The organism is Pluralibacter gergoviae ATCC 33028 = NBRC 105706 (genome assembly GCF_001598855.1).
GTDB classification, from domain to species: domain Bacteria; phylum Pseudomonadota; class Gammaproteobacteria; order Enterobacterales; family Enterobacteriaceae; genus Pluralibacter; species Pluralibacter gergoviae.
Window position 1 is genome coordinate 1 of the sequence record NZ_BCZS01000021.1, and the last position, 82,897, is coordinate 82,897.

General features: G+C 59.3%; 80 protein-coding genes, 3 tRNA genes, 1 other RNA gene and 2 pseudogenes. 35 read left to right on the forward strand and 51 right to left on the reverse strand.

The features are described 5' to 3' along the window. Positions 1–521, forward strand: a 521-nt coding sequence (locus tag ENGE1_RS18470) for an RNA-guided endonuclease InsQ/TnpB family protein (protein ID WP_155731559.1), incomplete at its 5' end; no start/stop codon positions are given. A gap of 36 nt (positions 522–557) precedes the next feature. Here ENGE1_RS18470 and ENGE1_RS18475 read toward each other — a convergent pair. From ENGE1_RS18475 to ppsR, 6 genes are all read right to left on the reverse strand, one after another. Further along, positions 558–1,325, reverse strand: a complete 768-nt coding sequence (locus ENGE1_RS18475; protein ID WP_048254660.1) for a heme ABC transporter ATP-binding protein — start codon at positions 1,323–1,325, stop codon at positions 558–560. After that, positions 1,318–2,307, reverse strand: a complete 990-nt coding sequence (locus ENGE1_RS18480; RefSeq protein WP_048254661.1) for a FecCD family ABC transporter permease — start codon at positions 2,305–2,307, stop codon at positions 1,318–1,320. The genes ENGE1_RS18475 and ENGE1_RS18480 overlap by 8 nt, the downstream gene beginning before the upstream one ends. Further along, positions 2,307–3,125, reverse strand: coding sequence for a heme/hemin ABC transporter substrate-binding protein (locus ENGE1_RS18485; RefSeq protein ID WP_043083578.1), 819 nt, complete (start codon positions 3,123–3,125; stop codon positions 2,307–2,309). Before ENGE1_RS18485 ends, ENGE1_RS18480 begins: the two co-directional genes overlap by 1 nt. Next, on the reverse strand, positions 3,122–4,153 hold the full coding sequence (locus ENGE1_RS18490; RefSeq protein WP_048254663.1) for a hemin-degrading factor: 1,032 nt from the start codon (positions 4,151–4,153) through the stop codon (positions 3,122–3,124). The genes ENGE1_RS18485 and ENGE1_RS18490 overlap by 4 nt, the downstream gene beginning before the upstream one ends. Positions 4,154–4,328: 175 nt before the next feature. Then, complete coding sequence (gene aroH / locus ENGE1_RS18495; protein ID WP_043083581.1) at positions 4,329–5,375, reverse strand: 3-deoxy-7-phosphoheptulonate synthase AroH; 1,047 nt, start codon at positions 5,373–5,375, stop codon at positions 4,329–4,331. A gap of 152 nt (positions 5,376–5,527) precedes the next feature. Further along, positions 5,528–6,361 (reverse strand): posphoenolpyruvate synthetase regulatory kinase/phosphorylase PpsR, encoded by an 834-nt coding sequence (gene ppsR, locus ENGE1_RS18500; RefSeq protein ID WP_043083582.1) that lies wholly within the window; start codon positions 6,359–6,361, stop codon positions 5,528–5,530. 341 nt (positions 6,362–6,702) lie between these two features. Here ppsR and ppsA point away from each other — a divergent pair, with 341 nt between their 5' ends. Next, on the forward strand, positions 6,703–9,081 hold the full coding sequence (ppsA, locus tag ENGE1_RS18505) for a phosphoenolpyruvate synthase (protein WP_048254664.1): 2,379 nt from the start codon (positions 6,703–6,705) through the stop codon (positions 9,079–9,081). Positions 9,082–9,176: 95 nt separating this feature from the next. Here the strand turns inward: ppsA and rprA are convergent. Further along, positions 9,177–9,284, reverse strand: an RNA gene (gene rprA, locus ENGE1_RS18510) — antisense sRNA RprA. A gap of 186 nt (positions 9,285–9,470) precedes the next feature. Next, entirely contained in the window at positions 9,471–10,592 is a 1,122-nt protein-coding gene (ydiK, locus tag ENGE1_RS18515) for an AI-2E family transporter YdiK (protein WP_048254665.1), read from the reverse strand. A gap of 209 nt (positions 10,593–10,801) precedes the next feature. Between ydiK and ydiJ the strand changes: the two genes are divergently transcribed. The 10 genes from ydiJ (at position 10,802) to ldtE (ending at position 22,485) form a co-directional block, all read left to right on the forward strand. Continuing rightward, positions 10,802–13,858 (forward strand): D-2-hydroxyglutarate dehydrogenase YdiJ, encoded by a 3,057-nt coding sequence (ydiJ, locus tag ENGE1_RS18520; protein WP_048254667.1) that lies wholly within the window; start codon positions 10,802–10,804, stop codon positions 13,856–13,858. Beyond that, positions 13,855–14,265 carry a 1,4-dihydroxy-2-naphthoyl-CoA hydrolase gene (menI, locus tag ENGE1_RS18525; RefSeq protein WP_043083588.1) on the forward strand — a complete coding sequence of 137 codons (411 nt, stop codon included), beginning with the start codon at positions 13,855–13,857 and terminating at the stop codon, positions 14,263–14,265. The genes ydiJ and menI overlap by 4 nt, the downstream gene beginning before the upstream one ends. Positions 14,266–14,629: 364 nt before the next feature. Then, a complete protein-coding gene (gene lpxP / locus ENGE1_RS18530) occupies positions 14,630–15,544 on the forward strand; it encodes a kdo(2)-lipid IV(A) palmitoleoyltransferase (protein ID WP_048254668.1) in 915 nt (304 codons plus the stop codon). A 330-nt stretch (positions 15,545–15,874) separates the two neighbouring features. After that, entirely contained in the window at positions 15,875–16,252 is a 378-nt protein-coding gene (gene sufA / locus ENGE1_RS18535; protein ID WP_045287677.1) for a Fe-S cluster assembly scaffold SufA, read from the forward strand. A gap of 2 nt (positions 16,253–16,254) precedes the next feature. Then, positions 16,255–17,742 carry a Fe-S cluster assembly protein SufB gene (gene sufB, locus ENGE1_RS18540; RefSeq protein WP_048254671.1) on the forward strand — a complete coding sequence of 496 codons (1,488 nt, stop codon included), beginning with the start codon at positions 16,255–16,257 and terminating at the stop codon, positions 17,740–17,742. Positions 17,743–17,752: 10 nt separating this feature from the next. After that, complete coding sequence (gene sufC / locus ENGE1_RS18545; RefSeq protein ID WP_043083597.1) at positions 17,753–18,499, forward strand: Fe-S cluster assembly ATPase SufC; 747 nt, start codon at positions 17,753–17,755, stop codon at positions 18,497–18,499. Then, complete coding sequence (gene sufD / locus ENGE1_RS18550; protein WP_048254673.1) at positions 18,474–19,745, forward strand: Fe-S cluster assembly protein SufD; 1,272 nt, start codon at positions 18,474–18,476, stop codon at positions 19,743–19,745. Before sufC ends, sufD begins: the two co-directional genes overlap by 26 nt. Next, the gene (gene sufS / locus ENGE1_RS18555) at positions 19,742–20,962 is read left to right on the forward strand and encodes a cysteine desulfurase SufS (protein ID WP_064360669.1); all 1,221 of its coding nucleotides are present in this window, start codon (positions 19,742–19,744) and stop codon (positions 20,960–20,962) included. Before sufD ends, sufS begins: the two co-directional genes overlap by 4 nt. A gap of 12 nt (positions 20,963–20,974) precedes the next feature. Beyond that, the gene (gene sufE, locus ENGE1_RS18560; protein ID WP_048254676.1) at positions 20,975–21,391 is read left to right on the forward strand and encodes a cysteine desulfuration protein SufE; all 417 of its coding nucleotides are present in this window, start codon (positions 20,975–20,977) and stop codon (positions 21,389–21,391) included. 98 nt (positions 21,392–21,489) lie between these two features. Further along, positions 21,490–22,485, forward strand: coding sequence for a L,D-transpeptidase LdtE (gene ldtE, locus ENGE1_RS18565; protein WP_043083606.1), 996 nt, complete (start codon positions 21,490–21,492; stop codon positions 22,483–22,485). Between the two features lie 67 nt (positions 22,486–22,552). Here the strand turns inward: ldtE and ENGE1_RS18570 are convergent, their stop codons facing one another. Both ENGE1_RS18570 and pykF read right to left on the reverse strand, forming a co-directional pair. Beyond that, positions 22,553–22,789 carry a major outer membrane lipoprotein gene (locus ENGE1_RS18570; RefSeq protein WP_002908860.1) on the reverse strand — a complete coding sequence of 79 codons (237 nt, stop codon included), beginning with the start codon at positions 22,787–22,789 and terminating at the stop codon, positions 22,553–22,555. A 311-nt stretch (positions 22,790–23,100) separates the two neighbouring features. Beyond that, on the reverse strand, positions 23,101–24,513 hold the full coding sequence (gene pykF / locus ENGE1_RS18575; protein WP_043083607.1) for a pyruvate kinase PykF: 1,413 nt from the start codon (positions 24,511–24,513) through the stop codon (positions 23,101–23,103). A gap of 419 nt (positions 24,514–24,932) precedes the next feature. Here pykF and fumD point away from each other — a divergent pair, with 419 nt between their 5' ends. Then, positions 24,933–25,145: a fumarate hydratase FumD gene (gene fumD / locus ENGE1_RS18580; protein ID WP_043083608.1), complete on the forward strand. Its 213-nt coding sequence runs from the start codon at positions 24,933–24,935 to the stop codon at positions 25,143–25,145. Between the two features lie 4 nt (positions 25,146–25,149). On the opposite strand, the gene ENGE1_RS18585 is transcribed toward fumD, so the two are convergent. Continuing rightward, entirely contained in the window at positions 25,150–25,788 is a 639-nt protein-coding gene (locus tag ENGE1_RS18585; protein WP_043083609.1) for a TetR/AcrR family transcriptional regulator, read from the reverse strand. Positions 25,789–25,907: 119 nt separating this feature from the next. Between ENGE1_RS18585 and ENGE1_RS18590 the strand changes: the two are divergent. Beyond that, positions 25,908–26,702, forward strand: a pseudogene (locus ENGE1_RS18590) (sugar phosphate isomerase/epimerase family protein); the annotation flags it as partial. Positions 26,703–26,768: 66 nt separating this feature from the next. Then, the gene (locus tag ENGE1_RS18595; protein WP_048273266.1) at positions 26,769–27,506 is read left to right on the forward strand and encodes a substrate-binding domain-containing protein; all 738 of its coding nucleotides are present in this window, start codon (positions 26,769–26,771) and stop codon (positions 27,504–27,506) included. Here ENGE1_RS18595 and ENGE1_RS18600 read toward each other — a convergent pair. The 4 genes from ENGE1_RS18600 to ENGE1_RS18615 all read right to left on the reverse strand — a co-directional run bounded on the left by ENGE1_RS18600 (position 27,486) and on the right by ENGE1_RS18615 (position 32,400). After that, the gene (locus ENGE1_RS18600; RefSeq protein WP_048254679.1) at positions 27,486–28,238 is read right to left on the reverse strand and encodes an ABC transporter ATP-binding protein; all 753 of its coding nucleotides are present in this window, start codon (positions 28,236–28,238) and stop codon (positions 27,486–27,488) included. The genes ENGE1_RS18595 and ENGE1_RS18600 overlap by 21 nt on opposite strands. Further along, the gene (locus ENGE1_RS18605) at positions 28,235–29,230 is read right to left on the reverse strand and encodes a FecCD family ABC transporter permease (protein ID WP_048254680.1); all 996 of its coding nucleotides are present in this window, start codon (positions 29,228–29,230) and stop codon (positions 28,235–28,237) included. Before ENGE1_RS18605 ends, ENGE1_RS18600 begins: the two co-directional genes overlap by 4 nt. Continuing rightward, positions 29,217–30,269, reverse strand: a complete 1,053-nt coding sequence (locus tag ENGE1_RS18610) for an ABC transporter substrate-binding protein (RefSeq protein WP_048254682.1) — start codon at positions 30,267–30,269, stop codon at positions 29,217–29,219. Before ENGE1_RS18610 ends, ENGE1_RS18605 begins: the two co-directional genes overlap by 14 nt. Positions 30,270–30,378: 109 nt before the next feature. Further along, positions 30,379–32,400 carry a TonB-dependent siderophore receptor gene (locus ENGE1_RS18615; RefSeq protein ID WP_106913033.1) on the reverse strand — a complete coding sequence of 674 codons (2,022 nt, stop codon included), beginning with the start codon at positions 32,398–32,400 and terminating at the stop codon, positions 30,379–30,381. A 522-nt stretch (positions 32,401–32,922) separates the two neighbouring features. Here ENGE1_RS18615 and ENGE1_RS18620 point away from each other — a divergent pair. The 6 genes and pseudogenes from ENGE1_RS18620 to ENGE1_RS18645 all read left to right on the forward strand — a co-directional run bounded on the left by ENGE1_RS18620 (position 32,923) and on the right by ENGE1_RS18645 (position 38,420). After that, positions 32,923–33,735 (forward strand): ABC transporter ATP-binding protein, encoded by an 813-nt coding sequence (locus ENGE1_RS18620; RefSeq protein ID WP_048254685.1) that lies wholly within the window; start codon positions 32,923–32,925, stop codon positions 33,733–33,735. Beyond that, positions 33,732–34,727, forward strand: coding sequence for a FecCD family ABC transporter permease (locus ENGE1_RS18625; protein WP_064360670.1), 996 nt, complete (start codon positions 33,732–33,734; stop codon positions 34,725–34,727). Before ENGE1_RS18620 ends, ENGE1_RS18625 begins: the two co-directional genes overlap by 4 nt. Continuing rightward, the gene (locus tag ENGE1_RS18630) at positions 34,724–35,776 is read left to right on the forward strand and encodes a FecCD family ABC transporter permease (RefSeq protein ID WP_043083624.1); all 1,053 of its coding nucleotides are present in this window, start codon (positions 34,724–34,726) and stop codon (positions 35,774–35,776) included. The genes ENGE1_RS18625 and ENGE1_RS18630 overlap by 4 nt, the downstream gene beginning before the upstream one ends. 12 nt (positions 35,777–35,788) lie before the next feature. After that, positions 35,789–36,736 (forward strand): ABC transporter substrate-binding protein, encoded by a 948-nt coding sequence (locus tag ENGE1_RS18635; RefSeq protein WP_048254688.1) that lies wholly within the window; start codon positions 35,789–35,791, stop codon positions 36,734–36,736. After that, positions 36,702–37,623 (forward strand): annotated as a pseudogene (locus tag ENGE1_RS18640) (MurR/RpiR family transcriptional regulator). Before ENGE1_RS18635 ends, ENGE1_RS18640 begins: the two are co-directional and overlap by 35 nt. 71 nt (positions 37,624–37,694) lie before the next feature. After that, positions 37,695–38,420 (forward strand): polyphenol oxidase family protein, encoded by a 726-nt coding sequence (locus tag ENGE1_RS18645; RefSeq protein WP_048254691.1) that lies wholly within the window; start codon positions 37,695–37,697, stop codon positions 38,418–38,420. Positions 38,421–38,447: 27 nt separating this feature from the next. Here ENGE1_RS18645 and ENGE1_RS28555 read toward each other — a convergent pair whose 3' ends face one another. The 9 genes from ENGE1_RS28555 to ENGE1_RS18685 form a co-directional block, all read right to left on the reverse strand. Further along, positions 38,448–38,588: a hypothetical protein gene (locus ENGE1_RS28555; protein ID WP_086498344.1), complete on the reverse strand. Its 141-nt coding sequence runs from the start codon at positions 38,586–38,588 to the stop codon at positions 38,448–38,450. A 110-nt stretch (positions 38,589–38,698) separates the two neighbouring features. After that, complete coding sequence (locus tag ENGE1_RS18650; protein ID WP_225823405.1) at positions 38,699–39,976, reverse strand: OprD family outer membrane porin; 1,278 nt, start codon at positions 39,974–39,976, stop codon at positions 38,699–38,701. A gap of 78 nt (positions 39,977–40,054) precedes the next feature. After that, the gene (locus tag ENGE1_RS18655) at positions 40,055–41,485 is read right to left on the reverse strand and encodes an FAD-binding oxidoreductase (protein ID WP_225823402.1); all 1,431 of its coding nucleotides are present in this window, start codon (positions 41,483–41,485) and stop codon (positions 40,055–40,057) included. A 28-nt stretch (positions 41,486–41,513) separates the two neighbouring features. Beyond that, positions 41,514–42,329, reverse strand: coding sequence for an ABC transporter permease (locus ENGE1_RS18660; protein WP_048254696.1), 816 nt, complete (start codon positions 42,327–42,329; stop codon positions 41,514–41,516). Further along, positions 42,326–43,162: an ABC transporter ATP-binding protein gene (locus ENGE1_RS18665; protein WP_048254697.1), complete on the reverse strand. Its 837-nt coding sequence runs from the start codon at positions 43,160–43,162 to the stop codon at positions 42,326–42,328. Before ENGE1_RS18665 ends, ENGE1_RS18660 begins: the two co-directional genes overlap by 4 nt. Beyond that, positions 43,159–44,133, reverse strand: coding sequence for an ABC transporter substrate-binding protein (locus ENGE1_RS18670; protein WP_371320926.1), 975 nt, complete (start codon positions 44,131–44,133; stop codon positions 43,159–43,161). The genes ENGE1_RS18665 and ENGE1_RS18670 overlap by 4 nt, the downstream gene beginning before the upstream one ends. Before the next feature lie 25 nt (positions 44,134–44,158). Continuing rightward, a complete protein-coding gene (locus ENGE1_RS18675) occupies positions 44,159–45,025 on the reverse strand; it encodes a creatininase family protein (RefSeq protein WP_048254700.1) in 867 nt (288 codons plus the stop codon). A gap of 19 nt (positions 45,026–45,044) precedes the next feature. Continuing rightward, positions 45,045–45,509 carry a RidA family protein gene (locus tag ENGE1_RS18680; protein ID WP_043083640.1) on the reverse strand — a complete coding sequence of 155 codons (465 nt, stop codon included), beginning with the start codon at positions 45,507–45,509 and terminating at the stop codon, positions 45,045–45,047. Next, positions 45,499–46,779, reverse strand: coding sequence for an amidohydrolase family protein (locus ENGE1_RS18685; RefSeq protein WP_225823568.1), 1,281 nt, complete (start codon positions 46,777–46,779; stop codon positions 45,499–45,501). The genes ENGE1_RS18680 and ENGE1_RS18685 overlap by 11 nt, the downstream gene beginning before the upstream one ends. 240 nt (positions 46,780–47,019) lie before the next feature. On the opposite strand from ENGE1_RS18685, the gene ENGE1_RS18690 reads away from it, so the two are divergent. Continuing rightward, entirely contained in the window at positions 47,020–47,931 is a 912-nt protein-coding gene (locus ENGE1_RS18690; protein ID WP_048254701.1) for a LysR family transcriptional regulator, read from the forward strand. Positions 47,932–48,002: 71 nt separating this feature from the next. Here the strand turns inward: ENGE1_RS18690 and ENGE1_RS18695 are convergent. From ENGE1_RS18695 to mdtK, 7 genes are all read right to left on the reverse strand, one after another. Beyond that, positions 48,003–48,079: transfer RNA gene (locus ENGE1_RS18695), tRNA-Val, on the reverse strand. A gap of 8 nt (positions 48,080–48,087) precedes the next feature. Then, positions 48,088–48,164, reverse strand: a tRNA-Val gene (locus tag ENGE1_RS18700). Between the two features lie 5 nt (positions 48,165–48,169). Then, positions 48,170–48,246 (reverse strand) — tRNA-Val (locus ENGE1_RS18705). Positions 48,247–48,510: 264 nt separating this feature from the next. Continuing rightward, entirely contained in the window at positions 48,511–49,416 is a 906-nt protein-coding gene (locus tag ENGE1_RS18710; protein ID WP_043083646.1) for a LysR family transcriptional regulator, read from the reverse strand. A gap of 98 nt (positions 49,417–49,514) precedes the next feature. Further along, entirely contained in the window at positions 49,515–50,792 is a 1,278-nt protein-coding gene (locus tag ENGE1_RS18715) for an aminotransferase class V-fold PLP-dependent enzyme (protein WP_048254703.1), read from the reverse strand. Between the two features lie 9 nt (positions 50,793–50,801). Next, positions 50,802–52,175, reverse strand: coding sequence for an APC family permease (locus ENGE1_RS18720; RefSeq protein WP_048254705.1), 1,374 nt, complete (start codon positions 52,173–52,175; stop codon positions 50,802–50,804). A gap of 369 nt (positions 52,176–52,544) precedes the next feature. After that, positions 52,545–53,918: an MdtK family multidrug efflux MATE transporter gene (gene mdtK, locus ENGE1_RS18725; RefSeq protein ID WP_048254706.1), complete on the reverse strand. Its 1,374-nt coding sequence runs from the start codon at positions 53,916–53,918 to the stop codon at positions 52,545–52,547. Between the two features lie 281 nt (positions 53,919–54,199). Here mdtK and ENGE1_RS18730 point away from each other — a divergent pair, with 281 nt between their 5' ends. Further along, positions 54,200–54,847 carry a riboflavin synthase gene (locus tag ENGE1_RS18730; protein ID WP_043083651.1) on the forward strand — a complete coding sequence of 216 codons (648 nt, stop codon included), beginning with the start codon at positions 54,200–54,202 and terminating at the stop codon, positions 54,845–54,847. A gap of 38 nt (positions 54,848–54,885) precedes the next feature. Here the strand turns inward: ENGE1_RS18730 and cfa are convergent, their stop codons facing one another. Both cfa and punC read right to left on the reverse strand, forming a co-directional pair. Next, the gene (cfa, locus tag ENGE1_RS18735) at positions 54,886–56,034 is read right to left on the reverse strand and encodes a cyclopropane fatty acyl phospholipid synthase (protein WP_048254707.1); all 1,149 of its coding nucleotides are present in this window, start codon (positions 56,032–56,034) and stop codon (positions 54,886–54,888) included. Between the two features lie 295 nt (positions 56,035–56,329). Next, positions 56,330–57,523: a purine nucleoside transporter PunC gene (gene punC / locus ENGE1_RS18740; protein WP_048254709.1), complete on the reverse strand. Its 1,194-nt coding sequence runs from the start codon at positions 57,521–57,523 to the stop codon at positions 56,330–56,332. A gap of 114 nt (positions 57,524–57,637) precedes the next feature. Between punC and punR the strand changes: the two genes are divergently transcribed. Further along, the gene (gene punR, locus ENGE1_RS18745; protein WP_048254711.1) at positions 57,638–58,570 is read left to right on the forward strand and encodes a DNA-binding transcriptional activator PunR; all 933 of its coding nucleotides are present in this window, start codon (positions 57,638–57,640) and stop codon (positions 58,568–58,570) included. On the opposite strand, the gene purR is transcribed toward punR, so the two are convergent. Further along, a complete protein-coding gene (purR, locus tag ENGE1_RS18750) occupies positions 58,567–59,592 on the reverse strand; it encodes an HTH-type transcriptional repressor PurR (protein WP_048254712.1) in 1,026 nt (341 codons plus the stop codon). The genes punR and purR overlap by 4 nt on opposite strands. Before the next feature lie 303 nt (positions 59,593–59,895). Here purR and cydH point away from each other — a divergent pair, with 303 nt between their 5' ends. Together cydH and ENGE1_RS18755 are read left to right on the forward strand one after the other, a co-directional pair. Continuing rightward, positions 59,896–59,985, forward strand: a complete 90-nt coding sequence (gene cydH / locus ENGE1_RS28565) for a cytochrome bd-I oxidase subunit CydH (protein ID WP_106912875.1) — start codon at positions 59,896–59,898, stop codon at positions 59,983–59,985. 163 nt (positions 59,986–60,148) lie between these two features. Beyond that, positions 60,149–61,318, forward strand: coding sequence for an MFS transporter (locus tag ENGE1_RS18755; protein WP_043083659.1), 1,170 nt, complete (start codon positions 60,149–60,151; stop codon positions 61,316–61,318). Between the two features lie 33 nt (positions 61,319–61,351). On the opposite strand, the gene sodB is transcribed toward ENGE1_RS18755, so the two are convergent. After that, the gene (gene sodB, locus ENGE1_RS18760; protein WP_043083660.1) at positions 61,352–61,933 is read right to left on the reverse strand and encodes a superoxide dismutase [Fe]; all 582 of its coding nucleotides are present in this window, start codon (positions 61,931–61,933) and stop codon (positions 61,352–61,354) included. 126 nt (positions 61,934–62,059) lie between these two features. Further along, positions 62,060–62,875 carry a C40 family peptidase gene (locus tag ENGE1_RS18765; RefSeq protein WP_043083662.1) on the reverse strand — a complete coding sequence of 272 codons (816 nt, stop codon included), beginning with the start codon at positions 62,873–62,875 and terminating at the stop codon, positions 62,060–62,062. 316 nt (positions 62,876–63,191) lie between these two features. On the opposite strand from ENGE1_RS18765, the gene ENGE1_RS18770 reads away from it, so the two are divergent. Next, positions 63,192–63,539 carry a Grx4 family monothiol glutaredoxin gene (locus ENGE1_RS18770; protein ID WP_043083664.1) on the forward strand — a complete coding sequence of 116 codons (348 nt, stop codon included), beginning with the start codon at positions 63,192–63,194 and terminating at the stop codon, positions 63,537–63,539. Between the two features lie 41 nt (positions 63,540–63,580). Here ENGE1_RS18770 and rnt read toward each other — a convergent pair whose 3' ends face one another. The 4 genes from rnt to ENGE1_RS18790 all read right to left on the reverse strand — a co-directional run bounded on the left by rnt (position 63,581) and on the right by ENGE1_RS18790 (position 66,577). Further along, complete coding sequence (rnt, locus tag ENGE1_RS18775) at positions 63,581–64,234, reverse strand: ribonuclease T (protein WP_043083665.1); 654 nt, start codon at positions 64,232–64,234, stop codon at positions 63,581–63,583. A 104-nt stretch (positions 64,235–64,338) separates the two neighbouring features. Then, complete coding sequence (gloA, locus tag ENGE1_RS18780) at positions 64,339–64,746, reverse strand: lactoylglutathione lyase (RefSeq protein WP_043083666.1); 408 nt, start codon at positions 64,744–64,746, stop codon at positions 64,339–64,341. 81 nt (positions 64,747–64,827) lie between these two features. Then, positions 64,828–65,925, reverse strand: a complete 1,098-nt coding sequence (nemA, locus tag ENGE1_RS18785; RefSeq protein ID WP_048254714.1) for an alkene reductase — start codon at positions 65,923–65,925, stop codon at positions 64,828–64,830. A gap of 52 nt (positions 65,926–65,977) precedes the next feature. Beyond that, the gene (locus tag ENGE1_RS18790; RefSeq protein ID WP_043083670.1) at positions 65,978–66,577 is read right to left on the reverse strand and encodes a TetR/AcrR family transcriptional regulator; all 600 of its coding nucleotides are present in this window, start codon (positions 66,575–66,577) and stop codon (positions 65,978–65,980) included. Between the two features lie 80 nt (positions 66,578–66,657). Here ENGE1_RS18790 and ENGE1_RS18795 point away from each other — a divergent pair, with 80 nt between their 5' ends. The 3 genes from ENGE1_RS18795 (at position 66,658) to sodC (ending at position 68,484) form a co-directional block, all read left to right on the forward strand. Next, entirely contained in the window at positions 66,658–66,927 is a 270-nt protein-coding gene (locus ENGE1_RS18795; protein WP_106912874.1) for a DUF1289 domain-containing protein, read from the forward strand. Positions 66,928–66,976: 49 nt separating this feature from the next. Beyond that, the gene (locus tag ENGE1_RS18800; RefSeq protein WP_045287709.1) at positions 66,977–67,873 is read left to right on the forward strand and encodes an aldo/keto reductase; all 897 of its coding nucleotides are present in this window, start codon (positions 66,977–66,979) and stop codon (positions 67,871–67,873) included. Between the two features lie 89 nt (positions 67,874–67,962). Beyond that, positions 67,963–68,484, forward strand: coding sequence for a superoxide dismutase [Cu-Zn] SodC (gene sodC / locus ENGE1_RS18805; protein ID WP_043083675.1), 522 nt, complete (start codon positions 67,963–67,965; stop codon positions 68,482–68,484). Here sodC and ENGE1_RS18810 read toward each other — a convergent pair. Genes ENGE1_RS18810 through ENGE1_RS18820 form a run of 3 tightly spaced genes read right to left on the reverse strand, consistent with a single transcriptional unit; the run spans position 68,477 to position 71,644 of the window. Further along, the gene (locus ENGE1_RS18810; protein ID WP_048254718.1) at positions 68,477–70,501 is read right to left on the reverse strand and encodes an FUSC family protein; all 2,025 of its coding nucleotides are present in this window, start codon (positions 70,499–70,501) and stop codon (positions 68,477–68,479) included. The two genes, sodC and ENGE1_RS18810, sit on opposite strands and share 8 nt — an antisense overlap. After that, positions 70,501–71,397 (reverse strand): efflux RND transporter periplasmic adaptor subunit, encoded by an 897-nt coding sequence (locus tag ENGE1_RS18815; protein WP_043083678.1) that lies wholly within the window; start codon positions 71,395–71,397, stop codon positions 70,501–70,503. The genes ENGE1_RS18810 and ENGE1_RS18815 overlap by 1 nt, the downstream gene beginning before the upstream one ends. A 7-nt stretch (positions 71,398–71,404) precedes the next feature. After that, positions 71,405–71,644, reverse strand: coding sequence for a DUF1656 domain-containing protein (locus ENGE1_RS18820; protein WP_048254719.1), 240 nt, complete (start codon positions 71,642–71,644; stop codon positions 71,405–71,407). Between the two features lie 177 nt (positions 71,645–71,821). Here ENGE1_RS18820 and slyA point away from each other — a divergent pair, with 177 nt between their 5' ends. Further along, positions 71,822–72,262: a transcriptional regulator SlyA gene (gene slyA / locus ENGE1_RS18825; RefSeq protein WP_043083682.1), complete on the forward strand. Its 441-nt coding sequence runs from the start codon at positions 71,822–71,824 to the stop codon at positions 72,260–72,262. 63 nt (positions 72,263–72,325) lie between these two features. Here slyA and slyB read toward each other — a convergent pair whose 3' ends face one another. Further along, the gene (gene slyB, locus ENGE1_RS18830) at positions 72,326–72,793 is read right to left on the reverse strand and encodes an outer membrane lipoprotein SlyB (protein ID WP_064360672.1); all 468 of its coding nucleotides are present in this window, start codon (positions 72,791–72,793) and stop codon (positions 72,326–72,328) included. 278 nt (positions 72,794–73,071) lie between these two features. Here slyB and anmK point away from each other — a divergent pair, with 278 nt between their 5' ends. From anmK to tyrS, 4 genes are all read left to right on the forward strand, one after another. Then, positions 73,072–74,196, forward strand: coding sequence for an anhydro-N-acetylmuramic acid kinase (anmK, locus tag ENGE1_RS18835; RefSeq protein WP_043083686.1), 1,125 nt, complete (start codon positions 73,072–73,074; stop codon positions 74,194–74,196). Positions 74,197–74,289: 93 nt separating this feature from the next. After that, the gene (gene mliC / locus ENGE1_RS18840; RefSeq protein WP_043083688.1) at positions 74,290–74,613 is read left to right on the forward strand and encodes a C-type lysozyme inhibitor; all 324 of its coding nucleotides are present in this window, start codon (positions 74,290–74,292) and stop codon (positions 74,611–74,613) included. A 56-nt stretch (positions 74,614–74,669) separates the two neighbouring features. Further along, entirely contained in the window at positions 74,670–75,326 is a 657-nt protein-coding gene (gene pdxH, locus ENGE1_RS18845) for a pyridoxamine 5'-phosphate oxidase (RefSeq protein WP_045287710.1), read from the forward strand. Positions 75,327–75,454: 128 nt separating this feature from the next. Continuing rightward, complete coding sequence (gene tyrS / locus ENGE1_RS18850) at positions 75,455–76,729, forward strand: tyrosine--tRNA ligase (RefSeq protein WP_045287711.1); 1,275 nt, start codon at positions 75,455–75,457, stop codon at positions 76,727–76,729. A gap of 64 nt (positions 76,730–76,793) precedes the next feature. Here the strand turns inward: tyrS and gstA are convergent, their stop codons facing one another. From gstA to ENGE1_RS28825, 7 genes are all read right to left on the reverse strand, one after another. Beyond that, positions 76,794–77,399 (reverse strand): glutathione transferase GstA, encoded by a 606-nt coding sequence (gene gstA / locus ENGE1_RS18855; protein ID WP_043083693.1) that lies wholly within the window; start codon positions 77,397–77,399, stop codon positions 76,794–76,796. Between the two features lie 108 nt (positions 77,400–77,507). Beyond that, positions 77,508–79,013, reverse strand: a complete 1,506-nt coding sequence (dtpA, locus tag ENGE1_RS18860; RefSeq protein ID WP_048254734.1) for a dipeptide/tripeptide permease DtpA — start codon at positions 79,011–79,013, stop codon at positions 77,508–77,510. A 575-nt stretch (positions 79,014–79,588) separates the two neighbouring features. After that, positions 79,589–80,224, reverse strand: a complete 636-nt coding sequence (nth, locus tag ENGE1_RS18865) for an endonuclease III (protein WP_048254721.1) — start codon at positions 80,222–80,224, stop codon at positions 79,589–79,591. Continuing rightward, a complete protein-coding gene (locus tag ENGE1_RS18870) occupies positions 80,225–80,929 on the reverse strand; it encodes an electron transport complex subunit E (RefSeq protein ID WP_045287713.1) in 705 nt (234 codons plus the stop codon). Between the two features lie 3 nt (positions 80,930–80,932). Then, positions 80,933–81,553 carry an electron transport complex subunit RsxG gene (gene rsxG / locus ENGE1_RS18875; RefSeq protein ID WP_048254722.1) on the reverse strand — a complete coding sequence of 207 codons (621 nt, stop codon included), beginning with the start codon at positions 81,551–81,553 and terminating at the stop codon, positions 80,933–80,935. Between the two features lies 1 nt (position 81,554). Next, a complete protein-coding gene (gene rsxD / locus ENGE1_RS18880; protein WP_043083701.1) occupies positions 81,555–82,613 on the reverse strand; it encodes an electron transport complex subunit RsxD in 1,059 nt (352 codons plus the stop codon). Beyond that, a partial coding sequence (locus tag ENGE1_RS28825; protein WP_073971323.1) for an electron transporter RnfC occupies positions 82,614–82,897 on the reverse strand: 284 nt, incomplete at its 5' end.

Below are 82,897 nucleotides of genomic sequence, written 5' to 3' on the forward strand. Positions count from 1 at the left end.
AAAAAGCACTCTCCCGTAAGAAAAAGGGAAGCGCTAACAGACGTAAAGCCCGAATACAACTTGCAGCCGTTCACGAACGGGTAGCCAGTGCCCGTGCCGATTTCCAGCACAAGTTATCTCGCGCAATTGTTGACGAAAACCAGGCGGTAATTGTCGAGACGCTGAAAGCGGCAAATATGATGAAAAACCCCCATCTGGCTCGTGCGATAGGCGATGCGGGATGGGCTGGATTCATTACAAAACTGGAATATAAAGCAGCAGAGAAAGGCGTGCATCTGGTGAAACTGGATCAATGGTTCGCCAGTTCGAAAACCTGTCATTGTTGCGGTCACAAGATGCAGGAAATGCCATTACATAAGCGTATATGGCAGTGCCCGGCGTGTGGCGTTGAGCATGACCGCGATATCAACGCGGCGCTCAACATCGAACGCAAGGGCATACTGGAATTACAAGCGGCGGGACTCGTCGTTTCTGCCCATGGAGGCCAGCGTAAATCCGTCACACAGACGGTTGCGGCCTGAGAAGTGGGAAGCCTCGCCCGACAGGGCGGGGAGCAGTCACGGGCTGAGGAACACCTGCGGGGCGCCGCTTTGCGGGTGGCGGCCGATCTCCACCTCGGCGCCGTACCAGCGCCGCAGGCTGTCGGCCTGCAGCACCTGCTGCGCCGTCCCCTGAGCGACAAGTTCGCCCCGGTGAAGCAGCAGCAGCCGGTCGGCCCACAGGGCGGCAAGGTTCAGATCGTGCAGCACCGCGCAGACGTGAAGTTCGCCTGCGATAGTGAGCTTTTTCAGCAGCCGCAGCAGGTGCTGCTGGTGATAGAGATCCAGCGCGGAGGTGGGCTCATCGAGAAACAGCCAGCCCTGCGGCGCGCCGTTGACCCACAGCTGCGCCAGCGCGCGGGCGAGCTGCACCCGCTGCTGCTCGCCGCCGGAAAGCGTGCTGTAGCGGCGGTCGGCCAGCGGCGCGCAGCCGGTCAGGTGCATGACCTCGTCCACCGCGCCGCCGCGCGTGTCGTCCGGCCAGGGCGCGCGGCCCATCGCCACAATCTGCCCGACCGGCCAGTCGAAGCCGGGCCGGCTCTGCTGGCGCATTACCGCCCGGCGGCGCGATAGCGCCTCGGTTGACCACGCCGCCAGCGACTTATCTTCCAGCAGGCAGCGGCCGCCGTCCGGCGGCAGAAATCCCGTCAGCAGCCGCAGCAGCGTCGATTTACCGGCGCCGTTGGGGCCGATCAGCGCCACCAGTTCGCCGCGGCTTAACGTCAGAGAAATATCGCGCAGCACGGAGGAGAACGTCAGATTTTCGGCCCGCAGTTTGTTAACCACGTACGCCTCCCCGGCGGAAAATCAGCCACAGAAACCACGGTGCGCCGAGCAGGCTGGTGAGCAGGCCGACGGGCATTTCTGCCGGCGCCACCAGCGTGCGGGCAAGCGTGTCGGCGACCAGCAGCAGAATGGCGCCCACCAGCACCGAGCCGGGCACCACCGCCCGATGATCGGCCCCCAGCCACATGCGCAGCAGGTGCGGTACCACCAGACCCACAAAGCCAATCACGCCGCTGACCGCCACGGCGGCGGCTACCAGCAGCGCGCTGCACATCAGCAGCTGACGCTGCACCCGGCGCACGTTAACCCCCAGGTAGTGGGCCTCTTCATCGCCGAGCTGCAGCAGATTGAGCGGTTTCGTCAGCCGCCAGGCCAGCGCCGCCGCCGGAAGCAGCAGCGAGGCACAGACCAGCAGCGTGGACCACTGCGCCTGGCCGAGGCTGCCCATGCCCCACAGCGAAAGCTGCCGCAGCTGAGCGTCGCTGCTGAGCCACGACAGGACGCCGACCGCAGCGCCGCACAGGGCGTTGATGGCGATACCTACCAGCAGCAGTCTTGAGAGGGAGCTTTCCCGACGCTGGCTGAGCAGAAAGATGATAAAAGTCACCGCCAGGCTGCCAATAAAGGCCGCCAGCATCGGCGCATAGAGCATCATCCCCGCCGGCAGCGAGAAGGGCAGCACCACCCAGAAGGCCACCGCCAGGGCCGCGCCGCTGCTGATGCCGAGCAGGCCGGGATCGGCCAGCGGATTGCGGAACAGTCCCTGCATCAGACAGCCCGCCAGCGCCAGAGCGCTGCCGATAGCCAGCGCCAGCAGCACCCGCGGCAGGCGGATGGTGAACCAGATCTGCCGCAGGCCGCTCTCATCGTGCCACAGCGCGCGGAGCGGGAGCTTCATCGCGCCAAAGGTGGTGGCGCACAGCGTGAGGATCGCCAGCAGCAGCAGCAGGCACCACAGCGCGCGGTTAACCGCGGCGGACATCAGGGCAGCTGCCCGGCTTTCTGGCGCAGGGCCTGTATCGCATCGGGCGTGCGGATGCCGAACCCCAGCAGGGCCATATCGTCCACCAGCAGCACCTGTTTATTGCGCCCGGCCGGCGTCTGCGCCAGGCCCGGCAGCGCCCACAGTGCCGCTTCGCCGCCCATGCTTTTTACCCCGTCGGCGGAGATAACCACCAGGTCCGGGCGGCTGGCGATAACGCCTTCCTGGGAGAGCGGCTGATAGCGGCTGAAGCCCTGCATGGCATTTTTCAGACCCGCCGCGCGGATCGCCGCATCGGCGCCGGTGTCCTGTCCGGCGGCCATGGCGTTCATTCCGCTGTGGCTGAGGATAAACAGCACCCGCTTATCGACGGGCGCCGTCGGGACGGACTGCAGTTTGCTTTTCATCTGCTGGCGCAGCTTTTCACCCTCGGCCTTTTTATCCAGCGCCTGGGCCACGAGGCGTATTTTCTCATCAATGACGCTGATGTCGTCCCGACCGGGGATAGTGACCACTTTTACGCCGTTCTGCGCCACCTGCTTCAGCGCCAGGGACGGCTGCGCCTGCGCGCTGGCCAGCACGATGTCCGGATGGGCGGCAAGAATGCCTTCGGCGTTCAGCTGGCGCAGATAGCCGACATCGGGCAGCTTGAGCGCCTGGGGAGGCCAGGTGCTGGTCGTATCGCGGGCCACCAGTTCATCCTGGGCACCGAGGGCGTAGACGATTTCGGTCACGTCGCCGCCGAGGGCGACGACCTGATGCTCCGCCGCGCCGGCCAGCAGCGGCAGGGCGGTCAGCAGGGCGAACAGACGCTTCATGCGGTCAGCCCTTCCTGCAGCAGCCCTTCGATCTGCTGCCGCCACAGGCCCTGCTCGGGCTGGCCTTCGGTGCGCTGGCCGTACAGCTGGGCTATCTGCGTGCCGTCGGCGGCGAACAGCTCAAGGCTGGTGACGTGACCGTCGGCGGTCGGCTTGCGGGTCACCCAGCTCTCGGCGATGGCGTCATCGCGCAGATGGAGGGTAAAGCGCGGGTTGAAGATATTGAGCCAGCCCTTCATCGGCGCCACTTGCTCCAGCGCGCCGGTGAAGATCTGCACGCAGCCGCGGTTGCCGACGAAGATCATGATTTCATTGGCGTCGCGGCGCGCGCGCTCCAGCAGAGTAGCCACGGCGCCGTTATCCACCCGGCAGGCCAGATCGTCGCTGACCCGGCGAAACGCCTGCTGGCGGGTCAGGCCGTGGCGCCTGAGCAGGGAAAAGAACTGGTGGACGTCGGTCATTGCGCGCCACTCTGTTTCAAGATCGCCGGCGGAATCGGCGGCGGCGGAATCGGCAGGCTGTGCGGCGGCTGTCAGCGCGAGGCCGGGATTATCCTCAGTCACGAACCTCGCCAGCACCGCATCCCAGGCGGTCATATCGGTCGCTTCAGTGGCATAGACTTTCAGCAGGGCGTCGCCCTGATGATCGAAGAATTGAATGCTCTGCCGCTCGCCGCGCGGGGTGATCTCCTGCAGATGAAAATAGCTGGCCCACTGGTTGAGGAACAGGCGCAGATCGAGGCCGCGCGGATTGAGTACCAGCCCGGCGTGGCCGTTCAGGTAGTGGTTGCTGAAGGTGCCTGTCTGTTCGTGGACGGCATACTCGTTGCGGCAGATGCACTTCACCTCGCCGACCGCCTCGAGCGCGGCCAGCACCTCGCGGATCTCCCCCTGCAGGCGGCGGGCGTCGTGACCGACGCGGGCGTAGGCCAGTTCGGCTTCGCCGATCTGCATCAGCGTCGCGATGTCGCGGGCGTATTTACCCGGGTTTTCTTCTTTGAGGTTCAGCCAGCGTGCGTAGTGGGTCATTTTCTTTTCCTTGGTAACGGAACCGGCGGTGCCTGGTTAAACAGGGCAATCAATTTGGCAATGATAATCATTATCAAAAAAACCGAGGTTTCGGCAACAATTTTGTAAACTTCAGGAAAGGAGAAAGAGAGGTGAACGGGCCGGGAAGAGAACGATTCCCGGCGCCAGAGGTGGGTCAGAAGCGGCACTCTACCGCGGCGGCCAGTTTTTCCAGCAGCAGTTCGCTGTCTTCCCAGCCGAGGCAGGGATCGGTAATTGACTGACCGTAGACCAGCGGTTTGCCAGCGACAATTTTCTGCGTGCCCTCCTGCAGGAAGCTTTCCGCCATGATACCGGCAACGGCGGTGGAGCCGCTGCGGATCTGCTGGCAGATGTCATCGCAGACATCCAGCTGGCGGCGGTGCTGCTTCTGGCAGTTGCCGTGGCTGAAGTCCACGATCAGCTGCTCCGGAAGGTCGAACTCGCGCAGCGTGTCGCAGGCCGCTGCGATATCGCCGGCATGATAATTTGGCGCCTTGCCGCCGCGCATGATGATGTGACCGTAGGGGTTACCGCTGGTCTGGTATATCGTCATCTGGCCGCTTTTATCCGGCGACAGGAACATGTGGCTGGCGCGGGCGGCGCGGATAGCGTCTACCGCGATGCGGGTGTTGCCGTCGGTGCCGTTTTTAAATCCCACCGGGCAGGAGAGAGCCGAGGCCATTTCGCGGTGGATCTGGCTTTCCGTGGTCCGCGCGCCGATGGCGCCCCAGCTTATCAGGTCGGCGATAAACTGGCCGGTCACCATATCGAGGAACTCGGTGGCGGTCGGGACGCCCAGCTCGTTAACCTGCAGCAGCAGGCGGCGCGCCAGCTCAATACCGTGGTTAACGCGGTAGCTGCCGTTGAGGTCCGGGTCGGAGATAAGCCCCTTCCAGCCCACGACGGTGCGCGGTTTTTCAAAGTAGGTGCGCATGACAATTTCAAGGCGCGCCTGATAGCGCTCGCGCAGCGGCTGCAGGCGGCGGGCGTAGTCCATGGCGGCATCGAGGTCGTGGATCGAGCAGGGGCCGACAATCACCAGCAGGCGCGGATCCTCGCCGTTGAGGATTTTTTCAATGCGCCGGCGCGAGGTCGTCACGTGCGCGGCAACCTCCGCAGAGACCGGATAGCGCTGCGCCAGTTCCGCCGGGGTGATCAGGCTGTCGATGCGCGCCGAACGCAGTTCATCTGTTCTGTTCATTGGGTTTCTCAGAATGTGGTGTCTTCGCGGCAGGAGTGCCGGAAGTGATGGGCATCACATTAAACCAATCAACGGGTATTTCAAGGTAGAATGTGATGCGCATCAAACAACGAACAGGAGTTTAGCGGATTTTGATGCATTGTACTAGTGTGTTAGTACATCCTTCGGCTCAGACCCATGATGTCGAGCATTTTGGTGGCGATCTCTTCGACCGAATAGTTGGTGCTGTTGAGCCACGGGATCTTATTTTTGCGGTACAGGGCTTCGACTTCGGTGACTTCCATCCGGCACTGGCGCAGAGATGCATAGCGGCTGTTTTCCCGACGCTCCTCGCGGATGGCCGCCAGGCGTTCCGGATTGATGGTGAGGCCAAACAGTTTGTGCTGGTAGGGCTTCAGCGAGGCGGGAAGCGCGAGATTATCCATATCGTCGGCGATAAACGGATAGTTCGCGGCGCGAATGCCGAACTGCATGGCCAGATAGAGGCTGGTGGGGGTTTTCCCGCAGCGGGAGACGCCGAGCAGGATCACCTGCGCCTGGTCGAGATTGCGCAGCGAAATGCCGTCGTCGTGGGCCAGGGTGTAATCAATAGCGGCGATGCGCGCGTCGTACTTGGTCAGATTGCCGGGCGTCAGGCCGTGGGTGCGGTGGGCGACGGGCGTCGGGTCGAGCTTCAGCTCCTGCTGCAGCGGCGCCACCAGCGCCTGCACGATGTCCTGGCAGAAACCTTCGCTCTGCAAAATGATGGTGCGGATTTCGGGCAGAACGATGGAGTAAAACACCAGCGGGCGAATGCCGGTCTGCTCGAAGATGGCATCGATTTGCTCTTTTACCGCCCGGGCGCGGCTTTCGCTCTCCACAAAGGGGAGCGTCAGACTGTTGATCGAGACCGGAAACTGGGACATGACCGCGTGGCCCAGCACCTCGGCGGTGATCGCCGTCCCGTCAGAAATATAGAATACGTGGCGATCGACAGCATTATCCATTTTGACCATCCGCTTTGTTTGGCTTAATTGACTGAAAGCTTATATTAAAAATAAATACCACGATGTAATGGGGGGCGCAAATTTCAATAATGAAACATCGTTTTATTTTTAAAATAGTGCATTTTTATTCGTTCGTAAATGAAATTATACCGTGGTTTTGTGTGGGAATGCAGCAGAATCATGTGGTTACGTGAAAAACGGATCCCTCCTAAAAAACAGGAAATTTATTTGCTTGAACGATTCACCGTTTTATAACGCTGACGAAATATGTGACTATTAATGTGAAGCCAGACAGGTTCTGGCACTTATCTAAATTCATATTCATATAAGGAATTGTTTCGATGTCCAACAATGGCTCGTCTCCGCTAGTGCGTTGGTACAACCAACTCGGCATGAATGATGTAGACAGCGTTGGAGGCAAGAATGCCTCCCTGGGTGAAATGATTACTAATCTGTCCGACCTGGGCGTTTCCGTACCCAACGGTTTTGCCACCACGGCTGATGCTTTCAATCTGTTTCTCGACCAGAGCGGAGTCAACCAGCGTATCTATCAACTGCTGGATGAAACCAACATTGACGACGTCTCTGCGCTGGCGAAAGCCGGGGCGCAGATTCGCCAGTGGATCATCGACACGCCGTTCCAGCCGGAGCTGGAGCAGGCTATTCATCAGGCCTATGACCAGCTCTCTGCGGACGACGCTGAGGCCTCATTTGCCGTTCGCTCTTCGGCGACAGCCGAAGATATGCCCGACGCCTCGTTCGCCGGGCAGCAGGAGACGTTCCTTAACGTGCAGGGCTACGATGCCGTGCTGGTGGCGGTAAAACACGTATTCGCCTCCCTGTTTAACGATCGCGCCATCTCCTATCGCGTGCATCAGGGCTACGATCACCGCGGCGTAGCGCTGTCGGCGGGCGTACAGCGCATGGTGCGCTCTGACCTCGCCTCCTCCGGCGTCATGTTCTCCATTGATACCGAGTCCGGTTTCGATCAGGTGGTGTTCATTACCTCTGCCTGGGGCCTGGGCGAAATGGTGGTGCAGGGCGCGGTCAACCCGGATGAGTTTTACGTTCACAAGCCAACCCTCGCCGCAGGCCGCCCGGCCATCGTGCGCCGCACCATGGGCTCGAAGAAAATTCGCATGATCTACGCCCCGAGCCAGGAGCACGGCAAACAGGTCACCATCGAGGACGTGCCGCAGGCCGATCGCGACCGCTTCTCGCTCACCGATGCCGAGGTGCAGGAACTCGCGAAGCAGGCCGTACAGATTGAGAAACACTACGGTCGCCCGATGGATATCGAGTGGGCGAAAGATGGTCATACCGGCAAGCTGTTCATCGTTCAGGCCCGTCCGGAAACCGTCCGTTCGCGCGGCCAGGTGATGGAGCGCTACACGCTGCACTCGCAGGGTAAAATTATTGCCGAAGGGCGCGCCATCGGCCACCGCATCGGCGCGGGCGCGGTGAAGGTAATTCACGACATCAGCGAAATGAACCGCATTCAGCCCGGCGACGTGCTGGTCACCGACATGACCGACCCGGACTGGGAGCCGATCATGAAAAAGGCGGCGGCTATTGTCACCAACCGCGGCGGGCGCACCTGCCACGCGGCGATTATTGCCCGCGAGCTGGGCATTCCGGCGGTGGTTGGCTGCGGTGACGCCACCGAGCGCATGAAAGACGATCAACTGGTGACCGTCTCCTGCGCCGAGGGCGATACCGGCTACGTCTATGCCGAAATGCTTGACTTCAGCGTCAAAAGCTCCAGCGTCGAAACCATGCCGGAGATGGAGCTTAAGATCATGATGAACGTCGGCAACCCGGACCGCGCCTTTGATTTTGCCTGCCTGCCGAACGAGGGCGTTGGCCTGGCCCGCCTGGAGTTCATCATCAACCGCATGATCGGCGTTCACCCGCGCGCGCTGCTGGAGTTTGACGACCAGGAGCCGAAGCTGCAGGACGAAATCCGCGAGATGATGAAAGGCTACGACTCGCCGAAAGAGTTCTACGTCGGCCGCCTGACCGAAGGTATCGCGACGCTTGGCGCGGCGTTCTATCCGAAGCGCGTTATCGTTCGCCTCTCCGACTTTAAGTCCAACGAGTACGCCAACCTAGTGGGCGGCGAGCGCTACGAGCCGGAGGAAGAAAACCCGATGCTCGGCTTCCGCGGCGCCGGTCGCTACGTCTCGGAGAGCTTCCGCGACTGCTTTGCGCTTGAGTGCGAGGCGGTTAAGCGGGTGCGCAACGACATGGGCCTTACTAACGTTGAGATAATGATCCCGTTCGTGCGTACTGTCGATCAGGCGAAGGCCGTGGTCGAGGAGCTGGCGCGTCAGGGCCTGAAGCGCGGTGAGAACGGCCTCAAGATCATCATGATGTGCGAGATCCCGTCCAACGCCCTGCTGGCCGAGCAGTTCCTTGAGCACTTTGACGGCTTCTCTATCGGCTCAAACGACATGACCCAGCTGGCGCTGGGGCTGGACCGCGACTCCGGCGTGGTGTCTGAACTGTTCGATGAGCGCAACGAGGCGGTGAAGGCGCTGCTGTCGATGGCCATTCGCGCGGCGAAAAAGCAGGGCAAATACGTCGGCATTTGCGGCCAAGGGCCGTCGGACCACGAGGACTTTGCCGCCTGGCTGATGGAGGAGGGCATCGACAGCCTCTCCCTCAACCCGGACACCGTGGTGCAGACCTGGCTCAGCCTTGCGGAACTGAAAAAATAACCCTCTCTCTCCCCGGCAGCCGCCGGGGATTTTTTCCTTATGAACCTGAAATGCTCACCGGCGGTGAACTCTGCGGCTGGCCATCAGTGCGCGGGCGAAAAAAAAGCCCATCGTGGGAGATGGGCAAAGACTACACACAGCAATTCGTTGTTTCACTCAGGGGATTTCCATGCTTATAAATCAAGCCGTTGATTTATAACCGTGTGATAATAGTAAGCATCAAGCTTTTTTACGTCGATCGGATTGCTCTTAATAGTTAATAGAATGTGAAGAGTCTTTGATATAACCGGGAAGAATTAGTCTTTTTTGCCAGTGACAGCGGTTTTGCTGCAAGGATTAATTAGCGCTGTTTAAGTATAGGCCCGGTGCGGGGCACCGGGCCGGCGGGGTCAATCGCGCTTGCAGGTTTTGGTCTGCAGCTCCTGCAGCTCCTCAATCAGCTGCTCCTGGTCGCTCGGCGGCGGCGGCACTTCCTGGACCCAGGCATCAAACAGCCGCCAGGTGACCGCCAGCAGCACCGGACCGATAAACAGGCCTATCATGCCGAAGGCGATAAGGCCGCCGATGACGCCCACCAGAATCAGCACCATCGGCAAATCTGCGCCTTTGCGGATCAGCGCCGGGCGGATAATGCTGTCCATAGTGCCGACGACGCAGCTCCAGATCAGCAGCACCGTGCCCCAGGTACTGTCCCCGCTCCAGTAGAGCCAGATAACCGATGGCAACAGCACCACCAGCGGCCCGAGCTGTACCAGGCAGGAGAACATCATCACCACCGTCAGCAGCGTGGCGTAGGGCACGCCGGCAACCGCCAGCCCGATGCCGCCGCATACCGCCTGCACCAGCGCGGTGACCACCACGCCGAGCGCCACGGCGCGGATGGCGGAGCCCGCCAGCAGCACCGCCGCGTCGCCGCGGGTTGCCGCCAGGCGGGTGGCGAAATAGCGCACGCCGAAGGCCGCTTTTTCGCCCTGCCAGTAGAGCAGGGCGCTGAACAGCAGCATCAGGCCGCAGTTCACCATAAAGCGGCCAATGTGCGCCGCCTGGCCGACAAACCAGGTGGTGGTGGTGCCGAGGTAGGGGCGCACTTTGGCCATGATGGCCGCACCGCCCATCTCCAGCAGACTGTGCCAGGCGGCGTAAAGCTTGTCGCCCACCATCGGAATTTTGTTAAGCCAGGCCATATCCGGCGGCGCGAGGTTACCAGCGGTAATGATGTGAATCAGCGGCGCGCTGGTCTCGACCAGGCTATTGACCAGTAGCGCAATGGGCACCACAAAAAGGATCAGCAGCAGCAGCGTCATCACCAGCACGGCGAGAATGCGCTTGCCAAACAGCGTGCGCTCAAGCTTTTTCAGCATCGGCCATGTCGCAATAACAATCATTGCAGCCCAGCTGAAGCCCAGAATAAAGGGCTGCAGGATCCACAGACACGCAACGATCATAAGTCCCAGAAACAGCACCGACAGCAGAACCTGCGGTATATCCCGGGGATGGTGGGGGGTTGTCATTCGTTTTTACCTTTATAGATGCGCCGCAAAGGACGCATGAAAAATGCGCTTACCGATAATAATATCAATAATTTCGTGACCATGATCGCTTTCAAATCGGATAAGCGCATAAGTAAAAAATGTGGTAAAACGAAAACGCAATATGCAAATGATTAAAAGAAATACACAACTCTCCATCAAACAACAATATCAGGCAGGGTCAACGCAACATGATCCCACAAATTTCGCAGGCGCCCGGAGTGGTGCAGCTGGTAGTGAATTTTTTACAGGAGCTGGAGCAACAGGGTTTTACCGGCGATACCGCCACCCGCTACGCCGATCGTCTGACGATGGCGACCGACAACAGTGTTTATCAGCTGCTTCCCGATGCGGTTATCTTTCCCCGCTCAACCGCGGACGTCGCCCTGCTGGCGCGCGTAGCGGCTGAGGCGCGCTTCGCTTCACTGGTGTTCACCCCGCGCGGCGGCGGTACCGGCACCAACGGCCAGTCGCTTAACGCGGGTATTGTGGTCGATCTTTCCCGCTATATGAATCGCATCATCGAGATTAACCCGGAGGAGGGCTGGGTGCGGGTGGAAGCCGGGGTCATTAAGGACCAGCTTAATCAGTTTCTGAAGCCCTACGGCTACTTCTTTGCGCCGGAACTCTCGACCAGCAACCGCGCCACCCTTGGCGGGATGATCAATACCGACGCCTCGGGGCAGGGATCGCTGGTGTACGGCAAAACCTCCGATCACGTTCTCGGCGTGCGCGCCGTTCTGCTCGGCGGCGATCTCCTCGATACTCAGCCGATGCCGGTGCAGCTGGCGGAAACGCTGGCGAAAGAGCAGTCCGCCAGCGGGCGCATCTACCGCACGGTCTACGAGCGCTGCAAAGAGAACCGGCAGCTGATCGTTGATAAGTTTCCGAAGCTTAACCGCTTTCTCACCGGCTACGACCTGCGCCACGTCTTCAACGACGGCATGAGCCAATTTGATCTGACGCGCATCCTCACCGGCTCAGAGGGGACGCTGGCCTTTATCACCGAAGCGCGGCTGGATATTACCCGCCTGCCGAAGGTGCGGCGGCTGGTGAACGTCAAGTACGACTCCTTCGACTCGGCCCTGCGCAGCGCGCCCGTTATGGTCGAGGCGAAGGCGCTGTCGGTGGAAACCGTCGACTCTAAAGTGCTCAATCTGGCGCGGGAAGATATTGTCTGGCACTCGGTCAGCGAACTGATCGCCGACGTGCCGGATAAAGAGATGCTCGGCCTTAACATTGTTGAGTTTGCCGGCGACGATGCTGAGCTTATCGAAAGCCAGGTCGCCGCGCTGTGCGATCGGCTCGACGATCTGATCAAAGCCGGCGAGGGCGGCGTGATCGGCTGGCAGCTCTGCACCGAGCTTGCCGGCATTGAGCGCATTTACGCGATGCGTAAAAAAGCCGTCGGTCTGCTCGGTAACGCCAAAGGCGCCGCTAAGCCCATTCCTTTCGCCGAGGACACCTGCGTGCCGCCGGAGCACCTGGCGGACTATATCGCCGAGTTTCGCGCGCTGCTCGACGGTCACGGCCTGAGCTACGGCATGTTCGGCCACGTTGATGCCGGCGTGCTGCACGTGCGCCCGGCGCTGGATATGTGCGATCCGCAGCAGGAGATGCTGATGAAGCAAATCTCCGACGAGGTGGTGGCCCTGACCGCCAAATACGGCGGCCTGCTGTGGGGCGAGCACGGCAAGGGGTTCCGCGCCGAGTACAGCCCGGCGTTCTTCGGCGAGGCGCTTTACGCCGAGCTGCGCAAGGTGAAGGCGGCCTTCGATCCCGATAACCGGCTTAATCCGGGCAAAATCTGCCCCCCGGAGGGCGTTGACGCACCGATGATGAAGGTCGATGCGGTTAAGCGCGGCACCTACGACCGGCAGATCCCCATCGCCGTGCGCTCCTCCTGGCGCGGGCCGATGGAGTGCAACGGTAACGGCCTGTGTTTTAACTTCGACGCGAAAAGCCCGATGTGCCCGTCGATGAAGATCTCCGCCAACCGCATCCACTCGCCGAAAGGGCGCGCGACCCTGGTGCGCGAGTGGCTGCGCCTGCTGGCCGATCGCGGCGTCAATCCGCTGCAGCTGGAGAAAGAGCTGGGGCAAAAGCGCGCCAGCCTGCGCGATCTGGTGGCCCGCACCCGCAACAGCTGGCACGCGGGTAAGGGCGAGTACGATTTTTCCCACGAGGTCAAAGAGGCAATGTCCGGCTGCCTGGCCTGTAAAGCCTGCTCGACGCAGTGTCCGATAAAAATTGACGTGCCGGCGTTTCGTTCGCGCTTCCTTCAGCTTTACCACACCCGCTATCTGCGCCCGGCCAGCGATCACGTGGTGGCGACCGTAGAGAGCTACGCGCCGCTGATGGCCCGCGCGCCGAAGACCTTTAATTTCTTCCTGCGCCAGCCGTGGGTGCAGGGGCTGACGCGCAAGAGCGTTGGCATGATAGACCTGCCGCTGCTGTCAACGCCGACCCTGCAGCAGACCCTGGCGGGCCACCGCTCGGCGAACATGACCCTCGAACAGCTGGAGGCGCTCGGCGCCGACGAACGCGCAAGGACGGTGCTGGTGGTGCAGGATCCGTTTACCAGCTACTACGACGCGCAGGTGGTGGCTGATTTCGTTCGCCTGGCCGAGCGGCTCGGCTACCGGCCGGTGGTCCTGCCATTCTCGCCCAACGGCAAGGCCCAGCACATCAAGGGCTTTCTGACGCGTTTTGCCAGAACCGCGCAGAAAACGGCGGACTTCCTTAACCGCATCGCCGCGCTCGGCATGCCGATGGTCGGCGTCGACCCGGCGCTGGTGCTCTGCTACCGGGACGAGTACGCCCAGGCGCTGGGCAGCGGGCGCGGCGACTTTCAGGTCCAGCTGGTCCATGAATGGCTGCCGCAGGCGCTCAATGACGTCGAACCGAAAGCGGCCGCCGGAGAAGCCTGGTATCTGTTTGGCCACTGCACGGAGGTTACCGCGCTGCCGATGGCGCCTAAACAGTGGACGGAGATTTTTGCCCGCTTCGGCGCCCGCCTGGAGAGCGTCAGCGTCGGCTGCTGCGGCATGGCGGGCACCTACGGGCATGAAGTGAAAAATCACGCCAACTCCCTCGGCATCTACGCGCTCTCCTGGCAGCAGGCGATGCAGCGCCTGCCGCGCAACCGCTGTCTGGCGACGGGCTATTCCTGCCGCAGCCAGGTCAAGCGCGTTGAGGGCAGCGGAGTTCGCCATCCGCTACAGGCTTTACTGGAGATACTGGGATGATCTGGAGACGCAGCGTCACGCTCGACGCCCTGAATGCGATGGGCAAAAACAATATGGTCGGCCTGCTGGATATCCGCTTTGAGCGGCTCGGCGACGATCTGCTGGAAGCCACCATGCCGGTGGATGACCGCACCCGGCAGCCGTTTGGCCTGCTGCACGGCGGCGCCTCGGTGGTGCTGGCGGAGTCGCTCGGCTCGGTGGCGGGCTATCTGTGTACCGAAGGTGAACAGAAGGTGGTCGGCGTTGAGGTCAACGCTAACCACCTGCGCCCGGTGCGCGAAGGGCGGGTGCGCGGCGTCTGCCGCCCGCTGCACGTCGGGCGCCGCAACCAGGTGTGGCAGATTGAAATTTTTGACGAGCGCGACCGGCTCTGCTGCGTGTCGCGCCTGACCGCCGCCGTCGTCTGATCGGCAGGAGAGCGCCTTTGCCCCAGGCGCTCTCCTGATGTATTGAGAATGTTCAGGAGAGTTCGCGAAATTGTAATAAAATAATCCTGAAATCGGACATTTTATTTTCTAACATGCTGAATTTATAAATTATGTTCAAAACCGCACGCTGTGCTACAGATTAATCCTCTATCTTTCCCCGACCAAATACTGCAAGCTGAGTTCTGCGTTTTTACGCCCTCCTTCGTTTTATCTTTCCCCGTCAGGAAGCCAGGAACTAAAGATAAATTAATGTAGTGGCACCTTTGCTGTATCGCTTAGAGATTGATGAATGGCTTCGTTTATTCCTTATGCGCTACGGGTTTTTAGCTTGTAAGGAATATCTGTGAATAAATTTTTCGACCTCTCCCTGCTGCATCCGCGTAACTGGCTGACGTGGCTGGGATTAGGCGTGCTGTGGCTGTTGGTTCAGCTGCCGTATCCGCTGCTGCATATTATCGGCTCCTCCCTCGGCCGCGCCGCGCGCCCCTTCCTTAAAAGGCGGGAAAAAATCGCCGCCAGAAATATTGCGCTGTGCTTTCCCGAGATGAACGCCGCCGACAAAGAGACGCTGCTTGAGCAGAACTTCGTCTCTCTGGGCATGGGCCTGATCGAGACCGGCATGGCGTGGTTCTGGAGCGACGCGCGGGTGAAAAAATGGTTCGACGTGGAAGGGTACGCTAATCTCACCAATGCGCTGGCCGAAAACCGGGGCGTAATGGTGGTCGGCGTGCACTTTATGTCGCTGGAGCTGGGCGGGCGGGCAATGGGCCTGTGCCGGCCAATGATGGCGACTTACCGCCGCCACAATAGCCCGCTGATGGAGTGGGTGCAGACTCGTGGGCGCCTGCGCTCGAACAAGGCGATGATCGACAGGCGCAACCTGCGCGGTCTGGTGCAGGCGCTTAAGGCCGGTGAGGCGGTATGGTTCGCGCCGGATCAGGACTATGGTCCGAAGGGCAGCACCTTCGCGCCGTTTTTCTCGGTGCCGCAGGCGGCGACCACCAACGGCACGCGCGTACTCTCGCGCCTGTCCGGCGCGGGGCTGCTGACCATTACCATGGTGCGCAAGGCCAACCGCCGCGGCTACAGCCTGCACATCAGCGAGTCAATAACCGACTACCCGAAGGAAGATGAACTGGCGGCGGCAAGCTATATGAATCGCGTTATCGAAAAAGAGATCCTGCGCGCGCCGGAGCAGTACCTGTGGGTCCACCGCCGTTTTAAAACGCGTCCGCTGGGTGAGGCATCCCTGTACTGATTTGCACCACGCGCCGGTCTGCGGCGCGTTATCTTCCTTCCCCTGCGCCAGCCCCCGCTTAACCGCCCCCTATCTCAAAAATAGGTATCTTCTATACATTTTTTGCATTGTTAAGTTAAGTGGGTGTTTTATCGGTAAAAAGCAATACTTATCAATATATTGCATATCGATATTATAAGCCCATCGCCCGATTCAAAGGGTCTATGCTTACTAAACGAACTAAAAAAGCGCAATTGCCGTAAAAGCCCCTGCTGGCAAGGGGTTGAAGTGATAATCATTATCACTACCATAGAGCAATGCCGTAATGGCTTCAACGTATAAGGTGAACCTATGGATTTGCAATCAGAAACCTTTAATCCGCAAGACCTGGCCTCCTGGCGGGGCGTCACCATGACGCCCGCGGCCGCTGTTCACGTGCGCGACCTTGCCGTGAAGCAAAATGTGCAGGGGATACGGCTGGGGATCAAAACCTCCGGTTGCGCAGGGTTTGCTTACGTCCTGGAGACCGTCAGCGAACCGAAAGCCGATGACCTGCTGTTTGAAACCGACGGCGCAAAGCTGTGGGTGCCGCTGCAGGCGATGCCGTTTATCGACGGTACGGAAGTGGACTACGTTCGCGAAGGCTTAAACCAGATCTTTAAGTACCACAATCCCAAAGCCCAGCACGAGTGCGGCTGCGGCGAGAGTTTTGGGGTACAGGCGGAGTAAATATGTCGCGTAATACTGAAGCAACTGACGATGTCAACACCTGGACCGGCGGTCAACTCAACTATAAAGAGGGATTTTTTACTCAACTGCAGACCGATGAGCTGGCGAAGGGGATCAACGAAGAGGTGGTTCGCGCCATCTCGGCAAAGCGTAACGAGCCCGACTGGATGCTCGAATTCCGGCTGAACGCCTATCGCGCGTGGCTGAAGATGGAGGAGCCGCACTGGCTCAAGGCCCACTACGACAAGCTTAATTATCAGGACTACAGCTACTACTCTGCGCCGTCGTGCGGCAAGTGCGACGACACCTGCGCCTCGGAGCCGGGGGCGGTGCAGCAAACCGGTCCGGGCGCCTATCTGAGTAAAGAGGTGGAGGATGCCTTTGAGCAGCTCGGCGTACCGGTGCGCGAAGGGCGGGAAGTGGCGGTAGACGCCATCTTTGACTCGGTATCGGTCGCCACCACCTACCGCGAGAAGCTGGCGGAGCAGGGGATCATCTTCTGCTCGTTCGGCGAGGCTATCCACGATCACCCGGAGCTGGTGAAGCAGTATCTCGGCACCGTCGTTCCGGCCAACGACAACTTCTTTGCCGCCCTCAACGCGGCGGTGGCCTCCGACGGCACCTTTATCTACGTGCCGAAAGGCGTGCGCTGTCCGATGGAGCTGTCGACCTATTTCCGCATCAACGCCGAAAAAACCGGCCAGTTTGAGCGCACCATTCTGGTGGCCGATGAGGGCAGCTACGTCAGCTATATCGAGGGCTGCTCGGCGCCGGTGCGCGACAGCTATCAGCTGCACGCGGCGGTGGTGGAGGTGATTATCCACCGCGACGCGGAAGTGAAATACTCTACGGTACAGAACTGGTTCCCCGGCGATAACAACACCGGCGGCATCCTCAACTTCGTCACCAAGCGCGCGCTGTGCGAAGGCGAAAACAGCAAGATGTCCTGGACTCAGTCGGAAACCGGCTCGGCCATTACCTGGAAGTACCCGAGCTGCATTCTGCGCGGCGATAACTCCATCGGCGAGTTCTTCTCGGTGGCGCTGACCAGCGGCCACCAGCAGGCGGATACCGGTACCAAAATGATCCACATTGGTAAAAACACCCGCTCGACGATTATTTCGAAGGGGATCTCCGCCGGACAGAGCCAGAACAGCTATCGCGGGCTGGTGAAAATCATGCCGACCGCCACTAACGCCCGCAACTTCACCCAGTGCGATTCGATGCTGATCGGCCCGGACTGCGGGGCGCACACTTTCCCCTACGTCGAGTGCCGCAACGACAGCGCCCAGCTGGAGCATGAAGCCACCACCTCGCGTATCGGCGAAGATCAGCTTTTCTACTGTCTGCAGCGCGGCATCAGCGAAGATGACGCTATCTCGATGATAGTCAACGGTTTCTGCAAGGACGTCTTTTCAGAACTGCCGCTGGAATTTGCGGTTGAAGCACAAAAACTGCTGGCGATTAGCCTCGAACACAGCGTCGGTTAAAGGATAAAAAATGTTAAGTATTAAAGATTTACAGGTTGAAGTTGAAGACAAGGCGATCCTGCGCGGACTCAACCTCGAAGTACGCCCCGGCGAAGTGCACGCGATCATGGGCCCCAACGGCTCCGGCAAAAGTACGCTGTCGGCGACCCTCGCCGGGCGCGAAGATTACGAAGTCACCGGCGGCAGCGTGCGGTTTAAGGACAAAGATCTGCTGGAACTTTCCCCGGAAGACCGGGCCGGCGAAGGCATCTTTATGGCCTTCCAGTATCCGGTTGAGATCCCCGGCGTCAGCAACCAGTTCTTCCTGCAGACCGCGCTGAACGCGGTGCGCAGCTACCGCGGCGAAGAGGCGCTGGACCGCTTCGATTTTCAGGATCTGATGGAAGAGAAAATCAAGCTGCTGAAGATGCCGGAAGACCTGCTCACCCGTTCGGTGAACGTCGGCTTTTCCGGCGGCGAGAAGAAGCGTAACGACATCCTGCAGATGGCGGTGCTGGAGCCGGATCTGTGCATTCTGGACGAAACGGACTCCGGGCTGGACATCGACGCCCTGAAGATTGTCTCTGAGGGCGTCAACTCCCTGCGCGACGGCAAGCGCTCGTTTATCATCGTCACCCACTACCAGCGCATTCTCGACTACATCAAGCCGGACTATGTCCACGTTCTGTATCAGGGCCGCATCGTGAAGTCGGGCGATTTCACGCTGGTCAAACAGCTGGAGGAGCAGGGCTATGGCTGGCTTACCGAACAGCAGTAACGCGCTCAGGCAGTGGCACCACCTGTTTGAGGCGCAGGGCGCGTCCCGCACCCCGCAGGCTGAGCAGCATCTGCAGCAGGTGCTGCGCCTCGGCCTGCCGACCCGCAAGCACGAAGAGTGGAAATATACCCCGCTGGAGGGGCTGACTTCGGGCCAGTTCGTCAGCGTACAGGACGACATCGACGCCGCCCGCCGCGATGCGCTGGCGCTGCCGGTTGATGCCCTGCGGCTGGTGTTCGTCAACGGCGTCTATAGCCCGGCGCTCAGCGACGAAACCTGCGACAGCGGTTTTACTATCGCCGTCGACAATGCCCGCGAAACGCTGCCGGCGCCGGTGCAGCCGGAGGTGTTTCTCCACCTGACCGAGAGCCTGTCGCAAACCGTGACCCGCATTGCGGTTGCGCGCAATCAGCGCCCGGCGAAGCCCCTGCTGCTGCTGCACATTACCCAGGGCGGCGGCGATGAGGCGATCAACACCGCCCATTATCGCCACCACCTTACCCTCGCCGAGGGCGCCGAGGCCACGGTAATTGAACACTACGTCAGCCTCAACGAGGGCCGCCACTTCACCGGCGCGCGCCTGACCGCCGAAGTGGCGGATAACGCCCGTCTGCACCACATCAAGCTGGCGTTTGAGAACCCCCACGGTTACCACTTTGCCCACAACGACATCCGCCTGGGGCAGGACGCCGGGGCTGACAGCCACAGCTTCCTGCTCGGCGCCGCCGTGTCGCGCCACAATACCAGCATCCGGCTGGACGGCGAGAACAGCAACCTCGCCATCAACAGCCTGGTGATGCCCGTGGACAAAGAGGTGTGCGACACCCGCACCTGGCTTGAGCACAATAAGGGCTACTGCAACAGCCGCCAGCTGCACAAGACCATCGTCAATGACAAAGGGCGGGCGGTGTTTAACGGCCTGATCAACGTCGCGCAGCACGCCATCAAGACCGACGGCCAGATGACCAACAATAACCTGCTGCTCGGCAAGCTCTCTGAAGTGGACACTAAGCCGCAGCTCGAGATCTACGCCGATGACGTGAAGTGCAGCCACGGGGCGACCATTGGCCGCATCGACGACGAGCAGCTGTTCTACCTGCGCTCGCGCGGTATCAGTGAGCAGGCGGCCCAGCAGATGATCATTTACGCCTTCGCCGCAGAGCTGACGGAAGCGATTAGCGATGAAACCATCAGAGAGCAGATCCTGGCCCGCATCGGCCAGCGGCTGCCGGGAGGCCGGGTATGACTTTTTCCGTCGACCAGGTGCGCGCCCAGTTTCCGATCCTTGCCCGGGAGGTCAACGGCCAGCCGCTGGCTTACCTCGACAGCGCCGCCAGCGCCCAGCGCCCAAATGCGGTGATTGACGCCGAAGCGGAGTTCTACCGCCGCGGCTACGCCGCCGTGCACCGCGGGATCCATACCCTCAGCGCCGAGGCGACGTCGCAGATGGAGCAGGTGCGCGAGCAGGCGGCCGCTTTCATCAACGCGCGTTCGGCGGAAGAAATTGTCTTCACGCGCGGCACCACCGAGGCCATCAACCTGGTGGCCAACAGCTGGGGCAGCAGCAACGTCGGGCGCGGCGATAATATTATTGTCAGCCAGATGGAGCACCACGCCAACATTGTGCCGTGGCAGATGCTGTGCCAGCGCAGCGGCGCCGAGCTGCGGTTTATTCCCCTCAATCAGGACGGCACGCTTCAGCTTGAGGCGCTGCCGGGCCTGATTGATGACAACACCCGGCTGCTGGCGATAACCCAGGTCTCTAACGTACTGGGCACGGAAAATCCGGTCAAAGAGATGGCCGCGGTTGCCCACCGGCGCGGCGTTAAGGTGCTGGTGGACGGCGCCCAGGCAATCATGCACCACGCGGTGGATGTCCAGGATCTGGACTGCGATTTTTACGCCTTCTCCGCCCACAAGCTGTACGGGCCGACCGGCATCGGCGTGCTGTACGCCAGAGCGGAGATCCTGCAGAAGATGCCGCCCTGGGAGGGCGGCGGGTCGATGATCGCCACCGTCAGCCTTACCGAAGGCACTACCTGGAACAAGGCGCCCTGGCGCTTTGAGGCGGGGACGCCCAACACCGGCGGCATTATCGGCTTCGGCGCGGCGCTCGGCTGGGTCAGCGAGCTGGGGCTTGACCAGATTGCCGCCTACGAGCAGCGCCTGATGGCGTATGCCCTGAGCGAGCTGGCCTCGGTGCCGGATCTGACGCTCTACGGTCCTGAAAACCGCAAAGGGGTGATTGCCTTTAATCTCGGCAAACATCACGCCTACGACGTCGGCAGCTTCCTCGACAACTACGGCGTGGCGGTGCGCACCGGCCACCACTGCGCCATGCCGCTGATGGCCTTTTACGGCGTGCCCGCCATGTGCCGGGCGTCGCTGGTGGTTTACAACACCCTTGAAGAGGTGGACCGGCTGGTGGCAGGATTGAAGCGAATACATCGCTTATTGGCTTGACTGGGAGACAACATGGCCGCACTGCCGGACAAAGAGAAACTGCTGCGCAACTTCAGCCGCTGCGCAAACTGGGAAGAGAAGTACCTCTATATCATCGAACTCGGCCAGCGCCTTGCGCCGCTGCCGGACGAGGAGCACAGCCCGCAAAACATTATCCAGGGCTGTCAGAGCCATGTATGGATAGTCATGGAGCGTACGCCGGACGGTCTGATGACCCTGCGCGGCGACAGCGATGCCGCCATCGTTAAGGGGCTTATCGCCGTGGTGTTCATTCTCTACGCGGACATGAGCGCCGCGGACATTGCCGAGTTCGACGTCCGCCCGTGGTTTGAAAAAATGGCCCTCACGCAGCACCTCACGCCCTCGCGCTCGCAGGGGCTGGAAGCCATGATCCGCGCAATTCGCGCGCAGGCTCACACTTTTAGCTAAACTTGCAGCAGGAAGCAATTTTGTTACGCGAAGCGGGCGACCGCTTCGCAGGTTGTTTAGCACGCTGGCGTCAGTCAGTGAATAAAAGGGAATATCACATGAAACGCGCGTCTTTACTTTCAATGTTAGTCATTACGGCCCTCGGGGCTTCGCTCCCCGCCTGGGCGGTGGAGTACGTGCTGCCGGCTAACGGCGGTCGGCTGGTCGGGCAAAACCAGACCTATACCGTGCAGGAGGGCGACAGCAGCCTGCAGGCCATCGCCAGGCGCTTCGACACGGCGGCGATGCTAATCCTCGAGGCGAACAATACCATCGCGCCTGTGCCCGCTCCGGGAACGCAGGTGACCATTCCGCTCCAGCTGCTGCTGCCCGACGCGCCGCGTGAGGGGATCGTGGTTAATCTGGCCGAACTGCGGCTCTACTACTACCCGCCGGAGGGCGGCACGGTGCAGGTCTATCCGCTGGGCATCGGCCAGCAGGGGCTGGAGACGCCGGAGATGGTGACCCGCGTCGGACAGAAGATCCCTAACCCCACCTGGACGCCGCCGGCGGGCATCCGCCAGCGCTCGCTGGCTAAGGGCGTGACGCTGCCGGCGGTGGTCCCCGCCGGTCCGAACAACCCGCTGGGGCGCTTCGCGCTGCGTCTGGCCTACGGCAACGGCGAATACCTGATCCACGGCACTAACGCTCAGGCCAGCGTCGGCCTGCGGGTGAGCTCAGGCTGTATGCGGATGTTTGCCGACGATATCAAGGCGCTCTTCTCTCAGGTGCGCGTCGGTACGCCGGTGCGGGTTATCAATCAGCCGGTAAAATATGCCACTGAGCCTGACGGCAGGCGCTACGTGGAGGTGCATCGCCCGCTGTCGCAGAGCGAAGGGCAGAATACGCAGACCATGCGCTATACGCTGCCGGCAAACTTTACGCAGTTTACGAGCGATAAGGGAACGGATAAGGCGCTGGTGGATAAAGCAATGTATCGCCGCGCGGGCTATCCGATACTGGTGGCGGCTGGCGCAACGCCCGTCGCGCAGGGCGGCGCGGTACAGTCAGCGCAGAATGTCTCGCCGGCAGCGCAGACGACGGTGACGCAGTAAAAGCAGGGAAGGGAAATAGCAGGCAAAAAAATGGCGCACACTGTGCGCCATTTCATTACAGGAACTCTTACTTACGGTAAGAGTGAGCCTGGTTGTCCAGACGCTGGTTAGCGCGAGCTGCGTCGTCTTTAGCAGCCTGAACGTCGGAACGCATTGCGTTCACGTCGTTGCTCAGCTGGTCAACTTTAGCGTTCAGAGTCTGAACGTCAGAAGACAGCTGATCGATTTTAGCGTTGCTGGAGCAACCAGCCAGCAGAGTAGAACCCAGGATTACCGCGCCCAGTACCAGTTTAGTACGATTCATTATTAATACCCTCTAGATTGAGTTAATCTCCATGTAGCGTTACAAGTATTACACAAACTTTTTTATGTTGAGAATATTTTTTTATTGGGAATGCACTTATTTTTGATCGTTCGCTCAAAGAAGCATCGAACCCGCACAGAAAGCTCAAAAAACTGATAGAAAACAGGCGATTTTCATCGGATTCATCTTAGATAACCTTCTCTTAAATAGTAAAATCCGATTTGCTTTTTTATTGGATCGGGCTAAAGCGTAAATAAAAAAGGCGCCGCAAGGGCGCCTGTGAGATCTAATATTATATACGCTGTAAATTATTACAGTACGTGTACCGAAGAGGTATTGGTGGTGCCGCTCGGGACCAGCGCCCCGGAAACCATGACCACGACATCGCCTTTCTGCGCCAGGCCGCTCTGCAGCGCCAGCTCTTTGCCGAGGCGATAGAAATCATCGGTAGAGGAGATCTCTTTCACCAGCTGCGCGACAACGCCTTTGCTGAGCACCAGCTGACGCGCGGTCAGTTCGTTGGTGGTCAGGGCGAGGATAGTGGCGTCCGGGAAGTATTTACGCACGGCGCGGGCAGATTTACCGCCCTGGGTAGCGACCACGATCAGCGGGGCTTCCAGCTTCTCAGCGGTCTCTACGGCACCGCGGCACACGGCTTCGGTGATGCGCAGTTTGCGGCCGTCGTGGTTGTAGTCCAGGCGGGAGGTCATCACGCGATCGGTACGCTCGCAGATGGTCGCCATCACGGAAACGGCTTCCAGCGGGTATTTCCCTTTCGCAGATTCACCGGACAGCATCACCGCATCGGTACCGTCGAGGATGGCGTTCGCCACGTCGCCGGCTTCAGCGCGGGTCGGGCGCGGGTTCTTGATCATGGAGTCCAGCATCTGGGTCGCGGTGATAACCACTTTGCGCGCGCGGATACATTTTTCGATGATCATTTTCTGGGCGAAGATAACCTCTTCCACCGGGATCTCAACGCCCATATCGCCGCGGGCAACCATGATGCCGTCGGACGCTTCGAGAATTTCGTCGAAGTTATCCAGGCCTTCCTGGTTTTCAATTTTGGAGATGATCTGAATGTTCTCGCCGCCGTTGGCCTTCAGGTGCTCGCGAATTTCCAGCACATCAGAGCGCTTACGGATGAAGGAGGCCGCCACAAAGTCAACGCCCTGTTCGCAGCCGAAGATCAGATCCTGTTTATCTTTCGCCGCCAGTGCCGGCAGGGCAATGGAGACGCCCGGCAGGTTAACGCCTTTGTTCTCGCCCAGGTCGCCGTTGTTCAGCACCTTACAGATGACCTTGTTACCTTCGATAGCGGTGACTTCCATGCCGATCAGGCCGTCGTCAACCAGCACGGTGTTGCCGACTTTCAGGTCGCTGGTGAAGCCTTCGTAGGTCACAGCAACGATGTCGCTGTTACCGACCACGGATTTGTCGGTGGTGAAGGTGAAGGTCTGGCCCGCTTTCAGGGAGACGTCATTGCCGCCTTCCAGCTTGATGGTGCGGATTTCCGGCCCTTTGGTATCCAGCAGGATAGCGGCTTTTTTACCGGTTTTGCTCATCACGTTGCGCAGGTTCTGAATGCGCTGGCCGTGTTCAGCGTAGTCACCGTGGGAGAAGTTCAGACGCATTACGTTCATGCCGGCGTCCAGCATCTTCGACAGCATCTCTTCAGATTCGGTTTTCGGACCGATGGTGCAAACAATTTTGGTCTTTTTCATGACAGTCTTAGTCTTTACGTTGAGAATGATTGGAGAATTTGAGTCCGCGGCGGTTGGGCCGCGACGGTTAAAGTTGTCTTACGAGAGTTGCGATGCCACGAGATAAGGATAGGTGACATCAAAAAAGCGTGCAGAGGAAAGTAAGCCAGGGGATCAGCTATGTAGTCTGGATGATTTATTGAGCAACTTTGTATGAAGTCCAATGAGCTGAAACCATTCAAGAAAGAACCGGCGCGTATTATACGAGTTTAGCCGCCAAAAAGAAAATAAAAACACTGTTTCAGAAGAGTGTCACAGAACTTAACATTATCCTTACCTAATGATTCTACGGCGGTAACAGTTTTGCGCGGTACCCTTTGCCCGGCGCCGCATCATTGGTAATAATAATATGAATATTAACAGCTTAGCCGGAGTGTGCTATGGGTAATATCAGCAAAGATGAAGCACTGTATCAGGAGATGTGCCGGGTAGTCGGCAAAGTGGTGCTGGAGATGCGCGACCTCGGGCAGGAGCCGAAACACATCGTTATTGCCGGCGTCGTGCGCACCGCGCTGGCGAATCAGAAAATGAAGCGTAGCGAAATAACCCGCGAGGCGATGGAGAAGGTGGTGACCGCCCTCAGCGGCCAGTAGCGCCTCAGACACTCACAAAGCGTAGTACCGCTTTGACGGCAATGTCGCAGTTGCGCTGCACCACCTGAGGTTCATCAATGGCCGGCAGCGGGCCGTCGCCGAACAGGCTGTTAAAGCTGTAGTAATTCGACACCTGGTAAAAGCTGAAGCTGCTGATCAGTCGATGCACGTCGCGGGCGTCGAGTCCGGCGGCGAAAATACCTTCCCGCTGGCCGCGCTGGAGAATATTTTCCAGAATCGACAGGGCGCTGCGGTTGAGCGGCTTAAGCTGCGCGGAAACGCTGAGCCACTTGCCGCGCTGCATGTTCTCCATGCAGATAACCCGCATATAATCGGCGTGGGTGGCGTGATAGACCACGCTCCACTTCACCAACTGCACCAGCGCCTCCACCGGCGGCAGCTTCTCCAGTCCGAGACCCTGCTCGGTTTCGCGAATGCGGGTGTAGACGTGCTCGAGCACGGCCTGGTACAGGCTGTCCTTGGTTTTGAAGTAGTAGACCACCATGCGCTTGGTGGTCTGCGCTTCGCTGGCGATCTGCTCCATCCTCGCCCCGGCGAGGCCGTGTTCGGCAAAGATGGTCAGGGCGGCGGCAAATATCTTCTCTTTCAGGCTCTGGCCATCATCGTGGGTCGTTGCGGGCATAGCGGCTCCTGGCAAAAAGAAAAAAATACACGACCAGTGAACACCTTAGCAACCGGAGTGGCGAAAATGAACCTTATGGTTCATAGTCAATCCTTCAGTCACACTGACAAGGACACACTATGCTGCGCGCTATTGCGACTGTCTCACTCCCGGGCACGCTGCCGGAAAAGCTCCACGCGATCGCTGACGCCGGTTTCGGGCAGGTGGAAATTTTTGCCGACGATCTGCGCCACTATCCCGGCAGCGCGGCGGAGATCCGCCAGATGTGCGCCGACCTTGGGCTGCACATCGCCCTCTATCAGCCCTTTCGCGACTTTGAGGGCGCCAGCCGGGCGCAGTTTCCCGGGCACCTTCAGCGCGCGCGCCAGGCGCTGGCGATAACCCGGCAGCTCGGCTGCGATAAGATGCTGCTGTGCAGCAGTACGGCGGCGGACAGCAGCCCGGATATCGACCTGCAGATAAGCGATCTTCGCGCCCTTGCTGCCCTTGCCGAAGAGGAGGGCGTCCAGATTGGCTACGAAGCGCTGGCCTGGGGCACGCGGGTTAACCGCTGGCGGCAGGCCTGGGAGCGGGTCAGGGCCGTGGACAGCCCGGCGCTGGGCATCGTGCTGGACAGCTTTCACGTTCTCTCCCTGGGGGACGACCTGCGGGCGATTGGCGACGTACCGATCGAAAAAATCACCTTCGTCCAGCTGGCGGATGCGCCGCGTAAAGCGATGGATGTCCAGGCCTGGAGCCGCCATTATCGCTGCCTGCCGGGGAAGGGCGATCTGCCGGTTATCGAATTTACCCGCGCGCTGCTCGACCGCGGCTATCGCGGGCCGTGGTCGCTGGAGATTTTTAACGACCGCGGCGGCGTCAGCGCGGCGGACGCCTGGCGCTCCCTGGCGTGGCTAGAAGCGCAGGTTATGCGCCATCCGGGATAGGCGATGCCGGCGGGAAGGGATATGATTGGCCGCACATTCTGAAAGGAAATCGCCATGTCTGTTCCTCTGCGCCTCTTTGCCGCCGGCAGCCTGAGGCCTGCTTTTACGCCGCTGTGCCGGGCGTTTACCGCTCAGAGCGGTATTGCCGTCAGCGCTGAATTCGGCCCGGCCGGGCTGCTGCGCGAACGCATTGAGCGCGGCGAAGCCTGCAGCCTGTTCGCCTCCGCAAACGTCGCCCATCCGCAGGCGCTGCTGAGCGCCGGGCTTGCCGCCGGGACCCGAACCTTCGCCTTCAACCGGCTCAACCTTACCCTGCGCCGCGCGGCGTGCGGGGAGGACGCCGACTGGCTGGCGCTGCTGACCGACGCGTCGCTGCGCATCGGCACCTCCACGCCGGGCTGCGATCCTTCGGGCGACTATACGCTGCAGCTGTTCGACAATATTGAGCGCCGCCATCCCGGCGTGGGTCGCGCCATTGCTGCGCGGGCGGTGCCGCTGGTCGGCGGTCGTGACACTGTCACTATTCCTCGGGGCGAACTCGCCAGCGCCTGGCTGCTGCGTGAGGGGCTGACCGATCTGTTTATCGGCTACGCCCACTACGCCACGCTGCTGCGGGACGAGGACGGCTGCCGCACCGTGGCGATCCCGGAACCCTTCTCTCCCCGCTGCGAATACCGGCTGGCGTGGCTGGATGACGCGCCGCAGACGGCGGCGCTGGCGGACTACATACTCAGCGCCCGGGGACGGTTGTTTCTGCAGCAGGCGGGCCTCTCAGCGCCGGAGGGTGAATAGCGGCGCCAGCAGCGGCTCCGCCCCGTCGCCGGGCGTCAGCCTGCGCACCGGCAGGCCGCAGGCGCGCTGGAGAGCCTCCTCGGTCAGCACCTTCCCGCTTTCCCCCGCCAGCCACTCGCCGCCGGGCAGCAACAGCAGGGCGTGGCTGGCGACCCGGGCCGCGTGGGCCGGATCGTGGGTGCTGAACAGCACGCAGCGCCCCTGGCGGCGCGCCAGATCGCTTATCAGCTGCAGCACCGCCTGCTGGTTGGCGAGATCCAGCGCCGAGCAGGGTTCGTCGAGGAGGATCGTCTCGCTACCGCCCACCAGCGCCCTGGCAATCATGACCAGCTGCTGCTGGCCGCCGGAGAGCCGGTTAAAGGGGCGCTGAGCCAGGTGGGCGATGCCGAGCTGCGCCAGCGCTGCGGTGACCCGCATCTCGTCCGCCGCCGACGGCTGTCCGAACAGCGAGACGCGGCGGGCGCGGCCCATCAGCACTACCTCCTGCACCCGCCAGCCGAAGGCCGGGCGAAAGGATTGCGGCACCACGCTGATGCCGTCTCCGGCGCTCACCTGTCCGGCCAGCGGCTTCAGGGCGCCGCTGATCGTGGCGAATAGCGTACTCTTGCCGCAGCCGTTGGCACCCAGCACCGCCCACACCTCACCCGATCGGCAGTCGATGCTCAGCGGCGAGAACAGCGGCCGGCGGTGGCCGAAGCCGAGCGCCTGTACAGACAGCGACGGGGCGCTCATTGCGGCCTCCGGCGCCCGGCGGCGATCAGCAGCGCGGCAAACAGCGGCGCGCCCAGCAGGGCGGTGATGATCCCGATGGGGATCTCCGCGGCGGTCAGCGTCCGGGCGAGGGTATCCACCGCCACCATAAAGCCGCCGCCGAGCCAGAAGGCCACCGGCAGCAGGCGGCGGTGATCGGCGCCGACCAGCAGCCGTCCCAGGTGCGGGATCACCAGACCCACCCAGCCGATGCTGCCGCTGACCGCCACCTGGGCCGCCACCAGCAGGGCGCAGCAGGCCAGCACCGCCCGGCGCAGCGGCTTTACCGCCACCCCGAGCATGGCGGCGTCCCTCTCCTCCAGCGACAGCAGGTTGATGCGCCAGCGCAGGCCGTAGAGGATCGTCCCCGCCAGCAGCACCGGCGGTAGCAGGACGGCCAGCTTGTGCCAGCTGGACGTGGCGAAGCTGCCCAGCAGCCAGAAAACGATATTGGGCAGCGTCTCTTCGCTGTCCGCCAGGTACTGCATCAGGCTGACCAGCGCGGCGAAGAAGCCGCTGAGCACGATCCCGGAAAGAATCAGTCCCAGCGTGCTTTCGTGACGCTGGAGCGTCGCCACCAGATAGACCAGGCCCAGCGCGGCGAGGCCGAAGCCGAAGGTTGAGCCCATCAGCAGCAGCGGCCCGAGGCCCAGCAGGATCGCCAGCGTTCCGCCGAACGCCGCCCCGGAGGTGACGCCGATAATGTGCGGATCCACCAGCGGATTGCGGAAAACGCCCTGCAGCGCCGCGCCGCTCATTCCCAGCGCGCCGCCCGCCAGCAGGGCCATCAGCACTCGCGGCAGCCGCACGCGCCAGACTACCTGGGCGGCAATATCGGCGAAGGCGTGCGGGTGCAGCAGACGCTCCACCACCTCGCCGACCGGCAGCCGGTACTGGCCCAGGCCGAGCGACAGCAGCGCCAGGGCCAGCGTCAGGCAGGGCAGCAGGATCTGAATGGACTTATTGCGCGCCATCGGGCTGCCAGCTGACGCGGTAGAAGCGGCGGTAAAAATCGGCCGCCCGGGCGTCGACGTCGACATCTTTATAGCGGGCAGGATAGAGCTTTTTCGCCATCCACAGCTCGCCTACCGCCAGCGCTTCCGGCATCGGATAGCCCCAGGCCTTGGCGTACTCCGGCATCAGCCAGACGCGGCGGTGCTTTACGGCGTCGATGGCCTGCCAGGCCGGATCGCTTTCGATCTGCTGCACCACCTGCGGATAGCGGTCCTGAACGAAAATTACCTGCGGGTTCCACTGCAGCACCTGCTCAAGCGAGACCTGGCGGGCGCCCTTAACCGTCGCCGCCGCCACGTTGACCGCGCCGGCGTGGGCCATCATCAGGCCGGTGTATTTCCCGGCGCCGTAGGTGTTGAGATCGGGATTGGCCATATAGACCCGCACCTTCTCCTGCTCAGGTATGGACGCCACCGGCGCGTTGGCCTGCGCCCTGGCGCGGAAGGTATAGTTGATAAGCTGCTGCGCCTCCTTCTGGCGGGAAACGACCTCGCCAATCAGACGAATACCCTGCTTCAGGCCCTCGTTATAGGCCTGCTCCTCATTGGCCATCGTCGGATTCATTTTGTTTTTCTCGCCGTCGGCGTCCGCGCGCAGGGAGACGGCGACCACCGGCAGACCCGCGCTCTCGATCTGGCGGATCATCTCCGGCGGGGCGTAGTTGGCGACGAAAACCACCTGCGGATGCAGCGCCAGCAGGCTTTCGATATTCACCTGCGTCAGATCCCCCGGCATGGGCAGGGCGGTGATTTTCGGCATAAAGCGCACGAACTGCGGCCCGAGCTGCTTCTTCCAGCTGCTCAGCACGCCGACGATATCGTCGGCGGCGTTGAGCTGAACCAGCAGGTTCAGCGTCTGATGCTGAAGAACCACCACCCGATCCACACGATCGGGCAGCGTGACCCGGCGGCCAAGCTGGTCGGTGAGCGTGCGGTCGGCGTGGGCCGCGCTGAAGAACAGCAGACTGGCCAGGGCCAGGGAGGTGCGTAAAAGAGACATAGCGGGCTCAAATGAGTGAAAACGGTGTGTATTAAAATATACAGCGGTGGGTTATGTAAATGCCAGCGCGCCGGCCGGGGGCAAAAAGATGGCCGGCGCTTGTCGGGGATCAAAAGTTCATCTTCACCGTCAGCTCCACCTCGCGCGGATCGCCAATCTGGTTGCCCAGATTATTGGTGCCGATGGACGAGGTGTAGTAAGTCTTGTCGAACAGGTTTTTCACGTTGACCTGCAGCGTGACCGGATACTGCAGCTTCATTCTGTAGGCGGCAAACAGATCCGCCACCGCGTAGCCCTGCAGGTAGTAATCGGCGCCGTTGGTGCCCGAGCGTTTGCTGACCGCGCGGCCGCCGCCGCCGAGTGTCAGCGTATTGCTGTTCCAGACGTTATTGATGTCATAGGCCAGCCACAGCGAGCCGGTGTGCTTCGGCACGTTAGCCAGCGGCTTGCCGTTATACACCGGGTCGTCGGTCACTTTCGCGAAGGTATAACCATAGCTGGCGATGATGTGCAGGTTATCGGTCAACTGCCCGGCTACGTCCAGCTCGACGCCCCGCGAACGCACTTTACCGGCGGTTTTCGCTACCGTTTCGTCGCCGACCAGCTCGCTGTACATCACGTTCTTCTTGTGAATATCGAACAGCGCGAGGTTGGCGGTCAGGCCGCCGACCGGCTCAAACTTGGCGCCCAGCTCGTAGGCGGTGGACTCTTCCGGCGGCAGGCTGCCGATGCGGCTGGCGATCGAGGACTGCGGCATAAAGGCCTGCGAGACGTTGCCGAACAGCGAGAAGGACGGCGTGACCTTATAAACCAGACCGGCTTTCGGCGTCCACTTCGCATCGTGGCTGTCGGTATTGACGTTAAACGGCCGCCCCTTGCCCGCGTACTGGGTGTAGTACTGGTAGCGCACGCCCGCCACGGCAATCCAGCGGTCGCTCAGATAGAGCGCGTCCTGCGCGTAGGCGGCGTAGCTGCGCTGGCGCAGACGCTGATCGCTGTCGGCAGCCGATACCGCGGTGCATTTGCCGACGGCGCCATAGACCGGGTCGTAAATATTAAAGCCTTTGGTGTTCTTACAGCGGATCATGTCCGTGCGCAGCAGGTTGTAGCGCTCCCAGGCGACGCCGGTGAGTATTTCGTTATAGAAGCCGCCGATATCGACATTGCCCTGCAGGTCCGCCCGGGCGGTATGCATCCGCTGGGTCGAACCCTGAGTGGCATCGACCCGCCGGGTCAGGTTGCCGGTAGCCGCGTCATAGGCCATTACCCGTGCCTGATTGTCGTTGTACTGATCCTGGCTGTAGCCGTAATCCAGCCGCGCGGTCCAGGCGCTGTTCAGGCGGTACGCGGCGTTCAACTGGGCGATGTCGGAGCGCCCGTTGGTGTTGTTGAACGGCTCGTCGAAGCGCGTTTTGCGGCCCACGTTTACCGCGTGGCCGGTGTCGAGATCGAAAATAGTGCCCCGGTCAAACGGCACGTGATAATCCCGGTGGGACCATGAGAGATTCACCGTGGCGTCATCGCCAAACCAGCTCAGCGACGGTGCGATAAAGCTGGCGCGGTTTTTACCAAAGCGTCGCCAGTAGTCCTGGTGCTGGTAGTCGCCAATCAGCCTGTAGGCGAGGCGCGTGCCGTCAATCGGGCCGGTAACGTCGAGCTGGCCGCCGCCGCCGCCGAAGCTGCTGGAGGTGCCGGAGACAGCGCCGGCGAAAGTGGTTTGCGGCCGTTTCGTGATGACGTTAATCAGGCCGCCGGGGTCGAGAATACCGTACAGGGTTGACGCGGGGCCTTTCAGCACCTCGACCCTGGAGGTGGCGGCATTAAAGCTGCGCGGCACCACGGTGCGCAGCCCGTTGGTCATGATCGAACCGTCGCGGTTAGCGCCGAAGCCGCGCCGGGTAAAGGCGTCCTGGGTGCCCCCCAGAGTATTGGTCTGCACCACGTTTGCCACGTTATACAGCGCCTCATCGAGGGTGGTGACGTGCTGATCCTCCAGCACTTTGTCGCTCACCGTATTCACCACCTGCGGGATATCCAGCATCGGCATCGCGGTCAGGGTCGCGGTGCTGGTTGAGAGCGGTTGATAGCCGTCGGTAGCAGGATCCGATCCAGGCGCTGCGCTGACGAGCATTGTCTCTTCAGCGTCAGTACCTGAACGGCCGTTGACGGCAGCGGCGGCCGCGGTTTTCCCTGAGGTCAGCGCGCTGGCGAACACCAGCGTGAACAGCACGCGTCCGGACTTGCCGCCGGTCGCAGAGCTAAGTTGCATCATTATTATATTCCCACACGTCAAAAAGCCTGAAACATCATTGCTCTGTAATAAAGCGCTATCCGTTAGCCGCGCCGGCTGGCGCTCCGGATATGTAATTGAGAAGCATTCAACCATGGAGGAATGTAGTAGTAAATGTGGTTCAAAAGAAAAAGCGGGCTGCGCAATAGCGGCGGATTTGGCCGCCGGAGGCGGGTGGGAGTGTTTTTTATTTATCTGTTTTTTAAATGGTTTTGTTCATCGGCTTTTTCTGGCTGGCGTTAAGTGGGATTGAAGTGCCCGGCGCGAGTTTTGCCATTGACTACTACAGGGTCAGGCCTCAACATAAAAGAGAATGATTTGTATTTGTATTTTTACTGGCCACTGCGGCACAGGAGTAAAACGATGCCACTTCGCCCTCTATCCCGGGCCGACGGGCTGGTACTGGATGCGCTAACGGCCGGGTACGGCCAGACGCGCATTATTGATAATGTTTCGTTCTCGATCCCCGCAGGCCGGTTGACGGCGCTGGTGGGACCTAACGGTTCGGGCAAATCCACCCTGCTGATGACGCTCGCCCGGCTGCTGCAGCCGCAGGCGGGCTGCGTCTGGCTGGACGGCGAGCGCCTTCACCGGCAGCCAACGAAAGCGCTGGCGCGACGGCTGGCGATCCTGCCGCAGTCGCCCGCCGCGCCGGAAGGGCTGACGGTATTTGAGCTGGTTTCCCGCGGACGCTATCCGTGGCAGGGGCTGCTGCACCCGTGGCGCGACGCCGATGAAGAAGCCGTTAACCGGGCGCTGCGCCTTACCGGCACGGAAGCGCTGGCGCACCTGCCGGTGGAGAGTCTCTCCGGCGGCCAGCGCCAGCGCTGCTGGATTGCGATGGCGCTGGCCCAGCAGACCCCGGTGATCCTGCTCGATGAGCCTACCGCCTGGCTGGACCTGCGCTATCAGGTCGAGATCCTCGAGCTGCTGCGGGCCCTGACCCGCGACGGCGGGCGGACGATCGTCGTCGTGCTGCACGATCTCAACTTTGCGGTCAACTATGCCGATACGCTGCTGTTCCTCAGGCAGGGACGGCTGCTGGCGGCGGTGGGAGAGGGCGAACCCTGCACGCCGGAGATCGTCAGCGCGGCGTTCGACATTGAGGTGCAGGCGATGGTCAATCCGCAGACCGGCAAGCCCTTTTTTATCCCGTTCGGCGGAGGCCGGCCGTGAACGGCCGCGCCGCATCGGGGAGCCTCCTCCGGCTGCTGCTTATCTGCGCCCTGCTGGCGGGGGCCGCCGTGCTGCATCTCTCCACCGGGGCGCGGCACATTGCGCCGGGCACCGTTGTCCGGGCGCTGGTGGATTATCATCCCGCCGACTTTGAACAGCGCATCGTGGTGGCGCTGCGTCTGAATCGTCTGCTGGCCGCGCTGCTGGTGGGGGGAAGCCTGGGCATGGCCGGGCTGCTGCTGCAGACGCTGATCCGCAACCCGCTGGGCGAACCGCACATTCTCGGCCTTAACGCCGGCGCCTCCCTGGCGGTGGTCGGCGGCTCGGCGCTTGGCTTTCAGGCCCAGGGCCAGCCGCTGCTGGCCGCCCTCGGCGCCGCGCTGGTATTTTGCCTGGTGCTGGCGCTCTCCGGCGCCGGGCGCGGCGGCATCACGCCGCTGAAGGTCACCCTCTGCGGCGTGGCGCTGTCGGCCTTCGTCTCCTCCATCACGGCGGCCATTCTGCTGTTCGACGAGCAGACCCTGCTGGCGGTACGCACCTGGCTGGCGGGCGATCTCGCCGGCGTACGTCCGCAGACCTTAATTCACGCTGGAATGACGGCGCTGTGCGGCGCGGCGCTTGCGCTGGGGCTGGCCCCGCGTCTGAATGTGCTCGCGCTCGGCGACAGCGTCGCGGGCGGGCTGGGCATCAATTTGCGGCGCACGCGCCTGCTGGGGCTGCTGGCCGTTTCGCTGCTCTGCGGCGCGGCGGTGGCCGCTGCCGGTCCGGTCGGTTTTATCGGCCTGCTGGTACCGCACCTGATCCGTCGGCTGGGCGTGGAGGATCTGCGCGCGGCGGCGCTGCTGGCGATGCCGGTCGGGGCGCTGCTGCTGGTGCTCGCCGACTGGCTGGCGCGCATGCTGCTGGCCTCCCAGGAACTGGCCACCGGGGCGGTGACCGCGCTGGTCGGCGCGCCGCTGTTTATCCTGCTTGCCGCGAGGTGCGTTAAATGAGGCCGGCGCTGCAGCGGGCGGGCTTCCGGCCGCTGACGCTGTTCGGCAGGCGCATCCTGCTGCGCCCCGCCGCGCTGAAAACCGCCGCACTGCTGGCGGCAGCGCTGGCGGGACTGGCGCTGTGCGGCGTGCTGCTGGGCACCGTCTCCGTCCCGGCCGCGGCCATTTTTCGCGCCATCGCCCGCGGCGAAGCGCTGAGCGATCGGCAGTGGCTGATTATCGGCGAGCTGAGGCTCCCCCGGGTGCTGATGGCGATACTGTGCGGCGCCATGCTCGGTATGGCCGGCGCGGCGATGCAGAGCCTTGCCCGCAACGGCCTCGCCGACCCGGGACTTATCGGCGTCAAGGAGGGGGCCTGCATCGCGGTGCTGATCCTGGTGCTGTTTTTTCCGGCGGTGGACGCCGCCTGGCGGCCTCTGGCCGGGCTGGCGGGCGGGGCGGGCGTGACGCTGCTGGTCGTGGCCCTGGCCCGCGATCTGTCGCGGCCGCGCTTTATCCTTATCGGTATCGGCATTTCATGGCTGCTGGCGGCCGCCATCGGCATCTTCATGACCACCGCCGACGTGCGCGACGTGCAGACGGCAATGATGTGGCTGGCGGGCAGCCTGCAGGCGGCCAGCTGGCCGCTGCTGGCTATCGCGCTGGCGTGGGCGCTGCCGGCGGCGGCGGCGCTGCTGCTGACCGCCCGGGCGGCGGACGTCGCCCTGCTGGGCGAGCAGACTGCCGCCGGTCTCGGCGTGCGCCTCGTCCGCCTCACCTGGCTGCGGCTGTTTGCCACGGTGCTGCTGACGTCGGCCAGCGTCTCCTGCGTCGGTAGCCTGGGCTTCGTCGGGCTTATCGCCCCGCACGTCTCCCGGCTGCTGCTGCGGGGCGGGCAGACGGCGCTGCTCTGCGGCAGCGGCCTTACCGGCGCGCTGCTGGTGCTGGCGGCGGATAACCTCGGGCGGCTGCTGTTCGCGCCGCTGCAAATCCCGGCGGGGATCGTGATTGCCTTTGCCGGCGGCCCCTTTTTTCTGTTTCTGCTCTGGCGTCGCCGCGACGCGCTTTAAGGGAGGCGTTTTATGCGCTGGCTTACTCTGATGTTACTGATAACCGCCTGCGGGGCGACGGCGGCGGAGACCCGCAGCTTTACCGACGATCTCGGGCGCACGGTGCAGGTGCCGCTGCACCCGAAGCGCATCGTCTCAATGCACGATCTCGACATTACTATTCCGCTGCTCGAACTGGGGGTAACGCCCGTCGCCAGCCACGGGCGAACCCGGCCGGACGGCAGCCACTACCTGCGCGCCAGCGCCGCGCTGACCGGCGTTGATTTCGCCAACAGCGATATTCAGTTCATCGGCAGCACCGATATCGACCTGGAGGCCATCGCGGCGGCGAAGCCGGACCTGATCATTACCGAGCCGAACCGCAACGTGCCCGCCGATCGGCTGCAGAACATCGCTCCGACGGTCAGCATCGATCACCTGCAGGGCAGCGCGCCGCGTATTTACCAGCGGCTGGCGGATCTGACCGGGACGCAGGCGCGCCTCGCGGTGCTCGATTACCGCTACCGGGCGGAGATCCGCCAGCTCCGCACCCTGCTGGATACGTCGCGCATCAGCGTGTCGGTGATCCAGGCCAACGGCGGCAAGATAACCGTCCACCACAGCTACCACGCTCTAGGCCGGGCGCTGCGCGACGCGGGCTTTCGCTTTCCGCCGCTGGTCGAGGCGATCCCGGACGGCCAGCGCATCGACGTCAGCGCCGAGCGGCTGCCGGAGCTGGACGCCGACTACGTATTTGCTACCTGGCGTTCGGATACCGGCGGTAAGCCCGACGATGAGCTGAAGGCGATGGAGGCGGTGATGCCGGGCTGGTGCGACTTTATGCGGGCCTGCCGGCAGGGGCGCTACATTCTGCTGCCCCGGGAGGAGGTCATCTCCAACTCTTACGCGGCCCTCAGTCTGATGGTGGCGCAGATAACCTCCCATATTGCGGGCAGGCCGCAGCCGGAGGCGAAACCATGACCCCGAGGCCGCGCGGTAAAGCCGATCTGTTCGGCGAGCGCCTGCGGGCGCGGGCCGGGCAGCTGTCGCCGCGCCTGCTGGCGGTGGCAAACTATATCAATGACAACCGCGAGGCGGTGCTCGAGCGCACGGCGATGGAGATCGCCGCCGCCGCCGGCACCTCCGATGCGACAGTGGTGCGCGCCGTGCAGGCGCTGGGCTTCTCCGGGCTGCGGGAGCTTAAGCAGACCGTCGAGCGCTGGTTTGGCCCGACGGTGACCTCCTCGGAGAAGATGCGCTCGACGGTGAGCGCCCTCGCAACCGACGTCAATGCCAGCATAGATTTTGTCCTCGAAGGCCACCGCCGCGCCTGCGATGCGCTGAGTACGCCCCGCAACCGCAGCGCCGTGGCCCAGGCGGTGGCGCTGCTCGGGGAGGCGGGGCAGGTGGGCCTGTTCGGCATCGGCGCTTCCGGTATCCTCGCCGAGTACAGCGCCCGGCTGTTCAGCCGCATCGGCCTGCCCGCCTATGTGATGAACCGCACCGGCTTCAGCCTCGCCGAGCAGCTGCTGCGCATGCAGCGCGGTGACGTGCTGATCGTGATGGGACAAAAGTCGCCGCACCGCGAAGGGCTTACGACGCTGCGGGAGGCGAAGCGCCTCGGGATCCCGGCTATTCTGCTGACCCAGGCGGTGGACTCCCGCTTCAGCCAGGAGGCGCAGGTGGTGATCGAGGTACCGCGCGGCGGCGGCGATGGGCGCATGCCGCTCCACGGTACGGTGCTGGTATGCCTGGAGATGATTGTCCTGTCGGTCGCCGCCGCGGCGCCGCAGAAAACCCTGAAGTCGATGAAGCGGGTGAACGATCTGCACAAGGCGATAGGCCGCTCCGGCGGGCGAAGAGGGTAATGCGCGGGCCACTTGCGCCGCGGCGCGCGCTGAATTAGGGTGAAAAGACCTTTCCTCATTCAAGGTACGCTATGGCCTACACTTCGCCGCTGCTGGCGGCGCTTCCCGGTATTCGCCACGGTTTTCTCAACGCCGCCGAAACGGCGGCGTTTGATCGCGAACCGCTGGTAGACATTAAGCAGGTTCACGGCTGCGACATCCTGACGTTCCCCCACGTCCAGGCCGAACGCCCGCAGGCCGACGGCGTTTTTACCGAGATCGCGGGCCAGCCGCTGGGCGTTTATACCGCCGACTGCCTGCCGCTGCTGATGGCCAGCCGCGACGGCCGCTTTATCAGCTGCGTTCACGCCGGATGGCGCGGTGCGGCGCTGGGCATCGCCGAACGCGCCGTGGCGCGATTCGCGGAGCAGGGCGTGGCGGCGGCCGACGTTGTGGTGGCGATAGGTCCGCACATTCGCGCCTGCTGCTATGAGGTATCGGCCGCGTTTTACGCCCAGCTGCTGGCGACGCCCTCGGGCGCGCTGGCCGCGGCAAACCGCCAGTCGCTGTTTTTCAGCCGGCCGCAGCGGCCTACAGCCGGGAGTCCGGCGGCCAGGGAGGCGAATAGCCTGTGGTTTGACCTGGCCGCGTTTGCCGTACTGGCGCTCGAAAAGGCGGGCGTTCCGCGTGAAAATATCGACGTGCTGGCGCGCTGTACCTACTGTACGCCGGATGAAGCGCTGGGATCGTTTCGCCGCCGCACGCATTCCCCCGCAGAGAAGACCCAGCAGGTTTCATGGATTGTGAAACAGGGATAAAAAAACCGGCGAGAGCCGGTTTTGATATCAGATTTTGCAGGCGTCGCCGCAGTCGTCGTCCGCTTCGATCGCTTCAGCCTTTTTGTCGGCCTCCTGCTGGCGGGCTGCGTTGCGCTCTTCCGCCTCTTCCAGACCTGCAATCACCAGATTGTCGGGATCGATTTCCATTTTTTACCTGCCTGCTGTAGAGAGTGAATACCTACGTAGAATATAGCAAAAAAATCGTGGCGCATTCGCGGAGCGTGCCGCCATTACCCCGGTAGGTGATCGGCGCGGCGTTAAAATGCATATTCCAGCGCCAGGCGGTTCTGCCAGAAATTCTTGTCTGAGTTGGATGCCGTCTGTACACCTGCAAAGTCGGAGATGCTGAACCCTTTGAGAATTCCGCCAAAGCGCCAGGTGCCGTATACCAGATATTCAGATTGGTTGCGGCTACCGGCCCCGGCGACGGGCGTGAGATCCATAAAAGAGTAGCGGCTGCCGAGTGAAAGCTGTTCGCCCGCTTGCCAGTTGAGGTCGGTTGAATAGGCATTGCCGCTGCCTAAATCCTGGGTGCTGGTAAAAAAGGGCTGAGCGAAGTAGGGACCAGAAGCCGTATTATGGGCATAGGGTGTCACCAGTGAACCGTTACCATAGGAACTACCGCTCGCGGCAATATGATCATAATTAAGTGACCAGGCAAGAGTAGAGATAATATTCATGCTGAACTGAATACCATAACTGGTGCTATTCACCTCACCCGCCAGGGCCTTACCTTCGCTGACTCCGCGAATAAACTGTGCGCCTAATTTCGGCTGCCGATCGCTATTTAACCAGGAGAGAAAGCCATCGCTATAAAAAAGTTTTGTGTACTCATCATAGTTTTCATACCACAGTTGGCCGATGAGCTTCTTGTCGTTTATGTTAAGACTGCGACCGCCGCCAATCGCCCACATGCCGTTGGTTTTACCCTCGGCCTCGTCATAGGCGGTGGTTTTATGAAAATGTTCATCTCCCCATGACTTATAGCGCGTTATCCGCGTGGCATGGAGAAAATTTTCGCTGTCACCATAATTCATATCAATGCCGCGAAATAAAATCGGCGTAATGCGCCAGTCGTAGTCGCCAACAAAAGGAAGATTGATACGCTGGTTGCCTGCGGTAATGCTGAAATCCTCATCGCGCCAGCGTAAATAAGCCTCGCCGATAGCAGTTTGATTCGGCCCCAACTCACTGACCAGATGGTCGTTATCATGGTCAATGCCTCGCTGCAGTATGGCGCTGGTACCAAGGCTAAAGCCATAATAGTCTGCTGTGGTATAGTTGAGGCTTCCCCCGTAGCTGATCGTATCCTGACTGAGACCGGGTACAAAGTATGCGTTGTGCGTAGAGTAATAAAGGCTGCGAAGGTTACCGCTGACTGAGCCACAGGTAAACATTTCTGTCAGGGAGTTGGCTGTGCTATTTTTACACTCGTCGGTAATTGATATCGCCGCCATCGCCTGGGGGGCGAAGAATGTAGCGGGAATAAAGAAGGCGGCCAACTTTATCGGCATTGTTATTTGGTGTGTCTTCAATTTTTTATCCTCGTGAATAAGTAACATCAATAACCACTGTGCTTTATAATTGTCGGATTTGGATGAATGTAGGTTTTATTATTCTGTGGGTTTACGCTCAGGGAGTGCCAGCGGATTCGGAATCAGCGGTAACGTCTCGTGAATATCCCAGCCACGCAGCTTTCCGGGGTTGAGCAATCCGTTGGGATCAATACAATGCTTAACCGACACCACCTCTGGGCGGATGACACCTTGTTTGCCATCTTCGACGGCGACGACATGCGGATTGTTCACCTTGATATGATGCTCACGGAATATATCCATTATTTCATTCAGTCTGTCTGCCGTTGAATAGCGAACCAGCTGCAGTCCGCTGGCAGTAATATTACCCTCGACATCGCGCAAAAATTCAATGTGTGAAATAACCTCATCACCGAACAGCTCATGCATATGAGCAATCTGATTGCGATAATTATCAATAGAAAATGCGGTTTGCAGATAGGTCAGCGTACTGTCCACTTTCAGCGCATGCAGGGTGGTGTGATTCCAGCAATACTCCAGCAGCGATCTGCTGATGGGACGTGACTCATCTGTTTCCTGACGCAGCGCACTCTGTCCGCCGAATTGAGTAACAAGTGACGGGCACAGCACTTCGCTTTCTTCAGCGACGGCACTGATGACGGCATGCTGATGGGCCTGATAGTGATGTTTCAGATGGCTGAACCAGGCAGGAATGGGGGCCGCAAAGAGGGCCACCTGGCGCTTTATGAGGCCCGGGGAGCGGGTCAGTGCATTTGCATAATCCAGCGCCTGGCTGAAGGTATCAAATACGTCCAGACGTTCTGTCCACCGGTGGCACGGGGCGAGGGCCAGCTCCACCTCCAGAACAATACCGGTGGTTCCATAGGTATGGTGCAGGAGCAGGGCCTGTGGCGCGGGAATCGTCAACAGGCGAGGCTCGGCTTCGACGGTCATCACTCTGATGCTGAGCACGTTGCCGGCAGCCGCGAGGGGGCCGTAAGTGATTGAACCAATGCCGCCAAAGCCGCCGCTAAACAGTCCGCCCAGCGTAGCCTGACGATAAGTGGAGGGCATACAGCGCAGCTCCCAACCTGTCGCCCGCGCTGACTTTTCAATCTCGCCAAGCCTGATCCCGGTCTGCGCGCGCAGGATCCCTTCCCGCTGCTGGCAGATGTGGCTAAATCCGCTCATGTCCACCATAATCCCGCCCTGCAGCGGCACTAGCTGTCCGTAGTTGCCGGTCGCGGCACCCCGCATCATGAGCGGAAGCCCGTGAGCCACACAGGCAGATACCAGCTTTCTCAGTTCGCTCTCCGTACGCGGGCGTACAACGGCATCCGCCTGCTTTTCCTTCAGCTGCGCTTTCAGTATCGGGCTAAACCAGTGGAAATCCTGCGAAAAACGCTTAACTTTTGCCGGATGTAGCGTCCAGTCGAGTTCAGGCAGGCTTTCCTGAACACTTGCTACCGCAAGCTGCCGCTGATGCGCATCGGGCCAGGGTTCTTTCACGGTCATACTCCTTCTCATAGGGGGGAGGCTAGTGTGTTTGCGTAACTTCACTTTCGTGCCAGGCACGGAGCGCGCGGCGGGAGAGCCACGACATCGCCGCAAAGAGCACTATGCCTGCCAGTGAAATCAGTAATAAGGCGGCAAACATGAGCGGAATATTCAGTTGATATCCGGCCTGCAATATTTGATAGGCAAGGCCGGTATTATTTCCGCCGGTCCCCGCAACAAACTCCGCCACCACGGCACCAATCAGCGACAGGCCAGAGGAGATCCTTAGCGCGCCGAAAAAATAGGGCAGCGCAGAAGGGATCCTTAAACGCACTAAGGTCTGTAGGCGGGTGGCCCGGCTTAGTTTGAAATAGCTCAGCAAACCCGGAGAAATGCTTCTTAACCCCTGCGTGGTATTGGAGATGATAGGGAAGATAGCCATCAGCGTTGAGCACACGACCAGCGATAGCGTCGTGTCCTTCACCCAAATAATGATCAGCGGTGCGATAGCGACGATTGGCGTAACCTGCAAAAAGACGATATAGGGAAAGAAAGCCGTTTCAATAAACCTGTTCTGCACCAGAATAAAGGCAATTAAAACGCCGCTAACGGTTGCTAATGCAAACGAGAGGAGCGTGATTTTCAGCGTGAACACCAGAGATGTCAACAGCATTGCCATGTTGCTCCAGAGGCTTTCAAGCATGGCCTGCGGAGAAGGTACCAGAAAGGGAGGAATATTAAATGCGCTGATGGCAAATTGCCATATCAGCACCACGGCTATGGCAACCAGTACGGGGGAGAGTATTTTAAAGAAAAGGGGATGATTTACCCACGGCGTTGATTTTCTGGCGTTCATTTCTTTCCCTCGCAGAGTGACTGACTAGCCTGAAGCAGGCTGTCCTGCAGCTGTTTTGCATAGCGCGAAAATGTCGGACTGACGCGAAACGCGTCGTCGCGCGGATAGAGGGCATTGATGGGAATATCTTCAACGATTCGACCGGGTCTGGCGGCCATCATAATGACGCGCTGTGAAAGAAAGACGGCTTCATGTATGGAGTGAGTTACAAAAACGACGGTCAGTCCCTGCTCTCGCCACAGTTGCAGCAGGTCGCTGTCCAGTTTGTTGCGGGTAATTTCATCCAGAGCCCCAAAGGGTTCGTCCATTAGCAGCAATTTGGGACGGGTCACAAGCCCGCGGGCGATGGAGACGCGCATCTGCATACCGCCTGACAGCTCTCGTGGTAAAACACTGGCAAACTGCGCAAGACCAACCAGCTTAAGCACTTCCACGACCCGGGCGTCTGCTTCTTTACGCGCAACGCCGGCCAGATCGAGCGGCAGACGCACATTGTTGTGTACGTTGCTCCACGGCATGAGCGTCGCTTCCTGAAAGACAAAAGAGAGCGGCAGCGGCGCCTTTTCACTGCTATCGCGGCGCCACAGTAACAGCCTTCCGTCGCTTGGCTCAATTAAGCCTGCAACCATTTTCAGAAGCGTGCTTTTCCCGCATCCGGATGGGCCCAGCAGGGTAATAAACTCTCCCTGACGCACGGTAAGGTTTACCGGCAGCAGGGCCCGTGTGCCGTTGTGATAGGTCTTTTCTGCCGACAGTACTTCAATAACCGGTTCTGCCGCAGCAGGAACGGGCGGGGTCTCATTCAGCACGACAGAAGTTACCGCAGGGCTCATGGCATCACCTTCGCATCTTTTATTAAATCGAGGGTATAGGTCCGGGCGAACGGCACTTTATCGGCATCGATCAGCTTGTTTTGTACCAGCATATCCCAGGTCTTTTTCAGGCGGGCTTCTGCGATCGTGCCAATACCGCTGCTTTGCGCATCACCGCCGGTGACCAGGGCAAATTTCTTCATCTGCGCAATCCCAAAGGCTATCTGATCGGCGCCCATCTGTGGATTGGCTTTCTGGATCAGGGCGTTCCCCGCCGCCGGATCCTGCAAATACGCTTTCCATCCCTGCATCGAGGCCTTAATAAAAGCGGCGATAATGCGCGGGCGTTTTTTTACCGTATCGGCCATGCATATAATGGCGTTCCCGTAAGGCGGATAGCCCCAGTCGCTGAGCGGATAAACGTAGAACGGCTGGCCGCCTTTCGCGACGGCAAAGGGCTCGGAGGTGAGATAACCCTGCTGCACCAGGTTCTTGTCCGCCAGGAAGGGCTGTACGCTGAAGGTATAGGGCCGCACTTTGCTGGCGCTGAAGCCCAGTTCACTTTTGGCCCAGGGCCAGAAAGAGGTATAGGCTTCCGTCGCCAGCAGAAATGTTTTGTCCTTTAATGCCTGGGGCGTAGCAATCTTGTCATGGCTGATGAAAACGGTGGGTGAGTGCTGAAAGACGGTCGCCACTGTCACGGCGTGGATGCCCGCCTGCCAGGTTTCCAGCGCCTGCACGTTATCGCCGAGGGTGCAATCGGCCTGTCCAGCCGCCATCAACTGCATCACACTCACCTGCGGGCCGCCCATTTTAATGGTGACGTCAAGGCCAGCGCGTTGATACAGACCGGCTGCCTGCGCCTGGTAAAAACCGCCGTGCTCGGCTTGTGCATACCAGTTGGTCAGAAAGGTAAATTTTTCTTCGGCGTGCGCGTGGTTCGCAGCCGTAAAAAGCAGCAGGCCAGTTAAGGCGGGTGAAAATGTATTAATGATTTTCATGGCAGGCGGCCCCTTTTTATTCAGAAAGTAAGGATGATGTGGTGTTGACGAAACCGTTCCAGCGATCTTTTCCCCAGCTTGCTTCCCGGCGGACCACCCACTGCATATGGTGGACCTCGGTGATGGCCCTCGCCCAGCTTTCAGCCAGCGAATCAAGCAGCGCCTGGCCCTGTTCTGGCGTTGCCTGGGTGGGATCGCCAATCACGCCCGAAGGGCCAAAGTCATAGGCTGCCCACGCCGCTGCGGGACGTCCGGCTGATAAAGTCGGGCAGGGAAACTCAGGCGGGTAACTGGCCGCGGCGTACTCCATATGTACGCTCTCCGGCGCCAGGGCCAGCATCAGCGCCGTTTCACTGTGGCCTGCGTGCATCGCCAGCCTCTGCTCTTTTGCGCTGAGAAATTGATTCTCGATATTAGGGACCCGAAAGACATCGTGGGCTATCATGACCATATCACCGTGGCGCAGGCGCATTTCGCGTGCCGCTATCTGGAGGATCTGCGGTTGCCCGCCGTGGCCATTGATCATCAATAATTTGCGAAAACCGCAGCGGTACAGCGATTCGGCGATATCCAGCAGCGTGTGTAGTAGCGTTTCGCCACTTAGCGTCAGCGTACCGGGAAAGTGAAGGTGCTCGTCGGATTTGCCGTAGACGATAGGCGCAATAGCAAACGCAGGGATCTCTTCGGGCAGGCGGGCAAGAGCATGTCCTGCAACGCCGGAGGAGATAACGCTATCGACGGAGCAGGGCAGATGCGGCCCGTGCTGCTCAATAGCACCGGTCGGCAGTACAATTACCGTATTGGCCTTATCGGGCAGATCGGCGATCGCCGCCCAGCTCAAAAAGGGCAGAAAGCGTGCGGCAGGGAGATAACCGTTAATCATCGTACACCTCTCGACGTCATCATTGCGTCTCCAGCGGTAACCAGAGCGTGGCTTCAACCTCAATCAGTACCTCCGCACAGGGCAGCATTTCACTCACCTGGACTACCGTGGACACCGGCGACAGATCGGTAAAAAACAGTTTTCTGACGCGACTGTAGTAGGGAAAGTGGTCAAGGTTGCGAAAGTACTGCACCAGGCGGACGACATCATTCATTTTGCCGCCTTGCTCTTCCACGGTGCGGCGAACGATCTCCAGGACATACCAGCTTTGGGCGAGTATCGGCCCTTGCTTGATATCAGTGGAGAACTCCCCGCTTTCCCCCAGCAGACGGCGGGCGTCGTCGGGTATATCCCGAAAACCCCGCACAATTGTGGCGCTGTGCGGATCTACCGGGATGATCCCCGATAGAAATATGAAATCTCCGGCGCGTCGCCATGCGGAATATTGTGCGAGCGGTTGCCCTGCACCAGCATCAAGCGTCACTGCGTACCTCCTCACTCCAGATTCGTTGGCTGATAAATTTTCCTGCGCGGATGACCTGACGTGTCGCACTCCTGAGCGGCCAGGTGTGGCTGTCGCTGCCGGGAAAGATAACCAGGTTTGCTTCCTCTCCGGCGCTTAACGGCGAACCCGCGCGGCTGGAGCCAGACAGGGCATGGCGGTCACAAATAAGCCTGGACTGGCGATCGAAAGGGCTATCAAGCTGGGCGGTGAATAACGCGCAGGTCAGCGTATCAAGCGGGTCGTAGCTCCCCATTGGGCAAAACGCGTCCTGCACATTATCGCAGCCGAGCAGAACGGGAATACCGGCTGACTGGGCTTCCTTAATCAGCGTGATCCCGCGCGCGCGGGGCGTGCGCCCCGCTACCGCATCCTGCAGGAGTAGATTGGTCATCGGCAGTGCAATAAGCGTGACGCGGTGCGCGGCCAGCACCGACAGGATATCCTGCGCCAGCGAATACGGGCTGGCGGAAAGGGCGCAACCGTGGCTGCAGCAGATATGTCCCGGGAAGGCGTGGGTCGATAAATAGTTTGCCAGCCAGCGCAGTCCAATGGCGCCCGGGGTTAACTCTTCATCAATGTGTAAATCCAGATCCAGCCGCCAGCGCGCGGCGCAGGAAAGCAGATTGGTCATTGCCGCTTCATCCCAATTTGAGGAGTGCACAAAGGCGCCAAGCAGGCAGCAGGAGCCACTTTGCGCTACCCTCCGGGCAATGTCTTCGGCCGATTTCGGACTGGCAAAGAGCCCCAGCGGTACGAGAGCAACACGTTCGAACGTGCAGCCCGGATGCGACATATTTGCAAGTGCCTGCCACGCTGGAGGAACAGCGGCGTCATACCAGTCGATATGCGTCCGTAAATGGTTTACGCCGTTGGCCGCAGCCCAGCTGACGGCGCGCGCGGCGCGCTGGTGGAGATCCTGCGCTGTCCAGTACCGACGATCCTGCTGCAGGGTTTCAATCGCTGCCAGAAGCCCCGGACGGGACGGTCGAGAGCGGGAGAATGTGAACGTTTTATCCAGATGAGCGTGCGGCTCAATTAGCCCAGGCAGTACCAGGGCGCCATTGAGATCCCAGCCATCTGCCTGCCGCACTCGGGCAGGATGTACGGTCTGAATACGCCCATCCGCGATGTGAATATCGGCATTCACCGGACCGCCTGCGTGCTGTGGCCAACTTGAGGGCAGCGTCCAGGCGGGCAGACGCGCATTATGAAGCAGAGATATTGGCTGGTTATTATTCATGACATTCAACGTTCTCATCGCTAGCACCGCTCCACTATCGGGAGCGTTTTCCGTGCGCGGAAAAAGGAGGTCGCAGATAAAAATTTGTGACGCTCGCATCGAATACAGTGCCGGTAATGCTCCTGCAGACATTTGTTTTAAGGTGAAACGAAAGTTACCGTCAGCTAAAAACTACGGTATTGTGATAGTCACGTTGCGTCCAGCGCTTTGATTCGCACATCTCGTTGCAAAAAAGAGGGCACTACTACGATGTTCGCATTTTCGCGTTTTTTGCTTTATTACACTGAGGTGGCCAGGCAGGGATCGTTTCGCAAAGCCTCTGATGTTCTGCACGTGGCGGCCTCTTCCATTGATAGACAGATTCTGCGAGTGGAAAAAGAGCTGGGTATGCCACTTTTTGAACGTAACCCGAATGGTTTGCGCCTGACGGCAGCCGGAGAGCTCTTGCTGCATGCCGCAGATAACTGGAAAAAGGACTTTCATCGCGTCTGCGAACAGCTTGATGATTTGCGAGGCCTGAGAAGAGGGCATGTACGTATTGCGACCATTGATGCCGTCAATCGGCACTTCTTTTCCGCCATGCTCAGAGAGGTACACAGCGAATACCCCAATATCTCCTTCACGCTGACCACAATGCCTAATATTGATATCCAGCAGGCGCTGCTTTCCGGAGAGGCGGATTTTGGTATCCTGCTGAATCCGCAAAGCTCGAAAGAGCTGCAGGTCCGGGCATTTGTTGAGGTTAATCTCGGGATTGTTGTCCGCGCAGATCATCCGCTTGCCGGTAAGCAGGGGATTCGCTTCAATCAGTGCCTTGATTACCCCTTTATTATCCCTTCGGCACCGCTCATGCTATCCGGGCCTGTGGAAGCGTTACTTAATGTAAACAAAGGGTTAATAAAAGAGGCGGCGGTATCAAACAATATTCATATGATCCGGTCGCTGGTTAAAGAGGGGATAGGGATTGGGATCTTATGCTGGCTGGACATCATGGATGAGGTCGAAAACGGAGAACTGGTTTTCATTCCCCTTACCGACCCGCAGCTTCGTGAATTTACACTGGCGCTGTGCATCACTCCGGCACGTCAGCTATCGCTTGCGGCTTCAATGCTACTAAAAAGGCTCGAAATTCTCTTCTCACAAATTCAGCCGGGACAGTGATATCCGGCGACGGTGGCTATAGAGAGGATGAAATCGCGTTGATGGATAATGACGGGAAAGCGATTATTGAATGGTGCGTCCGAGTGGACTCGAACCACCGACCCCCACCATGTCAAGGTGGTGCTCTAACCAACTGAGCTACGGACGCACTGAAGATGGTGCGTTTAATTGGACTCGAACCAACGACCCCCACCATGTCAAGGTGGTGCTCTAACCAACTGAGCTATAAACGCAGAGATGGTGCGTTCAATTGGACTCGAACCAACGACCCCCACCATGTCAAGGTGGTGCTCTAACCAACTGAGCTATGAACGCACAACGGGGACGAATATTAGCGGCAGCTCGGGGAAGAGGCAAGAGGCAATCGCCACTTTTCTTTCTCAAATCACGCGATTGCGGAACTATTAGGCATATTGCTGCTAATTTGCTGATGTATCGGGCGTTTTTTGCCCACTTTTATTGCGCTTATTTTTTACTTTACCCGGGTGATAGCGATAATGGCGGCAGCGGCGGGCGATGCTGCGCTCGGGTTTATGATGTTTTTTTATGCACCACGTGCCGGCGGCGCTGTGCGTATTGCTATCCAATTGCCAGATAATCATTGTCCGGCGACGTTTTAACATAATGATAGAGCGCCGTCCGAAACCGGTTAATAAGATGAACGCTGCGCCTGTCCGGGTAGGCGTTCGTTATCATATAACAGATGCGTACCGGGGTTTCGCAGCTGAGCCGGTAGCGCTGAAGCGGAATAAAGCGGGATATCATCGCAATATTGCCGGACTGCACGATGGACCAGCTGGTTTCATCGCGCAAAAAGCGCGCAAGCAGAGTGCAGGAGTCAACCCTTATCCTTGGCTGCCTCTGCCCTGGCCAGATCATTTTGTGCCATGCGTCAAAGTCCTGTCCCCAGCTGTGATACACCTCGTGGCTGACGTCGAGCTCAGCGGGATCTATCTCTTTAACATCTTTCGGCTGTGCGCAGGGTTTGACGACGTAATACTTTTGCTGAAATACGGCTTCACAGGTGATATTCGGCAGCTCAATCTTTTCAGAAACAAAGGCGATATCCAGCTCGCGTTTGCGGACCAATTCATAGGCTTCACGCGTTTGATAGGTTTTGAGCGACAGGGAGAGCGCGGATTCCTCCTCGCAAAATAACCTACCGATATCGGCAATGATAGTTGTTCCAATACTATCAATAGCTGACACCGACAGATGGGACGCCGAGTCTTTTTGCAGATGATTTATCCGCGTATAAAATTCGACAAACTGCCTGGCAATGGGTAAAAACTCCTCACCCTTGCCGGTAAGCATAATGTTGCGCTTGCCTTTATTGCGGATCATCAGCTCAAATCCAAGCTGATTTTCCAGTTGTTTAATACGATTTGTGATAGTGGGCTGGGTACGGCAAAGGATCTCTGAGGCTTTGGTTAAGTTCATTGCATCACAGACGATGACAAACGTTTCCAGAAGGATATATTCCATAATTTCTCGCAGGGCAACTGGCAAATTTTATCGCTATGGATTAAAGAAAAAGGCCGCGTCCAGACAATATACGCGGCCAGTCCCGGGCAGGAAAGAGATTAGCAGGTCAGCGCCGTGAGTTGCCGCGTAATGTCGAGAAATGCCTCAATATCCTCTACCGAGTTACAGTGCAGCGGGGATACGCGCACCATGCCATCAAGACCGAAGGACTTCACCATCCGGTGCGAATAGAGGCTTGAACTTGAACGCTCATAGACGATGACGTTCTTTTTCTCATATTCACGTACCGCCACTTCACAGGAGAGATTATCAAAGGCAATGCCGATGATCAGGTCCCGTTCATCAAGATTGGGATTGTCGACGCAGACCTCCACGCCATTCATATTGCGCAGGCCGGGCGTTTTTTCGGTTCCGTTAAGCAGCGTATCCAGCAGTCCGCGCTCGTGTTCGGCAATACGGTTCATCCCGGCGACAAAAAGCGCTCTCCGGTCATCCTGCCCGTAGGCGGTTTTCATTCCCAGGGAGCACACGTAATCCACGATAGCCGTCAGGGCCGCATAGTGGGCCGGGGCCGGGCTGCCGAGCTCCCAGTCGGCGGCGGATTTTCCTGCCAGCTTATGGTGTGCCAGCGCCGCTACCCGGTCAGAAACGTAGGCAAGGCTGAAGCCCCTGACGCCAAAGAACTTATAGGGGGCAAAATTCATCGCATCAATATTGAGTTTCTGGACATCGAGCACGCCGTGGGGAGCATGCTGCACAGCATCAATAATGATATAGATGTCAGGATTAATTTCGCGCGCTCTTTTGACGATAGTTTCAATATCGTAGATATAACCTGAAATATTTGAGGCCGCCATAACGCTCAGAATAGCCGTCTCTTTATCAATTAATGATATGACCTCCTCGGCGTCCACGCCGCCGGTAAGCGGGTTGCTCCTGGCAACGCGCAGTTCACAGTGAGTGTACTGCGCATAGTAGCTGATGGCGTCAAACGCGGACGGATGCTCCAGAATGGATGTCACCATATTGCTGCCGTCGGCATTTTCAGAGATAACCCTCACCAGATCGAACATCAGCTGAGAGGCCGTATAGCCGGGATAAATGGCGCCGTCGGCGGCATTGAAGATAATGCGTGCATCCTGGCGACCGCACTCTTCGATCTCCTGCAAGTACAGCGCCATCTGATGATGTCTTTCTGAGCAATCCGGAATGGCATCAATTTCATGAAAAACCTGCTCTGCACGTTTTAGCCGAAAGGAACCGCCGGCATTATCAAAATAGAGCCTGGGTTTATCATGAATATCTTTATCAACATAATAAAACTGTTCTTTAATTTCCTGCATTTCCTGCGGGGTAAACATGGTGTAGCTGCGCATGATAATATCCTATTGATTGTCTTTAACAACTTTTACAGTGTCAGTATCTGATTCATCAGCCAGGGGCGCTGCATTTCTTTTATACAGATATACGGGTACGCCCAGGCCCATCAGAATAAGTGCATAGAGGGCAATGATTGGCTGATAAATAATGGTGGAAATAATGACAAACAGTCCACTGATTATGCCGACGATAGGCGTTATCGGGTACAGCGGGACTCTAAATGGGCGAGGGCAATCGGCCCATTTCTTTCTCAGGATAAATAATCCTACAAAGGTCAGGGTATAGAAGACCCAGATAACCAGAGAGCCAATATCGGTCAGCGTATTAAACTTCTTAAAGAACAGGATGCTACTTACCGAAGCGATTAAAATATAGATGCCACTGTTTACCGGCATTCCCGTTTTGCTACTCAGACGGGCAAACCAGGCACTGCACGGCAGCAGGTTGCGGATCGCGAGGGCATAGGGAATACGCCAGGCGGCGCGAGTAAAGCCGGTCATCGAACCCATAATCGAGACGACAATCCCGGCGGCAATCAGTTTACCGCCAAAATTGCCGAACAGCAGCGTCGCGACATCTCCGCCCGGGGTAGCAGAAGCCCCCAGCTGCGCCGGCGTCATGACTTTCAGATAGGCGATGTTAATAATCAGATAGACTGCGGTGACGGTCAGGATGCCAAAAATGATCGCTTTGGGTAAGTCGCGCCCCGGATTTCTCATTTCACCGGCAATGACGCTGGCATTACACCAGCCGTCGGTAGCGTATAATGTGGCCATAACGCTAATTGCCAGACCCTGCCAGAAGGGATGGCTTTCAGAGAGAATGGGCTCAAACTGAATTTTCAGCGGAGCATCATTAATAAACAGGCCACAAACGATGATTAATATAATGGGAATGAATTTAAGAACCGTTGCCGTGTTTTGAAAAAGACTTGCGGCGCTGTTGCCGAAATAGTTAATCAGCGTCATCAAAACCACTAACCCACAGGCCAGCGGAATGTTCATCTGCGGATCCAGCCCTAACAGCGCGCAGGCGGTCGTACCGAACACCACCGCCGCCGCCGCAATGCGAATGGGATAGAAGGCAACCATCTGGGACCAGGCGATCATATAGCCAAACACCCGGCTGTAGATCTTCTCCAGATAGGTCATCATACCGCCGGTTTCTGGGATAAGCGCGCCAATTTCAGCAAATACCAGCCCGCCGCACAGTCCCATAAAACAGCCAATAACCCAGGCCAGAAGCCCGAAGCTGGCAGAGCCGGTAGCGTCGAACACGGCCTGAGGTTTAAAAAATATGCCTGTACCAATGATTGTACCTACGATCATTGCCCAGGCATTGAAACAGGATACGTTACGTTCTAATTTATCCTTTGCCATAGTGTGTAACCTTTGAATTTGTTCATAATCGGATTTAAAAAATCAATAATGACTACAGGGATATTTAATGGCGTGGTAAATGAATATAAAAATTCATTATTACTATCTACAATATAAGTTTGATTTATATTATTAAAACTATCGTAATAACAAAGAGTTGGCGTGATTTTCTTTATCTGTAAAATATTTTTTGAAAAAATAAAATAAAGTTATTTATTCACGTGTGTTTAATAAAGAGTACACAAGTTGATATTTATCGATCTGGATCTCAGAATGGAAATAATAACATTGACCACAGTGAACTTTAAAGAAGAAAGCGCATTGCGAAGAATATAAAAAAGTGCCGCCCGATATGGGGCGGCTTAGGGCTTAGCGCGACGCCCGCGCCAGGATCGTCACCGACGGCTGGCGCTGAATGTAGCGCATCCGCAGCATCATCAGAATCGCCGCGCAGGTCAGGCCGATAATAAAGCCGGTCCAGAAGCCTGCGGGGCCCATGCGCGGCACCACCAGGTCGGTGAGCGCCAGAATATAGCCGCTCGGCAGCCCCAGCACCCAGTAGGCGGTGAAGGTAATGAAGAAGATCGAACGCGTGTCCTTATAGCCGCGCAGGATGCCGCTGCCCACCACCTGAATCGAATCGGAGATTTGATACAGTCCGGCCAGCAGCATCAGCTGCGAGGCGAGGGCAACCACCTGCGGGTTCTCGTTGTAGAGCATGGCGATGTGCTCGCGCAGCGCCACGGTAAAGATAGCGGTCAGTATCGCCATGCAGACAGCGACCCCCAGACCGGTGCGCGCGGCGGTCTGGGCCTCCAGCGTTGACCCCTGACCCAGCCGGAAGCCGACGCGGATGGTTACCGCCGCACCCAGCGACATCGGCAGAACGAACATCAGCGAGCTGAAGTTGAGGGCTATCTGGTGTCCCGCCACATCGACAATGCCCAGCGGCGACACCAGCAGTGCCACGACCGCAAACAGCGTCACTTCGAAAAACAGCGCCAGAGCGATAGGCAGGCCGAGCTGCACCAGGCGTTTCATTACCGCAAAATCAGGCCTGCGGGAGGCCTCCTGCGGGCGGATATCGCGCATGGAGCGGGCGCGCCTGACGTAGGAGAGCATGGCAATAAACATCACCCAGTACACCGCCGCCGTCGCCACGCCGCAGCCGACGCCGCCGAGGCGGGGCATACCGAAGTGGCCGTAGATAAAGATGTAGTTAACCGGAATATTCACCAGCAGGCCGAGAAAGCCCATCACCATCCCCGGCTTGGTTTTCGCCAGCCCCTCGCACTGGTTGCGCGCCACCTGAAAGCAGAGATAGCCCGGCGCGCCCCACAGCAGGCAGCGCAGGTAGCGCACGGCGATATCCGCCAGCTCCGGGTCGATGTCGTGCATTGAGCGGATGATATAGCCCGCGTTCCACAGCACCACCATCACCAGCACGGAGACAATAGACGCCAGCCAGAAGCCCTGGCACACCTGATGGGCGATGCGGTCGCGGCGCCCGGAGCCGTTAAGCTGGGCGACCACCGGCGTGAGGGCCAGCAGCAGGCCGTGGCCAAACAGGATGGCCGGCAGCCAGATAGAGGTGCCGATGGCGACGGCGGCCATGTCGGTTGCGCTGTAGCCGCCCGCCATGACCGTATCGACGAAGCCCATCGCCGTCTGGGCGATCTGCGCAAAGATCACCGGAATAGCCAGCGCAAGGAGCTGGCGCGCTTCAATAACGTACTTTTGCACGTAAACACCTATTTTGTTTGCATCTCGTTATTCGCCGGTTACGCCGGGGCGCGATATACGGGTGCAGCGTTATTGTTGAAGAGACTAAAAAAGCCGCCTTTACTGGCAGCAAGAAGAAAGAATCGGGGAAATTTGCCTATATTGTAGCGACTAATGGCTATTTAGCCAGCCAAAAAGTGGCACGTGATGCGGGCAGGTGGCAACAGATCCTGGCTCCTGCTATTGTGCGGAGTATAAAAGGCGGGATGGTTCCGCCCGGATGTTCAACAGGAGTTAATGATATGTTTACTGGTATCGTGCAGGGCACGGCGAAAATCGTGTCCGTTGATGAAAAGCCTAACTTTCGCACCCACGTGATCGAAATGCCGGCAGATATGCTGGACGGCATTGAAACCGGTGCCTCGGTGGCCCACAACGGCTGCTGCCTGACGGTGACCGACATTGACGGTAGCCGCGTCAGCTTCGATTTAATGAAAGAGACGCTGCGCATTACTAACCTCGGCGAACTGGCGGAAGGCGACGTGGTGAACGTGGAGCGCGCCGCGCGCTTCAGCGATGAGATTGGCGGCCATCTGATGTCCGGGCATATCATGACCACGGCGGAGGTGGCAAAAATCGTTACTTCGGAAAATAACCGCCAGATCTGGTTCAAGGTCCAGGACCCGTCGCTGATGAAATACATCCTCTATAAAGGATTTATCGGCATCGACGGCATCAGCCTGACCGTAGGGGAGGTGACCCCTACGCGGTTTTGCGTGCACCTGATCCCGGAAACAATCCAGCGCACCACGCTCGGCGCGAAAAAGCTTGGCGCGAAGGTGAATATTGAAATTGACCCGCAGACGCAGGCGGTGGTTGATACCGTTGAGCGCGTGCTGGCGGCGAAAGAGGCCGAGGCCGTTCGGCTTGCTCAGGAGGCCGCTGAGTAAAGGCGATAAAAAAAACCCCGGGGTCCGGGGTTTTTTTATTAGCGAGCGACCCGCAGACCGCCGCTGATGCCGCGCGAGAAAACCACCTGCCAGAGGTGAATATCGCGGGCGCGGAAGGCCCCGGCGCAGGCGTTCAGATAGTAGACGAACATCCGCTTAAAGCGTTCGCTGTAGTTGTCGGCAATTTCCGGCCAGCTTTGCAAGAAGCGCGTCAGCCAGGCCATCAGCGTGGTGTCGTAATCCGCGCCGATATTGTGCCAGTCCTCCATCACAAAATGGGGTTCGCTGGCGATGGCGATATGGCGTACTGACGGCAGGCAGCCGTTGGGGAAAATATATTTATTGATCCACGGATCGACATTATCGTCCGTTTTTTTCGAACCGATGGTGTGCAGCAGAAAGAGGCCGTCTGGCTTAAGGTTGCGATCAACGACATCAAAGTAGGTGGCGTAATTCTTAGGCCCGACGTGCTCGAACATGCCGACAGAAACGATGCGGTCAAACTGCTCGTTAAGATCGCGATAGTCCTGCAGCAGAATTTTGACATCAAGCCCTTCACAGCGCTGCTGGGCAAGCTTCTGCTGCTCTGCTGAGATGGTTACACCTTCGACGCTGACGCCGTAATTTTTTGCCATGTAGTACGCCAGCCCGCCCCAGCCGCAGCCGATATCCAGTACCCGCATACCCGGGGCCAGCTGCAGTTTGCGGCAAATCAGATCGAGTTTGGCTTCCTGAGCCTGTTCGAGCGTTTGCGCATCTTTCCAGTAGGCGCAGGAGTACTGCATATAAGGGTCGAGCATGCGGGTAAAGAGATCGTTACCGAGATCGTAGTGCTCTTTACCGACAATCCACGCGCGCTTTTTGCTCTGCAAATTGAAAATCCGCGCGCTGGCAATGCGCAGGGTATCTTTCAGATGATGCGGCAGCTGATCTTCAAGACCGGCGCGCAGGACCTTCTGGAAAAAGATATCCAGTCGTTCACACTCCCACCAGCCGTCCATGTAGCTCTCTCCCAGCCCGAGAGAACCCTCCTGCAGTACGCGCTTAAAAAAAAGCGGATTCTTGACCTGAATATCTGAAGGCGCCGGACCGTTGATGGTGATACCGGCGCGATTTAGCATTTCACTGGCTATTCGATACCAGTCGTCGTTAGGGACATTTACTTCTTCTATACACGATGAGCTCATAGCTTCTCCATCACGCGCTTGCGATCAGAACCTTAATTAGCGTAGACGCTTTTTGGAAATTGCGAGAGACATCACGGATTTCCGCGAGTATCGCAATCCGACGTTGAACAGAGGAAGGAGCAACCCTTACCGAAGGTCGTCCATGAAAATACAGCAGCCGTCCGGACTGCCGTTAATAGCTAATATTTATGATAATTATTTGAAGCCTGGATCAGTATAGGCCTCAAAAATGTGTGCTTCAACTGAAAAATCTTAGCATGCTAATCACCAACCATTCACATAGTCTCTGACGACACTAAGTATGCGATATTTTGCCTTCACCTGCGGGTGCTTCAGCCCTGGCGTCGCGCTGCATGCGGTAGCCCCAGCCGGCGAGCAGCGTCGTCGCCAGCATTACGCCGGTGGTGGTAAGCAGCGCGTTTGCGACCAGCGTCGAGACCACCAGGCTTGCGACGAAGCACAGGCCGAGCTGCAGCGTATTCTGCAGGGCCGCCGCGCGGCCTGTCGCCTGCGGAAAAGGGCGCAGGGCCTGAGCGACGACGATCGGGTAAATGGCGCCGTTGGCCATCGCCATCACGCAGAACGGCGCCAGCAGCGCCGTCAGGCTACCGTCAAACAGCCGCCCGGCGGCGAAGGTCGCGGCGACGCTGGCGCTGAAGGCGAGCAGCAGCCACGGCAGCATCTGCTGTCCCTGCCAGCGCTGCAGCGCCGCCCGGCAGCCGTAGCCGCCAACCAGGAACGCGATAGTCTGGGGAATATAGCTCAGGCCAATCGCCGTCGGACCGTAGCCCATGGCGTCGAGAATAAACGGCGAGCCGGTCAGCCAGGCAAAAAAGCTGGCCGAGCAGGCGGCGTACATCAGCACGTTGCCCCGGTAGCCGCGCGAGCGCAGCAGCGTCGCGAAGTTGAGCGTCTGCGTACTCGTCTGCACATTGCGCGCGACGGGCTTCAGGCGCAGAGCGGGGATCATCAGCAGCAGGGTGATGGCAAACAGCACCGCAAAAATGGCCTGCCACGCGAAATGATGCAGCAGCCAGCTGCCGAGCAGCGGCGCCAGGGCGGGGGAGAGGCCGACCAGCGGCATGATGGTGGCGAAGATGCGGTTGACCCGATGCGCCGGGTAGTAATCGGTCACCAGCGTCTGCCAGATAACGGTCGCGGCGCAGACGCCAATCGCCTGTATAAAACGCAGCGCCAGCAGGCTGGCGGCATCCCGCACCCACAGCATGCCGAGCGACGCGGCGGCAAACAGGGCGAGGCCGGTAAGCAGTACCGGCCTGCGGCCGTAGCGATCCGACAGCGGCCCCCATGCCAGCTGCGCAACGGCGAAACCCGCCAGAAACAGGCTCAGGCTGGCGCTAATGGCGGCGGCGGGCGCATTTAAGTCTTGCTGTATGGCGGCGAAGGCCGGCAGGTACATGTCGGTTGCCAGAAATCCCAGCACGCTCAGGCCCGCCAGCCAGCATAAAAAACCTCTTCCTGGTTGCATATCACGTCTCTTTTATTAAATGCAGGTGTTCAGGCAGCAGAGTGTAGGGAGTGCAATGCCGGTTGTGAAACGCTAATATTTGCGTACTGATTTCAAATTTTTTGCAGGCAGACTATGTGGTCCGAATATTCGCTGGAAGTGGTGGATGCCGTCGCCCGCTGCGGCAGCTTTAGCGCCGCAGCCCAGGAGCTGCACCGCGTGCCTTCTGCGGTCAGCTATACCGTGCGTCAGCTTGAAGAGTGGCTGGCGGTGCCGCTGTTCGAGCGGCGACACCGCGACGTGGAGCTGACCGAAGCCGGGGCGTGGTTTCTCAAGGAGGGGCGATCTGTTATCAAAAAAATGCAGATCACCCGCCAGCAGTGCCAGCAGATCGCCAACGGCTGGCGCAGCAGCCTGGCGATTGCGGTCGATAACATCGTGCGTCCGGAGCGCACCCGGCAGATGATCGTCGATTTTTACCGCCATTTTGACGACGTTGAACTGTGCGTCTTCCAGGAGGTGTTTAACGGCGTCTGGGACGCGCTGTCGGACGGACGCGTCGAGCTGGCGATCGGCGCCACCAAGGCGATTCCGGTCGGCGGCCGCTACGCTTTTCGCGACATGGGCATGCTCAGCTGGCGCTGCGTGGTCTCGGCCCGGCATCCGCTGGCCGGGATGACGGGACCGCTTTCAGACGACGTGCTGCGCAACTGGCCCTCTCTGGTGCGGGAAGATACCTCGCGCTCGCTGCCCAAGCGCATCACCTGGCTGCTGGACAATCAGCGAAAGCTGGTTGTGCCGGACTGGGAAGCCTCGGCCACCTGCATTTCAGCCGGGCTGTGCGCCGGCATGGTGCCCTCGCACTTTGCCCGGCCGTGGCTGGACAGCGGCGAGTGGGTCGCGCTGGAGCTGGAGAATCCGTTTCCGCAGGCCGCCTGCTGCCTCACGTGGCAGCAAAACGACATGTCGCCGGCGCTGCGCTGGCTGCTGGACTATCTTGGCGATAGCGAAACGCTGAACCGGGAGTGGCTGCAGGAGCCGACGGCGTCGGCTCCTCAGAGGCATTAGCGGCGGTAGTCGCGGAACGGACCGTCCGCCACCGAGCGGCGCTCGATAAGGCGCGGGTGGACTTCAATCGACTGCGGATCTTCGCGCTTGCTGACAATGCGATCGAGCAGCATATTGAACGCGGCTTCCCCCAGCGAGTCCTTCGGCTGATGAATGGTGGTCAGGGACGGCGTGAAGTAGCGGGCGTTGCGCACGTTATCATAGCCAATGACCGAAATATCCTGCGGCACGCGCAGCCCCATTTCATCGGCGGCGCACAGGGCGCCCATCGCCATAATATCGCCGCCGCAGAACACGGCGGTAGGGCGGTGGGGCTGGGTGAGAATTTGCTGCATGGCGCGGTAGCCGGACTCCGGCTCGAAGTCGCCCTGCACGATCCAGTTCTCGGGCACGTTGATTCTGGTCTCTTCCATCGCCTTCATAAAGCCCGCCAGCCGTCCGGCGCCGGTGTTGCGCTCCAGCGGCCCCGGAATGACCCCGATCTCGCGGTGGCCGCGCTCAATCAGGTAGCGACCGGCCATGTAGCCGCCCTGGAAAGCGTTATCAATCACTGAGTCGGTAAAGTCGGCCTTCGATTCGCCCCAGTCCATCACCACCATCGGGATATGGCGATACTCCTCAAGCATATCCAGCACCGGCTGCGGATATTCCGAGCACATCACCAGCATGCCGTCGACGCGCTTCTGGGCCATCATCGACAGATAGGCGCGCTGTTTTTCAATATTGTTCCACGCGTTGCCGAGGATCAGGGTATAGCCCTTCTGAAAGCAGTTTTTTTCAACGGCTTCGATAATTTCCGCAAAATAGGCCGCTTCGCTGCTGGTGGCCAGTAGGCCGATGGTTTTGGTGTGATTGACTTTCAGGCTGCGCGCGACGGCGCTGGGGGAGTAGTGCAGCTCTTTAATGGCCGCCCACACCGCATTGCGGGTATCTTCCGCCACGAAGCGGGTTTTGTTAATTACGTGTGATACGGTTGTAGTGGAAACGTTTGCGCGCTTCGCTACATCTTTAATTGTTGCCATTCGATCTCACTCCAGACCCTTTCCTTACGCCTGACCACGCGCACGTAAACGTTTGCCTTCACACACCCCGCACAACGGTTTTACGGTTGCGGTACGCCGGGAAAATGACACAGGACGACAGGAGGGGGTCAATGGCTGGTACGCTTTCAAATTAGCGTGGAATTTTGTCTGATTCTGAGGGAAAGGGGAAGAGAAAATTCTTCGCCGGGTGAAAACCAGCAATATTTTTGCATATTTTTTCGCAGACTTGTGCAAAAATGAGCAAGCTCACTTTTGATGTGGGGATTACAAGGAGAAAAATTGATGAGTACCGATCTGAAGTTCTCACTGATGACGACCGTTATTGCTTTGGGCCTGATTGTCGCCACCGGTCTGACTGCCGTCCTGCATTAATCAAGACGAGGGAGCCCGTCTCCCTCCGTTTTGCCCGCTATTATTCCCATTCCCGCAATAAACTTTTGTCATTTCTGTAACTTTCGTTTTTTTGTGATTAATGTCATGCTTTTGGCCTTCTGCTGTTTTTCCATCACCGCGTGATGGCTTCCGGAGCAATGACATGAAAATCAACTTTCCTTTACTGGCGCTTGCCGTGGGCGCCTTCGGCATTGGTACGACCGAATTTTCGCCGATGGGGCTGCTGCCGGTTATCGCCAGAGGCGTCGATGTCTCTATCCCCGCCGCCGGTATGCTGATTAGCGCCTATGCGATAGGCGTGATGGTCGGGGCGCCGCTGATGACCCTGCTGCTGTCGCACCGGGCCAGGCGCAGCGCGCTGGTGTTCCTGATGGCCATCTTCACCGTCGGTAACGTCCTCTCGGCCATGGCGCCGGACTATACTCTGCTGCTGCTGTCGCGGATTGTCACCAGCCTGTGCCACGGCGCGTTCTTCGGGCTGGGATCGGTGGTGGCCGCAAGCGTAGTGCCGAAGCATAAGCAGGCAAGCGCGGTGGCGACCATGTTTATGGGGCTGACCATCGCCAATATCGGCGGCGTGCCTGCCGCGACCTGGATGGGAGAGACCATCGGCTGGCGGATGTCGTTTCTCGCCACCGCCTGTCTGGGCGTCGTGGCAATGCTGGGCCTGTGGTTCTCGCTGCCGCAGGGCAGCAGCGGCGAGCGTCCTGACGTCAGGCGCGAGCTCTCCGTGCTGGTGCGTCCGCAGGTGCTGACGGCGCTGTTAACGACGGTGCTGGGCGCGGGGGCGATGTTTACGCTCTACACCTACATCGCGCCGGTGCTGCACACTGTCACCGGCGCCTCGCCGCTGTTCGTGACCAGTATGCTGATCCTGATCGGCGTCGGCTTTTCCATCGGCAACTATCTGGGCGGTAAGTTTGCCGACCGGTCGGTGGTCGGTACGCTGAAAGGCTTCCTGCTGCTGCTGATGGCTATCATGGCCGCCATTCCGTGGCTGGCGCAGACCCACGCCGGCGCGGCGCTAAGTATGCTGGTGTGGGGCGCGGCCACCTTCGCGGTGATCCCGCCTTTGCAGATGCGGGTGATGCGCGTGGCGCACGAAGCGCCGGGACTGTCGTCGTCGGTCAATATTGGGGCGTTTAATCTGGGCAACGCGCTCGGGGCCGCGGCGGGTGGAGCGGTTATCTCCGGCGGGTTGGGCTACGGCTTTGTACCTGTCATGGGGGCGATTATTGCCGGGCTGGGTCTGCTGCTGGTGCTGGCGAGCGGGCGGCGGCAGGAGGAGTGCGCCTGCGCTGATAATGGCTAAAGGTCCGGCGGTGGGCCGCCGGACGGCAGGGCTTTACGCCGCCAGGTTTTTGGCGACAAATTCCCAGTTTACCAGCGCCCAGAAGTGCTCCAGATAGTTCGGACGGGCGTTGCGGTAATCGATGTAGTAAGCGTGCTCCCACACGTCAACGGTCAGCAGCGGCGTTGCGTCGGTCGTCAGCGGCGTGCCCGCGTTGGACGTTGACACAATGGCCAGCTTACCGTCGGCCTTCTTCACAAGCCAGGTCCAACCGGAGCCGAAATTTTTGCTGGCGGCGTCGGTGAACTGGGTTCTGAATTCGGCGAAGCTGCCGAAGCTGGCGTTGATTGCTTCCGCGACGGCGCCTTTCGGTTCGCCGCCCGCATTCGGCGCCAGGCAGTGCCAGTAGAAGGTGTGGTTCCAGACCTGGGCGGCGTTATTGAAGATCCCGCCTTCGGCGCTGCGGATGATTTCTTCCAGCGTTTTACCTTCAAAGGCGCTGCCCTTCACCAGGTTGTTAAGGTTGGTGACGTAGCTCTGGTGGTGTTTGCCATAGTGGTACTCCAGCGTCTCAGCAGAGATGTGCGGCGCGAGGGCGTCTTTGGCATACGGTAGTGCAGGTAGTTCAAACGACATTGCTTTTTCTCCCTATTATTTTAATCTTCGATACTCAATAACCCTGTATTGAGTAGGGAAATGGTAGCAAATTTAGCGATAAGGCAGAAGAGGAAGTTACCCTGCCGCCGGTGCGGCAGAGCACAATCAGCGAATGGTCTTAGGCGTCATTACGCGGCGGGCGCCGACGTAGTGGTTAGCCCAGTAATCTTCGCTCAGGGAGGTTATCTGGATATCGCGGCCGGTGCGCGGGGACTGAATAAATTTGCCATTGCCGACGTAGACGCCGACGTGATCGGCCGCGCCGCGGCCGCGGGTGCGGAAGAACACCAGATCGCCGCTTTCCAGTTCAGTGCGGTTTACCGGGCGGGCATCGCGCAGGTGGTACATCTCATTGGCGGTGCGCGGAATGCGGAACTTCACCAGATCTTTATAGGCGTAATAAACCAGACCGCTGCAGTCGAAACCCGTACGCGGCGAACTGCCGCCCCAGCGGTAGGGCTTACCAAGCTGGCCCATCAGCTTATTCATCGCCGTTTTTTGCGCCTTTTGCACCCGCACCTTGTGGGCGTCGGCAATGGTCAGCGGCTGCGCCTCTTCGGCCTGCGGTTTACACCTGCGCTTATAGCCTTTGCGCACCACGCACGCGGCGGCGGCGCTTTTGAGCGCGCTGCTGTGGCTGTGTCTGGCGAGCGGGGCGGTTTTCTTCAGGGAGGCAGTACGTTTGTTTTGCGCGGCGGCTTTTCGCTTGAGGGTACTGCTTTTCTTTTTACTGGCTGTTCGGGAGGTGGATTTTGTTTTGGTGCCGGTGACTTTCTTTTTGCGGTCCGTACCCTTTGCGTTGTGCGCCTTCTGTGCGGCAGACGCACGCGACTGCTCTGACGCATGGGCCAAAGGCGTAATAGACAACGACGTAAACAGTAAAGCACAGAGCGTGATTGAGGCTTTGTTTATCCGCGCCACTGAGCATTCCTCTGCAAATCAGGCAATAACGTTACGCCTGGTGGATGATTGACAAAACGCTAAGATTCTAATGCATAAAAAGCGTAGTTGTTAATAGACTTTTTGTATCTAAAAACATGTTTCTTTATTAAAGGCAAACAAATGCGATATCAAGGGTAAAAAGTGTGCGAAATCTGCCCCGCCGGGCGAGCGGGAGAAGCTATTTTTCCCCGCTGGCGTTAAAATAGAGGCTAACGAACAAAATGTTATTTTGTTACGCTAACCGGAAACGTTACACTACCGTTACCGCTATAAAAGAAGTTAAGGAAGCAAGATAATGAGCGCCACTCTTGAGAAAATTCAACGTCAAATCGCAGAAAACCCGATCCTTCTCTACATGAAGGGTTCCCCGAAACTGCCGAGCTGCGGCTTCTCCGCCCAGGCGGTACAGGCACTTTCGGCCTGCGGCGAACGTTTCGCCTACGTTGATATCCTGCAAAACCCGGACATCCGCGCCGAGCTGCCGAAATACGCAAACTGGCCGACCTTCCCGCAGCTGTGGGTTGACGGCGAGCTGGTCGGCGGTTGCGATATTCTGATCGAAATGTACCAGCGCGGTGAGCTGCAGCAGCTGATTAAAGAGACTGCGGCAAAGCACCAGGATGAAGAGCCGAAGGCAGAATAAGCCTGATGCCTCAACAAAAAAGCGACCCCGGTCGCTTTTTTTTATGCTTCTTTTGGCGCTTCCGGCAGCGGCCAGCCGCCGAGACGCTTCCAGCGGTTAACGATTTCGCAGAACAACTGTGCCGTCTGCTCGGTATCGTACAGCGCTGAGTGGGCCTGATTGCCGTCAAATGCCATACCGGCGGCAATGCAGGCCTTCGACAGCACGGTCTGTCCCAGCGCCAGGCCGCTGAGGGCTGCCGTATCGAAGGTCACGAAAGGGTGAAACGGATTACGTTTAAGGTTAGCGCGTCCGGCGGCAGCCATCATGAAGCTGTGGTCGAAGGTGGCGTTGTGGGCCACCATAATGGCGCGGTTGCAGTTCTGATCCTTCATGCCCTTGCGCACTTCTTTAAAAATAGCGTGCAGGGCGTCGTGTTCACTGACCGCGCCGCGCAGCGGATTATTCGGATCGATACCGTTGAAGGCCAGCGCCTCCGGCACCAGATTGGCACCTTCAAAAGGCTCAACGTGAAAATGCAGGGTGGTATCCGGCATCAGCCAGCCTTGCTCATCCATCTTTAACGTGATGGCCGCGACTTCAAGTAATGCATCGGTTTTAGCGTTGAAGCCCGCGGTTTCCACATCGATAACCACCGGATAAAAACCACGGAAGCGGCCGCACAGACTGTTAGGTTGTTGAGCGTTGTCTGACATCAGAATCTCTTGGACGGTAAAAAAGTAGCGCGCATTATGGCAAAAATTGCCGCGGCTTGCAGCAGAGGGAGGGGAAAAAACGGGTGCCGCAGCACCCGGTTAGGTCAATCGCCGAGGCCTTTGCCGGCGTCTTTTGCTTCAATCAGCTCAATTTTGTAGCCATCGGGATCTTCAACGAAGGCGATAACGGTGGTGCCGCCCTTGACCGGGCCCGCCTCGCGGGTGACGTTGCCGCCGCTGGTGCGAATGCGCTCGCAGGCCTCGGCCGCATTATCGACGCTCAGCGCAATATGGCCGTAGGCAGTCCCCATCTCATAGCTGTCGACGCCCCAGTTGTAGGTCAGCTCGATAACCGCTTCCTCGCTCTCGGGGCCGTAGCCGACGAACGCCAGCGAGTATTTGTATTCCGGGTTCTCACTGGTGCGCAGCAGCTTCATGCCCAGCACTTTGGTGTAAAAGTCGATGGAGCGCTGCAGGTCTCCGACGCGAAGCATGGTGTGAAGTAGGCGCATTGTCTTCTCCTTTAATGCACTGTTTATAAACTTTAGGGTCAGTATAGCGGCGGCGGACCACCGCTATCAAATAGGCGGCGTTTACAGTGTAGGGTAGTCGGTATAGCCCTCGGCATCGCCGCCGTAGAAGAACTCTTCGCGCGGCGGCGTCAACGCTTTCTTGTACTTCAGGCGCGCCACCAGGTCCGGATTGGCGATATAGGCGCGGCCAAAGGCCACCGCATCAATCAAACCTTTCTCCAGCAGATCTTCGGCTTTTTCGGCGGTGTAGGCGCCCGCGCCGATAATCGCGCCGGGGAAGCACTCGCGCACTTTGCGGCGGAACGCCTCGGTGTAAGAATCACCGCCGACCCAGTCCGGCTCAGAGAGATGCACGTAGGCGATACCGCGCTTGCCCAGCTCTTTAATCAGATAGAGCGCATCGGCCTCTTCGTTCGGGCCATTATCGGTGCCCTGGAAGGAACCCAGCGGCGAAATGCGGATGCCGATGCGGTCGGCGCTCCACTCGCTGCACACCGCATCAATCACTTCCAGCACCAGGCGGGCGCGATTTTCGACGCTGCCGCCGTACTGGTCGGTACGCTGGTTGGCCGACGGGGAGAGGAACTGGTGCAGCAGGTAGCCGTGGGCGCCGTGCAGCTCAACCAGATCGAATCCGGCCTCGCGGGCGTTGGCCACGGCCTGGCGGAAGTCGTTAACGATGCCGGGGATCTCTTCCAGCGTCAGCGCGCGCGGAGTGGAGGTCGCTTCGCGGATAGTTTTGCCGCTGGCGTCGCGCAGAGAAGTGCGGGTGCCCGAGTTGATTGCCGAGGGTGCCACCGGCGCTTCGCCGCCCGGCTGCAGGCTGCTGTGCGAGATGCGGCCGGTATGCCACAGCTGCACCGCCATGTGGCCGTTTTCAGCGTGAACGCCGGCGGTGATTTTTTTCCACACCGCGATCTGCTCCGGACTGTGCAGCCCCGGCGCGCCGGCGTAGCCCTTCGCCTGGGCGGAAATTTGCGTGGCCTCAGAAATAATCAGCCCCGCGCTTGCGCGCTGGCGATAGTACTCGCCCATCAGCGGCGTGGGAATATCGCCAGGCTCAATACTGCGCAGGCGGGTGAGCGGGGCCATAAAGATGCGGTTCGGCACGGTGATGGCGCCGACTTTCAGCGGGGTGAACAACTTCTGTTCCGACATGTTAACTCCTGAATAGACCGGTCGTCTTGTGTATTGATAAATAAAATGCCCGCTACTTACCGGGCGCGATAAGAAAGGTTTTCACGTGGGCGAGGGCGCTCTCCAGCGGCGCGGCGCTGTGGGCGATTTTCGCCTGCAGGTTGGCACCGAGCCAGAGCGAGTAAAGCACCCGGGCCTGATCGAGCGGCGCGGCGGAAAAAGTCAGGCTTCCCTCCTTGCGGCCCTCTTCCAGCGCAAAAGCGAGCAGATCGATAATGCGGCCAGCGCCTTTATCCATCGCCTGGCGCATGGTTTCCGAAAGATCGCAAACCTCCGCCGACAGCTTGACCGTCAGGCAACCGCTAATGCTGCCCTGCTGGCGGAACTGGTTGAGCGCGTACTGGTAGTATTCCAGCAGGCGGTCGCGAAAGCTGCCGGGGCCGCGGCGGAAGAGCGCCTCCAGCCGCTGGTGATAATCCGCGTAGTGCCGCTCCAGCATAAAGACCCCGAAGGCCTCTTTGGAGGGGAAGTAGTGATAAAACGATCCCTTGGGCACCTCGGCCGTTTTCAGCAGCTCGCTCAGGCCCATCGCCGTAAAGCCGCGGTGCATACATAACCGCTCGCCGGTGGCGAGAATATGTTCGCGGGTATCGTGTTCAGCATGTTTGTTCATGGCGGTTACGTTACTAGACCAATCGGTCTAATGCAAGCGATTCGCGAATCGGGTTGCGCGTTGGCCAATATCGGGCTTCAATGAGAGGAGTGCAGCAGCGGGGGGCAGTCGTGGCCGAACAGCTTGAGTTTTTTCCGGTGCAGAGCCCGTGCCGGGGCATCTGCCAGTCGGACGATCGCGGATACTGTCGCGGGTGTATGCGCAGCCGCGACGAGCGCTTTAACTGGCAAAATATGAGCGATGCGCAAAAGCAGGAGGTGCTGCGGCTGTGCCGCCAGCGGCTGCTGCGCAAACTTCGCGCAAACAGACCCGCCAGTACCGAAGAACCCGGCCAGCCCTCACTGTTTTGATCGCCGCTGAGCGTATACTCAATGAAATTTTTTTATTGAGGAAGCATACATGGTTCAGCGTATTACTCTCGCCCCGCAGGGTCCGCAGTTTTCCCGCTTTGTAATGGGCTACTGGCGGCTGATGGAGTGGAACATGTCGGCGCGCCAGCTGGCGAGCTTTATTGAAGAGCACCTCGATCTGGGGATTACCACGGTCGATCATGCGGACATCTACGGCGGCTACCAGTGCGAGGCGGCCTTCGGCGAGGCGCTGAAGCTGGCGCCGCACCTGCGCCAGAGAATGGAGATCGTCAGTAAGTGCGGCATCGCCACGACCGCCCGCGCGGAAAACGCCATCGGCCACTACATCACCGACCGCAGCCACATTGTCTCCAGCGCCGAGCAGTCGCTGAAAAACCTTGCCATCGACGCGCTTGACCTGCTGCTGATCCACCGCCCGGATCCGCTGATGGACGCCGATGAGGTCGCTGAGGCCTTTACTGCCCTGCACCAGAGCGGCAAAGTGCGCCACTTCGGCGTCTCCAACTTTACCCCGGCCCAGTTTTCGCTGCTGCAGTCGCGCCTGCCGTTCAGCCTCGTGACCAACCAGCTTGAAATCTCCCCGCTGCACCAGCCGCTGCTGCTGGACGGCACGCTTGACCAGCTCCAGCAGCTGCGCGTCCGCCCGATGGCGTGGTCCTGCCTCGGCGGCGGGCGGCTGTTCAGCGACGATGAGTGCCGACCGCTGCGCGACGAGCTTGCGCAGATCGCGCAGGAGCTGAATACCGACAGTATCGAGCAGGTGGTTTACGCCTGGGTGCTGCGGCTGCCGTCGAAGCCGCTGCCGATTATCGGTTCCGGTAAAATCGAGCGCGTGCGCTCGGCTATCGCCGCCGAAGCGCTGGAGATGAGCCGCCAGCAGTGGTTCCGCATCCGCAAGGCGGCGCTCGGCTACGACGTTCCCTGACGCTAAAAATTCGTCCACTGTCTGAGCAGGCAGGGACGGGTCTGTGGTTTACACTGTTTAAGGACACCTACCACTAATAAGGAGATTTCATGAAAAAACTTACCCTGACTCTGCTTGCTCTCAGCCTTTCCGGCGGCGCCCTGGCTGCCAGTACGACCGTTGAAATGAACATGGTGACCGACCAGAGCGTCGGCCAGTCCATTGGCGAGGTCAAAATCAGCGAAACCGACAAAGGCCTGGAATTTGCGCCGGATCTTAAGGCGCTGCCGCCCGGCGAGCACGGTTTCCACGTTCACGCTAACGGCAGCTGCCAGCCGGCGATAAAAGACGGTAAGGCCACGGCCGCCGGCGCGGCGGGCGGCCACTTTGACCCGCAGAAGACCGGCAAGCACGAAGGGCCGGAGGGCAACGGCCATCTTGGCGATCTGCCGGTGCTGGTGGTCAATAACGACGGTAAGGCGACCGATCCGGTCGTTGCGCCGCGGATCAAGAAACTCAGCGAGATTGAGGGCCGGGCGCTGATGATACACATCGGCGGCGATAACATGTCCGATAGTCCGAAGCCGCTCGGCGGCGGCGGCGACCGCTACGCCTGCGGCGTCATTAAGTAGTCCGCTCCGCAATCGTCCCCGCAATTGGCGCCTGCTCCAGCTGCGACAGCGAACAGTAGAGCTGCCAGATAATCGCCGCCAGCTCGCGCGCCGCGGGCTGGTGGTGATGACCAAGCCCAGTATAGATTCGCTGCAGTTCACTTAATGCCGATGCCAGCGGGCGCTGCTGCACGCCGCGCTCGCTCATTACGTCGCGTAACAGGGCGATGCATATGTCCCGCACCTGTGACAGCGGGTCGGATCGCGTCTCCCAGGCGCGCAGCCGCCAGACAACGTGAGAACAGTTAAGCAGCACCACGCCCCAGCGCAGCAGCCAGCGGCGGGAGATCTCATCCCGGCTGCTGCTCAACTGATTGATATAGTGATACACCAGCGATTCAAACTGCGGTTCGCTGTTTTGCGGATGGCGGCTAAGCTGGTCGACAAACTGGCGCCGCAGGGCGCGAATATGGCGGCGGCTCTTGCGGGCGTCCGAGCCGGGCTTAAGCACGGCAAACGCCACCCATGCGAGGCCCACGCCGAGGATCTTTGCCAGATTGTCGTTAAGAAAGGTGCCGTAATCGTACACCGGCGGATCGGTCACCGAGATAAACGATCCCATGAAAACAATCAGCTGGCCCCACAGGCCGGCGAATTTCGGCATCTGCTGCTTCAGCAGCTGCATGGTGGTCAGCAGCGGAAACAGAAACAGCAGGAACTGCCACAGGTCGGTGACCTGCACCATGATGGCGAACTTGACGACGAAGCTGAACAGCGACAGCAGCAGCAGCGTTCGCATCAGCAGGGTCAGGGAGTTAAACGGCGACGGCGATATTGAGTAGAGCACGCAGCAGATTGCCGCCAGGGTCAGGGCCGCCGCGCCGGAGGACCACTGGGTGCTGATACTCCAGGCGCCGATACCGACCAGCGCGCAAAAGGTGCGCACGCCGTTGAGCAGCGCCTCGGCATAGTCGGTACGACGCGACAGCGCCGGGGCGTTAGGCACGTTGAATTCGGTGATCGCCGTCGCATTTTCCAGCCGCTGCAGCCAGCGGCTGGAGGCCAGATAGAGACGAATGAAGTAGCGCAGCCGCAGCCAGAAGGCGCGGTGGCGAAAATCCAGCGGGTCCGTCGGCCTCAGCGGGGCGATGATGCGGGCGACGCTGTAGGGATCGGCGTCCGGACGGGCCAGCGCCTGCAGCAGCGTATCTATCACCTCCCGGGTGTTTGCCGGCGGCGTCGGCCAGTTGAGCAGCATCCGCCGCAGGCTGGAGATAACGCTGGTCAGCCGCAGCTGCTGGTGCAGAAGATAGTTCAGCAGGCTGTTCTGGCGGCGAAAGCGGTAGTGGCTCCAGAAGGCCTGAATACGCAGCAGATTCATGGTCAGGATCTGGCCAATCATGCTCTCATGGGCGGAGCGGATAGCGTCGGTAGTCTCCGGCTGCCACATCAGGCTGGCGTGCTCCAGAATGCGGGCGTGCATATTCTTCAGGGCCGTCAGCAGCGCGGTGCCGTCGGAGGTGCTGGGCAGGATCATCATCATCAGGCCGCCGCAGAGGATGCCGACAATCACTTCGCAGACCCGCGACTGGGCCAGATCCCACAGTTCGTTGGCGTCTACCAGATTTATCACCGGGAAGACGATGATTGCGCAGGTATACCCCGCCAGCTGAAAGGCGTAGGCGGCGTTATTGGTAAACATGGCGCACGCCCAGGTGCAGAACCCCAGCCACGCCGAGATGCTGAACAGGAACAGCCAGGGATCGGTCAGCGTCAGCCCGGCAATAATTAGCGCGGCGCTGGCGCCGAGCAGGCTGCCGGCAATGCGCCCCAGGCTTTTACTGATGACGCCGCCGACGGTGGGAAAGCTCACCACCGCGGCGGAGGTCATCGCCCAGTAGGGTTCATCAAGATTGATGTAGTAGGCAAAGCTCAGGGCCAGGCACATGGCGATGCCGTTGCGCAGGGCATAGCGCCACTGCGGCAGCGTGGCTTTGACCCAGGGCAGGGAGCGCCACGTTAGCGCCTGCAGATTCATCATCTGTTGCCAATATAGACGGTGCAGGTGGTGCCGGAAACCAGCACCAGTCCGTCCGGCAGAGCATCAAACTCGATGCGGACCGGCACGCGCTGCGCAAGGCGCACCCACGGGATCGTCGGCTTGATATCGGCGACCAGGGTGCCGTCAGTACCGGTGTTCTGGTCAAAGATGGCCCGGCCAATGCTGGATACGTGACCCTGTAACTTAGTGCCGTTGCTATAAAGTACGATGCTGGCGCGGTCTCCCGCGCTGATATGGCGCAGCTTGGTCTCTTCGAAATAGCCGATGACGTGGAAGGAGTGGCTATCCACCAGCGCAAACAGCGGCGAGCCGGTGGTGGCGTAGTCGCCGGTGCGGGTGGACATATTGGTTATCCAGCCGTCAACCGGCGCTTTGACTACAGTCTGCTCCAGCTCCCAGCGGGCGTGATTCAGCGTCGCGCCGGCGGCATCAAGGCTTGCCCGGGCGGCCGCTTCTTCCGCCTGCGCAGACTGCAGGGCGATATTGGCCGTATCCAGATCCTCAGCTGAAATCACGTTTTTCGGCAGATTGCGCCGACGGTCCGCCTCGTGCTGCGCTTTAGCCAGCGCCGAGCGGGCATTTAGCAAATCTGAGCGCGCTTTTGCCTGCTGCGCCAGCGCGTCAGCCACCGCGATACGGTAAGGGGTATCGTCGATGCGAAACAGCGTTTCCCCGGCCTTCACCAGCTGGTTGTCTTTCACCTTAAGATCAATAATGGTTCCGGAAACCTGCGGCGCAATGCTCACCTGCTCGGCGCGAATTTTACCGTCGCGCGTCCAGGGCGACTGCATGTAGTATGTCCATACCAGCCATACGGCGATAATCGCGGCGGCGGCGGCGAGCAGCGTTGAAAAGTATTTTAATTTTTTCATGGGATCATTAAGACAGTGCGATAAGCAGAACCAGGCTCAGGCAGACCGAGAGCGCAAAGAACGAGAGATCCATCAGCAGCGGATGCCAGACGTCGCCGGCATACATCCAGTCGCGCAGCTGGCGGTGAATGACCAGCCACAGCGGGAAGCCGAGCATTACCGCCTTGAACAGCGGGGGAAAATAGATTTGCGACCCAACGATGAGGTCCGTCAGGGGAAAGCCTGAAATATTGGGTATCAGCGCCACAGGCAAGAGTCCTTTACAAATTCGCCATTACGGATTGAGAAGCGGTCGCGTTACATTGCCGCCAACATAAATCATTGATGTGACCTGTGAAGACGTCAATACATTTGTTTTGAATAATCAAATGCTGCACACTATTCTAAAATCAGCATTATAACTTAGCAAGCTAATTATAAGGAGATGAAATTGGAATCGCCATTAGGCTCTGACCTGGCCAGATTGGTCCGCATCTGGCGTGCGCTTATCGACCATCGCCTGAAACCTCTGGAATTAACCCAGACTCACTGGGTGACGCTGCACAACATTCATCAGCTGCCGCCGGAGCAGTCGCAGATCCAGCTGGCGAAGGCTATCGGTATCGAGCAGCCCTCTCTGGTGCGCACCCTCGACCAGCTCGAGGAGAAGGGGCTGATTTCTCGCCAGACCTGCGCTAACGACAGGCGCGCGAAGCGCATTAAGCTCACCGAGAAGGCGGAGCCGCTGATTGAGGAGATGGAAGCGGTTATCTGTCATACCCGAGGGGAGATCCTGCACGGGATATCGCCGGAAGAGCTGGATCTGCTGCTGGGACTGATCCGCCGGCTGGAGCATAACATTAATGAGCTGCAGTCAAAGGCCTGACGGCAGCGGATAAAAAAGAAAGGCCTTGCAAACGCAAGGCCTTTCTTTATGTAACCGACTGACTTAGCGCGGAGAAACGGTCACCTGGCTGCCGTTGCTCGCCATCACGACGCGCTGGCCAACAGAGTAGCGGATATCGCCCTGTTTCTGCACGACCATGATGGTGTTACCGTCATCTTTACGGATCTCAAGCTCAACGCCCTGAGATTTGTTCATTTCACCCTGGACACCCTGGCCTGCCAGGCCGCCTGCTACGGCGCCTGCCGCGGTGGCCAGTTTGCGGCCGCTGCCGCCGCCGACGGAATTACTGAGGAAACCGCCAAGCACCGCGCCGCCGATGGCGCCGATCGCGTTCGTGTTGTCACCGCCTTGAATTTTGACCGGGCGAACGTGGACAATGGTCCCGTAGGTGACGTTTTGCACCTGCTTTGCTTCAGAGGCGGAGTAGACGTCCCCGGACAGACTGTTGTCGTTTACACAACCGGCGAGGGTTAAACCCACCATAGAAACGGCTAATACACGTAAAATCATTCATGAATCTCCTGTTCACCAAGAAACGCCCTTGCGAGCATCCATCCTGACAATTATATGGCATTTGTGCGCTTCAGGTTACTGGTCGCGCTCCGAAATAACACGAATTGTATCCCGTCAGGGCTTAACTATACGTAAACAAACAGTGTTATAGCATTTCATCATTGTAAGGTGAAAAAAATTAATGACACGAAATGTTAAATTTTGCGCCTTAACCATAGCTTTGCCAGTGACTTTATGCTTGAGTGTCACTTAAATCACCAAACTAAGGAAGGCGTATGAATTCTGGCCGCTTTATTGGCGTCATGTCGGGAACCAGTCTTGACGGTGTTGATGTCGTACTGGCCGCGATTGATGACCACGTGGTCGCCCAACAGGCAAGTCTCAGCTATCCCGTTCCGCTGGCCCTCAAAGAGGCCATTCTCGCTATCTGCCAGGGGCAGCAGCTCACACTTTCGCAATATGGTCAGCTTGATACCCGCCTGGGCCATCTTTTTGCCGACGCCGTGCTGGCGCTGATGCAGCAGGAGCGGCTGTCGGCGAATGATGTGGTGGCGATCGGTTGCCACGGCCAGACCGTGTGGCACGAGCCCGACGGCGACGCGCCCCATACGCTGCAAATCGGCGATAACAATATTATCGCCGCCCGCACCGGCGTTACGGTGGTCGGTGATTTCCGCCGCCGGGATATCGCGCTGGGCGGGCAGGGGGCTCCTCTGGTTCCCGCCTTTCACCATGCGCTGCTGGCGCACCCGGTCGAGCGCCGTATCGTGCTCAACATTGGCGGTATCGCCAACCTCTCGCTGCTGTTTCCCGGTCAGCCTGTTAAAGGGCACGATACCGGCCCGGGCAATATGCTGATGGATGCCTGGATCTGGCGCCAGCGCGGCAAGCCCTACGACAAAGACGCCGAATGGGCCAGCTCGGGCAAAGTGGTGCTGCCGCTGCTGCAGGATATGCTGAGCGATCCGTGGTTTGCGCTGCCGGCGCCGAAAAGTACCGGACGCGAATATTTCAACTACGGCTGGCTTGAGCGCCAGCTGGCGCGCTATCCCGCGCTGGCAGGACAGGACGTGATGGCTACCCTCACCGAACTGACCGCCGTCACCATCAGTGAGCAGGCGCTGCTAAGCGGCGGCTGCGAACGTTTGCTAGTCTGCGGGGGTGGCAGTCGCAATCCGCTGTTAATGGCGCGACTGGCCTGTCTGCTGCCGGGCACCGAGGTGACGACCACCGATGAGGCCGGCGTAAGCGGGGATGATATGGAAGCCCTGGCCTTTGCCTGGCTCGCCTGGCGCACCCTTGAAGGGCTGCCGGGCAATCTTCCCGCCGTTACCGGCGCTTCGGCCCCCACGATACTGGGGGCGATCTTCCCCGCCAACCGGCAGCAGAATCAGAGTTAACTGACTCAGTCTCCGCTGCATTGTCGATAGACTAATGCTGTATTACGAGGGTCGCCAGGCCCTCCTGACCAGGAAAGTCTTAAGGCAAAACCAATGAAAAAAATCTTACTCCTTACGCTGCCCGCGCTGCTGAGCGGCTGTAGCTATTACCATCAGATGGTTGATCGTATGAATACTGACACGCTTGAGTACCAGTGCGACGAAAAACCGCTCAGCGTTGAGCTTGACAATAGCCGCCAGCAGGTGAGCTTCGTCTATGACAACAAGACGCTGAAGCTGAATCAGGGCCTCTCCGCGTCCGGCGCCCGCTACACCGACGGCATTTACGTCTTCTGGTCGAAGGGCGACAGCGCCACCGTTTACAAACGCGACCGCATCGTGCTCAACAACTGCCAGCTGCAGAATCCGCAGCGTTGAGATTTTACCTGGCGCAGCGCACAATAAGGTCACCTGAAGACAACCGATGAAAAGCTATGTCTGACAATGATGACCTGCAGCACATTGAAGCAATGCGCCGCGAATACACCCGGGGCGGCCTGCGCCGCCGCGACCTTCCTGACGCGCCGTTAGCGCTGTTTGAGCGCTGGCTGGGCAACGCCTGTGAAGCCCGACTTGCGGATCCGACGGCAATGGTAGTGGCAACCGTCGATGAGCGCGGCCAGCCGTACCAGCGCATCGTGCTGCTCAAGCACTTCGATGAGCAGGGTTTCGTGTTCTACACCAATCTCGGCAGCCGCAAGGCGCACCATATTGAGCACAATCCTCGCGTTAACCTGCTTTTTCCGTGGAACACCCTCGACCGCCAGGTGATGGTCACCGGTAAAGCGGAACGCCTCTCTACCCTGGAAGTGGTGAAGTATTTCCACAGCCGCCCGCGCGATAGCCAGATTGGCGCCTGGGTCTCTCAGCAGTCCACCCGCATCTCAGCCCGCGGCATCCTTGAGAGCAAGTTCCTGGAGCTGAAAAGCAAGTTTCAGCAGGGCGACGTGCCGCTGCCGAGCTTCTGGGGCGGTTTTCGCGTCAGTTTTGAGCAGGTGGAGTTCTGGCAGGGCGGTGAACATCGCCTGCACGACCGCTTTTTGTACCAGCGCGAAAACGACGGCTGGAAAATCGACCGCCTGGCCCCCTGATACCCGCAATTTTGTTGTTTTAAGCGCTGGCACATCCCGTGTCGGCGCTTTATGCTATTAGCCTTTCGCAACTGGCGAAACGTCGTGTACCGGCAAAGGTGCAGTCTGTTTTATACATGGAGATTTTGATGGCAAGCAGTAACCTGATTAAACAATTGCAGGAGCGGGGCCTCGTGGCTCAGGTGACGGATGAGGAAGCGTTAGCAGAGCGACTGGCGCAGGGCCCGATCGCACTCTATTGCGGCTTCGATCCCACCGCTGACAGCTTGCATTTGGGGCATCTCGTTCCCCTGTTGTGCCTGAAGCGCTTCCAGGAAGCGGGCCATAAGCCGGTTGCGCTGGTGGGCGGTGCCACCGGTCTGATTGGCGATCCGAGCTTTAAAGCGGCGGAACGCAAGCTTAATACCGAGGAGACCGTCCAGGAGTGGGTGGCGAAGATCCGCAAGCAGGTTGCGCCATTCCTCGATTTTGACTGCGGCAGCAACGCGGCCATTGCGGCAAACAACTATGACTGGTTCGGCGGCATGAACGTGCTGACCTTCCTGCGCGACATCGGCAAGCACTTCTCCGTTAACCAGATGATCAACAAGGAAGCGGTGAAGCAGCGCCTGAACCGCGACGACCAGGGCATCTCCTTTACCGAGTTCTCCTATAATCTGCTGCAGGGCTATGATTTCGCCTGCCTGAACAAGCTGCACGGCGTAGCCCTGCAGATCGGCGGCTCCGATCAGTGGGGCAACATCACCTCCGGTATAGACCTGACCCGCCGCCTGCACCAGAACCAGGTGTTTGGTCTGACGGTTCCGCTGATCACCAAGGCCGACGGCACCAAATTTGGTAAAACCGAAGGCGGCGCGGTGTGGCTCGATCCGAAGAAAACCAGCCCGTACAAATTCTACCAGTTCTGGATCAACACCGCCGATGCGGATGTCTACCGCTTCCTCAAATTCTTCACCTTCATGGACATTGAAGAGATCAACGCCCTTGAAGAGGAAGATAAGAGCAGCGGTAAAGCCCCGCGCGCGCAGTACGTGCTGGCAGACCAGGTCACTCGTCTGGTACACGGCGAAGAGGGGCTGGCGGCCGCGAAGCGCATCACCGAAAGCCTGTTCAACGGCGATCTCGCCGCGCTGAGCGAAGAGGACTTTGCCCAGCTGGCGCAGGACGGCGTGCCGATGGTTGAAATGGAAAAGGGCGCCGATCTGATGCAGGCGCTGGTGGACTCCGAACTGCAGCCCTCCCGCGGCCAGGCGCGGAAAACCATCGCCTCAAATGCCGTGACCGTCAACGGCGAGAAACAGACCGACGCCGAATACGTCTTTACCGACGCCGATCGCCTGTTTGGCCGCTACACGCTGCTGCGCCGCGGCAAAAAGAACTATTGCCTGGTGTGCTGGAAGTAATTCCGCCGGCGACGTAAACAGAAAGGGCGTGGAGTATTCCACGCCCTTTTTACTGCCATAAACCTCAGTGTAGCCCTTCCGCCTTCAGCGCCTCTGCTACCGCAGGGCGGGCCGCGACCCGCGCCATATAGGCATCAATATGCTTCCGCTCCGCAATATCCAGCTTCACCGCGTTTGCCCAGCGCAGCACGGTATAGAGATAGGCATCGGCGATGGTGAAGCGCGAGCCGCAGATCCACTCCCCGCCGGAGAGCGACGCTTCAACCCAGGCAAATTTCTCCGTCAGCGTTGCGCGGGCGAACGGCTTATACTCTTCCGGCGCGCGGGGGTGAAACAGCGGTAGGAAGTTCTTGTGCAGCTCCATGCCGATAAAGCTCACCCACTCCAGCGTCCGGTAGCGGGCGATGCTGCCGGTGGGCGCCAGCAGCTGCCTGTCGGCCTTACCGTCGGCAATATACTGCATGATGGCTGCACCTTCAGTGAGCAGCGTATTGTCGTCAAGCAGCAGGGCGGGCACCTGGCCTTTCGGGTTGACCTGCAGAAAGTTCTCGCCGTTTTCCAGCTGCTTTTTCGCCAGATCGACCTCGACCAGTGAGAAATCGATCCCGCTTTCCAGCAGGACGATATGCGAGGCGAGGGAACAGGCTCCGGGCTTATAGAACAACTTCATAACGCGCTCCTTTGAGGTGTGATGTGATCTCTATCCTGCCAGAACGGCGATAAAAAAAAAGCCGCTGAACTCTCAGCGGCTTCATTTTAAGTGGTTTCCCGTAGATGCTTACGCGGCGGCAGTTTTATCTGTCTTCGCCTTGCTGTCGTCATCGAGCGTCATGCGGTTCAGCTTCGGCGCCATCAGCACCATCAGCACTGCGATAACGCCGGTGGCGATACCAATCTGCATAAAGACGTGGCCGTAAACGTTCAGGGACTGCAGCGGGTCGGTGACGTTTTCCGGCACCGCCATCAGATTTGCCACTTTACCGGCGATAATTGCCGCGCCCGCAGAGGTCAGGAACCAGCTGCCCATGATGAAGCCCATCAGGCGCTGCGGCACCAGTTGTGCAACCATCGCCAGACCCAGGCCGGAGATCATCAGCTCACCGATAGACTGCAGGGCGTAGCTCAGGATCAGCCAGTTCACGGAGACGATACCGGCGTCGCTGGCGAACTTGGTGCCCAGCGGCAGTACCAGGAAGGCGCCGGAGCAGAGGATCATGCCGATAGCAAATTTGTGCGGCATCGGCAGACGGTCGCCCATCTTGTTATAGATAGCGGCCAGAATCGGGCTACCCACCATGATCCAGAACGGGTTGAGCGCCTGATACTGCTCAGGTTCGAAGGCGATGCCGAGGATAGAGTGCTCAACGTTACGAATAGCGAAGAAGTTCAGCGACGTCGGCATCTGGCTGTACAGCACAAAGAAGACAATTGCCTGCAGCATCAGAATGAACGCCACAATCATCTTACGACGCGCAGCGCCGTGCATGGCGAAGGTTTCTTTGGCGAAGATAAAGATGATGACCAGTGCGACCACGCCCAGAACCAGACGGGCAATCTCCTGGTTGTGCAGCAGCCAGGTTGCGATGGCAACCAGGACTACGACGCCTGCGATAGTCGCCAGCAGCTTGCCGAAGTGCACCGGCGCAAAGTCAGGTTTCGAACCATACTGTTTTACCCATTTCTGGCAGAACAGGAAGTTGATAACGGTGAGAACCATACCGACCACGCTGAGGGCAAATGCCACGCTCCAGCCATAGTGGGCTGCAAGCCACGGCGTTGCCAGCATGGAGAAGAACGAGCCGATGTTAACGGACATATAGTACATGGTAAATGCACCGTCCAGACGCGGATCGTCCTTCGCATAGCAGGTAGAGAGCAGCGAAGAGGGGTTGGCTTTAAACAGGCCGTTACCGACGGCGATGGTCGCCATACCGGCGTACACCACGCCCGCATCGTGACCGGACCACGCCACCAGCGCGTAGCCGATGGCCAGTACGATAGCGCCGAGAACAATGACGCGCTTGGTACCGAGGACTTTATCGCCCAGCCAGCCGCCGATGGCGACCAGACCGTAAACCAGGGCACTGAAGGAGGAGAAGAGCGTGATGGAGTCGGCTTCAGACATACCCAGCTGTTTAACCAGGTAGACGGCCATAATGCTTTGCAGGCCGTAAAAACCAAAGCGTTCCCACAGTTCTACGGAGAAGATGAGATAGAACGCTTTGGGTTGTTTAAAAGCGTTCATGCTGACGCTTTCAGTTGATTTGTTGTTTGCAGTAGACACATATACCTCTTTTTTTACGTCCCACATTATCAGGGAGCATCGGCGCGATTCCGGGCAGAATAACGGCCTTATAATTATTCTCGGAGTGGGAAACGGCAGGTAATGTTCACTATCCTGTAAGATGAAACAAGGGGTTTGCAATATTCTGTTACATATAACCGGGGCGTTATAATTATCCGTTCTTCTAAATGTTATTTAGCGTTAAATTTTACCGTTTCGATTCTTGCAGTTTTTTTCACTGCCGAATAACCCTGCCAGCGGCGAAGAGTGCATATATTCTGCTAATTTGCCTTCAGGGTAGTGATATGGTCCATCATTCCTAAAAATAACGGAGCATTATAAGTCTAAAAAACGATTAGCCGCTGTATCCACAAAGAATTTGGTCCTTTTTGTTTACACCGATTTAACCTGATGTTATCCGGGTGATTCAGATCACATTTCTATAGAAATTTTCGCTGAGAAAAAAATGATTAACCTGCCTGAAGCGTAACGGACAGAAGCATGCGGCAAAAGGTGGGCTAATTAGCGTTCAATTCGGCAGGATGCGCGCCGTCGCGCAGGACGGCGCGGCGGCGTCAGGCGTCTACTTTCTCTTTGTATTCGCACAGATCTTCAATGAGGCACGAGCCGCAGCGCGGCTTGCGCGCGATGCAGGTGTAGCGGCCGTGAAGGATCAGCCAATGGTGGCAGTCCACCTTAAACTCGGACGGCACCACCTTCAGCAGCTTCTCTTCAACCTGTTCAACATTCTTGCCGGGAGCAAAACGGGTGCGGTTGCAGACGCGGAAAATGTGCGTATCGACCGCAATAGTCGGCCAGCCAAAGGCGGTATTCAGCACCACGTTGGCGGTTTTGCGCCCCACGCCCGGCAGCGCCTCCAGCGCGGCGCGATCTTCAGGCACCTCGCCGCCGTGCTGGTCAATCAGAATACGGCAGGTCTTGATGACGTTCTCAGCCTTGCTGTTGAACAGGCCGATGGTTTTAATGTATTCCTTCACGCCGTCGACGCCCAGCGCCAGCATCGCCTGCGGCGTATTGGCTACCGGATAAAGCTTCGCGGTGGCCTTATTCACGCTGACGTCGGTCGCCTGGGCGGAGAGCAGAACCGCAATCAGCAGCTCAAACGGCGAGCTGAAGTTCAGCTCCGTGGTCGGATGCGGATTGTTGTCGCGCAGCCGGGAGAGGATCTCAAGACGCTTCTCTTTATTCATTTACGCTTTCCCTGCGGTGGTTTTCACGTCCGGCGCCACTTCGCAGTGGTTACGAACGGTAGAGGCTTTCTGCTTCGCCTTCTGATCGATAACGTACTTCAGCGCCAGCAGCATGCCGAGGCCAATGAACGCGCCGGGCGGCAGCATCGCCAGCAGGAACGGCGTGTCGGTGTGGAACACCTCAATGCGCAATACTTTCGCCCAGCTGCCGAGCAGGCCGTCGGCGCCGTCAAACAGCGTGCCGTTGCCTAAAATCTCGCGAATAGCGCCGAGCACGAACATGGCACAGGTGGCGCCCATGCCGATGGAGAAGCCGTCCAGCGCCGACAGCGCCGGCCCTTTCCGCGCGGCGAAGGCCTCGGCGCGGCCCACCACGATACAGTTGGTGACAATAAGCGGGATAAAGATCCCCAGCGACTGATACAGACCGTAGGCGTAGGCGTTAATCAGCATCTGCACCGAGCTGACCACCGAGGCGATAATCATCACATAGATAGGTATGCGGATCTCCGGCGGCGTCCAGCGGCGCAGCAGGGAGACAAACAGGTTGGTCAGGGTCAGCACCAGCGTGGTCGCCAGCCCCAGCCCGAGGGCGTTGGTGGCCGTTGAGGTGACCGCCAGCAGCGGGCAGAGGCCCAGCAGCTGCACCAGCGATGAGTTGTTTTTCCATAATCCCTGGACAATAACGTCTTTGATTTCACTCATGGTTTACTCTTCACAGGGTGTCAGTTGATTAATCTGCGGGGGCAGCGTCTGCGCATACAGCCCGGCGCGCTTAACGGCGTTGACGACCGCCCGCGGGGTGATGGTGGCGCCGGTAAACTGGTCAAAATCGCCGCCGTCTTTCTTTACCGCCCAGTGCGTATCGCCCGCACCGTGGATGACTTTCCCCGTAAAGTGGGTGATCCAGTCCGAAAGGCGCAGCTCAATTTTATCGCCCAGGCCCGGCGTTTCGTGATGCTCCGTGACCCGGGCGCCCAGCACCGTACCGGCGAAATCGGCGCCGACCAGCAGTTGAATGGCGCCGGAGTAGCCGTCCGGGGCGGTGGTTTCCATGACCACACCCTGAGGGGCATTATCCTTCAGCGCGATATAGATCTTATGTTCGCCTTTGCCAAGCGGCGGGGCGTTGACGATAAAACAGTTTTTCAGCAGGTCGTTATTATAGCGGTCCGCCGGCATAACCTGATCGAAAAGCGCCATCTGCTGTTTGGCCGACTGCATATCAATAGTGCTCTTCGTCAACGCATTGATGATAGCCGTCGTACCGGTGGCGCCGGCGGCAAACAGCGCCAGAGTAATACCGTGTTTCTGAATAGTTTTCAGCATCTCAGCCTCGGCGATGTCCGTAAACGCGCGGGCGCGTATAGTAATCAATCAGCGGCACGGTGATATTCGCCAGCAGGGTGGCGAAGGCCACGCCGTCCGGGTAGCCGCCGAAGCTGCGAATCAGCCACACCAGCAGTCCCGCCAGCGCGCCGTAAATCAGGCGCCCGCGGTTGGTGGTGGAGGCACTCACCGGGTCAGTGAGGATAAAGAACGCGCCCAGCATGGTGGCGCCGGAGAGCAGGTGCATCTGCGGCGAGGCGAGGGTTGCGGGCGACAGCAGCCAGCCGAGCGTTGCGCAAACGCCGAGGCTCAGCAGGAAGCTGACCGGAATATGCCAGCGGATAGTCTTCTGCCACAGCAGAAATGCGCCGCCCGCCAGGTACGCGAGGTTAACCCACTGCCAGCCGATCCCCGCCAGCGCACCGCGGTAGATAGTGGCCTGCAGCGTATCGGCTACGCTGTGTCCGGCGTGCAGCGATGTTTTAAAGGTATCCAGCGGCGTTGCCTGGCTGATGCCGTCAATGCCGAGGCGCAGCGCGGTAATATCGGCGCCGCCGGCGGTGTGGCCGCTGAAAATAAGGCGCACGCTGTCCAGCAGATCCGGCGCGGCGGCGGCAATCTCGCGCGGCGGCAGCCACGAGGTCATCTGGACCGGAAAAGAGATAAGCAGCACCACGTAGCCAATCATCGCCGGGTTAAACGGATTATTGCCCAGCCCGCCGTAAAGCTGCTTGGCGATAATCACTGAAAAAACGGTGCCCAGCACAATCATCCACCAGGGCGCCAGCGGCGGAATGCTGATCGCCAGCAGCAGCCCGGTCAGCAGCGCGGAGTAATCCCCGAGCGCTTTACTCACCGACTGGCGGCGCAGGCGCACGATGGCGGCCTCTGCGGCGCAGGCGGCGATGGCCGCCAGCAGGATCTGCACCAGCGTGCCCGGACCAAAAAACCAGCACTGCACGGCAATACCCGGCACGGCGGCCAGCATCACCAGCAGCATAATACGCGATGTCTGCCGGTGATTATGGGTATAAGGGGAGCTTGCTATCTTGAAAACCATTTATTCCTCGTTCACTGCCTGCTGTGCGGCTTTTTTGGCCTGAACCCGGGCGATGGCGGCGGCAACGGCCGCTTTACGCGGATCGTCACCGGCCTGCTGCGCGGGCTCAGCGGCGGGCTGCTGCTCTGCCTTGCGGACCTTAGCGCGGGCAATGGCGGCTTCTACCGCCGCTTTACGCGGATCGGCGGCCTGCTGTGCGGGCTCAGCGGCGGCCTGTTGTTGTTCTGCCTTGCGGGCTTTCGCGCGGGCGATAGCGGCTTCTACCGCCGCTTTGCGCGGGTCGG

Coding starts and splice junctions, on each gene's coding strand:
- aroH (WP_043083581.1), bottom strand. CDS start 5,375: ATGAACAGAACAGATGAACTGCGTTCGGCGCGCATCGACAGCCTGATC.
- ENGE1_RS18600 (WP_048254679.1), bottom strand. CDS start 28,238: ATGAGCGCCCCGTCGCTGTCTGTACAGGCGCTCGGCTTCGGCCACCGC.
- ENGE1_RS18610 (WP_048254682.1), bottom strand. CDS start 30,269: ATGTCTCTTTTACGCACCTCCCTGGCCCTGGCCAGTCTGCTGTTCTTC.
- ydiJ (WP_048254667.1), top strand. CDS start 10,802: ATGATCCCACAAATTTCGCAGGCGCCCGGAGTGGTGCAGCTGGTAGTG.
- ENGE1_RS18485 (WP_043083578.1), bottom strand. CDS start 3,125: ATGAAGCGTCTGTTCGCCCTGCTGACCGCCCTGCCGCTGCTGGCCGGC.
- ENGE1_RS18795 (WP_106912874.1), top strand. CDS start 66,658: ATGAGAGGAGTGCAGCAGCGGGGGGCAGTCGTGGCCGAACAGCTTGAG.
- punC (WP_048254709.1), bottom strand. CDS start 57,523: ATGCAACCAGGAAGAGGTTTTTTATGCTGGCTGGCGGGCCTGAGCGTG.
- ENGE1_RS18595 (WP_048273266.1), top strand. CDS start 26,769: ATGTCTGTTCCTCTGCGCCTCTTTGCCGCCGGCAGCCTGAGGCCTGCT.
- ydiK (WP_048254665.1), bottom strand. CDS start 10,592: ATGACAACCCCCCACCATCCCCGGGATATACCGCAGGTTCTGCTGTCG.
- ENGE1_RS18660 (WP_048254696.1), bottom strand. CDS start 42,329: ATGAACGCCAGAAAATCAACGCCGTGGGTAAATCATCCCCTTTTCTTT.
- ENGE1_RS18870 (WP_045287713.1), bottom strand. CDS start 80,929: ATGAGTGAAATCAAAGACGTTATTGTCCAGGGATTATGGAAAAACAAC.
- nemA (WP_048254714.1), bottom strand. CDS start 65,925: ATGTCGGAACAGAAGTTGTTCACCCCGCTGAAAGTCGGCGCCATCACC.
- sufE (WP_048254676.1), top strand. CDS start 20,975: ATGGCCGCACTGCCGGACAAAGAGAAACTGCTGCGCAACTTCAGCCGC.
- ENGE1_RS18790 (WP_043083670.1), bottom strand. CDS start 66,577: ATGAACAAACATGCTGAACACGATACCCGCGAACATATTCTCGCCACC.
- gstA (WP_043083693.1), bottom strand. CDS start 77,399: ATGAAGTTGTTCTATAAGCCCGGAGCCTGTTCCCTCGCCTCGCATATC.
- ENGE1_RS18480 (WP_048254661.1), bottom strand. CDS start 2,307: ATGTCCGCCGCGGTTAACCGCGCGCTGTGGTGCCTGCTGCTGCTGCTG.
- ENGE1_RS18690 (WP_048254701.1), top strand. CDS start 47,020: ATGTTCGCATTTTCGCGTTTTTTGCTTTATTACACTGAGGTGGCCAGG.
- sufB (WP_048254671.1), top strand. CDS start 16,255: ATGTCGCGTAATACTGAAGCAACTGACGATGTCAACACCTGGACCGGC.
- gloA (WP_043083666.1), bottom strand. CDS start 64,746: ATGCGCCTACTTCACACCATGCTTCGCGTCGGAGACCTGCAGCGCTCC.
- tyrS (WP_045287711.1), top strand. CDS start 75,455: ATGGCAAGCAGTAACCTGATTAAACAATTGCAGGAGCGGGGCCTCGTG.
- rnt (WP_043083665.1), bottom strand. CDS start 64,234: ATGTCAGACAACGCTCAACAACCTAACAGTCTGTGCGGCCGCTTCCGT.
- ENGE1_RS18800 (WP_045287709.1), top strand. CDS start 66,977: ATGGTTCAGCGTATTACTCTCGCCCCGCAGGGTCCGCAGTTTTCCCGC.
- sufA (WP_045287677.1), top strand. CDS start 15,875: ATGGATTTGCAATCAGAAACCTTTAATCCGCAAGACCTGGCCTCCTGG.
- ENGE1_RS18620 (WP_048254685.1), top strand. CDS start 32,923: ATGCCACTTCGCCCTCTATCCCGGGCCGACGGGCTGGTACTGGATGCG.
- ENGE1_RS18615 (WP_106913033.1), bottom strand. CDS start 32,400: ATGCTCGTCAGCGCAGCGCCTGGATCGGATCCTGCTACCGACGGCTAT.
- ENGE1_RS18490 (WP_048254663.1), bottom strand. CDS start 4,153: ATGACCCACTACGCACGCTGGCTGAACCTCAAAGAAGAAAACCCGGGT.
- rsxG (WP_048254722.1), bottom strand. CDS start 81,553: ATGCTGAAAACTATTCAGAAACACGGTATTACTCTGGCGCTGTTTGCC.
- ENGE1_RS18585 (WP_043083609.1), bottom strand. CDS start 25,788: ATGCCCGCAACGACCCACGATGATGGCCAGAGCCTGAAAGAGAAGATA.
- cfa (WP_048254707.1), bottom strand. CDS start 56,034: ATGAGCTCATCGTGTATAGAAGAAGTAAATGTCCCTAACGACGACTGG.
- sodB (WP_043083660.1), bottom strand. CDS start 61,933: ATGTCGTTTGAACTACCTGCACTACCGTATGCCAAAGACGCCCTCGCG.
- ENGE1_RS18645 (WP_048254691.1), top strand. CDS start 37,695: ATGGCCTACACTTCGCCGCTGCTGGCGGCGCTTCCCGGTATTCGCCAC.
- ENGE1_RS18730 (WP_043083651.1), top strand. CDS start 54,200: ATGTTTACTGGTATCGTGCAGGGCACGGCGAAAATCGTGTCCGTTGAT.
- ENGE1_RS18665 (WP_048254697.1), bottom strand. CDS start 43,162: ATGAGCCCTGCGGTAACTTCTGTCGTGCTGAATGAGACCCCGCCCGTT.
- ppsA (WP_048254664.1), top strand. CDS start 6,703: ATGTCCAACAATGGCTCGTCTCCGCTAGTGCGTTGGTACAACCAACTC.
- ENGE1_RS28555 (WP_086498344.1), bottom strand. CDS start 38,588: ATGGAAATCGATCCCGACAATCTGGTGATTGCAGGTCTGGAAGAGGCG.
- ENGE1_RS18810 (WP_048254718.1), bottom strand. CDS start 70,501: ATGAATCTGCAGGCGCTAACGTGGCGCTCCCTGCCCTGGGTCAAAGCC.
- anmK (WP_043083686.1), top strand. CDS start 73,072: ATGAATTCTGGCCGCTTTATTGGCGTCATGTCGGGAACCAGTCTTGAC.
- menI (WP_043083588.1), top strand. CDS start 13,855: ATGATCTGGAGACGCAGCGTCACGCTCGACGCCCTGAATGCGATGGGC.
- ENGE1_RS18675 (WP_048254700.1), bottom strand. CDS start 45,025: ATGATTAACGGTTATCTCCCTGCCGCACGCTTTCTGCCCTTTTTGAGC.
- mliC (WP_043083688.1), top strand. CDS start 74,290: ATGAAAAAAATCTTACTCCTTACGCTGCCCGCGCTGCTGAGCGGCTGT.
- sufC (WP_043083597.1), top strand. CDS start 17,753: ATGTTAAGTATTAAAGATTTACAGGTTGAAGTTGAAGACAAGGCGATC.
- ENGE1_RS18710 (WP_043083646.1), bottom strand. CDS start 49,416: ATGGAATATATCCTTCTGGAAACGTTTGTCATCGTCTGTGATGCAATG.
- ENGE1_RS18630 (WP_043083624.1), top strand. CDS start 34,724: ATGAGGCCGGCGCTGCAGCGGGCGGGCTTCCGGCCGCTGACGCTGTTC.
- ENGE1_RS18605 (WP_048254680.1), bottom strand. CDS start 29,230: ATGGCGCGCAATAAGTCCATTCAGATCCTGCTGCCCTGCCTGACGCTG.
- punR (WP_048254711.1), top strand. CDS start 57,638: ATGTGGTCCGAATATTCGCTGGAAGTGGTGGATGCCGTCGCCCGCTGC.
- slyB (WP_064360672.1), bottom strand. CDS start 72,793: ATGATTTTACGTGTATTAGCCGTTTCTATGGTGGGTTTAACCCTCGCC.
- rsxD (WP_043083701.1), bottom strand. CDS start 82,613: ATGGTTTTCAAGATAGCAAGCTCCCCTTATACCCATAATCACCGGCAG.
- sodC (WP_043083675.1), top strand. CDS start 67,963: ATGAAAAAACTTACCCTGACTCTGCTTGCTCTCAGCCTTTCCGGCGGC.
- nth (WP_048254721.1), bottom strand. CDS start 80,224: ATGAATAAAGAGAAGCGTCTTGAGATCCTCTCCCGGCTGCGCGACAAC.
- pdxH (WP_045287710.1), top strand. CDS start 74,670: ATGTCTGACAATGATGACCTGCAGCACATTGAAGCAATGCGCCGCGAA.
- ENGE1_RS18720 (WP_048254705.1), bottom strand. CDS start 52,175: ATGGCAAAGGATAAATTAGAACGTAACGTATCCTGTTTCAATGCCTGG.
- ENGE1_RS18770 (WP_043083664.1), top strand. CDS start 63,192: ATGAGCGCCACTCTTGAGAAAATTCAACGTCAAATCGCAGAAAACCCG.
- sufS (WP_064360669.1), top strand. CDS start 19,742: ATGACTTTTTCCGTCGACCAGGTGCGCGCCCAGTTTCCGATCCTTGCC.
- ENGE1_RS18715 (WP_048254703.1), bottom strand. CDS start 50,792: ATGCGCAGCTACACCATGTTTACCCCGCAGGAAATGCAGGAAATTAAA.
- pykF (WP_043083607.1), bottom strand. CDS start 24,513: ATGAAAAAGACCAAAATTGTTTGCACCATCGGTCCGAAAACCGAATCT.
- ldtE (WP_043083606.1), top strand. CDS start 21,490: ATGAAACGCGCGTCTTTACTTTCAATGTTAGTCATTACGGCCCTCGGG.
- ENGE1_RS18815 (WP_043083678.1), bottom strand. CDS start 71,397: ATGAAAAAATTAAAATACTTTTCAACGCTGCTCGCCGCCGCCGCCGCG.
- ENGE1_RS18755 (WP_043083659.1), top strand. CDS start 60,149: ATGAAAATCAACTTTCCTTTACTGGCGCTTGCCGTGGGCGCCTTCGGC.
- slyA (WP_043083682.1), top strand. CDS start 71,822: ATGAAATTGGAATCGCCATTAGGCTCTGACCTGGCCAGATTGGTCCGC.
- ppsR (WP_043083582.1), bottom strand. CDS start 6,361: ATGGATAATGCTGTCGATCGCCACGTATTCTATATTTCTGACGGGACG.
- cydH (WP_106912875.1), top strand. CDS start 59,896: ATGAGTACCGATCTGAAGTTCTCACTGATGACGACCGTTATTGCTTTG.
- sufD (WP_048254673.1), top strand. CDS start 18,474: ATGGCTGGCTTACCGAACAGCAGTAACGCGCTCAGGCAGTGGCACCAC.
- ENGE1_RS18570 (WP_002908860.1), bottom strand. CDS start 22,789: ATGAATCGTACTAAACTGGTACTGGGCGCGGTAATCCTGGGTTCTACT.
- purR (WP_048254712.1), bottom strand. CDS start 59,592: ATGGCAACAATTAAAGATGTAGCGAAGCGCGCAAACGTTTCCACTACA.
- fumD (WP_043083608.1), top strand. CDS start 24,933: ATGGGTAATATCAGCAAAGATGAAGCACTGTATCAGGAGATGTGCCGG.
- ENGE1_RS18635 (WP_048254688.1), top strand. CDS start 35,789: ATGCGCTGGCTTACTCTGATGTTACTGATAACCGCCTGCGGGGCGACG.